Below are 112,565 nucleotides of genomic sequence, written 5' to 3'. Positions count from 1 at the left end.
CATAGGCCATCAGGTTCTCGGATTCGGCGGCGAAACCCACGCAATAGGGCCAGCCCGACAGCGTGGTGGTGGCGGCGACGGTGGCCAGGATGTCGGCGTTCTGCACGAACTCCAGCTGCGGCGCGCCGCCACCCTCGGCCTTCTTGATCTTCTGGTCGCTGGCATTGGCCACGCGCCAGTCGGCGACTGCCGCCACGCCGATGAAGACGTGCTGGCCCTCGATGCCGGCCATGACCACGTCGTGCATCTGCTGGGCCGTCAGGACGTCGATGCGGCGCACGCCGTGCGGGGTCGGCAGGGCGGTGGGGCCGGAAACCAGCGTCACTTCGGCGCCCGCCTCGCGCGCGGCGCGCGCCACCGCATAGCCCATCTTGCCCGACGAAAGATTGGTGATGCCGCGCACCGGGTCGATCGGCTCGAAAGTAGGGCCGGCCGTGATCAGGACGCGGCGTCCGGCCAGCACCTTGTGCTGGAAGGAGGCCACCAGTTCCTCGACCAGCTCGTCCGCTTCCAGCATGCGGCCCAGGCCCGTCTCGCCGCAGGCCTGCGAGCCCGCCGCGGGGCCGAACAGGCAAATGCCGTCTTCCAGCAGCTGCTTCACGTTGCGCTGGGTGGCCGGGTTTTCCCACATCTCGACGTTCATCGCCGGCGCCACATGCAGCGGCACGCGGCGCGGGCGCGCCGTGCACAGGGTCGAGAGCAGGTCGTCGGCCGCACCGTGGGCGAGCTTGCGCATGAAGTCGGCCGAGCAGGGCGCGATCAGGATGGCGTCGGCGTCGCGCGTGAGGTCGATGTGGGCCATACTGTTGGCCATGCGCGCGTCCCACTGGTCCGTATAGACCGGCTGGCCGGACAGGGCCTGCATGGTGACCGTGCCGATGAAGTGGGTGGCCGCTTCGCTCATCACGACCTGGACCTTCGCGCCCCGCTTGACCAGGGCGCGGCATAGTTCCGCCGCCTTGTAGCAGGCCACGCCCCCGGTCAGGCCGAGGACGATCTTCTTGTCCTTGAGATCCATGCTCGTCAATCCTCCAGCGTGTTCAGGACTTGTTCACGCGCCGCAGCTCGTCGACGATGAACAGGAAGGCGCCGACCGAGATGCCGATGTCGGCGATGTTAAAGGCCGGGAAGTGGCCGACGCCGGCCAAGTAAAAATCGAGGAAGTCGATCACGTGGCCGTAGGCCAGGCGGTCGATCACGTTGCCGATGGCGCCGCCCATGATCAGGGCGAGGGCGAAGCAGAACAGGCGCTGGCTGGCGTGCTTCTTCATCAGGTAGAGGATGAAGCCGACGGCCGCGATCGCGATGCCGGTGAAGAAGTAGCGCTGCCAGCCGCCGGCGTCGCCCAGGAAGCTGAAGGCCGCGCCCGGGTTGTAGACCTTGATCAGGTTGAAGAAGCCGGTCAGCGGCACCGTCTCGCCGTAGGCGAAGGTGCGCTCGACGGTGAGCTTGGTGACCTGGTCGAGCAGGATCACCACCAGGGCGATGCCGAACCACGGCAGCAGGCTGGCGGAAGAATTTTTGTAGACGGGCTTGGCGCCCGGCGAAGCTTTTTTGGTTTTGGTGGCCATGATCAGGTTGGTAGTGACCGCCCTGCCGCGCTTCTACGTCAGGCGCGGCAGGGCGGTGGCGCCCCGCAAGAGGCTCAGTTCGGTATCAGGCGAAGCGGCGTGCTTCGCCGTTGCCGAACAGGTTGCTGGTGCAGCGGCCGCACAGGCCGGGATGCGCATGGTCGTGGCCGACGTCGCGGCGGTAGTGCCAGCAGCGCTCGCACTTTTCCGCTTCCGACGGGGTCACGGCCACCGCTTCGTTCGCCGCGTCGCCGACCTGCTCGACGCTGGCCGTTGACGTGATGAAGACGAACTTCAGGTCGTCGTCCAGGCTGGCCAGCAGCGCGTACTTGTCGCCGGCCGCCTTGATCGCCAGCTCCGCCTGCAGCGAGGAGCCGATGGCGCCCGAGGCGCGCACTTCTTCCAGCTGCTTGGTGACGTCGGCGCGCACTTCGCGCAGGGCCGCATACTTGGCCAGCAGGGCGTCGGCGTCCGCGATCGCCGGGAAGGTCCACAGCGTCTGGGTGAAGATGGTCTCGTCCGACTCCTGGAAAGCCTGCTGGCCCGCGAACACGGCCCAGGCTTCCTCGGCGGTGAAGGAGAGGATCGGCGCCATCACGCGCAGCAGGCTGTGCGCGATGTGCCACAGCGCGGTCTGGGCCGAGCGGCGGGCCGGCGAATCGACGCCGGTGGTGTACAGGCGGTCCTTCAGGATGTCGAGGTAGAAGCCGCCCAGGTCTTCCGAGCAGAAGTTCTGCAGGCGGGCGACCACCGGGTGGAACTCGTAGCGCTCGAAGTGCGCGGCGATATCCTGCTGCAGCTTCGCGGTCTCGGCCAGGGCGTAGCGGTCGATCTCGAACAGCTCTTCCACCTTCACGGCGTGCTTGGCCGGATCGAAGTCCGAGGTGTTCGCCAGCAGGAAGCGCAGGGTGTTGCGGATGCGGCGATACGATTCGGTGACGCGCTTGAGGATCTCTTCGCCGATCGACAGCTCGCCCGTGTAGTCGGTCGAGGCCACCCACAGGCGCAGGATGTCGGCGCCCAGCGTATCCGAGATCTTCTGCGGCGCCAGCGTGTTACCCAGCGACTTCGACATCTTCTTGCCGTTCTCGTCGACGGTGAAGCCGTGGGTCAGCAGCGCCTTGTAGGGCGGGCGGCCGTTGAGCATCGAGGAGGTCAGCAGCGAGGAGTGGAACCAGCCGCGGTGCTGGTCCGAACCTTCCAGGTAGAGGTCGGCCGGGAAGGCGGACTGCTCGGCGTGCGAGCCGCGCAGCACGGTCTGGTGGGTCGAGCCGGAGTCGAACCAGACGTCCAGCGTGTCCTTGTTCTTCTCGTAGTTCGCCGCATCGGCGCCGAGCAGGTCGGCAACGTCCAGCTGCTGCCAGGCCTCGATGCCTTTTTCCTCGATCAGCCTGGCGACCTGCTCCAGCAGTTCCGGGGTGCGCGGGTGCAGCTCGCCGGTTTCCTTGTGGATGAAGAAGGCCATCGGCACGCCCCACTGGCGCTGGCGCGACAGGGTCCAGTCCGGACGGTTGGCGATCATGCCCTGCAGGCGCGCCTGGCCCCAGTCGGGGAAGAACTGGGTTTCGGCGATGCCGGCAAGCGCCGTTTCACGCAGGGTGGCGCCGCCGTCTTTCGGGGTGACGTCCATGCCGGCGAACCACTGGCTGGTGGCGCGGTAGACGATCGGGGTCTTGTGGCGCCAGCAGTGCATGTAGCTGTGGTCGAACATCTTCAGTTCGAACAGGGCGCCGGCGGCGCGCAGGGCTTCGCAGATCGGCTTGCTGGCTTCCCAGATGGTGAGGCCGCCGAACAGCGGCAGGGTCGAGGCGAAGCGGCCGTCGCCCATCACGGGTTTCAGGATGTCGTCGTCCTTCATGCCGTGGGCCTTGCAGGACTGGAAGTCTTCCAGGCCGTAGGCGGGCGCGGAGTGGACCACGCCGGTGCCGCTGTCGACCGTGACGTAGTCGGCCAGGTAGACCGGCGACGTGCGGTCGTAGAACGCGTCTTGCGCATGCAGCGGGTGCTTGAAGCGGAGGCCCGCCAAGCTGGCGCCCGGGGCGGTGGCGATCACGCTGCCCTCAAGCTTGTAGCGCTGCAGGGTGGCTTCGACCAGGTCTTGCGCCAGGATCAGCAGGAGCGGCTGGCCGTCGCGCTCGGCCTGGACCAGTGCGTAGGTGACTTCCGGGTTGGCGTTCAGCGCCTGGTTCGACGGGATGGTCCACGGGGTGGTGGTCCAGATCACGATGAAGCCATTGGTGGTCGGCAGTGAAGGCAGGCCGAAGGCAGCGGCGACCTTTTCCGGTTCGGCAAACGGGAAGCCGACGTCGATCGCCGGGTCGCGCTTGTCCTGGTATTCGACTTCCGCCTCGGCCAGGGCCGAGCCGCAGTCGAAGCACCAGTTCACGGGCTTCAGGCCGCGATAGACGTAGCCTTTTTCCAGCAGCTTGCCGAGGGCGCGCAGCTCGTCGGCCTCGTTACCGTAGGCCATGGTCATGTAGGGGTTTTCCCATTCGCCCAGCACGCCCAGGCGGATGAAGCCGGCGCGCTGGCGGTCGATCTGCTCGAGCGCGTAGGCGCGGGCCTTTTGCAGCACCTCGGCCGTCGGCAGGTTCTTGCCGTACAGTTTTTCGATCTGGATCTCGATCGGCATGCCGTGGCAGTCCCAGCCCGGCACATAGGGCGCGTCGAAGCCGGCCATGGTGCGCGATTTCACGACCATGTCCTTGAGGATCTTGTTGACGGCGTGGCCCAGGTGGATGTCGCCGTTTGCGTACGGAGGGCCGTCGTGCAGGATGAACTTCGGACGGCCGGCGGCGGCCTTGCGGATGCGCTGGTAGATCTTTTTCTCTTGCCACTGCTTGACCCAGCCCGGCTCGCGCTTGGCGAGGTCGCCGCGCATCGGGAAGGCGGTATCGGTCATATTGACCGGGTACTTGCTCTCTGGTTTCTTCGCGGCTTTCTGGCCGGCGTTGTTGTTCTGGACTGGTTTGGTATCGGACATAAGGTTTTTCTCTGAATGATTCGGTTCGAGCGCGGCGGGCCGCGCGGTGCGCCGGAGCCGGCGCGTCTACTCAGCCTGGGCTGGCGTCAAATTCGGTCCGTCGCCGTCAGCGCGCCGTTGCGGTGCGCAAAGAAGGCGCGTGCCTGCCGGGCGTCGCCTTCGATCGCGGCGGTGAGGGTGGGCAGGTCGACGTACTTTTCCTCGTCGCGCAGCTTGGCGAGGAATTCGACCCGCACCAGCTTGCCGTAGGCGGGCGCGTTGTAGTCGAAGACGTGGACTTCGAGCAGCATGCGGCCCGCGTCTTCGACGGTCGGGCGCACGCCCAGGCTGGCGACCGCAGGCAGGGGCTGGTCGGCCAGGCCATGCACCTGTACCACGAAAATGCCGATCAGGGCGGGGCGGTGGGCGACGCGCAGGTTCAGGGTCGGGAAGCCCAGGGTGCGGCCCAGCTTCTGGCCGTGGATCACGTGGCCCGACATGACATAGGGATGGCCCAGCAGCTGCTGGGTGGCGGCGAAATCGGCTTCCTTCAGCGCTTCGCGCACTGCGGAAGACGAGATGCGGCGCTCGCCATGCATGACGGCGGACAGGGTCTCGGCCTGGAAGCCGTAGCGGCGTCCCGCTTCCTGCAGCATGGCGATATCGCCCGCGCGTTTGGCGCCGAAGCGGAAGTCGTCGCCCACCATCAGCCATTTGACGTGCAGGCCCTCGACCAGCACGCGCTCGATGAAGTCCTGCGGCGACTGGGAGGCGAAATGCTCGTTGAAGTGCTCGACGATGACACGGTCGATGCCGGCGCGTTCCAGGTCGCCCAGCTTGTCGCGCAGGTTGGCGATGCGGGCCGGGGCTTTCGACAGGTCGCCCGTGCGCCGCGCGAAGTATTCGCGCGGATGCGGTTCGAAGGTCATGACGGCGGCTTCGATACCCAGCTCGGCGGCAGCGCCGCGCACGTGCGCCAACAATGCCTGGTGGCCGCGGTGGACACCGTCAAAGTTGCCGATCGTGAGTGCGCAGGGGGCGCGCGCCCTGTCGTTGGGAAGTCCGCGAAATACCTTCATCAATGGTTCCTTGGCGCTGCCGGACGCTCCGGCGCGAAATAAGGATTATACGGTATGTCGAATGTTGCACAGCAACGTGGGCTTGGCCGTCGATGTCGACCTCCAACGCTTCACACCGCGGTGTCAGGTCTGGTCTGACATTCGGACACAAGCTGAACCGTAGCCCGCGGACGGCAGGAGACCAATGCTGTGTTCGTGTCCAAATGTCAGACCTGACACCGTGGGGGAAGGACTGGGGCGGAGCCGGCGAAAAAAAACGCCGCCTCGAAAGGCGGCGTCGGCATGCTCAAGCGAGGGAATCAGGCAACCGGACGGTTGATTGCCATGATCCAGTAGCGTGCCAGGTCGGCCGAGCCGTCCTTGCCGCCCACGGTCTTGAGGGTGCTGATCGCCTGCTGCTTGCGGCCGGCCGCGGCGTAGGCTTCACCCAGGCGCAGCTTGGCTTCGTCGGCGCGACGCAGGCCGCCGGCCTTGATCGCGGCTTCCATCATCTTCAGGCCCTTGTCGGCCTGGCCCGATTGCACCAGCGCGTAGCCGAGGCCCACCAGGGCGTCGTTGTCCTTGGCGGCCGTGTATTCGGCTTCCAGGGCAGCGACGTTCTTGTTCTGGTCGGCCAGGTTCTTCTCGGCCAGGTCTTTCAGGCGCTTGTGGCGTTCGGCGTCGGCGCCGGTACCCAGCGCGCCGGCCTTGTAGCCCTTGTCGATCACCTTCAGAGCTTCTGCCGGAGCCTTGTCCTGCAGCACGAGCTGGGCCATTTCCATGTACTCGCTCGGCTTCTTCATCAGGTTGTTCGCCAGCTTCAGGCGGTAGACGTCGACCGACAGGCGGCCGGAGAAGCCTGGTTTGCCCTGCACGCGATTCAGCAGGTCGTTCCAGTACTGGGCCTTCGGATAGCCGGCGGCCAGTTTCTCGATCGTGTTGACGTAGCCGGCCTTGTCGTTCTTCTTGAGCTGGATGTTTGCCAGCATGCCGAGCTCGTCTTCGCTCAGGCGGCCGCTCTTCTCGGCATTGCGCAGTTCCTGCTCCAGCGCGGCGACGTTGCCCTGCTTGTAGTAGTTCTGCAGCAGGTAGGCGCGCAGCTTCGGATCGTTACCTTTTTGCAGCAGCTTCTGGATGGTGGCGTTCGCCTTGTTCAGGTCGCCGGCGCGCATATAGATGCCGACCAGGCCTTCCGAGAACTGCGAACGTTCGCCGGCGCTCAGCTTGCCCGAATCGAGCAGTTTTTCGAACGAGCTGGCGGCGGTGCTCCAGTCGCCGGCCGAGGACGCTGCCGAAGCGCGCACGCGCTCGATCAGGAAGCGTTCGTCGTCGGTTTTCGCTGCCTTATCCGCGTCGCGCAGGGCGGCCAGGGCGCCCTTGGCATTGCCCTGTTTCATCAGCGTTTGCGCTTGTTGCAGGGGTTTGCCGACTTCCGGACGCAGGGTGACCGCGGCGTGCACAGGGGCCAGGCCGGCGACCGGCAGGGCGGCGGTGAAACCGAGAGCGGCCATCGCGAGGCCAAGGTGTGCGAGACGGAATTTAATCATCTGAAAACATCCTTCTTCAAAATGGACACGGCAGGGAAACCCTGCCGTGTTGGTCAAACATGCATCGATTACTGGAACTGCTCGTTACCGACCATGCCGATCTTGGTGACGCCGAGGCGCTGGGCGGTTGCCATGACACCGGCGACCACCTTGTATTCGACCAGCTTGTTCGGACGCAGGTGCACTTCCGGCTGGTTCGCCATCGCAGCGACGCTGTTCATCTTGGCTTCCAGTTCCGCGCGATTCGCGACAACCTGGCCATCCCAGAGGATGGTGCCGTCGAAGTCCACATCGATCGTCACGACCACCGGTTTCTCATTCGTCAGCGGTGGCGGGTTGCCAACCGGCATGTTCAGATTGACCGAGTGGTCTTGCTTCGGAATCGTGATAATCATCATGATGATGAGAACGAGCAGGACGTCGATCAGCGGCGTCATGTTCATTTCCATCATCGGTTCCGGATCAGCTCCTTTAGCGGAGCCCGAACCTACGTTCATGCCCATGGTGTTTCCTTTTCAAATGTTGGGGTCTCGGACGCGATATCAAGGTCTCCGAAGAAACCCTGATATCGCGGACAGGGACTTAGCCCTTGTCAGGCGGTTCGATAACGAAACCGACCTTCTGAATCCCAGCACGCTGAGCCGTGTAAATCACCCGGCCGATCGCTTCGTAGCGCGACTGCTGGTCGCCACGAACTTTCACAGCAGGCTGCGGCTGCTTCACCGACTGCTCCGCGAGGAACTTGAACAGCTCGTCCGTGTTCGCGAGGCGCGTCTGGTTGTAGTACATCTCGCCATCTTTGTTGATGGTGATGTTAACGTCTTCCGGCTTGGACTTGGTGACCTGGTTCGATTCTGCAGGCAGGGTAACCTTCTGCAGATTCAGAACCACCGGGCTGGTGATCAGGAAGATGATCAGAAGAACCAACATGATGTCGACTAGCGGCGTCGTGTTGATCTCTGACATCACGGCATCTTCATCTCCGGAATCGGAGCCGACACTCATCGACATGATTAACCAGCCTTCTTGGCACCAGCGGCAGCGTTCGAGGTCGACATGGCACCCGAGATCAGGACCGAGTGAACGTCAGCCGAGAACGAACGGATGTCTTCCATGACCGACTTGTTACGACGAACCAGCCAGTTGTAACCCAGAACCGCAGGAACCGCGACGAACAGACCGAATGCGGTCATGATCAGCGCTTCACCCACCGGGCCTGCCACTTTGTCGATCGATGCGTTACCCGACATACCGATGGCGGTCAGCGCGTTGTAGATGCCCCAGACGGTACCGAACAGACCGATGAACGGCGAGGTCGAACCGACGGTTGCCAGGAACGACAGGCCATCTTGCAGACGCGACTGGACGCGGTCCACGGCGCGCTGGATCTGCATGGTCACCCAGGTCGACAGGTCGATCTGCTCGAGCAGGGCGCCGTCGTGGTGCTGGGTTGCCTTGGTGCCGGTTTCAGCGATGAAGCGGAACGGCGAGCCTTCTTTCAGCTGAGCCGAGCCGGCGGCGATCGACGGAGCTTTCCAGAACTTGGCCGAAGCGTCCTTCGACTGGCGCATGATCTTCTGCTGGTCGATCAGCTTGGTGATGATGATGTACCACGAACCCATCGACATCAGCGACAGGATGATGATGGTGCCCTTGTTGACGAAGTCGCCTTCTTCCCACATTGCCTGGAAGCCGTACGGGTTGTGGACTTCTTCGGTGGCTTCGCCGCCAGCGGCAGCCGGAGCGGCTGCGTCGCCAGCCGGAGCGGCAGCTGCGTCGGCAGCCGGTGCAGCAGCTGCGTCGGCAGCCGGTGCAGCCGCGTCAGCCGCCGGAGCGGTGGCGCCTGCGGCAGGAGCGTCAGCGAAGGCCGGTGCGGAGACCAGGGCCGATGCCGCCGTTACCGAGAACAGGACAGCCGCCAGCATAGCGGACAAACGGGTATTCTTAAACATGCTTCCTCCAAAAATATAAAATAGACAGTTCGCTGAACTAGTGACAACGAAAATCATAGAGTTGAGACGATGTTCTGTCTCGGTTTTATTCCAGCGTCCAGACGTACTGCACCGCTGTCCACGCCTGTTGCGGCTGGCCATCGACCGTGGCCGGCTTGAATCGGCATTTGCTCAGGGCCGATTGCGCGGCCCGGTCCAGATCGCGGAAGCCAGACGACTTCTGCAGTTTGGATTCCATTACTCGACCATCGACACCAATCAGGAACTGCAGGGTCGTGGTACCCGTTTCTTCGTTACGCTGCGACGAACGCGGATATTCCGGACGTGCGCAAGTGTTGAAGTCTGCCACTGCCTCGGTCCGGCTCGGACCGCGCGGTGCTGCTGCCGGAGGAGCTGGCGGCGCCGGCGGTGCCGGAGGGGCCAGGCTGGTCGTCGGCGGCGGCGTGTTGGTTGCGACCGAGATCGCGTTCTGCGGCGGCGGCGGTTGCTGCACCTGCACTTCGACCGGCGGAATGAACGGCGGTGGCGGTGCCTTCATTTCCGGCGGTGGTGGCGGCGGCGGCGTTTCCGGCGGCGGCGGCGGCTTCACCTCTTCGATCAATTTCGTTTCCACAGCCTCGGCCACCTTGCTCACGATCCGGGTACCCAGGCCATTGATGACGGCCCAAGCAACCAGAACGTGCAACAGGATAACAATGGCGAGACCGGTGAAATTCCTACCCGGTTGCTTATCATGCGTAAAATTCATGCCATCTTTCTCCAATACCAACTTTTTTTGTTGCCACTAAACCCACTAAACACGACAAAAAGCCAAGGGCCGCATCCGGGACATCAAAGAATTATACCTACGAATTCTTTTTTGAGGAGACATTTTTACACCGTCGAAAGAGGGCTTAACTGCCTGTAATTGCAGGCAATCAGGCTCATCTATACAACTGCGGCGGCGGGCTGTCCGTGGTCCAGAAAGCAATGGAAAATTGTAATTTTGTGTAGTCTTTCTCCTCCATGTGTGGATCGTCAGGCATGGATGCCGGTTTTGCCAAATTTTTCATGCCAAAATGGACCAGTAGCAAATTTCATATGACGAGTTGCTGATCTTTTTGCAAACTATAGCCAGTTTCGTACAAGCGGTGCGTACCGTTGAGCAGGTCGACATCCCCGTTTTTCCCCGTACGAAGACATAGCTGAAAGTAATGGGAAAACCGCGTCTTGATATGCTTAAGTTGTTCTTTTGGCAATCCTTTCGCACATATCTGCCCCTCATGCATAGCAAAACTACATGGAAACCGGCGTTTTGAACAGTGTGTTTGCGCACCGAAGCGCAAAAAAATTTCTGTGCACTGGTCATTTCCCGGGAAAAGGGTGGCAAAACGCACGGTCGGACGTGGAAGGCAAGGCTGGGTCGGGCGGGTAGGTCGCCGTGGCAGGCGCGGCGCGCCCCGTCTTCCGGGCGCTGGAGGATGCAAGCGGCCCCGCGACAGCGTCCGGCGCGGGGTATGGCCCCAGGTTCGGAGTCTGCCGGCCTGCGGGAAGAGAAAAGGGCCGCCAGAAAGGCGGCCTTCGACCATGGATGATGCGGCTCAGCGGCCGCGTTTCTCGCGGCGGCACTCCAGGAAGCTGACCACGTGCCCGCTCGGATCGACCGTCTCGAGACGCACGTCGAAGCCCCAGAGGCGCGCCACGTGCTTGAGCACTTCCTGGGCCTGCTGGTTCAGCGGACGCCGGTTGAACTGCGTATGGCGCAGGGTGAGGGCGCGGTCGTCGCGGGTGTTGACCTGCCAGACCTGGATGTTCGGCTCGCGGCTGCCGATGTTGTACTGTTCGGCCAGCTTGTGGCGCACGTAGCGGTAGCCCTGCTCGTCGTGGATCGCCGAGATGGTCAGCTTGTCGCTGCGGTCGTCGTCGAGCACCGCGAAGAAGTGGAAGTCGCGGATCAGCTTGGGCGAGAGATACTGGGCGATGAAGCTCTCGTCCTTGAAGTTGCGCATCGCGAAGTCCAGGGTCTTGAGCCAGTCGCTGCCGGCAATGTCCGGGAACCAGGCGCGGTCTTCGTCGGTCGGGTCTTCGCAAATGCGTCGAATGTCGGTCATCATCGCGAAACCGAGTGCATACGGATTGATGCCGCTGTAATACGGACTGGTCGCGGGCGGCTGGTAGACGACGTTGGTGTGGCTCTGCAGGAATTCCAGCATGAAACCGTCGCCAACGATGCCCTCTTTATAAAGGTCTTGCAGGATGGTGTAGTGCCAGAAGGTGGCCCAGCCCTCGTTCATTACCTGGGTCTGGCGCTGCGGATAGAAATACTGGGAGATCTTGCGGGTGATGCGCACCAGTTCGCGCTGCCAGGGTTCCAGCAGGGGCGCATATTTCTCGATGAAGTAGAGCAGGTTCTCTTCGGGCTCGGGCGGGAAGCGGCTCGGCGCCGCGGTCGCCACCTGCTCCTCGCGCAGGGGCAGGGTGCGCCAGATCTCATTGATCTGCGACTGGGCGTATTCCTCGCGCTCTTTTTGGCGCGCCGTTTCCTGGGCCACCGAGAGCTTGGCCGGCCGCTTGTAGCGGTCCACCCCATAGTTCTGCAGCGCGTGGCAGGAATCGAGCAGCTCTTCGACCGCGTCGATGCCGTAGCGCTGTTCGCACTCTGCAATATAGTTCTTCGCAAACACCATATAGTCGACGATCGCGTCGGCATCGGTCCACGTGCGGAAAAGATAATTGCCTTTAAAGAATGAATTGTGCCCGTAGGCAGCATGTGCGATGACCAGGGCCTGCATGGTCAGGCTGTTTTCCTCCATCAGGTAGGCGATGCAGGGATTCGAGTTGATGACGATCTCGTAGGCCAGGCCCATCTGGCCGCGCCGGTAGCTTTTTTCCGTCGACAGGAAATGCTTGCCGAAGGACCAGTGGTTGTACGACACCGGCATGCCCACCGAGGTGTAGGCATCCATCATCTGCTCGGCGGTGATGATCTCGAGCTGGTTCGGGTAGGTGTCCAGGCCGTAGCGCTTGGCCACCCGCTTGATTTCCTCGTGCGCCTGTTCGATCAGGTCGAAGGTCCACTCCGACTGTTCGGGCAGGGCGCGCGGGTTGTTGGGGTCTCTTGGCATGAGGTGCCTCCCTTTTCTCGTTCGCTATTTCGGCTGTTTCTTGAACAGCTCGCGGAAGACGGGATAGATGTCGGCCGGCGTCACGATCTTCTGCATGGCGAAATTCTTGTGGTGCTCGGCCACCTCGCAATACTGTTCCCACAGGTTCTGCGGCGGGCCGTCGGTGATCTCGACATAGGTGTAGTACTGGACCCGCGGCATGATGGCGCTGGTGAGGATCTGCCTGCACAGCACCGAGTCGTTGTCCCAGTTGTCGCCGTCCGAGGCCTGGGCCACGTAGGCGTTCCAGTCCGAGCTGCCGTAGCGTTCGGCGATGACTTTCTGCAGCAGGTTCAGGGCCGAGGACACCACGGTGCCGCCCGATTCGCGCGAATGGAAGAACTCGTTTTCGTCGACCTCGGCCGCGGCCGTGTGGTGGCGGATGAAGACCACTTCGATCTTCTCGTAGACGCGCTTCAGGAAGAGGTAGAGCAGGATGAAGAAGCGCTTGGCCGTGTCCTTGCGGGTCTCGTCCATCGAGCCCGACACGTCCATGATGCAGAACATCACGGCCTGGGTGCTGGGCTTCGGCACCTTGATGCGGTTCGAGTAGCGCAGGTCGAAAGGATCGATGAAGGGAATCGCGTTCAGGCGGATGTGCAGGTGATGGATCTTGTCCTTCAGCTCGATCACCTGTTCGTCGTCCGAAGGTGCGCCTTCGTCGAACAGCGCCTGCAGGGCTTCTTCCGCTTCCTTCAACTGGCGCTTGGCCGGGCCGCCGACGGCGATGCGGCGGCCGAGCGCGCCGCGCAGCGAGCGCAGCACGTGGATGTTCGAGGGCGTGCCGGACACGTTGTAGCCGGCGCGCTGGTTCTTGAACTCGACCGTCTGGCTGAGCTGCGTCTTGACCATGTTCGGCAGCTCGAGGTCTTCGAAGAAATAGTTCATGAATTCTTCGCGCGAGAGCTCGAAGATGAAATCGTCTTCGCTGGTCTGGTCGCTGTTGCCGGCGCGTCCGCGCCCGGCGCCGCCCCCGCCGCTGCGCGGACGGTTGAACTGGTCGCCTTTCTGGTATTCGGTGTTGCCGGGATTGACGGTTTCCCAGACGCCGCCGTGGGCGTGGCCGAAATGGGGTTCGTTCACGTCCTTGACGGGGATCGTGACTTTTTCGCCGTTCTCGATGTCGGTGATCGAGCGGCCCTTGATCGCGCGGCCCACCGCGTCCTTGATCTGCGCTTTGTAGCGGCGCAGGAAGCGTTCGCGGTTGACCGCAGACTTGTTCTTGCCCTGCAAGCGACGGTCGATGAGATAAGTCAAACTAGCCTCCTGTGGTGGCGGCTCGAAGAACCTGCTGCGCGTTGCAATTGCGGTGGGGGCGCCGAGCCCTGCGATGCTCACCGTACGCTTGTACGGTTGCGCTTCTCGACCGCAACTGCTGCCGCTCGCGACGGTTCTTCGAGCCGCCGATGCGTTGCGGGCGGGCGAAATCTTGATAGGTCTATCTTAATACGCTCCGCAATCGCGCGTACGAAGCACGCCTCCATTTCGCCGCGCGCCGGTGCCCCTGTCAGGAGGACTTCCTTACGCGCAGATACCATTCGCACAGCAGCCGCACCTGCTTCGGCGTATAGCCCTTCTCGACCATGCGGGCAACGAAGTCGGCATGCTTGTTGGCATCCTCGGCGCTCGCCTTCGCATTGAAGGAGATGACAGGCAGGAGTTCTTCGGTGTTCGAGAACATCTTCTTCTCGATCACGCTACGGAATTTCTCGTAGCTGGTCCAGGCCGGGTTCTTGCCGGCATTGGTGGCCCGCGCACGCAGGCTGAAGTTGACGATTTCGTTTCGGAAATCCTTCGGATTCGAGATGCCGGCCGGCTTCTCGATCTTCTCGAGCTCGGCGTTCAGCGATTCGCGGTCGAAGCTCTCGCCGGTGTCAGGATCGCGGAATTCCTGGTCCTGGATCCAGAAGTCCGCGAAGGTCACGTAACGGTCGAAGATATTCTGGCCATACTCGGAATAGCTTTCCAGGTAGGCGGTCTGGATTTCCTTGCCGATGAAGTCGACGTAGCGCTGCGCCAGGTGTTCCTTGATATAGGACATGTAGCGCTGCTCGGTCTCCGGCGGGAACTGCTCGCGTTCGATCTGCTGTTCGAGCACGTAGAGCAGGTGAACCGGATTGGCCGCCACTTCGGTGTTATCGAAGTTGAAGACCTTGGACAGGATCTTGAAGGCGAAGCGGGTCGACAGGCCGTTCATGCCTTCGTCCACGCCGGCATAGTCGACGTATTCGTGCATCGACTTGGCCTTGGGGTCGGTGTCCTTCAGGTTCTCGCCGTCGTAGACCAGCATCTTCGAGTAGACGCTGGAGTTCTCCGGGTCCTTCAGGCGCGACAGGATCGCGAACTGCGCCATCATGCGCAGGGTGCCCGGCGCGCAGGGCGCCTTGTCGAGCGAGGAGTTGTGCAGCAGCTTGTCGTAGATCTTGATCTCGTCCGACACGCGCAGGCAGTAGGGCACCTTGACGATGTAGATACGGTCGAGGAAGGCCTCGTTGTTGCGGTTGTTGCGGAAGGTCTTCCACTCGGACTCGTTGGAGTGCGCCAGCACGATGCCCTCGAAGGGAATCGCGCCGAAGCCCTCGGTGCCCTTGTAGTTGCCTTCCTGCGTGGCCGTCAGCAGCGGGTGCAGCACCTTGATCGGCGCCTTGAACATCTCGACGAATTCCATCAGGCCCTGGTTTGCCAGGCACAGGCCGCCCGAGTAGCTGTAGGCGTCCGGATCGTCCTGGGCATAATCTTCGAGCTTGCGGATGTCGACCTTGCCCACCAGCGAGGAAATGTCCTGGTTGTTTTCGTCGCCCGGCTCGGTCTTGGCGACCGCGACCTGTTTCAGGATCGAGGGGTAGCGCTTGACCACGCGGAACTTGTTGATGTCGCCGCCGAACTCGTGCAGGCGCTTCACGGCCCAGGGGCTCGGGATGGTGCGCAGGTAGCGGCGCGGGATGCCGTAGTCTTCTTCGAGGATGGTGCCGTCTTCGACTTCGTTGAAGAGGCCGAGGGGCGACTCGTTCACGGGCGAACCCTTGATCGCGTAGAAGGGCACCTGTTCCATCAGGCTCTTGAGCTTCTCGGCGATCGAGGACTTGCCGCCACCCACCGGGCCCAGCAGGTAGAGGATCTGCTTGCGTTCTTCCAGGCCCTGGGCCGCGTGGCGGAAGTAGGAGACGACCTGTTCGATCACTTCCTCCATGCCGTAGAACTCGCGAAAGGCCGGATAGACCTTGATCACCTTGTTCGCGAAGATGCGGGACAGGCGCGGGTCGAGGCGGGTGTCGACCAGGGTGGGGTCGCCGATGGCGGCCAGCATGCGCTCCGGCGCGCTGGCATAGGTCAGGGGGTCTTTCTTGCAGAGCTGGAGGAACTCCGACATGGAGTATTCCTCTTCCCGGGTACGCTCATAGCGGGCTGCGTAGTTGTCAAAGATGCTCATTTCGAATGTCCTTTGGTAGGCGAAATCCGTCACGGGTCCTTGGAAGAAGCGCGGGCGAATTTCGTGTGCGAACAATCACTGTCTCGGCAGTCCGTGTGATGGGCCTGCCTCAAGCCCCCCGGTCTTTGTCTGGCGTACTCCTTATCGGTCGCCCGCATGCGGCGCCGGGATGGCCGGCGGCGCAGACAGTGCGATTTTTTTCTTCTAGTCCCGGATGTGCTGGTGGGCCCGGTCCGGTCTCCCGCAGCTTGGAGAGCGTCTTTTTTTGCGTTTGTGAAATTTATTATGTGCCTATTGGTTCTCGAAGTCAAAGCAGTGTCGTGCGCACCTTTAATGTATATGCAAGTGCTTGAATCAGATTAGAAAAGCGTCGTTCAAAGCCCGCCCGCGAGACCCGTCAACACGTCCTGGAAGGGATGCCTGGGAGGGTCTCGCACGGTCGATTTTCATGCCTCCCGAGGCTGCTTAAATATCAACTTTGTGATCCGATAGTGCATGATATGCTCAAGCAGTGGCGCACGCGTACGGTCAATACGGCGCGCCCCTTTTCGGGCGCTTTTCCCTGTGAGCCCGGGCCTGTCCGCCCATGCGTTACACTTGTCGGCCACAACATCCAAATCGTTTCACGGCCGGAGAAACATCATGCTGAACGAGCAGCTGCGCAGCGTCCTGCAAAACATGCCGAAGGCAGAATTACATATCCACATTGAAGGTTCGCTCGAGCCCGAGCTGATTTTTGCGCTGGCACAAAGAAACAGCGTATCGCTGCCCTATGCCTCGGTCGAGGCGTTGCGCGATGCCTACGCTTTCACGGACCTGCAATCCTTCCTCGACATCTATTACGCCGGCGCCAGTGTGCTGCTCACCGAGCAGGATTTCTACGACATGACCGCGGCTTACCTGCAGCGCGCCGCCGCAGACAATGTGCGCCACGCCGAGATCTTCTTCGACCCGCAGACGCATACTGCGCGCGGCGTCCCCTTCGAGACCGTCATCGGCGGCATCTGGCGCGCCTGCCAGGAAGGCCCGATCAGCGCGAGCCTGATCATGTGCTTCCTGCGCCACCTGTCCGAGGAAGAGGCGCTGGCCACGCTCGAAGAATCGCTCCCATTCCGTGACAAGATTCTGGGCGTAGGGCTGGATTCCTCCGAAGTCGGCCACCCGCCGGAAAAATTCGCGCGTGTGTTCGAGCGCGCCCGCCAGCTCGGGCTGCGCCTCGTGGCGCACGCGGGAGAAGAGGGCCCGCCCGCCTACATCGAGAGCGCCCTCGACGTGCTCGAGGTCGAGCGCATCGACCACGGCGTACGCAGCCTGGAAAGCCCGGCCCTGGTGGAGCGCCTGGTGCGCGAACAGATGGCGCTGACCGTGTGCCCGCTGTCGAACATCAAGCTGCGCGTGTTCGACGTGATGGGCAAGCACAACCTGCGCGAGCTGCTCGACAAGGGCCTGGTGGCCACCGTGAATTCGGACGACCCGGCCTATTTCGGCGGCTACATGAACGCCAACTTCATCGCCGCCTTCGAGGCGCTGCCGCTGGACGTGAACCACGCGCGCCAGCTGGCGCGCAACAGCTTCGCCGCCTCCTTCCTCGACCCGGAGCGCAAGCGCGCGTTCATCGCCGAAGTCGACGATTTCTTTGCCCACTCTGCGCAAATTCGCGCCTGAGGACGTCCCATGTTCCTCCAGTCCCTCCGCATGACCGCACGCGACTGGCGCGCGGGCGAGCTGCGCTTCCTGCTGGTGGCGCTGGTCGTCGCCGTGTCGGCCCTGTCCTCGGTCGGCTTCTTCATCGACCGCATGCGCACGGGCCTCGAGCGCGACGCGCACCAGCTGCTGGGCGCCGACCTGCTGGTCAATGCCGACGACCCGGTGCCCGAGCGCTGGCGCGAGGAAGCGCGCCGCCGCGGCCTGCTGGTGGCCGACTTCACCCAGTTCCAGAGCATGGCCCAGGCCGGGGAAGGCGAGGACACGCAGGCCAAGCTGGCCGCCGTCAAGGCGGTCTCGAACGGCTACCCGCTGCGCGGCCAGCTCACCATCACCACCGACACCGATGCCGCCAGCCGTGCGCTCGGCACGAAGACCACGGGTATCCCGGAACCGGGCACGGTCTGGGTCGACGCCAACCTGCTGCCGGCCCTGCGGACGGGAGTGGGCGGCAGCATCCAGCTCGGCGAGAAAACCTTCCGCATCGCCCAGCTGATCGCCGCCGAACCGGACAAGGGGGCGGGCTTCGCCAACTTCGCGCCGCGCGTGATGCTCTCGCTGCAGGACCTGCCGGCCACGAAGCTGGTCGACGCCTTCTCGCGCGTGGCTTACCGCCTGCAGGTGGCGTCCCCCTCGAAGAACGAGCTGGCCGCGGTGCAGGCGTACGAAGCCTGGCTGCGCAGCGACATCAAGACCGGCAATGTGCGCGGCGTGCGCATCGAGACCCTGGAGAACGGCCGCCCCGAGATGCGCGCCACGCTCGACCGCGCCGACAGCTTCCTGTCCCTGGTCGGCCTGCTCTCGGCCATGCTGGCCGCGGTGGCGGTCGCGATGGCGGCGCGCCGCTTCATGCAGCGCCACCTGGACGCCTGCGCCATGCTGCGCTGCCTCGGCATGACCCAGAACCAGGTCGGCGCCATGTACCTGATCGAGTTCACCCTCGTCGGCCTGGCGGGCAGCCTGCTGGGCGTGCTGGTGGGTTTCGGCGCCCACTTCATCCTGATCGAGCTGATCGGCAATCTGCTGCCGCCCGACCTGCCGCCGGTGTCGCCGCTGCCGGCCCTGCAGGGCGTGGCGACCGGCATGCTGCTGCTGGTCGGCTTCGCGCTGCCGCCGGTGCTCCAGCTGCGCAACGTGCCGCACAACCGCGTGATCCGGCGCGAAGCCGCCGCGCCCCAGCCGCTGGCCCTGGCCACCTATGGCCTCGGGATCGGCGTGTTCCTGGCGCTGCTGCTGTGGCAGGCGGGCGACACCAAGATCGCCCTGATGACGGCCGGCGGCTTCCTCGGCGGCCTGGCCGTGTTCGCGTTCGTGGCCTGGCTCGGTCTGCGCGGCCTGCGCCACCTGCGCGGCCTGTTCAGGCACCAGGCCTGGCGTTTCGCCATCACCTCGCTGCAGCGCCGTCCCGGCGCCACCGTGGTGCAGGTGGTCTCGCTCTCGCTCGGCCTGATGGCGCTCCTGATCCTCACCGTCGTGCGCGGCGACCTGATGTCGGCCTGGCGCACCGCCACGCCGCCGGATGCGCCGAACCGCTTCATCATCAATATCCAGCCGGAGCAGGCGGCCGGGGTCGAGCAGCAGCTGCGCGGCGCGGACGTGAAGAACGTCGTGCTCTACCCGATGATCCGCGGCCGCTTCACGGCCCTGAACGGCAAGCCGGTCACCCGCGACACCTACCAGGATGGCGAGGCGCGCCGCATGGCCGAGCGCGAGTTCAACCTGTCCACCATGAAGGACATGCCCGAGACGAACGAGATCGTCGCCGGCAGCTGGTACAAGGATGCGCCCGGCGTCGCCGAGGCATCGGTCGAGCAGAGCCTGGCCACGCGCCTGAAGCTGAAGCTGGGCGACGTGATGCGCTTCGACATGGGCGGCATTCCGGTCGAAGCGAAGATCACGAGCCTGCGCAAGCTGGAATGGGGCTCGATGCGCGCCAACTTCTTCGTCATCATCAACCCGCAAGCCATGGTCAATGCGCCGAAGAGCTATATGACGGCCTTCCACCTGCCGAATGGGGCCGCCATGGGTAACAACGACCTGACCAACACCCTGAGCCGCAACTACCCGAACCTGAGCGTGATCGACGTCTCCGGCATCATCCGCCAGCTGCAGGACGTGCTGGACCAGGTGGTGGTGGCGGTCGAATTCCTGTTCACCTTCACCCTGGCGTCCGGCGTGCTGGTGCTGTACGCGGCCCTGATGGGGTCGCAGGCCGAGCGCACCCGCGAAGCCGGGCTGCTGCGGGCGCTGGGGGCGACCAAGGGCCAGCTGGCCCAGGCGCAGCGCATCGAGTTCGTGCTGGTCGGCGGCCTGTCCGGCGTGCTGGCCGCGACCGGGGCGGCGGCGATGGGCTGGGCGCTGGCCGAGTACGCGTTCAAGTTCGCCTGGCGCTTCGAGCCGCAGGTGTGGCTGGCGGGCGTCGCGGTCGGCGCCGCGTGCGCCCTGATCGGCGGCTGGCTGGGCCTGCGCAGCGTGCTGCGCCAGCCGCCGCTGCAGACCCTGCGTGAAGCTTGACCGGTAATTGCAACAAGCGCCAGCCGGGGCTGTCATCGAACACCCCGGCTGCGCTATCATGTCCGCATGTCTGAATCGAATACCCCCGAAGCACAAACGCTGTACGAGATCATGGGCGGCGAGTCCCGCCTGCGCGAGCTGGTCGACCGTTTTTACGACCTGATGCAGCTCGAGCCCGAATTCGCCGAGATTCACGCGATGCACCCGGTGCCCAACGACAGCTCGCGCGAAAAGCTGTTCATGTTCCTGTCGGGCTGGATGGGCGGGCCCGACCTGTTCATCGAACGCTACGGCCACCCGCGCCTGCGCGCCCGCCACCTGCCTTTCGCCATCGGCACCAGGGAACGCGACCAGTGGCTGCGCGCGATGGCCTGGGCGATGGAAGACCTGGGCTACGACGACGCCCTGCGCGTGCGGATGATGCAGTCCTTCTTCCACACCGCCGACTGGATGCGCAATAAAGCCGACTGAGAAGGCCGACTGAAACATGAGCATCATCGAGATCGTCCTGCTGCTGGTCCTGGTCGTCGTGGTCGTCCTGCAGCTCCTGTTGCTGGCGCGCGCCCGATCCAATGGCGACGCCCGCCACATCGAGCGCCTGGAGCGCGAACTGCGCCTCGAGATGCAATCCACCGCACAGGCCACGCGCCAGGAAGTGGCGGGCCACATGGGCCAGTACCACGCCGCCAGCGTGCAGCAGTTCGACAGCATGCGCCAGCAGATGCAGCTGCAGTCGAGCAGCGGCCGCGAAGAGCAGGCGCGCTCCCTGAAGCGTTTCGCCGACACCCTGCAGCTGACCCTGTCGAACCTGACCGAATCGAACGCCCAGCGCATGCTGGAAGTGCGCGGCACGCTGGAAAGCAAGATCCGCGACCTGCAGGCGGACAATGCGAAGCGCCTGGAAGAGATGCGCCAGACCGTGGACGAGAAGCTGCACGCGACGCTGGAGACGCGCCTGACGGAATCCTTCCGCCAGGTCAGCGAGCGCCTGGAAAAAGTGCACCAGGGCCTGGGCGAGATGCAGGCCCTGGCCATCGGCGTGGGCGACCTCAAGCGCGTGCTCACCAACGTCAAGACCCGCGGCACCTGGGGCGAAGTGCAGCTCGAGATGCTGCTCGAGCAGGTGCTGACGGTCGACCAGTACGCCAAGAACGTCGAGACCGTGGCCGGCTCCAACGCGCGCGTGGAATTCGCGATCAAGCTGCCGGGCGTGGTCGATGGCGGCCCGCCGCTGTGGCTGCCGATCGACGCCAAGTTCCCGAAGGAGCAGTACGAACGCCTGCTGGAAGCGGCCGAGACGGCCGATGCCGACGGCGTCGCGCGCGCCGGCGCGGAGCTGGAACGGGCGGTGCGCGGCGAAGCCAAGACCATCTGCGAAAAATACGTGTCGCCGCCGCAGACGACCGACTTCGCCATCCTCTTCCTGCCGACCGAGGGCCTGTACGCGGAAGTCATGCGCCGCCCGGGCCTGGCCGATGACCTGCAGCGCTCGCTGCGCGTGACCATCGCCGGCCCCTCGACCCTGAGCGCGCTGCTCAACAGCCTGCAGATGGGCTTCCGCACGCTGGCGCTGGAAAAGCGCTCGTCCGAGGTGTGGCAGGTGCTGGGCGCGGTGAAGACCGAATTCACCAAGTTCGGCGACGTGCTCGCCACCACCAAGGCGACGCTTGAGAAGGCGGCCAAGAACATCGAAAGCGCCGAGGTGCGCAGCCGCCAGATGGCGAGGAAGCTGAAGTCGGTGGAGGCTTTGCCGAGCGAGGCCGCGCAGCTAATGCTCGGGCCGGATCGCCTGGATTCCGACGATTGAGGCAGGTCGCTAGGCGACTAGTGGTTCGGACGCGATCACTCCGACGCTTTCGAAATCGATGTTCAATGGACTTGTATGATGACCGACTATGAAGGCTATCTTCACGATCTGGGCTTATTGCTTAAAGAATTGGCCATAGAAGCCAAGCAGAAGGCAAGCGATGGCGGCTCGGATTTCTCTGTCGGTTATTTAGCGGGGTTTCATCGCGTCATATCGTTAATGCAGCAACAGGGCGAAGCCTTCCATATTCCGATGAGTGCAATTGGCTTGGAAGGCATCGATCCAGACGACGATCTGGTTTAGACGATCCGAGCCGCTTACATCAATCCCTCGAATACCAGCACATCGACCAAATCCCCCGCTGTGACGTTGCCTTGCTCGTCGTGCAGCACCACCATGCAATTCGCCTCCGACATCGAGCGCAGGATGCCCGAGCCTTGCGAGCCCGTGATGCGCACCTCCGCTTCGCCATCCGCACCGCGCGTCAAAATGCCGCGCTGGTACTCGGTGCGGCCGGGCTTCTTGCGGATCGCGCCGCTCGAGCGCGCGCGCAGCAGGGGCAGGGGAGCATCCGCCCCCATCATGCGCAGCAGGGCTTCGCGGGCGAAGAAGTAGAAGGACACCATCACCGCCACCGGATTGCCCGGCAGGCCGAAGAGGAAGGCGCTGCGGCCATTCGAGTCGACACGGCCGAAGGCGAGCGGGCGTCCGGGCCGCATGCCGATCTTCCAGAAGGTGACGTCGCCCAGCTTGGCCATGATCTGCTTGGTGTAGTCGGCCGCGCCGACCGACACGCCGCCGGAGGTGATGATGGCGTCGGCGTTCTCGCAGGCGCTCCGCAAGGCTTCTTCCAGCGCGGCCGGGTCGTCGCGCACCACGCCCATGTCGACGATGTCACAGCCCAGGCGCCGCAGCATGCCGTAGATCGTGTAGCGGTTGCTGTCGTAGACGCAGCCTTCATCGAGCGCTTCGCCGACCGAGCGCAGTTCGTCGCCGGTCGAGAAGAAGGCCACGCGCAGGCGGCGCTGCACTGCCACTTCGGGAACGCCGAGCGAGGCGAGCATGCCGAGGTCGGGCGGACGCACCACGCGCCCCTTCGACAATGCCGGGCTGCCGGCTTTCAAGTCTTCGCCGGCAAAGCGGCGGTTGTCGCCGGGGCGGATCACGCCCGCGGGCAGGGTAATCGTGTCGCCATCCTGGCTGACGAATTCCTGCGGCACCACGCTGTCGCAGCCTTCCGGCATGACACCGCCCGTCATGATGCGCACGCATTCCCCGGCTGCCGGGACCATGCCGGAGGCATTGCCGGCGAAGGTGGTGCCGATCACGCGCAGGGTGACGGGGGCATCGGCGCGCAGGTCGCTGCCGCGCAGCGCGAAGCCGTCCATGGCGGAATTGTCGTGGGCCGGGACGTTGATCGGCGAGATCACGTCCGCCGCCAGCACGCGGCCGAGTGCGGCGCGCAGCGCAACTTTCTCGACCGCGCGAACCGGCCGCACGAACTCGCGGATGATGCGCTGGGCGTCGCGCACCGGCAGGGCATCCGGATCGTAGGAAGACAGGCAGCTGACCACGCTCGCCAGCGAGGGCGGCAGGGTGTTGTCCAGACCCTTCAATTCGTCGAGCGTATTGATGTTGCGGAAGGCATCCGCATCCTCGAACAGCACCTCGACCGCCTTCAGATCCTTGTACCAGCCGTCCACGCGGCGTCCGCCTTCACGCAGGTATTGGGACAGCTGCGGCAGCCGGCTCGTCTTCACCAGGCAGAACACCGGATGCGGCTGTGGGCGCATGCCCGGCTCCCGGGTGACGGCAAAGGCCAGGTCGGCATCCTCGGCTTCGACAGCCGCAGCGAGGCGCTCGGCCAGGTCACCCGGCAGGAAGGGCGAGTCGCAGGGCGCCGCCAGCAGCCAGGGCGTGGCGCAGTGGCGCAGGCCCGCTTCCAGCCCGGCCAGCGGCCCGGCGAAGTCGGGCGTCTCGTCCGGCCACACCGGCACGTTGAAGACGCGCCAGCTTTCCAGATTGCGGTTGGCGTTGATGATGACACTGCCGACCTGCGGCGCCAGGCGCTCCAGCACGTGCTGGGCCATGGTCGTGCCGCGAAAGGGCTGCAGGCCCTTGTCGACATTGCCCATGCGCGAGCCACGGCCGCCCGCCAGGATCAGTCCCGTGATGAGTTGCTTGTCCATAGTTGTCAGCCGCCGATGTACGACATTTCGACTTTCCGTGCACCGCCTGCCAGGCCGGACGTATCCACCGTGCGGGTTTCCGAATACCGGTCGGTGCGGCCGCGCCAGAGCTGGGCCACGGCGCCCGAGAGTTCCTCGTCCGTGCGGCCGGTGCGTAGCAGGGCGCGCAGGTCGTGGCCGCGGGTGGCGAAGAGGCAGGTGTAGAGCTTGCCCTCGGTGGACAGGCGCAGGCGCGAGCAGTCGTGGCAGAAGGCCTGGGTGACGCTGGAAATGAAGCCGACTTCGCCGCCGCCGTCGAGATAGCGCCAGCGCGCGGCGGTCTCGCCGCTGTAGTTGGCGTCGACCGGCACGAGCGGCAGTTCGGCGGAGATGCGGCGCACCAGTTCGGCCGAGGGGATGACTTCTTCCATGTTCCAGCCGTTCGACGCGCCCACGTCCATGTATTCGATGAAACGCAGGATGAAGGGCGAGCCCTTGAAGTGGCGCGCCATCGGCAGGACCTGGTCCTCGTTGGTGCCGCGCTTGACCACCATGTTCACCTTGATCGGACCCAGCCCGGCCGCATGCGCCGCGTCCAGGCCGTGCAGCACGTCGGCGACCGCGAAGTCGACGTCGTTCATGCGCCGGAACACGTCGTCGTCCAGCGCGTCGAGCGAGACCGTGACGCGGTCCAGGCCCGCATCTTTCAGAAGCTGCGCCTTGCGCGCCAGCAGCGAGCCGTTGGTGGTGAGCGTGATGTCGAGCGGCCGGCCGCTCGGCGTATCCAGGGCGCGCAGCATGCCGACCAGGCCTTCCAGGTTCTTGCGCAGCAGCGGTTCGCCCCCGGTCAGGCGCAGCTTTTCGACGCCGTGGGCGATGAAGATGCGCGCCACCCGGGTGATCTCCTCGAAAGAGAGCAGCTCGCCGTGGGGCAGGTAGGCGTAGTCCTTGTCGAAGACTTCCTTCGGCATGCAGTAGACGCAGCGGAAGTTGCAGCGGTCCGTGACCGAGATGCGCAGGTCGTGCAGCGGCCGGCCGAGGGCATCGGCCAACCGTCCGCTGGGCGCGTCGAGCGCGGCCGGCACCGCCATCGCGGGCGAGCGCAGGTCATTGATTGGAATGATTTTCTCAGGCATGCCAATACGATAGCACGAGCCCCGCAAGCGCACAGGCGGCGATCAGCCGGACGGGCCCGACCTTGTAACGCAGCAGGGCGACGCTGGCCGCCGCGCCGATCGCGATCGCCCCCGGCTGGAGCTGTCCGCCGGCGAAGAACACGTGCTGGCCGAAGAACACCGCCAGGCTGGCGACCACGCCGACGACGGCCGCCGAGATCGCGGTCAGGGGCGCCGTCAGGCGCACGTTCCCGCGCCCGGACTCGACCAGCGGCCCGCCGGCCAGGATGAACACGAACGAGGGCAGGAAGGTGAACAGCGCGGCCACGAGTGCGCCGGCGACCCCGGCCAGGGGCAGGGCGGCCGGGCCGAACAGGGCGTGGGTCCAGCCGCCCACGAAGCCGACGAAGGCGACGATCATGATGAGCGGGCCCGGCGTGGTCTCGCCCAGCGCCAGCCCGTCGATCATCTGGGTGGCGCTCAGCCAGCCGTATTTCTCGACCGCGCCCTGCACCACATAGGGCAGCACCGCGTAGGCGCCGCCGAAGGTCATCAGGGCGGCCTTGGTGAAGAACCAGCCCATGCGCGCCAGGGTGCCGTCCACGCCATAGACGGCGGCAAGCAGCAGCCAGGCGCCGAGCAGCAGGCCGATGCCGATGGCGCAGGCCTTGCCGAGGCCGCGCAGCGAGAAGCGGGCGTGACCGGGCGTGGGCGTGTCGTCGTCGATCAGGGCCGGGCCATAATGCTTGCGGCCGGCCGGATGTCCGCCGCCGGGCTGGAAGCGCTGCGGCGCCAGCCGGCCGCCCACGGCGCCTGCCAGGGCCGCGCCGAGCACGATCAGCGGAAACGGCACGTCCAGCATGATGGCCAGGAAGGCGGCAGCGGCGATCGCCGCCAGCAGGCCGTTTTTCAAGGTGCGCGTGCCGATGCGCCAGGCCGCCGCGATCACGATCGCCACCACCGCCGGCTTGATCCCGGCCATGACGCCGGCGACCACGGGCAGGTGGCCCCAGGCCAGGTAGATCCAGGACAGGCCGGTCAAGAGCAGCAGCGAAGGCAGGATGAAGAGCAGGCCCGCCAGGATCCCGCCCCAGACGCGGTGCAGCAGCCAGCCGATATAGATCGCCAGCTGGGTGGCTTCGGGGCCGGGCAGCAGCATGCAGTAGTTCAGGGCATGCAGGAAGCGCTGCTCGGAGATCCAGCGGCGGCGCTCGACCAGTTCGCCGTGCATCAGGGCGATCTGGCCGGCGGGGCCGCCGAAGCTGATGAAGCCGAGCTTGAGCCAGTAGAGGAGGGCTTCGCGAAAAGAGATGGGTGTGGGCATCCGCTTATCCTAACCCGGCAATATGTCGGCTTCGTTCAGAAAGTAAAAAGGGGAGCCGCAGCTCCCCTCTCACCGTTCAGTACGGAACAGGCTTACTGGCGCGTATCCACCTGCACCAGCGGCTCGTCCACCGGAACCTGTACCGGCTTGCGGGCGCGGCCCATGCGCGGTGCGGTAGCTGCCTGGGCGGCGGCTTCCTGCGCGGCGCGCAGTTTTTCCGGGTCGGTCGAGGCCAGCTGCAGGCCGGCGTCGGCCAGCACGGCGCTCATGTCCACCGGCGCTGCCGCAGGGGCGGGAGCGGGTGCGGCGGCAACCGGTGCAGGAGCAGCCGGGGCCGGGGTAGGAGCGCTTGGTGCCGGTGCAGGTGCAGGTGCAGGTGCAGCCTCGACGACCGGCGCCGGGGCCGGAGCAGCCTTGGGAGCCATCGATGCCGCGGTCGGGAAGGGCCACGGACCCGGCTCAGCCACGGCAGCTGGAGCAGGCGCCGGCGCCTCGGCGGCAGCCTTCGCATCCGCTTCGGCCTTCGCCTTGGCAGCTACCGATGCGGCGGTCGGGAACGGCCATGGGCCAAGTTCGGCCTGCGCGACCTTCGCAGCCTGGCGCTTGGCCTTCGGCGCCCTGGCTTCGGCAGCGACCTTGGCGGCTTCCTCGTCGGCGACCGGGGTGAAGGCCGGTGCGCCGTCGACGCCGTCGACGGACTCGATGCCCTCGGCCTGGTCACGGTCGCGGCGGTTGCGGTTGCGGCCACCGCGGCGGCGGCGGCGGCGCGGCTCGTCGCCGCCTTCGGTTTCCAGTTCCTCGCCGTCAGGGCCAGTGGTCACGACTTTCACCGCGTGCTCCAGCACGTCGCCGTGCGGCGTGGTGGTGGACAGTTCGTTTTCCGGAACGGTGGCTTTCACTTCGTCCAGCTTGGCTTCGATCGCCTGCTGGGTGCGCTCGGTACGCTCGCCACGCTCACGCGGCTGGCGCGGTGCGCGTTCCTTGCGTTCGCCTTCAGCGCGCGGCGCAGCTGCGCCCTCGCTTTGTTCGCGTGCTTCGCGCGGCTGGCGCGGTTCACGCGGCGGACGCGGTTCGCGCGGCGGACGGGCCGGCTTGCCTTCCACGCCCTCGACGGCCTTGACGGTGTCGTCCGACTTGGCAGTCGCGTCGCGCTCGTCGCGGTCACGGCCGCCCTTGGCGCCGCGGCCATTGCGGGTGCGCTGGCCGCCACGGCCGTTGCGATCACCGCGTTCGCCGGTAGGCGCCGCCGGTTTTTCGGTGACGACCGGGGCCGGAGCTACCGGAGCAGGAGCCACGACCGGGGTGCCCATGAAGAAGTTGCGGATGCGGGCGAAGAAGCCGACTTCGGCCGGCGCTGCGACCGGGGCAGGCGCGGCAGCCACCGGCGCGGCGGCCTTGGCCGGCTTGGCGGCTTCGCTGCGGTCCACCATCGGGGCCGGCTGGGCCGGGGTGATGGTCTTGACCACGGCTTCCTGGCGCGGCTTGGCTTCTTCTTTCTGGCGCTTGGAGAAGCTCATGTCGGTCTCGGCCGACTCCGCCATGGTGTAGCTGGCGGCCACGTCTTCGAGGCGCGGGTCGTCGTGCTTGATGCGCTCGAGCTTGTAGTGCGGGGTGTCCAGATGCTTGTTCGGGATCAGGATCACGGTGATGCGGTGGCGGTTCTCGATCTTGAGCACTTCGCCGCGCTTTTCGTTCAGCAGGAAGGCGGCGACGTCGACCGGCACCTGCACGTGGATCGCGGCCGAGTTTTCCTTCATGGCCTCTTCCTGGATGATGCGCAGGACTTGCAGGGCCGAGGATTCGGTGTCGCGGATGTGGCCGGTGCCCGAGCAGCGCGGGCAGGTCACGTGGGAGCCTTCCGACAGCGACGGACGCAGGCGCTGGCGCGACAGTTCCATCAGGCCGAAGCGCGAGATCTTGCCCATCTGGACGCGGGCGCGGTCATGGTGCAGGGCGTCCTTCAGGCGGGTTTCCACCTCGCGCTGGTTCTTGGCCACTTCCATGTCGATGAAGTCGATCACGATCAGGCCGCCCAGGTCGCGCAGGCGCAGCTGGCGGGCCACTTCGTCGGCCGCTTCGCAGTTGGTGTTGAAGGCAGTGGTCTCGATGTCCGAACCGCGGGTGGCGCGGGCCGAGTTGACGTCGATCGAGACCAGGGCTTCGGTGTGGTCGATGACGATCGCGCCGCCCGACGGCAGCGGCACGGTGCGCGCGTAGGCGGTCTCGATCTGGTGTTCGATCTGGAAGCGCGAGAACAGCGGCACGTCGTCGCTGTAGCGCTTCACGCGGTGCGCCATGTCCGGCATCACGTGCGACATGAACTGCTGCGCCTGTTCGAAGATCTCGTCGGTGTCGATCAGGACTTCGCCGATGTCCGGCTGGAAGTAGTCGCGGATCGCGCGGATCACCAGCGACGATTCCTGGTAGATCAGGAAGGGGCCAGGGGCCGACTTGCCGGCGCCTTCGATCGCGCGCCACAGCTGCATCAGGTAGTTCAGGTCCCACTGCAGTTCTTCGACGGTGCGGCCGATGCCGGCGGTGCGGGCGATGACCGACATGCCCTGGGGCAGGTCGAGCTTGTCCATGGTTTCGCGCAGTTCCTGGCGCTCTTCGCCTTCGACACGGCGCGACACGCCGCCGCCGCGCGGGTTGTTCGGCATCAGGACCAGGTAGCGGCCGGCCAGCGAGATGAAGGAGGTCAGCGCCGCGCCCTTGTTGCCGCGCTCTTCCTTCTCGACCTGGACCATGATTTCCTGGCCTTCCTTGAGGGCTTCCTTGATCGTGCAGTTACGCACGTCGACGCCATCGCGGAAATAGGAACGGGCAACTTCTTTGAAGGGGAGGAAACCGTGGCGGTCTTCGCCGTAGGAGACGAAGCAGGCTTCGAGGGAGGGTTCGATGCGGGTAATGACACCCTTGTAGATATTCGACTTGCGTTGCTCGCGACCGGCGGTCTCGATGTCGATGTCGATCAGTTTTTGACCGTCGACGATCGCTACGCGCAGCTCCTCTTGCTGCGTAGCGTTGAACAGCATACGTTTCATTTTTATAAACTCCGCGGCCCGAAAGCCGTGTCATGCCGCGTTTGTAAGACGCGGCGAAGTACAGGGAATGTACACGGAGACGGGATGTTGGAGGGGGGAATGCCCGGGCGTGGGCACGACGACGCAAAGCATCGCTGCCGCACAGGGCGCAGATGGAGTCGAACGTCATTGTCTACGCACGCCGCGACCAGCGACCGGGACCCGCCTGCCACCACGTTGGGGTGGGCACGACGGGACTCGGCGGGGCGATGTGCAACAACGTACCAGACCGACACCAGCGAACAACCAGGACTTCGGAGGCGATCGATCGTATCGATCAGCTTGCTCTCAAGCCATCAGGTGAGTTGCATGGAGTCTAAGAAAATTTCCATAGGAAACTTTCACAACCTCGTCGGTCGGGCGAAACGACAAGCGTTATCGACACCATCAACCTGCGAGCCGTTTGAAGTGGCTTGCAGGTACTTGTCCTTGTAAATCCAAACAATCCAATCCTGCATTCACACGCGCAACCCGATTAACAACTGCAGGTGCAACCCTGATTCGCGCCTGAATGTGCGTACACGTTTTTTCCATCGAATTTGCCACTGGCGGGGCCGATGGAGCGCGCCCCTGTGTAAAATATCGTTTTAATTCTTACACCAGCAGAGGTTTGACCGCCGCCTGTCGATTATATATTCAAAATGAAGGACTTAGAGAGAATTTCTGGGAAGACAATGCGAACCACGATGCAAAACGATGTTGTTCCCCCTTCATCACAGCAAGCACTACAGGCGCAGTTCCTCACCATCGGCGAAGAAGAAGCCGGCCAGCGCATCGATAATTTCCTGTTGCGCATCTGCAAAGGCGTCCCCAAGAGCCACGTCTACCGCATCCTGCGTTCGGGCGAGGTGCGGGTCAACAAGGGCCGCATCGACCAGATGTACCGCCTCAACGAAGGCGACGTGGTGCGCGTGCCGCCGATCCGGATTGCCGAAAAAAGCAGCAGCCAACAGGCGCCGGGCGCGGAATTTGCCGTCGTGTTCGAAGATACCCACCTGCTCGTCATCGACAAGCCGGCCGGCGTGGCCGTGCACGGCGGTTCGGGCGTGTCCTATGGCGTGATCGAACAATTGCGCGCGGCGCGGCCGCAAGCCAAGTTCCTGGAACTGGTGCACCGGCTCGACCGCGAGACCTCGGGGCTGCTGCTGATCGCGAAGAAACGCTCGGCCCTGACGAACCTGCACGACCAGATGCGCGACGGCGTGACCGACAAGCGTTACCTGGCGGCCGTGGCCGGCGACTGGGTCAACAAGCGCCAGCACGTCAAGCTGCCCTTGCATAAGTTCACGACGCCGGACGGCGAGCGCCGCGTGGTGGTGCAGGCCGGCGGCCAGGAAGCGCACACGGTGTTCAACCTGAAGCGCAAGTGGCAGGACTTCGCCCTGCTGGAAGCCGAGCTCAAGACGGGCCGCACCCACCAGATCCGCGTGCACCTGGCCTCAAGCGGCTTCCCCATCCTCGGCGACGAGAAATACGGCGATTTTGCGCTTAACAAGCAGCTTCAGAAGGCAAACGACACGCGCGGAGCGCTCAAGCGCATGTTCCTGCACGCCTACCAGATCACCTTCACCCACCCCGATACGGGCCAGTCGCTGACCCTGCGCGCGCCCCTGCCGGCCGAGTGCGACCGATTCTTGGTAAGCTTGGGGCAACCATTAACATGAATTCGTAGGGTGGTCGGCTTCGCCGACCGCGCGTTCAACTCACGGATGAGCTGCAACAGCGTATGCCGGAGCTGGACGCGCGGTCGGCAGAGCCGACCACCCTACACGACAAAAAACAACATGCCAAGAAAGCAATTTGACCTGATCGTCTTCGACTGGGACGGCACGCTGATGGACAGCACGGCGACAATCGTCAAGTGCATCCAGTCGGCGGCGCGCGACCTGGGCCTGCCGGTGCCGAGCGACGCCTCGGCCGCCCACGTCATCGGCCTCGGCCTGTCCGAGGCCATGCAGGCCGTGATGCCCGACATCGACCCGGCGCTCTACCCGCGCATGGTCGAGCGCTACCGCTACCACTTCCTCACCAAGGACCATGAACTCGTGCTGTTCAAGGGCGTTCGCGACATGTTGAGCGATCTTGCGAACGAAGGCTACTTCCTGGCCGTGGCCACGGGCAAGAGCCGCGTGGGCTTGAACCGGGCCCTGAACGCGGCCGGTCTGCTGTCGACGTTTGACGCCACCCGCTGCGCCGACGAGACCTTCTCGAAGCCGCACCCGGCCATGCTGCAGGAACTGACCCGCGAACTGGGCCAGGACCTGAAGCGCACCGTGATGATCGGCGACACCACCCATGACCTGATGATGGCCAGCAATGCGGGCGCCAGCGGCATCGCGGTCGAGTTCGGCGCCCATCCGGTCCACCAACTGCAGGCCTGCCACCCGATCTTCTCGGCCAGGTCGATTCCCGAGCTGCACGCCTGGTTGCTGGGGAACGCGTAAGGATGACGGTGGAAGACGGCTATTTGGTGTGCGAAGCCGGCGCCCTGCTCGATGGCGGCAAGGGCGTGCGCTTCCCGGTGATTGCGTTCGGGCAACCAGCTACCGGCTTTGTGGTACGGTATGAAGGTAAACCATTTGCCTATCTGAACCGTTGTGCACACGTACCGATCGAACTGGACTGGAAACAGGGCGACTTTTTCGAATCCAGCGGGCTGTACCTGATGTGCGCGACCCATGGCGCGGTCTATGAACCGGATACCGGCAAGTGCGCCGGCGGCCCCTGCCGCGGCGGCAAGTTGCGTCCGATCCCGGTCGTCGAACGCGATGGCGGCATCTGGTGGCAGCCGGACGACACGGTCCGGGCTCCGAGGGAAAACACGGCAATCCAATAACGACACTGCACAGTATGAGCGACCAGACTCCCCACGATAAACACCCAGGCGAACAGCGTACGGAGGACCGCGGCGAACAGCGCTTCGCCGCCGATCCGACAGTGGGCAACTGGGAGCGCGCGACGCTCGAGAAGCTGGTGTTCGCCACCGTGCAGGAACGCCGCGCGGCGCGCCGCTGGGGCATCTTCTTCAAGCTGAGCTTCCTGCTGGTGGCCATCCTGGCCCTGCTGACCTATTACGACTCGACCTTCGGCCTGGGCGGCGACGAAAACCTGGGCCGTCACACGGCGCTGATCGAAATTAACGGCGAGATCGAAGCGGAAGGCAGCGGCGCGGCCGATACCGTCATCCCGTCGCTGAACAAGGCCTTCTCGGACGCCGGCTCGGCCGCGGTGGTGCTGCGCATCGACAGCCCCGGCGGCAGCCCGGTGCAGGCCGGCATCATCGTCGACGAGATCCAGCGCCTCAAGCGCGGCTACCCGGACAAGCCCCTGTACGTGGTGGTGGACGAAATGTGCGCCTCGGGCGGCTATTACATCGCCTCGGCGGCCGACCGCATCTACGTGAACAAGGCCTCGATCGTGGGCTCGGTCGGCGTGCTGATGGACAGCTTCGGTTTCGTGGGCACCATGGACAAGCTGGGCGTCGAGCGGCGCCTGCTGACGGCGGGCGAGAACAAGGGCTTCCTCGACCCCTTCAGCCCGCAGTCGGACAAGCACAAGGCGCACGCCCAGGCCATGCTCAACGAGATCCACCAGCAATTCATCGCGGTGGTGCGCGCCGGACGCGGCAAGCGCCTGAAGGAAACCCCGGAAACCTTCTCGGGCCTGTACTGGACCGGCGCCAAGGCCGTCGAGATGGGCCTGGCGGACGGCTTCGGCACCGTCGACACGGTGGCGCGCGACATCGTCAAGGCCGAGGACATCGTCGACTACACCGCCCACGAAGGCCTGCCGGAGCGCGTGCTGAAGAAATTCGGCGCGGCGGTCGGCGAGAGCGCGATCAAGGCGGTGGCCAAGGGTTCGGCGCCGCAGGTACGATGATGTTTTCCTTGCATCCCGCGCGGCATGTTCTATATTGTGTGTAGCGACTTGCGGGGAAGGTCCGACACGGCGCCACACCGTGTCCGGGCCCGACATGCGAGGCGCCCCCCACTGCACCGCGGGTGCAGCTTCGAGAGAATTCAATTCCTCACAGTGGTGTTCCTTCTCAGGAAGTGGAAACGACGACTTAGGTCGTCGTTTTCATTTCCTGGGTAGCAGTCTCAGCAGGAGCCGACCTGGTGGGTGTCGCCGTCGGGAACGGGGGAGTCGAGGGGGCAGGGGGGGCGGCACCGTGGCGTCCTCGTGCTGGGTGAAGCCGCCGCGGTCGAGCCAGGCCTGGAAATCGCGCCGCGCGGCAGCGAACCAGGCGGCGCGCAAGGCGGGCTCGCCGCCATGCAAATGGGGCAGGTGGCCACCGTGCTGCCAGCGCGCAATCGCGAGCCGGGTCGGGAACAGGGCGGCGTGGGTTCTAGCCAGTTGGCGGCGCTCGGCGGGGGTAGGCGCGGGCGGGAACAGTCCATCGGTCGGTTGCGCGTCGGTGTGCACGGTCGTGTCCTATCGGTCAGGGCGAGTAGGATTCTGCTTAAAGAACTCCTCGCGGCGTTAGGTGGATTCCTAACGCGTTGAAGTCTATCAATAGGAAATTTCCGAAGCTTGACGCTCGTCAAATGAAGGAGCGCATCCTGGAATGTCATGGAAACGTTACCCCAGCAGTGGGGGAGCGCCCCTTGCCTGCCTCTTCCGCGCCGCTTCTGTTACAGTGGCGCCCCATGAGCAAACTTTCCCTGGACCGCATCCTGCAATCGCAGGGATTCGGCACCCGCAAATACTGTCGCGCCCTGATCGAGGACGGCGACGTCGCCGTCAACGGCCAGGTGGTCGACAACTTCAAGGCCACCTTCGATACCAGCGACCTGGTCCTGACCGTCTTCGACGAGGAGTGGCGCTACCGCGAACACGTCTACATCGCCCTGCACAAGCCGGCCGACTACGAATGCTCGCGCAAGCCCAGCCACCATCCCGGCGTATTGACCCTGCTGCCCGAACAGTTCGAATGGCGCGACGTGCAGCCGGTCGGACGCCTGGACCACGATACCACGGGCCTGCTCCTGATGTCGGACGACGGCCCTTTCATCCACGCCCAGTCCTCGCCCAAGCGCCACGTGCCCAAGGTCTACCAGGCCACCACCGCCGAGCCGGTGACGCCCGCGCTGGTCGAGCAGATGCTGTCCGGCGTGCAGCTGCACGACGAACCGGCGCCCCTGAAGGCGCTCTCCTGCGTGCAGCGCGGCGAGCACCTGCTCGAGATCGTGCTGGAGCAGGGCAAGTACCACCAGGTCAAGCGCATGCTGGCGGCCGCCGGCAACCATTGCAGCGCGCTGCACCGGTCGCAGATCGGCGGCCTGACCCTGGAATCGCTTGGCCTCGAAGAGGGGGAGTGGTGTTTCCTGGAGCCCGAGCAGCTGGCGCTGCTGGTTCCCTGAACCGTTTCATGCAGGGTGGTCAGCACAGCCGACCACCCTACGACCTCAACAATGCCCTAAGGCATCGCGTGCGACACCGTTTACGCTTTTCCGCGACACTTGTGTTGACAATCCGCCATGTTCTGGCGTCCCCTCAGCCGTTTCGCAGAAAAGCACATGCATTTGAAAAAGATCCCCGCAGCCCTGCTGCCGCTCCTGTTCGCCCTTCCCGCCGCCGCCCAGCAGGCTCCGCAACTGTCCCAGCAACTCGGCGAATGCGCCCAGCTCACCGACACCACCCTGCGCCTGACCTGTTTCGACCGCCTGGCATCGGCCAATGGCGTGACGCCCGCCGCACCCGCCGTCGCCCCGCCGGCCGCGCCGGCCGTGGCGACCATCACTCCCGGCCAGCAGCCGAGCGCCTTCCCCGGCAAGCCGCAGCCTGACCCGGCCGCCTCCGTCGACCCGCTGGTCGAGGCCGCGAGCGAATACACGATGGCCAGCCACTGGGAACTCGACGACAAGCACCGCCGCGGGATCTTCGTGTTCCGCCCGCACAATCCGAACTACCTGATCGGCGCCCGGACCTACCGTCCCAACGAAGCGCCCTACGAACCCTTCCGCGCCTCGGACTTCACGGGCAAGCTCTCGCATGCGGAACTGCAGTTCCAGCTCGGCTTCAAGATGAAGGCGGTCGAGACGGCCTTCGAGCTGCCGGTCGACGTGTGGTTCGGTTATACCCAGAACAGCTTCTGGCAGGCCGGCAACCGCGAGGCGTCCAGCCCTTTCCGCGAAACCAATTACCAGCCCGAAGTCATGCTGGTGACGCCGCTGAACTTCAGCGTGCTCGGCGCCAACCTGAAATTCCTGAACGTCGGCTTCAACCACCAGTCGAACGGCCAGTCCTCGACCCTGTCGCGCAGCTGGAACCGCATCTACGCCCAGGTCGGCCTGGAACGCGGCCGCTTCGCCATGACGGCCAAGGTCTGGAAGCGCATCAACGAGTCGCTGGAAGACGATAACAACCCGGACATCGTCGATTACCTGGGCCGCGGCGAGCTGGCCGGCACCTACCGCATCGACGGGCACGAGTTCTCGGCCCTGCTGCGCCATAACTTCCACACCAATAAAAGCGCCACCCAGCTGGGCTGGGCCTTCCCGCTGGCCGGTCCGCTCAAGGGCTATGTGCACTGGTTCTCGGGCTACGGACAGAGCCTGATCGACTACAACTACTTCCAGCGCACCATCGGCGCCGGCGTGGTGGTCCAGTACTAGGAAGCTGACCCAGGCGTTCTACAATAGCGGTTTGCCAATCGAACCGCTCACCGATGAAACTTGCCACGCTCAATGACGGCACCCGCGACGGCCAGCTGCTGGTCGTCGCGCGCGACCTGAAAACCGCCCACGTCGCCGACGGCATCGCGCCGACCCTGCAGGCCGCGCTCGACGACTGGGCCTTCATCGCGCCCCAGCTGGCGGACCTGTCCCTGCTGCTGAACGAAGGCCACGCGCGCCGTCCCTTCGATTTCGACCCGAGCAAATGCATGGCGCCCCTGCCGCGCGCCTACCAGTGGGCCGACGGCTCCGCCTACGTCAACCACGTGAAGCTGGTGCGCAAGGCACGCAAGGCCGAGATGCCGGCCTCGTTCTGGGAAGATCCCCTGATGTACCAGGGCGGCAGCGACGATTTTCTCGGGCCGCACGACGATATCGTGCTGGCGCACGAGGAGTGGGGCATCGATTTCGAGGCCGAAGTCGCGGTGGTGACGGGAGACGTGCCGATGGGCGCGACGCCCGACGAAGCCCACGGCCAGATCCGCCTGCTGATGCTGGCCAACGACGTCTCGCTGCGCAACCTCATTCCCGACGAACTGGCCAAGGGCTTCGGCTTCCTGCAGTCGAAGCCGGCCACCAGTTTCGCCCCGGTGGCGGTGACGCCGGACGAGCTGGGCGAGGCCTGGCGCGATGGCAAGGTGCACCTGCCGCTGCGCTCGGTATGGAATGGCCACCTGGTCGGCCAGCCGCATGCGGGCACTGACATGGTATTCAACTTCCCGCAGCTGGTGGCCCACCTGGCCAAGAGCCGCAATGTGCGCGCTGGCAGCATCGTCGGTTCGGGGACGGTGTCGAACAAGGATTCCTCGAAGGGATACGCCTGCATCGCCGAGCAGCGTTGCCTGGAAATGATCGCGGATGGCCAGGCCAGCACGCCCTTCATGCGCTTCGGCGACACGATCCGCATCGAGATGCTGGACGAGAAGGGCAAGTCGATCTTCGGCGCCATCGACCAGGCGGTCAAACGCCTGGAACGCTGAACGGGCTAGTTACCGGACCAGAAATCGTCCGATGCGGCGGCGCCGCGCAGGTCGACCTCGACCGGCCGGCTGATGCGGCGCAGCACCTCGGCCCCCAGCAGGCGCCCGTCCGGCTCGTGCAGCCGGTACCACAGGAAGGCCACGCCCGAGAGGCGCAGCTGCTGGCCGCTGAACAGGTTTTCCTTCACGATCGACAAGCCCTCCAGGCGCAGCTCGACGTCCAGCACCAGGGCCCCAGCGGTGCGCTCGCTGTAGCCGAGGTAGCGCGCGGCATTGAACAAGGGACTCTTTTCGCTGGCTTCGCCGGCCTTGAGCGAGTCCACGAAGGCGTCGACCACTTTCAATTGGGCCAGCGCCGCCTGGCTGACTGCCGCCATTTCCTTCTTCTGCTCGCCCCTGGCGCCATCCAGCAGGCCCTGCAGCTCGGCGATGCGCTGGGCGTAGGCGGCGCGGTGGCCGGCCAGGGACGCGACCCGGCCGAGCAGTTTCTCGTAGCGCGCCCAGTCGAGTTCGCCGAGATAGCCGGTCCCGAGTCCCAGGATGCGCCCGGGACAGGCCTGGGCCAGGGAGGTGGCGAACAGAAGCCGCGTGCCCTCGCCGAAGTTGCTGCTCGAGAGCGTCACGTCGCTGCGCAGCAGGGCGGCGACGTCGGCGCCGGCGCGCACCGTGCTCGGTATGGCGGCCAGCACGCCGAGGGGCAGGGCGGCGATGCCGGAGCCGGGCGGGCGCTGCAGGTCGAGGTAGCGCTGCAGCTCCCTGTTCTTGTCGGCCATGTCATTGGACAGGCGGGCAAGGGCGCTGTCCACGGTGCGCGCCGCCACCATGCCCTGGCTGGCCGCCGGCTCGTAGAGCGCCGCGCTGCGCCCGCCCGGGATGCGTGTGCACACTTCCCGCGCCAGCTCGCGCGCCAGGTCGACCGCGCGCACCAGGCCGGCGGCGCCGAACTGGCGGGTGTCGATGGCGCCCGCCAGCGCCTTCGACTGGGCGGGCGGCAGCCGCGCCATCAGCTCGGCCCGTTCCGCCTCCGCGATCGCCTGGCGCGCCTCGGCTTCGGCATCCCGTGCGCGCAGCTCCGCCAACTCAGCCGTAGACTGCGCATATGCATGTGTCGGCAGGCAGGCCAGGACGAGCAGGGCCAGTAAAGAACGAAGTCGACGGGGCAGGGCCATGCGGACACCTCCGGAAACGGCAGGGCAAGGGTGAAAACTTGCCGTAAGAAAAGTGTAATAAATTGTCGAGAATATTAGGAGAAGTTTCAGGGAGGTTGCTTGCGATTTCTTAACGTTCCAGAATCGCCCAATTGTGCTTTGACAATCAAAGACTTGCGGCGCGTCGCGTGTTACGCCCTGTAACACGTTTGGACGTTGGTTAAAAAGAAATGCGCTAGAATTGACGAGTTAACAAAGTGGTTCTATGAGTATTATTAATTTGCCATTTGCCGGCCTCGAGCTTGGTTTTGCCGTATCGCTCGCCTGTTCGCTGCTGCTCGTCATGACGACGCGCTGGCATGGGCGTTACTCGCTCGACGCAACGCAAGGCGTCCAAAAATTCCACATCACGCCGACGCCCCGCATCGGCGGCGCGGCCATCATGCTGGGCCTGTGGCTCGCCCTCGGCGTCATGCCGGGCGACCAGCAGGAGCTGCTGCTGCCGGTGCTGACAGCAAGCATGCCTGCCTTCGTCTTCGGCCTGGCAGAAGATCTCACCCGTAATGTTTCAGTGCGGGCGCGCCTGCTCGCGACCATGGCCAGCGGCGTCTGCTGCTGGGCCCTGACCGGCGTCAGCCTGCTGCACAGCGGCATCGCCTCGCTCGACATGCTGCTCGCCTGGCTGCCCTTCTCGGTGCTGTTCACCGCCTTCGCGGTGGGCGGCGTGGCGAATGCGGTCAACATCATCGACGGTTTCAACGGCCTGGCCAGCGGCACCGTGCTGATCGGCATGGCCGCGCTCGGCCTGATCGCCCAGGATGCCGGCGACGCCACCCTGGCCGAGCTGTGCTTCGTGGTCTGCGCCGTCACCGCAGGCTTCTTCGTCATCAATTTCCCGTTCGGTAAGCTGTTCCTCGGCGACGGCGGCGCCTACCTGCTCGGTTTCCTGCTGTCCTGGCTGTCCGTGATGCTGGTCTACCGCAACCCGGACGTCTCGCCCTGGGCGCCGCTGCTGGCCTGCGGCTATCCGATCTTCGAGACCGTGTTCACCATCGTGCGTCGCCTGTGGTGCCGCCGCCATCCGGGCCACCCGGACAGCTGGCACCTGCACAGCCTGGTCAAGACGGCGATCGCGGCGCGCTACTTCCGCGCCCTGCCTGCCCCGCTGCGCAATGCCTGCGTCTCGCCTTTTTCCTGGGCGGTCGCCACCGTCCCGGCGCTGCTGGCGGTGCGCTTCGCCGACGCTCCGGACGCCCTGATGCAGGGCGTGCTGGCCAGCTTCCTGCTCTACCTCTCCGTGTATTCCTTCGTGGTCTCGGCCTGGTGGGCGCGCCGCCGCCGCACCCAGCGCAGCAGCCCACTGACGGACATCGCGCTCGAACCGACCAACTCCTCCTTCATCCAGCGCGGTCTCTGAGCGATAATCGGGTTGCGCGCAACCTGATATCAACCAAGCGGAGACCGTATGACCATCCTTGTAACCGGCGGCGCCGGCTTCATCGGCGCAAACTTCGTGCGCGACTGGCTGTCGCGGAGCGAGGAGCCGGTGGTCAACCTCGACAAGCTGAGCTATGCCGGCAACCTGGACAACCTGGCCGGGCTGGAGGATGACGCGCGCCATACCTTTGTCCACGGCAACATCGGCGACACGGACTTGCTGGCGCAGCTGCTGCGCGCGCACCGGGTGCGGGCGGTTCTGAACTTCGCGGCCGAGACCCACGTCGACCGCTCGATCGACAGCCCTGCCGCCTTTGTCGACAACAACGTCATGGCGACCTTCAGGCTGCTGGAAGCGGTGCGCGCCTACTGGAATACGCTTGAAGGCGCGGCGCGCGCGGACTTCCGCTTCCTGCACGTGTCCACCGACGAGGTCTACGGATCGCTGGCGCCCGAGGCCCCGGCTTTTGCCGAGACCCACCGCTACCAGCCGAACAGCCCTTACGCGGCCAGCAAGGCGGCGGCCGACCACCTGGTGCGGGCCTGGCACCATACCTACGGCCTGCCGGTGTTGACCACCAACTGTTCCAACAACTACGGCCCCTACCAGTTCCCCGAAAAGCTGATCCCGCTGGTGATCCACAAGGCCCTGCAGGGAGAGCCGCTGCCGGTCTACGGCGACGGCCGCCAGGTGCGCGACTGGCTGTTCGTCGGGGACCACTGCGCCGCGCTGCGCCGCGTGCTCGAGGCGGGCGCGCCGGGCGAGACCTACAACGTGGGCGGCAACCAGGAGATGGCGAACATCGACGTGGTGCGCCTGCTGTGCAGCATCCTCGACGAACTGCGCCCGCGCGCGGACGGCGTCTCCTACGCCACCCAGATCGCGTTCGTCACCGACCGCCCTGGGCACGACCGCCGCTATGCGATCGACGCCACCAGACTCGAACGTGAGCTCGGCTGGCGTCCGCAGGAAACCTTCGCCACCGGCATCCGCCAGACCGTGGCCTGGTACCTCGACCATGGCGACTGGGTCGGCCGCGTAGCGAGCGGCGCCTACCGCGACTGGATCGCGCGCCAGTACGGCCAGCCATGAAGATCCTCCTGCTCGGCAAGGATGGCCAGGTCGGCTGGGAACTGCAGCGCGCCCTGGCGCCGCTCGGCGAACTGCATGCGCTCGGACGCGTGGACGTGGACCTGTGTGACACGGATGGACTGCGCGCCCGCGTGCGCGCCATCGGACCCGACGTGATCGTCAACGCGGCCGCCTGGACGGCGGTCGACCGCGCCGAAAGCGAGGAAGCGGCGGCGCAGGCGGTCAATGCGCGCGCCCCCACCGTGCTGGCCGAGGAAGCCGCGCGCATGAACGCCTGGCTGGTGCACTACTCGACCGACTACGTCTTCGATGGCCGCAAGGACGGCGCGTATGACGAGCAGGATGCGGTGAATCCCCTGTCCGCCTATGGCCGCAGCAAGGCGGCGGGCGAAGAGGGCATCCGTGCCGGCGGCGCGCGCCACCTGATCCTGCGTACCGGCTGGGTCTTCGGACGCGGCCAGAACTTTGCGCGCACCATCCTGTCGCTGGCGCGCGAACGCGAGCAGATCAAGGTGGTGGCCGACCAGTTCGGGGCGCCGACCGCGGCCGGGCTGCTGGCCGACGCCACCGCACTGGCGCTGTACCGCATTGCGGCTCTGGGCGCACGGGCCGACGCCTTGTCCGGCACCTACCATGTGGCAGCCGGCGGACGCACCAGCTGGCACGCCTGCGCGCGTCACCTCGTGGCCGAGGCGATGGCGGCGGGCGCCCCCTTGCGCGCCACACCGGAGGGCATCCTGCCCATCGCCACCGCAGACTGGCCGGCACCCGCCGCGCGGCCGGCCAACGGCGCGCTCGACTGCGGCAAGTTCTGCGCCGCCTTCGGCCTGGTGCTGCCGGACTGGCGCCATCACCTCAACCGTTTCGTCGCCACCCTGGCGGCCGACAGCAAGGTATCCCCTTAATGAACAACACGAAACGCAAGGGCATCATCCTGGCAGGGGGCAGCGGCACCCGGCTCTATCCGGCCACGCTGGCCGTCTCGAAACAGCTGATGCCGGTGTTCGACAAGCCGATGATCTACTACGCGCTCAGCACCCTGATGCTGGCCGGGATCCGCGACATCCTCGTCATCTCGACGCCCCAGGACACGCCGCGCTTCGCGCAGCTGCTGGGAGACGGCACGCGCTTCGGCCTCGACATCTCCTACGCCGTGCAGCCTTCGCCGGACGGCATCGCCCAGGCTTACCTCATCGGGGCCGACTTCCTGGACGGCAGCCCCTCGGCGCTGGTCCTGGGCGACAATATTTTTTATGGCCACGACCTGTTCCAGCTGCTCGGCCGCGCCAGCGCCAGCGAAGACGCCACCATCTTCGCCTACCACGTGCAGGACCCGGAACGCTACGGCGTGGTCGAGTTCGACCATGCCGGGCGCATCGTCGGGCTGGAGGAAAAGCCGCGCAATTCGCGCTCCAACTATGCGGTGACCGGCCTGTATTTCTACGATGGCGACGCGGTCGAGATCGCGCGTTCCCTGACGCCCTCGGCGCGCGGCGAACTCGAGATCACCGACATGAACCGGCACTACATGCAGCAGGGCCGCCTGCAGGTCGAGATCCTGCGCCGCGGCTACGCCTGGCTCGATACCGGCACCCACGAATCGCTGCTGGACGCCAGCCAGTTCATCGCCACGCTGGAGCGGCGCCAGGGCCTGAAGGTGGCCTGTCCGGAGGAGATCGCCTTCCGCATGGGCTGGATCAGCGCCGCCGAACTGGCCGCGCTGGCGGAACCGATGCGCAACAACGGCTATGGCCAATACCTGCTGCGCCTGCTGAGCGAGAAAGTAGCCAGCTGATGCAGGCGATCCCGCAATCGATTCCCGATGTCCTGCTGATCGAACCCGAAGTCTTCGGCGACGAGCGCGGCTTCTTTTACGAGAGCTTCAATGCACGCCGTTTCGCGCAGACGCTCGGCTGGCCGGTCGACTTCGTGCAGGACAGCCATTCGCGTTCAGGCGCGGGCGTGCTGCGCGGCCTGCACTACCAGATCCAGCACCCGCAGGGCAAGCTGGTGCGCGTGATCGCCGGCAGCGTCTACGACGTCGCGGTGGACCTGCGCCGCGGCTCGCCGACCTTCGGCCAGTGGGTCGGCCACGTGCTCAGTAGCGAGAACCGCCAGCAGATGTGGATTCCGCCGGGCTTCGCGCACGGCTTCCTGGCCCTGTCGGACACCGCGGAATTCGTCTACAAATCGACCGATTACTACCACCCCGAGCACGAGCGCTGCATCGCCTGGGACGACCCGCAGCTGGCGATCGCCTGGCCCTTGACCGGTGCGCCGATCCTGTCGGCGCGCGACCGGCAGGGCACGCCGTTCGCGAAGGCCGAGGTATATGCCTGAGGGCAGTACAAGGACAAGGACAAGGACAGGGACAATATGGACGAGCTGACCAGAGCCGGCATCATCGAGAGTGGCTGGCGCATTCACGCGGCAGTCGAAGAGGCGGCCTTTCGCCACCCGGCGGTCAAAGGGTCCCCGGAGTGGCTGGAAAAACAGCGCCTGCTGCTGGCCGACAAGGCGATCCACCTGCTGCAGACGGCCCTCAAGCCTGGCGAGATCGAGCTCGATAAATTCAGGAACAACCTGCATGCGATCTTCACGATCTCGGATGGCTTCCTGCCGCACGCGGGGGCTCAAAGTGGCGACCGCGAAACTGTATGAAAGCGTGGAAATGCCGGCTCCGCAATAATCGGTGAGATTCCTGCAACTCGCGCCCAATATAATGTGATCACAAGCGCATGACCTGGCCTGGTTCACGATGTCGTCAACCCGGAGGAAGAACATGAATAATATTCCCCGTCTCACCTTGCTGCTGCTGTGCACGGCGGGTACCGCGCAAGCCGCGGAGTCGATGAAAGAGCTGGGTATGCCGCTGGGCAAGAAGATGCAAGCGCCGATCGCGCTCTGCCCGAGCGAAGGCCCGGCCAAGGAGGCGAGTGCGCCATGCTGGGTCAAGGCGCCGGCGACCCTCAAGGGCGGCGTCCAGTCCGGCTTCCTGGCGGTGCCGGCCGGCGCCCAGGGTGGCGAGTGGACGGCCCCCGGAACCTATGGCGCCACGGTCGACAGGCACGGCGTCCTGCTCTCGGTGACCGTGCATTCCGCGCGCGCCGACGAGTTCGCCAAGATCAGGGGTTCGCTCACCGCGCGCCTCGGGAGGGAGCTGCGCGCATTCCAGACCGACGAACAGCGCCGCACGGCCCAGTGGGAGTGGAAGGATGCCGTGATCAACCTCGATTGCAGCGCCGAGGCCGGCTGCGCCACGCGTTTCGCCTTCGAAGATCGCGAAGAGAAGCGCTTGCAGTTCGCAACGGCTCTGTGGAAGCGCTAAGCTAGCCGTTCCCGCCATCCGTTTCGCCACGAAGCGGATGGCGTGCATCACTTGTCTGCTGCACGTCGCCCGCCATGCATCTACGTCCGGCCAGACTCGGTCTCCTGATCCTCGCCTTCATTGCAGCAGTGACGCTGGCGCTGCTGTCGTCCAATATCGAGCGCATCGGCCCCGAGCTGGTCCAGGACGGCAACTTGTGCGGTCCAGGTGGGAACGCTCCCTGCTACAAGCCCGCACTGAAGGGCGGCTTTCCTTTCGCCTACCTGTTCGATCATCCGGGAATATCGGTAGAGGGACGGCTCTTCTTCTTTGAAGACACGCTCCTCGTAGGGCCGCTGATCCTCGACATCGCCGTGTATTTCGTCATCGTCTTGCTTGCCGTTCGGCTGGAATTGGTTGAGTAAATCGAGTGATGGCCGAGCTGACGCGGTAATCCCCCCCCCCACAAAAAGAGCGCGATCAGAAGTAGAATTTTCTACTTAAGACATTGAAAGCTCTGCATGAAGACCTCCCGCTTTACCGACAGCCAGATCATCGCCATCCTCAAGCAAGCCGAAGCCGGCAATCCGGTACCGGAGCTGTGCCGCGAGCACGGCATTAGCAACGCCACGTTCTACAAGTGGCGCTCCAAGTTCGGCGGCATGGACGCCTCGCTGATGGCACGCATGAAGGAACTGGAGGAGGAAAACCGGCGCCTCAAGAAGATGTACGTTGAGGAGCGCCTGAAGGCCGAGATCGTTGCGGAGGCGCTCACAAAAAAATGGTAGCGCCAACTCAACGGCGGGAGATGGCGCAGTGGGCGGTAACAGAGCGGGCAGCTACGGTGAAGCTGGCGTGCAAGGCGTTTGGGATTAGCCAGACGTGCTACCGCTACAAGGCCAAGCTGGACGCGGAAAATGCTGTCATTGCCGACTGGCTGGTGCGGCTGACGAACAACCAGCGAAACTGGGGCTTCGGGCTGTGCTTCCTGTACCTGCGCAATGTGAAGAGCTTTAAATGGAACCACAAGCGCGTCTACAGGATTTATCGCGAGCTCGAGCTGAACTTGCGGATCAAGCCGCGCCATCGCCTGGTGCGCGAGAAGCCGCTGCCGCTGACGGTGCCGACCGCAATCAACCAGAGCTGGTCGATGGACTTTATGCACGACCAGCTTGCCGATGGGCGCAGCATCCGTTTGTTCAATGTGATCGATGACTTCAACCGCGAAGGCTTGGGCATTGAGGTCGACTTCTCGCTGCCGGCCGAACGCGTGATCCGCTCGCTCGACCGCATCATCGAATGGCGCGGCAAGCCGAACGCGATCCGCTGCGACAACGGTCCTGAATACATCAGCGCGGTAACCCTGGCATGGGCAGCAAAGCGCGGCATTCGCATCGATTTTATCCAGCCTGGCCAGCCCCAACAGAACGCCTATGTCGAGCGCTACAACAGGACCGTTCGCTATGATTGGCTTGCCCATCATCTGTTCGAGACGCTCGACGAAATCCAGGAATTTGCCACTAACTGGCTGTGGACCTACAATCACGACCGGCCCAACATGGCGCTCGGCGGTATCACGCCAAAACAGAAATTGGCGCTCGCCGCTTAACCTCTGCTTTTAGCGTGCTCTAAAAATGGGGGGATTACCACGCTATTTGTAGTTCGTTTTATAACGCTGGGACCGTGACAGGAGTTCCCAGCCGAGTGAAGCGATTCAGCACAGCCGCTCGCACCTGCAATTCGGTGACCTGACGATCGAAGTCACGTGCCATGATGCGTTCGCCCAGCACCTTGAAAGAGCGCATTTTGGTTTCGACAAGGCTGCGCCGATAGCGACCTGCAGCGTTTTCTGGCGCCGGCTAACCGTGCCGTAGTCCGGTACCGGTTAGTCGAGTCCAGCCAGCGCAGCACGCTTTGTGTCATGCCCATAGTCTGGCGCAGTGGTAAATTGAACAGGCACTGAAGCTCCGGCAGAACTGGATCGTCTCGTCGCTGAAGGTCTGGCTGCGCCAGCGTTTGCCGTTCGACTGCCCATGCCAGCGCATGCTCGGATCAAACCAGATGAGCAGCGAGCCGAGTGACTTCAGCGCTTCGTTATGCCTTCCAGTTGGTGGTGCGATACTTCTGTGGAGCTGGTTCCGTCCGTTCAGGCTACCGGAGCGACGCGTTCTACGCTGGCCGGACCTGATTTACGCAACAAAGCCTGTCGGAACATGGAAGAGGTAAGAATGACCTCAAGCCAAATATTCGATTCCCTTGCAAGTCAGCCTTGCGATCTTGATGAGAAGGCAATAATGTAATATTATTTATAAGCCTTAGCTCAGTTCTATAAATGTCCAGGGCAAATATTCTAAGCCCACTTTCCTAGAAATTTAGTGCCATATTTTTCGAGACCCCGATGCTTATCCGTTGGACTGTCGCATTACTTGTCGTGTCTACAATGACCGCTTGTGCAATTTCGCAAGCCAGTTTGACTCCCGTCAGCGATGGTAGCGCAGTAAGCCTCCCTGAAAATGTCAAATATATAAGGAACCACGTCGAGTTCTCGCTCAGCCAAGGTGAGTATCGGGCTGCGTTTGCCGATCAAAAAGGAACTTATTATCAAGGCCCACCATTGTGCTTCCGCACTAAGTTACTTGAGGCCGGATGGGGGGGCAAGCACCTTCAGGATAAGATATTTGCAGTCTTCGACTGTGTGTTGTATGTGCCTCGGGATTCTCGCTCGGACACTGTGGTGTACACGGTGAACGGTACTGGCGCGTCGACGAACTTCGGTCATTCACTCGAAGATGTGGATGCCGCGATCGCGAGTGCGGCATCTCGTCAGCCGTCGAGTCCGGCATCGCGGACAAGCGACGGCGTAAATTCACTTGTCGCAGCATCCGTCGTCAATACCTCCCTGACGCCCGCGCAGGCCGGCGCGGCAGGCGGGCTTGCCGGCGCACTGGTTGCCGGGATTGTGGCGGTAGAAAAAGGGAAGTTCGAAACTGCTGCCCAGCAACCGACTGCGGAAGAATTAAAGAATCTGGTTCACATACCTGCGCGGGAGAAATAATTAAGGAACGTATCGCATGCGACTAAAAAGCAAGCTCGCGTTCACGCCCCCAAAACCGAACCCGTTCGAGATCGCATAGTCCGTCGCAATCGCGCGCGCCGCGCCGCGGACGATGTCGACCCCTTCCGCCGCCGGATCGCGCTGCTCCACGTTCAGGGTCGCCGGCGCGACCTGGTCGCGCAGCGCCAGCACCGTGAAGATCGCCTCCACGCCGCCGGCCGCGCCCAGCAGGTGGCCCGGCGAGGATTTGGTGGCCGACACGGCCGGGCCACGCCCCGCACCAAAAATGGTTCGGATGGCGGCCAGTTCGCTGATGTCGCCCACCGGCGTGGACGTCGCATGCGCGTTCAGGTGCCCGATCTGTTCCGGCGCCAGCTTTGCCTGGCGGATCGCCAATTCCATCGCACGCCGCCCGCCGGCGCCGTCGTCGGGCGGGGAGGTCATGTGGAAGGCGTCGGCGTTGGTGCCGTAGCCGAGCAGTTCCATGATCGGCGTGGCGCCGCGCCGCAGGGCGTGTTCCAGTTCCTCGATCACCAGCATGCCGGCGCCTTCGCTCATGACGAAGCCATCGCGCGCGACATCAAAAGGACGCGAGGCGCGGGACGGCTCTTGGTTGAAGCTGGTGGACATGGTGCGCGCGGCCGCGAAGGCGCCGAAGCTGACGCGGTCGATGCAGGCTTCGGCGCCGCCGCACACGGCGACGTCGGCTTCGCCGGCACGGATCAGGCGCATCGCGTCGCCGATGGCTTGCGCGCTGGCCGCGCAGGCGGTCACCGGCGCGCCCAGCGGGCCGCGAAAGCCGTGGCGGATCGAGATGTGGCCGGCCGCCATATTCGCGAGGAAGCTCGGCACCGTGAATGGCGAGAGGCGTTTCGGTCCGCGCCCGTCCGTCGTCCTGACAGCATCGACGATGGCGCCGAAGCCGCCCACGCCGGAACCGACGATGGTGGCCGTGCGTTCACGCGCTTCGTCGGTCTCGGGCTCCCAGCCGGCCTGCCGCAGGGCTTCCTGTGCCGCGGCCAGGGCGAACATGGTGAAACGGTCCATCTTCTTCTGGTCCTTGGGCTCGACCGCGAGGTCGGGATCGAAGCCCCACGGACGATCCGCACTCAAGGCCGGCACCACGCCGCCGACCTTGGCCGCAATCCCTTCCGTGACTTCAGCCGGCAGGGCGACCAGGCCGGACTGGCCATCCAGCAGGCGCCGCCAGGCAGCCTCGACGCCGACGCCCAGGGGCGACACCATTCCCATGCCGGTCACGACAATACGCTTTGCACTCACACGGTGCTCCTGTCAGATTTGCAAAATACGCCAGCCGCCGGCCCTTGCAAGGATCGGGAGCGGTAGAATTCATGCGCCAGTATAGGAAGGCGTCATCGGAATAGTTCGCTGATCGCGCCAATCAATGTGCAAAGTGCGCCATAATGCGGACCCATGAACCAGTCCTGGCAACGCTCCCTCACGGTCTCGGCGCATTTCCTGCACGGGATGCTCGACGCCCTGCGCACCCGTCACGGCGAGGAGGCGGCGCTGCTCGCACTCGGCAGCGCGGCGATTCCCCAATCCCTGCTGGTGCAGCCTGACGCGCGTCTCACGCGCCAGCAGTAAGCGGCGCTGTACCGGACGGTGGCGGCGACGCTCGACGACGAGATGCTGGGGCTGTGGTCCAGGCCGATCCGCAGCGGCACCCTGAAGTACCTGATGCTCAGCCTGCTGGACGCGCCGACCGTGCTGGTGGCCCTGAATCGCTTCGTGCGCTTCTGGAACCTGCTGCTGGACGACTTCCGCCTGCAGATCTCGACGAAGAACCGGCTGGTGAGCATCAGGGTGGTGGAGCGCGCGCCCGGCGCCCGGATCGCGCCGCTGGCGCACGAGCTCATGATGAAGCTGGTCCACGGCATCGCCTCCTGGCTGCTGGGCCGGGAGATCAGCCTCCACCTGATCTCCTTCAGCTTTGCCCGGCCCCGGCATGCGGAGGACTATGCTTTCCTGTTTCCCGGCGAGTTGCGCTTCGACGCTGCGGCAACGGGTGTCGATTTCCACTACCGGGATTGCGCCGAGCAGTTCAGGCGCGAGAAGCACGAGCTGTGGGCCTTCCTGAAGCGGGCGCCCGAGGACTGGACCTTCAGCGCCTTCCACCGCGCCTCGCTCACCGCAAGGACGCGCGACTACCTCGAGCAGCACATCGCGCAGCCGGTCACGATCCAGGATCTCGCGCAGGCCCTGCACACCTCCGTGCGCACGCTCAACCGGCGCTTCGCGCAAGAGGGCACGCATTTCCAGTCGGTGAAGGACGGGCTGCGCCGGGATATCGCGGTCCACCGGCTGACCAACTCGAACACCGGCGTGGAGGCGCTGGCCTTCGACCTGGGCTTCTCGAACGCCACCGGCTTTTGCCGCGCATTCAAGCACTGGACCGGCAGCAGCCCGAGCGACTATCGCAAGGGGACACGCCAGGGCGAATGACGGTCGCCGACGTTTTAGTAAAAGGCCTAAAACGCGGCGGCTTCTCGTTCATTTGCGCAACACATTGCCCCGAATGTGCTTAACTCTACGGGTGCATTTCATTTCAGGACCATTCACATGAACACACGTTCTCTCTCACGTTTTCTTGCCTGCGCCGCGCTGATCCTCATGGCCTGGATGCCCGCCGCGTCGGCCGCCGAACCTTTCAACGTCGCCACCTACAACCTGCGCTACAACAATCCCGGCGACGGTTCCAATGCCTGGCCGGCCCGCAAGGATGCGGTCAAGGCCCTGATCCGCTACCACGAGTTCGACGTCTTCGGCACCCAGGAAGGACTGGCGGGCCAGATCGCCGACCTGGCGCAGATGGCGGAGTTCGACCACGTCGGCGTCGGCCGCGACGACGGCAGGCAGGCCGGCGAGCATTCCGCCATCTTCTTCCGCAAGAGCCGCTTCGCGCTGCTGGGCAAGGGCGACTTCTGGCTCAGCGAAACGCCCGACCGTCCTTCCTTCGGCTGGGACGCCACCTGCTGCCATCGGCTCGCCTCGTGGGCGCGCCTGCGCGATCGCACGAACAATCGCGTGTTCTACGTGTTCTCGGTCCATTTCGACCACGAGGGAGAGCAGGCCCGCCGCGCCTCGGCCGACCTGGTGCTGCGCAAGATCGCCGAGATCGCCCGCGGCGAGCCCGCCATCTGCGTGGGCGACTTCAACTCGACCCCGGAAACCGTGCAGATCCAGGCAATGGCGAAGACGATGCGCGATGCACGCCAGATCAGTCAGTCGCCGCCCTACGGCCCGGTCGGCACCTTCAACGCGTTCCGCCTCGATGCGGCCATGCAGGACCGGATCGACTACATCTTCGTCGACCGCCACGCCGAGGTGCTCAAGTATGCGGTGCTGAGCGACTCCGTCGATCGACGCTATCCGTCCGACCACCATCCGGTCGTCGCGCGGGTGGTATTCAAGTAAAGGGCCGGGCACTATGTCCGTTTTCGCACGGAACACTCCTGTGCCCAGCCGTATTCTGGAGGTGAATTAACACCCAGCCGGGTTACCGCAGTCACCGCCATGAGCACGCCACCATCCGCAACCGCCGACGCTTCGAAGAACGAGACCACGACGGCGGCTGCGACACCGCCCCGGACACCGCCACTGTCGCTCGCGGCCTGGAAGCAGTTCCTCGGCGTGGCGAAACCCTACTGGCTGGGAGACCAGAAGGGCAAGGCCTGGTCCCTGCTGCTGCTGCTGGTCGTGCTGATGCTGGTCGAGACCAAGCTGGCCGTCATGCTCAACGAGCAGGCCGGCGAGATGACCTCGGCGCTGGCGGGCAGGAACGCCGAGCGCTTCTGGACCTCGGTGCGCGCCTGCCTGTTCATCCTGGCCTTCGCGGTGCCGGCCTACGCCTTCTACTACTACATGCGCGACCTGTTCGCCAACCAGTGGCGGCGCTGGCTCACCGGCCGCTTCCTCGACGGCTACCTGGGCGGACGAAAGTACTATGCGCTGGACGGCGACAAGGAGATCGACAATCCCGACCAGCGCATCAGCGAAGACATCAACAGCTTCACCGGCAGGTCGATCCATTTCCTCCTGATCTTCCTCGGCTCGCTGATGCAGCTGGTGGCCTTCAGCGCCGTGCTGTGGTCGATCTCGCACCTGCTGGTCGGCGTACTGGTGACCTATGCGCTGGTGGGCACCGTGGTCGCGCTCTACGTCTTCGGCAAGCCGCTGATCCACCTGAACTTCTGGCAGCTGCGGCGCGAGGCGGACTTCCGTTTCAGCCTGATGCGCCTGCGCGAGAATGCCGAATCGATCGCCTTCTACCGCGGCGAAGCGCAGGAGCGCGCACACATCGACGGCGCTTTCGACAAGGTGTTCCGCAACTTCGCAGGCCTGATCAGGCGCCAGCGTTCGCTGAACCTGTTCCAGCGTACCTTCAGCCAGCTGACCCTGGTGCTGCCCTTCGTGATCCTGGCGCAGGGCGTGCTGTCGGGCGAACTCGAGGTGGGCAGGGCGGTGCAGGCCGCCGGCGCGTTCACCGCCGTGCTGTCCGCCGTCGGGGTCATCGTCGACAATTTCGAGAGCCTGAGCCGCTTTGTCGCGGGCATCGGCCGCCTGCATGCCTTGTCGCGGCTGGTGCTGCCGGATGCGAAAGGCCAGGAGCCCGCGAACGAGCCGCGCATCGCGATGCGCCCCGCGCAGCAGCTCGCGCTGGAAAACCTGACGCTGCATCCGCCGCAGTCGAACCGGGTGCTGGTCAAGGCGCTGAGCCTCGCCTTGAAACCGGGCGACGCCCTCCTGATCACCGGCGAAAGCGGCTGCGGCAAGAGTTCATTGTTGCGGGCGATTGCGGGACTGTGGTGCAGGGGCAGCGGCACCATCCACCATCCGCCTGCGCAAGACTGCTTCTTCCTGCCGCAGCAGCCCTATCTGCAGCCGGGCACCCTGCGCAGCCAGCTGGTCTACCCGGGCAGCAGCTCGCCGCTGGACGACGAGGCGCTGCTGCGCATCCTGCAGCAGGTTCACCTGCCGCGGCTGGCGGAACGCGCGGGCGGCCTGGATGCCGTGCAGGACTGGGACAAGCTGCTTTCGGTCGGCGAGCAGCAGCGCCTGGCCTTCGGCCGCGTGCTGGTGCACGCACCGCGCATCGTCTTCCTCGACGAGGCGACCAGTGCGCTCGACAGCGGCAACGAGGCGGCGCTGTACGCGCTGCTGCGCGCGAAGGGCACGACCCTGGTCAGCATCGCCCACCGGCCGGCGGTGCTGCGCCACCACACCCACGTGCTGCGCCTCAAGGGGGAGGGCGAATGGGAGCTGCTAGAGGCGGGCGCCTTCCAGTTCGACGGGACGGTGGTGAGCTTCCCCGGCGGCAAAGCCGCGTAGGCGTAGGGCGGTCGGCGAAGCCGACCACCCTACAGCTGCCGGGGTTTCACACCTTCCTTGGTCAGCACCACCGGCTTGATGGTTCCATCCGCATTGAAGAACATCGGCTCGATCGCCATCTCGCGATGGCTGCCGTCGGTCTTGTCGAGCGGACGGCGGTGGTAGGCGATGTACCAGTCGTCGGTGCCGGGGATGTTCACTACCGAGTGGTGCCCCGCGCCGCGCGCGATCCGCGCATCCTGCTGCAGGATGGTGCCGATGCGCTTGAAGGGACCGAAGGGCGATGCACTCATGGCATAGGCGACCTTGTAGTCCGGCCCGGTCCATCCGCCCTCGGACCACATCAGGTAATACACGCCCTTGCGCTTGGCCATGAAGGAGCCTTCCACATAGGCCGGGTCGGGCGTGATCTCCTTGTAGGTGCTGCCGTCCGGGAGGGGCACGACGCTGAGCAGGTCGGGCGCGAGCTTGACGACGTTGGCGTGCTTCCAGCCGCCGTAGTACATGTAGACCTGGCCGTCGTCGTCCTTGAACACCATCTGGTCGATCGGCTGGGCGCCGTTGACGATCTGGTCGATCAGCGGGCGTCCCAGCGCATCCTTGAACGGCCCCTCGGGGCGATCGCTGACCGCGACGCCGATGCCGCCCAGCTGCCCGTTGCTCTTGATGTCGTTGGCGCCGAAGAAGAGGTAGTACTTGCCCTTGTGTTCGATGGCCGACGGCGCCCACAGGGCATAGGCCGCCCACTTCACGTTCTCGACGTCGAGCGCGCGTGGATGCTTTGTCCAGTGCACCAGGTCGGTCGACGAGAAGACGTCCATATAGGTCTGGTGCAGGTAGGGCTCCCAGATCAGGTCCTTGCGCTCGCGCATGCGCTGCTGTTCCGGTGTGAAGGTGGATGCGCGGCCGGGCGCGCCGTAGGGGGCGGAGAAGGTCGGGTAGATCCAGTAGGTCTTGCCGAAGATGCGGATCTCGGGGTCGGCATACCAGCCGGGGACGATCGGGTTGCCCGCCTGCGCGGACGTGGCAAGGGTGCCCGACAGGGCAAGGGCGAGCAGGGCGGCTATTTTTTTCACTATGTCATCCTCCATCAAGGTTGCAGCCTGCACAACAATAATGAAGTTCGGGATGTTTGCCTACGCAAGGCAACCATCTCCCCCGGAGTTTAGTGGTCGCGCCGTCTGCTTTAGCACCGCTGTGACAATCTTCGGCATTTGCAGGGAAAGCGATATGATATGTTGCTGCATTTCAACTTTTCTGGTGAACGAATACGACATGACCTTTACCGAATCGATTACGACTTGCCTGAGCAAATACGCGACGTTCCGCGGTGTCGCCTCGCGTTCCGAGTACTGGTGGTTTTTCCTGTTCCTGGTCGTAACGTCCTGGGCTCTGGGACTAGTCAGTGACGCGCTGGTATATATCTTCAATCTCGCCATGCTGCTCCCATCACTGGCTGCTGGCGTGCGCCGCCTGCACGACACCAATCGCAGCGGCTGGTGGCTGCTGATGTGGCTGATTCCATTCATCGGCTGGATTTGCGTTGTCGTACTACTTGTCGAGAAAAGTTCACCCAGCCGGTACGATTTTTAGGAACTTTCTAGTCTGTCATTGGCAAGCTGCCAGCAATCCGCAGCTTGACACTTACTGCTGAGTTGCTTTCCCGCGAACAAACGCAAATAGAGGGTATTTCCGACCCTGTTTCGCTTCTAGCCGTGCGGCAACACCTGAGATAATCCTGTTTTCGGCAGGCATGATCAACAGGAGCGCGGTGGATGGCGGAAGACAGCGACGCAGAAAAGACAGAACCAGCGTCACAACAAAGGCTCGATAAAGCCCGCGAAGAAGGCGACGTTCCCAGGTCGCGCGAACTTGCCACGTTTACTGTCCTGATGGTTGCCGGCGCCGGTCTGTGGATGACCGGCGGTTCGCTCGTCGGCAAGCTCGAGCTTGCCCTGCAGTCCGGCCTCTCGCTGAACCGCGAGCAGGTCTACAACCCCTCGATCCTGATCGAACGCATCACCACCGACCTGGTGGCGGTGCTGCTTGCCTGCCTGCCGCTGGCCGGCGCCATCATGCTGATCGCACTCGCCTCGCCCTTGCTCATCGGCGGCTGGAACTTCTCCAGCAAGGCATTCATGCCGAATTTCATGAAACTGAACCCGATCACGGGTGTCGGCAACATGTTCTCCACCAATTCCCTGGTCGAACTCCTGAAGGCCGTCGCCAAGACCCTGGTGATCGGCGCCGTGGCCTGGGTGGTCATCATGGGAGAGAAGGAAGAAATGCTCGGCCTGGCCCTCGAGCCGCTCAATGTCGGCAGCGCCCACGTGGGCGAGCTGATGGGCAAGGCCTTCCTCTTCATCGTCGGCGCCTATGGCGCGATCGCCCTGATCGACGCCCCGTACCAGCTCTGGCACTACCACGACAAGATGAAGATGACGCGCCAGGAAATGATCCAGGAATCGAAGGAATCGGACGGCAATCCTCAGATTAAGGGCAAGATTCGCCAGATGCAGCGCGAAATGGCGCGCGGCCGCATGATGCAGAATGTCCCTACTGCGGATGTGATCGTCACCAACCCGACCCACTATGCGGTGGCGCTGAAGTACACCGACGGCCAGAAGGGTGCACCGCGCGTGGTGGCCAAGGGTGTGGACGACGTGGCGGCCAAGATCCGCGAACTGGGCGCCGAGCACAAGGTGACCCTGCTGGAAGCCCCGGCCCTGGCCCGTGCGCTGTACAAGCATACCGACATCGACGAAGAGATCCCGGAAAAACTGTTCTCGGCGGTGGCGGAAGTCCTGGCCTACGTCTACCAGCTGCGCGCCTACAAGAAAGGCGATGGCGTCTACCCGGATCGTCCGACGAAACTGGCGGTGCCGGCCGAGATGGACCCGAACGACCCGGCCTACAAGGGGCCAGGCAGTGCGAATAATGGAGCGTTGCATTAATGAATAGCATCAAACTGCCGGCATGGGCAAGCGGCCTCGGAGCGCGGGGCGCGAGCGCGCTCGCCGCCCCGCTCTTCATCGTCGTCCTGCTGGCGATGATGATCCTGCCGCTGCCGGCCTTCGTGCTGGACGTGTTCTTCAGCTTTAACATCGCGCTGTCCGTCATCGTGCTGCTGACCGCCCTGTACACGGTCAAGCCGCTCGATTTCATGGCCTTCCCGGCCATCCTGCTGGTCTCGACCATGCTGCGCCTGGCGCTGAACGTGGCGTCGACCCGTATCGTGCTGACCGAAGGCCACACCGGCGGCGCCGCTGCCGGTAAGGTGGTCGAGGCCTTCGGCCACTTCCTGATCGGCGGTAACTTCACCGTCGGTATCGTCGTCTTCATCATCCTGACGATCATTAACTTCTCGGTCGTCACCAAGGGTGCGGGCCGTATCGCGGAAGTCGGCGCGCGCTTCGCCCTGGACGCGATGCCGGGCAAGCAGATGGCGATCGACGCCGACCTGAACGCCGGCCTGATCGGCGAAGCCGAAGCGCGCAAGCGCCGCAACGAGGTGTCGCAGGAAGCCGAGTTCTACGGCGCGATGGACGGTGCCTCGAAATACGTCAAGGGCGACGCCGTCGCCGGCATCATGATTACCCTGATCAACGTGATCGGCGGCCTGATCGTCGGCGTCGTGCAGCACGACCTGGCTGTCGGCCAGGCGGCGGAAACCTATACCCTGCTGGCCATCGGTGACGGCCTGGTGGCGCAGATCCCCTCGCTGATCATCTCGATCGCGGCTGGTATGGTGGTCTCGCGCGTTGCCAACGAAGACGACATCAGCAGCCAGGTGACCAACCAGCTGTTCGCCCGTCCGGAAGCCCTGTACATCACCGGCGGCATCATCTTCGCCCTGGGCCTGATCCCGGGCATGCCGAACCTGGTCTTCCTGCTGCTGGGCAGCGCCCTGTGCGGCGGCGGTTACATGATTGCCAAGCGCAAGAAGGACCAGCCGGCGAGGGAAGCCGCCGAGGCTGAAGCGGCGGCGGCTGCCGGTGGCGCCGCGGGCGGCGCGGCGGCCCCGGCCGAGTCGGAAGAGGCGACCTGGCAGGACGTCATGCCGGTCGACACCCTGGGCCTGGAAGTCGGCTACCGCCTGATTCCCCTGGTCGACAAGAACCAGGGCGGCGAGCTGCTCAAGCGCATCAAGGGCATCCGCAAGAAATTCGCCCAGGAAGTCGGCTTCCTGGCACCGCCGGTGCACATCCGCGACAACCTGGAACTGAAACCCTCGGCCTACCGCATCACCCTGAAGGGCGTGGAAGTGGGCACCGGCGAAGCGATGAACGGCCAGTTCCTGGCGATCAACCCGGGCATGGCCAGCGGCACGCTGCCGGGCCTGGTGACCACCGACCCCGCCTTCGGCCTGCCCGCGACCTGGATCGACGCCAGCCTGCGCGACGAGGCGCAAAGCATGGGCTACACCGTGGTCGACGCCGGCACCGTGGTGGCGACCCACCTGAACCACCTGATCACCATGCACGCCTCGGAACTGCTGGGCCGCCTGGAAGTCCAAGACCTGCTCGATCACATGGGCAAGGCGAGTCCGAAGCTGGTGGACGAGCTGGTGCCGAAGGTCGTCTCCCTGTCGACCCTGCAGAAAGTGCTGCAGAACCTGCTGCAGGAAGGCGTGCACATCCGCGACATGCGCACCATCATCGAAGCGCTGTCGGAATACGCGGGCCAGACCCAGGACCCGAACGAGCTGACCGCCATGGTGCGCGTAGCCCTGGGCCGCGCCATCGTCCAGCAGCTGTTCCCGGGCACCAACGAGCTGTCGGTCATGACCCTGGACAACCGCCTCGAGCGCCTCCTGATGCAGGCCATGGGAGCGGGCGGCGACGGCACCGGCATCGAGCCGGGCCTGGCCGACACGATTGCGCAACAGGCGGCCAACGCCGCCCAGCAGCAGGAGCAGTTGGGCCACACCCCCGTGCTGCTGGTGCCGGCACCGCTGCGCGTGTTGCTGTCGCGCTTCCTGCGCCGCGCGGTGCCGCAGCTGAAGGTGCTGTCGCACAACGAGGTTCCCGAGTCCAAGACGATCCGGGTGACCAGCCTGGTGGGCGTGCCGATGTAAGAGAGATCCGGGCGTATCAGTGCGCTGGTCTGCGACGCCGGAGGAGCAGCAGGACCGATAAGGTAAGGAGAACCACCAGCAGGAAGGCGCAGGCGAGCGCCAGCAGGGTTTCGAGATCGCACAGTTCCTCGCCATTGGTCGAGCCGTAGCGCTCGACCAGCCAGAGAGAGAAGGCAGGCGGAAATTGCGGGCCAAGATCGGGGCGGGCGAGCCACAGCTGGGCCAAGGCAGCTGTGGCGGCAAATACCCAGACGGCAAAGGTGGCACGAGCCGCGATGCTCTTCACGTGGCGGTCTTCCATCCATACGTTCTTATGGGACTGTCCAGCATATGTATGTTTCTCCGAACAGGCGTCTGAAACACCTTGTCGAGCATAGGCTGGGCGCCTACGTAGTCGGCTGAGATGCCGCAAATTTGCTCGTTTGTCACGCTGGTCCGGGCGGCCCTCTTCATCCGCCTTTTGAAATAGGCCTCTTTCCCCTTCCTTTTCCCCCGATGGTTTCCTCACGGCATCGCCAATAATGCTGGCTATGGACGGGCGTTTTCGCCCGCGGCGAACATGATTGAAGTGCGGAGAACAAGATGAACGTGAAGAAATTTACTGCAGCGACTTCCAGGGATGCATTGCGCAAGGTGCGCGAAGCGCTGGGTCCTGACGCGGTCATCCTCTCGAACCGTCCGGTCGACGGCGTGGTCGAGATCCTGGCGCTGGACAACGACGACGTCGCCTCGCTGTCCGCCCCGGCCATCGAAGAGCCGCAGCCGGCCGCCTTCAGCGCTTTCGACAACGATTTCGACCCGGAACCGACCTTCTCGCGTAGCGCCTTCGCCGCCGCTGCCCGCGATCCGCAGCCACAAGTGCGCCAGCAGCCGGCTCCGCGCGCCGCCGCACCTGCTGCGCAGATGATGGATCCGTTCGCCGGCCAGCCTGACGTGGCCCGGCCCTATGTGGAGCGCCGCGCCGCTCCCGCCATCGAGCCGGAAATCCCGCCGACCTACGTCAACCGCCGCGCACCAAGCCCGGAGCCGGGCATCGACATGGCCGCCATGACCCAGATGATGAGCGCCGCCATCGCCCAGGCCAAGGAATCCGCCGCCCAGGAAATGAGCGGCATGATGAACGAAATCCGCGCCATGCGCGGCCTGATGGAAACCCAGCTGGCCGAGCTGTCCTGGAACGCCACCGCCCAGCGCGAGCCCCAGAAAGCCGCCGTGCTGCGCGAGATGCTGGCCGCCGGCTTCTCGGCGACCCTGGCGCGCTACCTCATCGAAAAAATGCCGGCGACGAAAGACGCCGCCGACGCGCTGCGCTGGATCAAGACCGTCCTGGCGCGCAACCTGACGACGATTGCCAACGAAGACGACCTCCTGAACCGTGGCGGCGTGTTCGCCCTGGTCGGTCCGACCGGCGTCGGCAAGACCACCACCACCGCCAAGCTGGCGGCCCGCTGCGTGATGCGTCACGGCCCGGACAAGCTGGCCCTGATCACCACCGATGCCTACCGTATCGGCGGCCACGAACAGTTGCGCATCTACGGCAAGATCCTGGGCGTGATGGTGCACTCGGTGAAGGACGAGGCCGACCTGCGCATTGCCCTCAAAGAGCTGAAGAACAAGCACACCGTGCTGATCGACACCATCGGCATGTCGCAGCGCGACCAGATGGTGACCGAGCAGGTTGCCATGCTGAGCGAATCCGGCGCCGACGTGAAGCGCCTGCTGTGCCTGAACGCGACCTCGACCAACGAGACCCTGAACGAAGTGGTGCGCGCCTACCAGGGCACCGGCCTGGCCGGCTGCATCATGACCAAGCTGGACGAAGCCGCTTCCATCGGTAATGTGCTGGACGTCGTGATCCGCCAGAAGCTGAACCTGCACTACATCTCGAACGGCCAGCGCGTGCCGGAAGACCTGCACCTGGCCGACCGCGCCATGCTGATCGACCGCGCCTTCCGCAATACCCGCAACGCGGCAGCCCAGTTCGGCGACGCCGACCTGCCGATGATGATGGCCGCAGCTGGTAAACTCAGCCAGGACCGCGGCATGCGCGAGGTGCACCTTGGCTAGTTTCGACTTCGACCAGGCCGAAGGCCTGCGCCGGATGCTGCAGGGCCCGCGCCCGCGCATCGTGACCTTCCTCTCCGCCACCCCTGAAGACGACAAGGGCGCCATGCTGGTCAACCTGGGCGCCTCGCTGGCCCAGACTGGCAACGAAGTCCTGATCGTCGACGCCTGCGAGCGCGACTACGGCGTGGCCCGCCGCCTCGGCCTGAACCGCGCGGCGACGCTGGCCAACGTGGCGCGCCAGGAAGCGGCCCTGAACCAGGTGATGCACGCCGTGCCGCAAGGCTTTTCGGTGGCCACCCTCGGCACGCCGATCGGCAATACCGATACCCGCCGCCTGGCCAAGACCTTCGACGTGCTGGTCAAGCAGGCCGGCATCGTGATGGTCGACGGCGAACTGGGCCCGGATGACGAATTTCCGCTGCCCTTGATGGCCTCGTCCGAGATCGTGGTGCAGGTGGGAACCTCCGCCGCCTCGATCACGAATGCCTACGCCCTGATCAAGCGCCTGTCCCAGCAACTGGGCCGCCGCCCCTTCGGTATCCTCGTTACCGGCGCGACAGAGGCCGAGGCCAAGGTTGTATACGATAATATGTCTACCGCAGCAAGCCGTTACCTGGCGGTCAGCCTGAGCTCGATGGGCTCGGTGCCGGCCGACGAGTACCTGCACCGGGCCGCGCGCCTGGGCCGCGCCGTGGTCGATGCCTTCCCGCTGGCGGGCGCGTCGGTCGCGTTTCGCAGGCTGGCTGGCAAGTTTGCCTTGCACGCGATGCGGGCATGAAACCAGGTAGTTGTAGGGTGGGCGGTCCCCCGCCCACGCGTTCGACAAGCCGAACCAAGAGAAAAAGAACACTTAACGCATGTACACGGTCAAAGGGAAAGCGGACAAGAACCATTTGCTGACGGAGCACATGCCGTTGGTGAAGCGCCTTGCCCACCACATGAAGGCCAAGCTGCCGCCTTCGGTGGAAGTCGATGACCTGGTCCAGGCAGGCATGATGGGCCTGCTGGACGCGATCAACCGCTACGAAGACAACCACGGCGCCCAGTTCGAGACCTATGCGGTGCTGCGCATCCGCGGCGCCATGCTCGACGAGCTGCGCAACAGCGACTGGATGCCGCGCTCGACGCGCCAGAACATGCGCAAGGTCGAGGCCGCGATGGAGGCGCTGAACCAGCGCCTGGGACGTCCGGCCAGCGAATCCGAGATCGCCAAGTCGCTCAAGATGTCGCTCGCCGACTACCAGGAAATGCTGGGCGACTCGGGCGGCCACCAGCTGGTCTACTACGAAGACTTCCACGACAGCGAGGACGGCAGCGACGGCTTCCTCGACCGCTATGCCGTGGACGACAGCGATCCGCTGCGCAGCCTGCTCGATACGGGCTTCCGCCAGGCCGTCATCGACGCCATCGACAATCTCCCGCCGCGCGAGAAGATGCTGATGGGCCTCTACTATGAGGAAGAACTGAATCTGAAGGAAATCGGCGCCGTCATGGGCGTCAGCGAATCGCGGGTGTCGCAGCTGCACACCCAGGCGGTCTCGCGGCTGCGCGCCGCCCTCAAGGAGCAGTTGTGGACTGGGCAAGCGTAGCCGGGCTGGTGCTCGCGATCGCGGGCATCCTGGTCGGCCACACGCTCGACGGCGGCAAGTTCGCCTCGCTGGTCCAGCCGGCGGCCTTCGCCATCGTGGTGGTCGGCACCTTCGGCGCCGTGCTGCTGCAGAGCGAAAAGCGCAGCTTCGCGCTGGGCATGCGCATGCTGCGCTGGGTCTTTTTCCCGCCCAAATCCGGACGCCAGAAACTGTCGCAGGAAATCGCGCTGTGGAGCCTCTCGGCACGGCGCGACGGCCTTCTCTCTCTCGAGCAGTACATGGGAACGAACGACAAATTCGTCCAGAAGGGCCTGCGCCTGGTGGTGGACGGCATCGCACCCGAAAAGATCCGCAGCCTGTTAGAGGGCGAGATCAGCGCCTATGAATTCTCGCAGCGCCAGGCGGCCCGCATCTGGGAGTCGGCGGCCGGCTATGCGCCGACCATCGGCATCCTGGGCGCCGTGCTGGGGCTGATCCACGTGATGGAAAACCTGTCCGATCCGTCGCGGCTCGGCTCGGGCATCGCCGTCGCCTTCGTCTCCACCGTCTACGGCGTGGGGCTGGCCAACCTGTTCTTCTACCCGGTCGGGAACAAGCTGAAGGCCATCGTCAGCGACAAGGTGGCTCAATACGAAATCCTTGCCGAAGTCTTCCATGACCTGGCTTCGGGCGACCATACCCGCGTGGTCGACGAGCGCGTGGCCAGCCTTCTCGCGCGTCATTGACCTGCCATGGCGCGCAAACGCTACGACGATGAAGTGGGCGCCGGCGAACACCACGAGCGCTGGCTGATTTCCTACGCCGACTTCATCACCCTGCTGTTCGCCTTCTTCGTCGTCATGTACGCGATCTCCATCGTCAACGAAGGCAAGTACGCGGTGCTGTCCGAAGCGCTGGGCGACGCCTTCGGCGGACGCGGCGCGGCGCCGCAGGTGAACACCAATGTCGAGCCGGTGCTGCCGCTCTCCCACATCGTCAACCGCAAGCGCCTGGAAGCGGCGCGGCGCGAGCGCGAACGCATGGAAGTGCTGGCCAGGGACCTGACGGCGACCCTGATGCCCCTCGTGAAATCGGGCCAGGTGAGGGTGACGCAAAATGCGCGCGGCATCAGCGTGGAGCTCAATGCCAGCGTGCTCTTCGACCAGGGCCAGGCCGTGCTGCAGCCGGATGCGCGCGAGGTGCTGGGCGAGGTGGCCGGTTTGCTCAAGAACGATCCGCATGCGATCGAGGTCGAAGGGCACACCGACAATCTGCCGATCACGAATGCGCAGTTCGCCTCGAACTGGGAACTGTCGGCGGTGCGCGCGGCGAGCGTGGTGCGCCTCTTCATCGAGCAGGGTGTCCGGGATACGCGCCTGTCGGCCATCGGCCATGGCGCCACGCGCCCGGTGGCGCCGAACGACACGCCGCTGAACCAGGCCAGGAACCGCCGCGTGGCGGTGATGATCCTCGCGACGACACCGGAGCCGCTGCTGGTACAGTGAGTGACATTTTCTTTCATGGAGCACGCATGCATGTCAAACGATTTGTGCCTGTGCTGGCCTTCGCGCTGGGTGGCCTGGTGAGCGCCGTCGGCGCGGTGGAGAAGGATGCCCCGGTGCGCCACCAGCTCGAAGTCGAGACGGGCTCGAGCAAGGTAAAGGTGCGCCTGACGATCGAGAACCGCGGCGACACCCCGATCTGGGTGCCGCGCGAAGTGGCCGCCGGCGACGAGCTGACCGGCCGCCGCTTCGAGGTGCTGGATGCGAAGGGAAGGCCGGTCGACTATACCGGCATGATGGTCAAGCGCGGCGCGCTCACCGCCGGCGACTACCAGGAGGTGAAGCCGCACTCCATGCACATGAACACCATCGACATCACGCCGACCTATGCCTTCCACAAGGGGAAGCACAGCTACGAGATCCGCTATGACGGGCCATACCTGAAGGACGTGAAGCAGCTCGATGCCATATCGCACAGTCCCGCGGCGCCGGTCAGGTTCACCTTCGCCAAATGAAATCGTCCCGGGCACGCCGGCCGTTGTAGGGTGGACGGCTTCGCCGTCCGCGCGTCCAAATTCCGTATGAGCAGACGTATCGTCCATTCATCAGCCGGTTGAACGCGTGGGCGGCACAGCCGCCCACCCTACGAAAAACGATTCGCCGTTTAGTTCAGCGCCGGGGTGTTCTCGGCGAAGTACTCGTGCGAGTCGGCGTTGTCGACCGCCTGGGCCGGGTTGCTGATCGCCAGGCTGGCGGCGCCCGACTGGCCGTAGACGTGGTCGTCGGTGCCGGCCACCACGTTGAAGTGGCTCATCTCATGCACCAGGGTGCCGCCCTTCGAGTCGGTGCCGGTCATCGGCGCGGTCCAGAAGGCCTTGCAGACGTAGATCTTGTAGGGCTGGGTCGGGTAGACGTAGGCGTAGTAGTTCTGGTTGCAGCCGCAGTCCACGGTCACCGGCTTGTTGGCGAAGGCGTCCTTGATGGCGGCGAAGTGCGACTTCACGGTGGCCACGCGGGTGGCGTTGTTGGCGCCGAACCACTTGGTGTAGCGGGTGCCGATCACGCCGTTCTGCATGTAGGCATCGCTGTTGTTGGCCATATTGCTGCCGGCCGACATCGCCTGGGTGATGGTGGTCTGCTGCGAGGTGGTGCACTTGCTGAAGCTCAGGCTGGCCGCGGCCGGCTGCGCTGCTTCGCGTTTCATCGCCTCGATGTCGAGCATGAGCTGCGACTTCTGGCCGCGTGCCACGCGGCCGTCGATCCAGACCGACACCGGGCTCGATGCGAGCGAGGCGTTGTCGGCGTTGTCGGCGTCGAAGGCGGCGGCCACGCCGGTGCGGGCGTTGTCCTGCGGCTGGGCCAGGAAGAGCTGCGGCGAGGAGGTCTTGTAGGCGATCTGGTAGTCGCCGCTCACGCTCATGTCGTACAGCGCGGACAGCTCGACCTTCATGCTGTGCGAGGCGCCCGGTTTCAGCACGAAGTAGTCGGACCTGGTCGGCGCCGCGCGCTTGATGTGGGCGCCCAGGTAGGGCACGGGCTGGCCGTCGCGCTTGATGTCGAACAGTGCTTCCTCGATGCCATTGAAGGGCGTGCGGAACTTCAGGATGTACTGCGGCACGGACGAGGTGTTGGTGAAGGTGACGCGCACCACCACATCGTCCGTCTGGCCCAGCGTCGTCTTTTCGGGAGCGAGGGTGACCGCCACGCCCTTGGGCGCCGCGCTTGCATTGCATGCTGCCGCGAGCGCAGCGATGCCGACTGCCGACTTCATGAAGCGATTGAAGCTCATGTTCATTCTCCGTATGAAAATAGTTTTATGTGGCCCTTTATCGGGCCTTATCAGGTTGCTCCGGTGATATGGATTGAACCCAAATGCATATTTACGGAATGCTGAGCTTGTGTAAAGTCGATTCGAACTCGGCGTGACAAAATTTGTGAAAAATCAACAGAAGCTGAAAATGTCGAATCGTGCGCTGGCAAATTGTTTGTACAAGTGTTAGGCGGCGCTCCGGTCACTGCTGCGGCGGCGTGTTCTCCCCGAAGTATTCGTGCGAGTCGGCATTGTTGATGGCGCGTTCGGGGCTGGTGCGCGCCAGCTCGGCCGCCCCCTGCTGGCCATAGACGTGGTCGTCGGTGCCGGCCACCACGTCGAAGTGGCTGAGCTCATGCAGCAGGGTGCCGCCGCGCGAGTCGGTGCCCGTGAGCGGGGCGGTCCAGAAGGCCTTGCACACATAGATCGCGTAGGGCTGGGCCGGGTAGACATAGGCGAAGTAGGGCTCGTTGCAGCCGCAGTCGACCTTGAGGGGCTTGTTCTCGAAGGCGTCGCGGATGGCCGCGAAATTGCCCGTCACCTTGGCCCCGCGCGTCGCATCCGGCGCCCCGAACCAGCCGGTGTAGCGCGCCCCGTAGTTCGGCCCGGCGCCCAGGTAGGTGTGGGCGTCGACCGTCATCGCGCGGCCCGCGTCGACCGCCAGCGCCAGCTGCTCCTGCTGGGCATTCGAGCACTTGCTGAATTCCAGTCCCGCCCCGCTTGCCGCCACCTTGGCGGGCGGACGGGCGCCGCGCGGCAGGCGGCCCTCGATCCAGATCGAGACCGGGCTGGAGGCCAGGGTGCCGGGCAGCGGACGCAGGGAAGGCGTCGCGAACAGGCCTGACGCGCTGGTGCGGTAGCGCAGCGTGTAGGAGCCCGTCACGTTCATCTCGTAGAGCGCCGACAGCTCGACGGTGCTGCCGAGCGTGGCGCCCGGCGCCAGCAGCAGGTAGTCGTTTGGCCCGGGCGCGGGGCGCTTGGCGTGGATGCCGAGGTAGCGCACCTGCTGGCCGTCGCGCTGCACCTCGAACAGCGGCGCCGTCATCCCTTCGACCGGCGTGTGCCACTTGAGCACGTATTGCGGCGCCGGGCTGGTATTGGTCAACGTAACGCGCACCTGCACCTCGTCGTTGCGGCCATATTGCTGTCGCACGGGCGCGACGGTGACGGCGAGATCCTGGGCGGGAGCCTTGCCGATGGCGAGCAGCAGGAGCAGGGGAGAAAGGGAAAGGGGCAGGCGCATGACGGTCTCCTCGGGTTGGGAATCGTCCTAATGTGCTGCCGGCTTCCAGCCGAGGTGTTGCGCCATCCCAAGGGTTTATTTACGGTAGGCAATAAAACCACACCAACAGTATGGCTAATAAACAACAGGGTGTGAGTATTCGTGAATATTTACTCGATCCCCTGTTAGAGGATTGCTATCATGCAATGACATTATCCAAAACGAAATATTCAGCTGCAGGCCCCGCATGACAACCCCGCATCGAAGCAGCACGGAACAGTCTCCCGCCTCTCCCTCCCACGAGTTGCGCGCCCTCAGGGACGTCATCGACGACATCGCGCAGGAGATCGGGCTCGATTCCGACGAGGTCGAGGCGCGCAAGGCCTTCCTCGAACTGGGCGAGGCCGACGTGGCGGCGCTGCGCGACATCCACGAGCTGCTGGACACGCAGCGCGACGCCTTTTCCGACCGCTTCTATGCCCATTTGCTGGCCTTCCCGCAGCTGGGCACCCTGCTCGGTCCGGGCGCCGAGACGCGCCTGCGCCACGTGCAGGCCAGCTACTTCAGCAGCCTGACGAACGGCGACTACGGTCAGGACTACATCCGCGAGCGCCTGAGCGTAGGTGTGACCCACCAGCGCATCGGCCTGGACCCGAAGTGGTATATCGGCGCCTACCGCAAATACCTGTCCGAGCTGCACGACATCCTGTGGCGCCGCCTGCACGGCCAGCCCGAGCGCTTCCTGGCGGCCTGCGACGCCGTGCTCAAGATCGTCTGCTTCGACATGGGCCTGGCGCTCGACACCTATGCCCATGCCGACCAGCGCGCCAGCCTGCAGAACCAGAACTATCTCGAGCAGGTGATCGACGGCATGCCGGCCGGCCTGGTGGTGGTCGATGCCGAGCTGCGCGCCTGTTCGATGAACCGCATGATGGCCGACCTGCTGGGCGCCCCGGACGAGGCGCTGGCCGAGGCAAGGCTGCCGCTGATCGAACTGATTCCTTGTCCAGAGCTGGCCGAGTGCGCCGCCGAAACCCTGCGCACCGGCGCCCCCCATGACAATGTGCTGGTCACGCTCGACGGCCGCGCCGACGGCCTGCGCTACGTCGACTTCAACATCCGGCGCGCCCGCAAGGACGGCGTCCACATCCTGCTGCTGATCGGCCAGGACATCACCTTCCGCCGCAAGGCGCGCCTGCGCCTGCAGGAAAGCGAGGAATTCTTCCGCCTGACCTTCAACCAGGCCGCGGTCGGCATCGTGCTGCTGGCCGCCGACGGCCGCGTGCTGCGCACCAACAGCAAGATGTCGCAGATCCTCGGCTACAGCGAGATCGAGCTGCTGTCCCGCTTCTACCAGCAGTTCATGAGCGAGGAGGACCTGGCCGACGAACAGGCGCTGATCGGCGGCCTGAAGGCGGGCGAGATCACCGAGTACCAGCGCGAGAAGCGCCTGCTGCGCCGCGACGGCGCCCGCGTCTGGGTCAGCGTCACCGTGTCGAGCATGCGCGACGCCAACGGCAATCAGCGCTTCATCTGCGTGGTCAAGGACATCCAGCGCCAGAAGCAGGCCGAGGAAGCCCTGCTGCGCATGGCCAACCACGACGCCCTGACCGGCCTGCCGAACCGGGTCCTGATGCAGGACCGCCTGGGCCAGGCCATCATGCACGCCCACCGTACGCGGCGCCAGGTGGCGGTGATGTTCATCGACCTCGACCGCTTCAAGCACGTCAACGACAGCCTGGGCCACGATGCCGGCGACCAGCTGATCGTCGAGATCGCCCGCCGCCTGTCAAACAGCCTACGCGAGAGCGACACCGTGGCGCGCCAGGGCGGTGACGAATTCGTCGTGGTGCTGCCCGACCTGGCCGGCGAGGACGATGCCGCCAAGGTGGCGCGCAAGCTGCTCGACAACCTGTTCCAGCCAATGATGTTGCGCGGCCAGGAAGTCTTCCCCTCCGGCTCGATCGGCATCGCGATGTACCCGCGCGACGGCCAGGACAGCACCACCCTGCTCAAATGCGCCGACAGCGCGATGTACGGCTCCAAGGGGCAGGGCGGCAACCACTATTCCTTCTACACGGCCGAGATGGGCGCCCAGGCCTACGAGCACCTGCGCATGGAAGGCGCCCTGCAGCGCGCCCTGCAGCGCGAGGAGTTCCTGCTGCACTACCAGCCCGTGGTCGACATCGGCAGCGGCACCGTGACCGGGGTCGAGGCCCTGCTGCGCTGGCAGCCGCTGGACCGCGGGATGGTCGCACCAAGCGAGTTCATCCCGCTGGCCGAAGAGACCGGCCTGATCGTCCCGATCGGCGACTGGGTGCTGGCGACGGCCATGCGCCAGCAGGTGGCCTGGGCTGACGCCGGCCTGCCGCCGGTGCGCATCAGCGTGAACCTGTCGGCGCGCCAGTTCCTCGGCCAGGACGTGGCCCAGCGCGTGGGCGCCCTGCTGAAGGAAACCGGCTGCGACCCGGCCTACCTGACCCTGGAGATCACCGAGAGCGTGCTGATGGAAAACCCGCTGGCCGCGACCGAGACCATGGGCCGCCTGGCCGCCATGGGCGTGCAGCTGGCGATCGACGACTTCGGCACCGGCTACTCGAGCCTGGCCAGCCTGAAGCGCTTCCCGATCCACAGCCTCAAGATCGACCGCTCCTTCGTGATGGACCTGACCCAGGACGCGGACGATGCGGCCATCGTCAACGCCGTGATCGCGCTGGCGCACTCGATGAAGCTGAACGTGATCGCGGAAGGCGTCGAGACCCAGGAGCAGCTGGCCTTCCTGCAGGAGCACGGCTGCGACCAGATGCAGGGCTACTGCTTCAGCAGGCCGGTGGCGCCACAGGGGATAGAGGCGATCCTGCGCCGGGCGTAGCGACTGGCAAAATCAACATTGCGACAGGGTCGGGCGATCATCGATATCATTTGATTAAGTTAATTCTCAATCAAGGACAAGCCGATGTCGTCGACCGTCACAGCCAACCCGGCCTATCTGAGCCCGCCGGGACCACTTCACACGATTTTGCTGGCAGGAACCGTTCCCCTGTTCCTCGGCGCTCTGCTGAGCGATATCGCCTACTACCAGACCCACCAGATCCAGTGGAGCAACTTCGCGTCCTGGCTCATCGCCGGCGCCGAGCTCTTTTGCGGACTGGCGCTGCTGTGCGCCCTGGTGAACCTGATCCGCGCGCCGCGCAAGGCCGGCCGCCCCGTGCTCTACGTGGTCCTGCTCCTGCTGACCTTCGTGCTGGGTCTCATCAACGCCTTCCAGCATGCGAAGGATGCCTGGGCCGTCATGCCTGCCGGCCTGGTCCTGTCGGTGATCGTCACCGTGCTGGCGCTGATCGCGACCTGGATCGGCTTGACGACGTGGTCGGGAGGTGCAAAATGAGGACGTTGAATACGCAACTGAAACCGCTCGCCCTGCTGGGCATGGCGCTGCTGCTGAGCGCCTGCAGCAACGAAGGCAGCAAGACCCTGGCGCGCGGCCCGAACCCGACATTGCCGGCGCCGGAGCGCGGCCTGCTGCCCGACATGAAGATCGCCGAGCCGACCCCGTGGGGCGACCAGAAGCCCACCGTGCCGCAAGGCTTCACCGTCACCGCGATCGCGACCGACCTGAAGATCCCGCGCCAGACCCTGGTGCTGCCGAACGGCGACATCCTGGTGGCGGAAGGCCGCGGCGGCAGCGCCGCGAAGCTGAAACCCAAGGACGTCATCGCCGGCTATATCAAGGCAAAGGGCAATACCAAGGTCAAGGGCGGCAACCGCCTGACCCTGCTGCGCGACGCCGACGGCGACGGCAAGTACGAACTCAACACCGTATTCGCGGAAAACCTGAACGCGCCCTACGGCCTGGCCTTTGCCAACAACAAGATCTACGTCGCCAACCAGGACGAGCTGGTCAGCTTCGACTACCAGGAAGGCCAGACCAAGGCCGCCGGCGCGCCCGCCAGCGTCGCCAAGCTGCCTTCGGAGATCAACCACCACTGGACCAAGGCGCTGACCATCAGCGCCGATGGGCGCTTCGCCTACGTGGGCATCGGCTCGAACAGCAATATCACCGAGCGCGGCATGGAGGCGGAACGCGACCGCGCCATGGTGTGGCAGATCGACGTGAATACGGGCGCCTACAAACCGTATGCGACCGGCATCCGCAATCCGACCGCGCTGGCGATCCAGCCCGGCACCGGGCAGCTGTGGGCGGTCGTCAACGAGCGCGACGAGATCGGGCCGGACCTGGTGCCCGACTACCTGACCTCGGTGCGCGAAGGCGGTTTCTACGGTTGGCCCTACAGTTACTGGGGACAGAACGTCGATACGCGCGTGCAGCCGCCTGACCCGAAGAAGGTGGCCTCCGCCATCAAGCCGGACTACAGCCTGGGCCCGCACGTGGCCGCCCTCGGCCTGGCGTTTTCCCAGCCGGTGATGGGGGACGCGTTCGCGGACGGCGTGTTCGTGGGCGAGCATGGCAGCTGGAACCGCAATCCGCCGTCGGGCTACAAGGTCATCTTCGTGCCCTTCAGGAACGGTAAGCCCGCCGGCGAGCCGGTCGATTTCGTCAGCGGCTTCCGCGACGGCGAGGGCAAGACCCGTGGGCGGCCGGTGGGCGTGACGGTCGATCCACGCGGTGCGCTGATCGTCGCGGACGACCTGGCGAACACCGTGTGGCGGGTGGCGAAAGCCCGCTGAGGCCCCGCCTTACGCCGGCCGGTTCTGGGTGCCCGCGCCGCGCGTGACGTGCAGCATGCGGCTCGGCTCGCGCACCTTGGCGGTATGCCAGACGCCGCGCGGCACCACCACGGCGCCGCTGCCGCGCAAGGCGATGGCCTGTATCCCATCGCCTTGCTCCAGGTGCAGTTCGACGGCGCCCGACAGCAGGTAGACGAATTCGTCGCCTTCGGGGTGCATTTCCCAGGTCGGCCAGTCCTCGGTGAACGCGAATTCGCTGATCAGCCAGCCGTCGCCGGCCTGTTCCATATTGGCGGGCTGCCAGAAGGTGTCCGCCGAAAAGCACTGCGAACTGCCGTCTTCGGCGAGGTAGACGTAGGACTGCTGCGGGTTCAGGGACATGTGCCCTCCAGTCGCTTGTTGGCGCCGGCCTTATTCGTCGCTCAATAACTGCGACAGCCGGCGCGGATAGTTGTTGAGGAAGTCCCGGGTCGTCGCGTAGTGTTCGGTGTCTTCATAAGCCACCTTGGCGATGCCGGAATCGTCGAAGCAGTAGATCGTCGCTTTCGGATACGATAGCAATATCGGCGAATGGGTCGCGATGATGAACTGGGCATCCTGCTGGACCAGCTGGTCGATCATGCTCAGCGCCGCCAGCTGGCGGTTCGGCGACAGCGCCGCCTCGGGCTCGTCGAGCAGGTAGAGGCCGCCTTTCTGGAAGTTGAGCAATAGCTCGATGAATGCCTCGCCGTGCGAACGGCGATGAAGTCCCGCACCGTTCCTGGCGCTTCCGTCCACCTCATCCATATAGCTGAACACATTGAACATGCTTTCGGCGCGCAGAAAGTAAGCGTGTTTTGACTGGCGAAAACCTTTTATCAGCCGGAGGTGCTCCTGCAAGGAAGAGACTTCCTGCTGAGCGCGGTGAACGCTGCGCGGTCCGCCCTCCGCCGGTAGTCCAAGGGCGACGGCAATGGCTTCGAGCACGGTCGACTTCCCGGCGCCATTTTCTCCAACAAGGAAGGTCACGTCGGGATGCATGTCCAGCACGCCCATCTCCCTGATCGCGGGGATCGTAAACGGGTAGGTTTCCAGGTCCAGGTCCGCGTTCGGATCGATGGAGATGGAGCGCAGATAGGGTTTGGCGGTCAGCGTCATCGTGGTTTATCGCTTGGCAGGGACGACAGGCCGGTCGAGGGGCCGCGTCGGCCGCTCTGATTTTATCCATCAAACGTTGTGCCGTGGGAAAATCATCGCCGTTCTTTCTTTGCGGGGAGCCCGCGTACCTTTGCCTGACAGGCCATCGTGCACTCAGCATAGCAGGCTTGAGAAGACGAAAATTCACCGACTGTCACGGCGCGTGGCTCCGCCCAAGCGACAACCCTGGAGGGCAGGTCTGGCATCCAGACACCCGCTCAGCCTTGGACGCATGCCAGGATCGCTGGCGTCGAGGCCGTATCCGGATGCCAGACCGCGACGTTGTCGCGTTCAGGGCTCGACGTCGCAGAGGCGGTCGCGGCCTGCGGATTTCGCCTGGTAGAGGCGGTGGTCGACGCGCGCCAGGAAGACACCCGGATCGTCGTCCGAGCCAGGCACGATGGTGCCGGCGCCCATGCTGACCGTGACTTCGCGGCCGACCCCGGACCTGGCATGCGGAAGCGCCTCGTTGCCCAGCAGCTTGCGGCAGCGTTCGGCCACGCCGCGCGCCGCCTCCGCATCGGTGGCCGGAAGCAGCAGGACGAATTCCTCGCCGCCGAAGCGCGCGCACAGGTCGCGCGAGCGCGAGGCGCCGGCATCGAGTACCTGCGCGACGCGCCGCAGGCATTCATCCCCCTGGACATGTCCGTAGTGGTCGTTGTACTGCTTGAAGTAGTCGATGTCGACCACGACCAGCGACAGGGGCTCGCCGGTGGCCCGCGCCTTGGCCCACTCGACCGGATACAGGGTATCGAACATGCGGCGGTTGGCCACGCCGGTCAGGCTGTCCCGGTAGGACAGCACTTCCAGTTCGCGCTGCAGCTGCAGGATCTTGTCTTCCGCCTGCTTGCGCGCGGTGATGTCGAACATGAAGCCGATCAGCGACTCGACGCTGCCGTCCGCCCGGCGCACCACGTGCACGACGTCGCGGATCCAGACGTAGTCGCCATCGCGTGTCAGGGCGCGGTAGTCCGCCTCGTGGTCCACACCCTGCTGCGACTGCGAGACGCAGAAATCGACCGTCTTCTGGCGGTCTTCCGGATGCATGCGCTCGGCCCAGTCGTTCACGGTCATCCAGCTGGACGGGCTCCAGCCCAGCAGCGCTTCGATCTGCGGGCCGATGTAGGTGAAGCGCATGGTCGCCCAGTCGATACGCCAGGGAATCGCCTTGGTCGACTCCAGCAGCGTGCGATAGACGTCGGGGGAGGTGTCGAGCGGGGTCTGGTGGGGGAAAGCGGTAGTCATGATCATGCATATGCCGTGTGAATAAGGCATTGTGCACTGGAAATGTGACCGTTTGTCGACTTTATGCGCTGCTCGACAGCTGCGAGGCCGGTGCGCCGACAAGGTTTGGCAGTCAGCATCTTCCTGGCCCGACGTCGCATCGGGTCATCTGATCATTGAGCGCACCTTGCTGGCCAGGGCGCCGATGTCGAATGGCTTGGTCATGACTTCCATGCCCTGGGCCAGGCGGCCGTTGCCGACGGCGGCGGTATCGGCATAGCCCGTGATGAACAGCACCTTCAGTTCCGGACGCTGTACCCGCGCGGCATCGGCGACCTGGCGGCCATTGAGCCCGCCCGGCAGGCCGACATCGGTGACGAGGAGATCCACGCGCGTGTCCGAGTTCAGGATCAGCAGGCCGGAAGGGCCGTCCTGGGCGGTGAACACGCGATAGCCGGCATCGGTCAGGACCTCGCTGACGATATCGCGCAGTGCGTGTTCGTCTTCGATCAGCAGCACCGTCTCGCCTCCGCCGGACTCGACAATCAGCGCCTCGGCCGGCGTCTCGTCCTGCACGACGCCCGTATAACGGGGCAGATACAGGCACATGCTGGTGCCGGCGCCCACTTCCGAACGTACGCTGACATGGCCATCCGACTGGCGCACGAAGCCGTATACCATCGACAGGCCCAGGCCCGTGCCTTCACCCAGGGGTTTCGTCGTGAAGAAGGGATCGAAGATACGCGCGATCACTTCGGGTGGCATGCCCGTGCCGGTATCGACGACACACAAGGAGATGTATTCCCCAGGCCGCATGCCGCTTCCAGCCGCTGCCGCGGCATCGATCGACGCATTGCCGGTGATGAGCTTCAGTTTCCCCCCCGCGGGCAGCATCGCGTCGCGCGCGTTGATGCACAGGTTCAGCACGGCATTCTCGAGCTGCGATGGATCGACCTTGGTCGGAACAAGGTCATCCGCCTTGACCACTTCGAGGTCGATCATGGGCCCGATGGATTGGCGGACGAGCGCTTCCATGCCGTCGATGAGACGGTTGAGATCGGTCGGTTTCGGGTCGAGTGTCTGCCGGCGAGAGAACGCCAATAGCCGCTGCGTCAGGGATGCGGCGCGCCGGACCGACGATTCGCCCAGGTCGAGGTAGCGCTCGAGCTCGCCATATTCCCCACGGCGCAACTTCATCTTCAAGACCTGCAGGGCGCCGCTGATGGATCCCAGCAGGTTGTTGAAATCGTGCGCCAGGCCGCCGGTCAGCTGGCCGACCGCTTCCATTTTTTGCGACTGGCGCAGGGCGTCCTGTGCCTGCTTGAGCTCGAGCTCCCTTGCCTTGTTCAGGCTCAGGTCGCGGCCGGCGGCGACGAAGTTCACGCCGTCGGGTTCCGGCGTGACCGTCCACTCGATATGCTTCCAGCCTCCCTCCCGCGTCGCGATCCGGTTTTCGAAGCGGGCCGGCTGATGCGTCTGCGCCATATGAAGGATCGCCTCGAGCGTGCCCGGCATGTCGTCGGGATGCATGAAGCTCGCATAGGGCCGGGTGAGCAGCTCGTGCTCGCTCCAGCCGAGCACCTGGGTCCATGCCGGGCTGACTTCCGACATGGTGCCTTCGTAGTTTGCCAGGGCGAGCATGTCCTGCGAGAGGTTCCAGTGCCGTTCCCGGTCGGTCACCCGTGCGCTCTGCTCGGTCTGGCGTTCCTTTTCGGCGGTGATGTCGCGGCCGGTGGCGTAGGTCATGTCGCCCGCGGGCGCCGCGACCCAGGAGATCCAGCGTACCGAACCGTCCTTGTGCAGGTAGCGGTTCTCGAGCGTCGGCCGGCCACCCGATGCGGCTTTCTCATAGGCCGCGATCGAGGCGGCGTGGTCTTCCGGTACGACGAAGCTGTTGACGTGCTGGCCGACGAGTTCCTCGGGAGCGTAGCCGAGCACCGTCGTCCATGCCGGATTGACGCGCCTGAAATAGCCCTCGAAGTCGAGCACGAGCATGAGGGCGGGCGAGGTGTCCCACATGCGGTCGCGTTCCGCGGTGCGCTCGGCGACCTGCTTTTCCAGGGTTGCATTGAGGGTCTGCAGTGCGCGTTCCGCCCGTTTGCGGGCACTGACGTCCTGGAACAGGATCGCCAGCTGGCGCTTGCTCGCAGGTTCGACGCGGGTGCAGGCGACTTCGAGAAACCTGTCGGTCGCTTCCAGCCAGCGCTCGAAACGTATCGCCTCGCCAGTTTCCAGTACCTGACGGAAGAGCTCCACCCAGGTATCCGCTTCGCCTTGGGTCAGTTTCTCCCGTCCTGTCTTGCCGACGATATCGGGAATGCCGGAATGGCGAATGTAAGCCTGGTTCGCCTCCAGGTGAACGTAATCCGAGAGCGGACCATGCGGCCCGTCCACGAACTCGACGATGCAAAAGCCGTCGTCGATCGAGTCGAACAAGGTGCGATAGCGGGACTCGCTTTCCACCAGTTTTTCTTCGGTCCGCTTCTTGTCCGTGATGTCCAGCGACACGCCCGTCATCTGGCACGGCTTGCCGTCGTCCCCATACAGCGGCTGCCCACGAATGGCAACCCAGCGCATCTCGCCGGCGGGCGTCACGATCCGGTATTCGATATCGTAGTCCGCGCCGGAGGCAATGCTCAGCTCGACCGCCTCGGCCATTCGGACTCTGTCGTCAGGAAAGATTGCGGCGCGCAGATCGGCGTAGCTGAATGGCAAACCCGGATCGCGGCCGAAATTAAGCCGGCACATTTCCGACGTGCTCAGTTCACCGCTTGCGAGGTCGAGACTCCAGATGCCGAGCCGGCCGGCCTTGACGGCAAAGAGCAGCTCGGCGGCAGTGGCGCCGGATGCCGGGGCGTCAGGGGCGCTCAGCATGGCGCGCGTGTTCGAAACGATCGGGTCGCGCAGATGCTTGGCGCAGTGGAGGAGAACAGGTCGGCAAGCATGGCATGGTCAGTAGTTAGAGCTTAACCATAGCACAACTGACGTATTTGACGACTGCTGGATTGTCGATCTTGCCCGAAAATGCGCGCCACCGGCCTGCGAAGCAACACAGCCGGTGGCGTCCCGCTCACATCACGGCTGCGGATTCCAGCCCGCGCCGTTGCCGTAGGCCGCGAACACCTTCTCGCGCGAAGCGAAGCGGCTTGCCACGTCGCTCTCGCTCAGGATGAAGCCGCCGACCCGCGCGCCGAGATTGAGCGGATTGCCCGCCATGTCCAGGCTGCCGTACTCGCGCCACCCAGCGTCCGCACGGGCGACCGTCGGGTTCGGCGCCGGCTGGCCGTTTACGCCCAGGCCGGCCCAGCCGACCGGCGCGATGTGCGTGTCCATCTTGCAGTGGATGAAGGCGATGTTGTCCCAGGTGGCGGTGCCGCCGGGGCTGCGCGCCAGGTAGGTGGCGCCAGTCGGCACGTCGCCGCGCAGCGGGCCCGGGCCGGGGCCGTGGGTGAGCATGCTGTTGAGGAAGACGTAGCCGATGTCGCCGGCGGTGGGCACCCGTGCCTGCAGCACGTAGCCGCCGCTGCTCGCGTTGGCGCTGTCGCCCACCGAGCGGATTTCGCTTTCCTCGAACAGGGCGGCGCGGCTGCTGCCCCAGATGAAGTCGACGTTGCCTTCCACGAGCGTGCGGTAGAACCAGGACCAGCCCTTCAGGTTGAGGGTGTCCTGCTCGCTGTGGAAGCTGGCGTTCTTCGCGATCAGGCGGCCTTCGCTGTTGAAGTAGAGGGTCTCGGCCTGGCCCGAGATGCTGCTCGAGCGGATGGTGCTGTTCTTCAGGCTGAGGGTGTCGAGCACCAGCATGTCGGAGGCCTCCACCAGCATCACCGAACGGCCGCCGGAAGGCGTGCCGGATGCCGTGCTCGACTGGCTGCTGCCCGTGCCCGGGTTCATGGTCTCGTGATTCAGGGCCGAGATCATCACGCCCGCACGGCTTTCGCCCTTGATCGTCACATTGTCCTTGCCGTTCAGGTACAGCAGCTCTTCGTAGCTGCCGTTCCTGACCGTGATCGTAACGGGATCCAGCTTCGAGAAGCGCCCCATCGCATAGTTCAGGGCGCCCTGCACGGTGCGGAAGTCGGCGTCGCCGTCGTCGTCCACGGTCACGCTGTTGCCAAGCGGGAGACTGTCGCGCGTAGCGAACGTCCAGCCGGCGGCGCGGCCCAGGCCCACGAAAGGCGTGCCGCCCAGGCTGGTGTTGGTGAAGACGCCGTCGGCGATCGCCACATAGTACTCGGTGCCGTAGGCCAGCTTGTTACTGTGCGGCTTGATCGTCACCGTGTTGCCGACGATCCTGATCGGCGTCGTGTTGACCTTGCGGACGAGCAGCTGTCCCTCATAGCCCAGCGTATCGGTTTCGCCGCTCAGGCGGATCACGTCGACGAGGGCATCGTCCGCCTTGCGGAAGATGCGGATGCTGCCGCTGGTCCCGAGGGTCGGCGGCTTGTCGAAGACCAGTGTCAAGGTGGTGTCGACGTGCACGCTGGCCTCCAGCGGCGCCGGGAAGCTGGCGCCCTCCATCGCATACACCTGGGTCGGCTGCACGAACTGCGGCGCGATGGTGGCGGCGATCGCGCGGGTGAGCGAGGGTTCGGAACCGCTGCGGAACACGACGTTGGCGTGGCCCGCGCCGACCGCGCGCAGCAGCACGGTATTGCCGCTGGTGCTCACGGCGACGACGGCCGGGTTGCTCGACTCGACGCTGAAGCTGTCCGGCTGGTTGTCGCTGGCGATCGCCGTCACCGATACCTGGTAGGGTGCGTCGCCGACTTCAGCGGACCAGGTGAGGTTGGCCGGGTCGACGTTCAGCTGCACCGGCTTCTGGCGCGGGTCGCCCACGCGCACGTCGTCGATCATGAAGGATTTGTTGGCCGTGTACAGGCCGATCAGCCCGCGCGCGGCGAATGCCGCATCCGTCACCGAGCCCATATTCCTGCCGTCGAGGTAGACCGTCAGCGTGCTGCCGATCATCTCGAAGCGCACCGTATAGAACTGCGCATCCATCGCAATCGGCGTGCGCACCTGGCGCGGTCGGCTCAGCGAGTTGTTCAGCATTTTCGCGATTTCCACCTGGGTGCTGGTGGTGCTGTTCTGGACGTTCAGGCCGGCGCCGTACCAGTTGGCGGGATCGACGTAGCGGGTGACGAGGTAGAGCAGCTTGTTGCCGGTGGTGCCGTTGGTCATCGGGCGGATGCGCGCCTCGACGTAGTAGTCGGCCGAGGGCACGCCGCCGAAGGCCTCCGGCTTGACCAGGGCCAGCACGCCGCCCGTGCTCGCGGCCGCGTACTGGAGCACCTTGTTGGTGCCGCCCGCGCTTTCCGCAATCACGCTGAAGCGGCCGTTCGGTCCGCCGACGGGCAGCAGGTTCCACTTGCCGCTCGTGCCGTCCTGGAAGTCGTCGCAGAAGTACAGGCCGGTGGCGGGGCAGGCGAGGGTGGGATTCTCATCAAACGTGACCTTGCCGGTGCCGCTGATCGTCGTGGCGATCTTGCCGACGCCGGACTGGGCCAGGGCATTGGCTTTCACCAGCGCCGCCGGGCGCGGCGTGAAGGCGTAGGGCACGGTCCAGCCTACCGCATTCGACACGGAGCAGGCGCCAAGGGCCGCGCCGTTCAGCAGGGAGCCGCTGTCCTTGAAGTAGCCCGGGTTCGCGCTGCTCATATTGCTGACGACCCTGTCGCAGCCCTGGGCGCCGGCGATCTCGAACACATTGTTGTTCGAGAGGATCCTGGCGTTCTTGCCCGCGCCGACGCTGTAGCTGTGCGCGTACGGGGAGGCCGACTTGCTGCCGACGTAGTAGTTGTTAAACAGGTGCACCTGGCCGAAGCGTACGCGCGGGGCGCGCTGGACCACGTCGCGGTAGACGTTGTTGCTGAAGGTGACGCGCAGCTTGCCTTCGTCGGCCGTGGCCGAGTCGCTTCCGCCGACCAGCGAGGTCTTGTCGTGCTGGCCGAAGACGTTGTACGACACCGTCACGTAGTCCGATGCATTGGTGATGTCGAGCGAACCGTCGTGGCACTGCTTCTTGTGGCCGTTCTCGACCGGCAGGAAGTTGTCGGTCATCGGCACGTCGGTGAAGGTCACGTGGTCGACCCAGACGTGGTGGGAGCTGGAGACGCCGATGGCGTCATAGGCCGAGTTCCAGTTGCCGGTGGAGCCGTCCGTCGGGTCCCATACCGGTTCGACGTCGCAGGGATTGACGATCTTGAGGTTGCGGATGATGACCTGGGACACGTTCGTCACCAGCACGGTGCCGTTGACGATGCCGGCGTTCGCGTCGGCGCCGATCAGCGTCGTATTGCTCTTCAGGCGGATGGCGCCGCGCGCGGCCTGGTCGGCCGTGGAGGCGTAGGGCTGGCCTTCGCTCATGTCGATGGTGCCGACCAGCTTGATGATCTTCGGGTTGTCGCCGCCATTGGCCAGCGCGGCGAGCAGTTCCGAACGCTTGGTGACGGTGTAGATGTGGTTGCCGGCGGCGGTCGAGCCGCCGACCGTGCCGCCGGCCTGGCCGGCCCAGCCGTCGAGCGGGGCGCTTTGCCGCGCCGGGTCGGTCGCCGCCAGCGCGGAACCGCCGCACAGGCCCGCGAGCAGGAAGGCGGCGCATAGCGATGCCTTGAAACGTGCATGTTTCATGGGAGTCTCCTGGAACAGGATGGAAGGGGTGTCAGGCTTGTGCGCGCGCCTTGCGGCGGCGCGCGAGGGCCAGCCCGGTCGTGCCGGCAAGGAGCAGGGCGATGCCGCCCGGCTCGGGCACCTGCGCCGTGCCGATCTGCGCGGAGAAGGTGCCGTACGCGCCGTTCCAGGTGACGTTGGAGAGGTCGAGGGCGATGGCGTGGTCGTTCAACACCGACAGGGCAGGCAGGGCGCCGATGCCGCTCGTGTCCAGCAGGGTGAAGCTGCCGATCTTCTGGCCGAGGGTCGGTCCGAAATCGAAGACCAGGCGGTAGTCGCCGGACGCCACGGCCAGCTCGTTGAGCATCACGGTCAGCTGGCCGGTGGTGCTGAAATCGAAGCCGAACAGATAGTCGCCGGTGAGGAATTCGACGCCGCCCAGGTCGCTGGGATCGATGGCCGTGGTGTTGCTGCCCGGCTCTGCGGCGAAGCCGTGGTCCAGGCCCAGCATGCCCGCGGGCGAACCGTTGTAGGTGCCGGTGATGGTGCTGCCTTGCAGGGAAATCGGCGCGGCGCCTGCCTGGCTTGCCGTGAGTGCCGCCGCCAATACCAGTGTCTCCAATATGATTGTAGTTTTCATTTCTTGGTCCTGTTCAAGCGAGTGATGGAACAGGCGAGTGCCGGCGCGCCGGGCTGGGGCCATCGCTGGCCCGGCATCCGGCGTGTGGACTTGCTTGTCGTGGGGAGAAGCAGCTTTCAGCCCAGCTGCCGGACTCGGCAGTGGTGCTGAAAGCTTAGCACGAATGCATGTGATTTGGTCGGACCATTAAGAAATTTTGGTCTGGCCGATTGTGAATGTGGCGCGATAGCTCAGGCGGCGGGGCAGTGTGGCAGCCAGGATGGCCGCGTATCGGTATGCAGTTCGATCCGGACCGGATCGGTGAAGGGGGTGTCCAGGGTGCCGAGGGTCACGGCGATGCGGTCCGGCGTTTCCTCGCTGCGCCAGAACAGGGTCGAGCCGCAGCGCCGGCAGAAGGCGCGCCGCCCCTGTTCCGAGGACGCGAACTCGGTGATGTTGTCCTCGCCGCGCTCGATGTGCAAGTCCGCGCGGGCGACGTTGGCGTAGGTGCCGGCGCCGGCCCCATGCTGTTTCTGGCACATGGTGCAGAAGCAGTGGCTGGCGCTCTCGACCGGACCGGCAACGGTGTAGGCGACCTCAGCGCAGAGGCAACTTCCTTTAAGCATGGCTGGCTCCTCGGGACCGGTATGCACATATTGTAGGGCAGGACGATTACACCACGCATGGGGCTCTCCTGAAGAGGAATGGCGCCTTACACTCGGCCCCTGTCGAGAACACAAGGATCCACCATGAAGTCCATGCACAGGCTGTTCGCCGCCGCCTTCGTCGCGCTGCTCCTCTGCGCATCCTACAGCCGCGCGGAACAGGAAGAAGGCAAGCAGGCCGCACCCCTCTGCGAACCGGGCGACGCCGAGGCAAGCTGCCCATAAATCCGGTATACAGGAATTTGTTTTCCTATATACTGGATTGCATGGACATCAACCAGCTCATCGCCAGCCGCCTCCGCGAATTGCGCGAGGCCCAGGGCCTGACCCTGGCGGCCCTGGCCGAACGCAGCGGCGTCAGCCGCTCCAACATTTCCTCGATCGAACGCGGCGAAAGCAGCGCCACTGCCACCGTGCTGGACCGGCTCAGCGCCGCCCTCGGCGTCACGCTGGCCTCGCTGTTCGACAAGCCGACGGACGCGCCATCGCCCGTCTCGCGGTGCGACTCCCAGCCGGTGTGGACCGACCCGGTGTCCGGCTATGTGCGCCGCAATCTGTCGCCCTTGACCTGGTCGCCGATCCAGATGGTCGAGGTGAGCTTTCCCGCCGGCCAGCGCATCGCCTATGAAACGGCGGCCCGCAACACCGACGTGTACCAGCAGATCTGGATCATCGAGGGCCAGCTCGCGCTGACGCTGGGCGACACGCCCTGGCAGCTCGGCGCCGGCGACTGCCTCGCCATGAAGCTGCACCAGCCGGTCAGCTTCCACAATCCTGGCGACAGGCCGGTGCGCTATCTCGTCGCCCTCGTCACCCAGCCCCACAAGGCATCGCGCAAGGAGGACGCATGAACACCGACATCACCGTGCGCCGGCTCGACGCCGGGAAAGCGGCCGCGCTGAAGGAGCAACTGGCCGACGTGCTGCTCGACTGCGTCGAAGGCGGCGCCTCGGTCAGCTTCATGCTGCCGATGGCGCGCAGTACCGCCCTGGATTTCTGGGACAAGGTGGCGGACGGCGTCGCGCAGGGCGGGCGCACCCTGCTGGTGGCCGAGGACGAGGAGGGCGTGATCGGCACCGTGCAATTGATCACCGGCCTACCCGACAACCAGCCGCACCGCGCCGACGTCGCCAAGCTGCTGGTGCACCGCCGCGCGCGCAATCGCGGCGTGGGGCAGCAGCTGATGCTGGCGCTGGAACAGGCCGCGCGCGAACAGGAACGATGGGTGCTGGTGCTCGACACGGCGAGCGCGGCGGCCGAGCGGCTCTACGAGCGCCTGGGCTGGCAGCGCGTCGGCGTGGTCCCGGGCTATGCGCTGCTGCCGAACGGGGAATTGTGTGGCACGACTTTTTATTACAAACAACTCGACGGGCACAGCACATGACTAACGCGTTCATCGCCTCCGTGCCACTCCTTCGCACGGAACGGCTCAACCTTCGCGAATACCGGCGGGAGGACTTCGACGCATTCGCGGCGCACTGCGCCGACCCCGTCAGCTCGGCCCACATCGGTCCGGCCGACCGCCAGGCCGCATGGCGCATCTTCTGTTCGCACGCAGGTCTGTGGCTCATCCATGGCGCCGGCTGGTGGGCCGTCGGGGAAAAGGAGAGCGGGCGGCTGGTCGGCAGCGTCGGCGCCCATGCGCGCCCGGCCGCCGAAGCCGGTTCAGGTGGAAAGCGTCTGGGTGGCCAGGCCGATGACCAGGCGTGAAGCCGTTTCCTAGCCGATGACGTAGCGTTTCGAGGGACCGCTGCCGAGCGTCTGCCCGCTGGATCCATACACGCCGCCGGCCTCAAGGCCGGCCGGCATGCGCAGGGCGTTGAGCACGCCCTGGTTGTGCGCCAGCTGCTTGTTGATCAGCATGCCGTTGACGCGGTTGAGTTCCTTGGCCTGGCGGGCCAGTTCGAGCAGAACTTCCCATTGGGAACGGGCCTCGGTATTGCCGCCGACCGCCAGCCACGGTTCCATGCCCGCTTCCGATCCTTCGCAGCCGGCCGCCAGCAGGGCGGCGTGGCGCTGGTTCGACAGCGCGGCCAGTTCCTGCAGCAGGGAATTCTTGCGTGGAGTGAGTTCCGCCAGCCCGTCGGCGTCCGCTGCGACCAGCAGCGTCTGTTCCTGTTTCATCAGCTCGATGAGCGCGCTGACGTGTTGCTGTTCCTGAGGGACGGTCGAGATTGGGCTGGTAGGCATGAAAGGTTATCGCTTGCGGGAATGGAGCAAGTCGCGCACGGTGTCGAGCAGGCCGTCGGCGACTTTCTCGGAGTTGACCTGGAACTGGCCATCGGCGATGGCCATTTTGATGCGCTCGACTTTCTTGGTGTCGAACACCTGGTTGTTGCTGCCCACGGCATTCGCCATCGCCTGGCCCTGCGAGGACAGGCGCACGCTATCGGTCTGCGCCTGGGTGGTCGCAGTCGTGGTGGCGGCCTTGTCCGCGGCGCGCGTGTTGTTGGCTGGGGTGTTGGCGGGCTGGAGGCCCGGGTTGCCCTTGACGGTATCGTTGATTTTCACAGCATCATCCTTCTCTGTTCGGAGCCGGAAACTCCGGTATCTGCATCGTGTATCGGCGCGGATTTCACAAACTTTAGAGCAGAAAAGGCGTTTCTAAAAATATATTTACTGAGCTTAGATGGCGATCTCGATGATGCCCCCGGAACGCGCCGTGCCGCTCACGACAACGCCGGACTGGGTGCGCGCCTGCGCCACCTGGCCTTCGCCCGCATTGTTGATCGCCTTCGCTTCCGCCGACACCGAGAAGTTCGAGCCTTTCGAAACCAGGCGCACCGCCTGGCCCTGCTGCACCACCGGCTTGGATTTCAGGGTATCGAGTCGCAGCGGCGTACCGGCCGGGAGCGACGCCGTCGGCGTACGGCCGATGGCCTGGGCCATGTCGGTGATGATGCCGTTCGGCATGGCGGCGATATCGCCCTTCATCACGACGAGCTGGCTGGCGTCGACCGGCTGGCCCTGGGCCAGCGGCACCGCGGCGGCCACGTAGTCGGCGACCACGTTCACGGTGGCCTGAATATACACCGTCCACGGGCTGGGCGCGGTGCAGCGGACGCCGACCGTTGTTTTTCCCCACGCCCGCGCGCCCGGCTGCTGGAAAGCTTCCGGCGCCGGGCAGGCCGCCAGGCTGGTGCGCGGGTCGACGTTGCCGACCTTGACCGTCACCTGGCCGGGCAGGCCGGCGGTCTGGGTCTGCAGGTATTGCTCGACCACGGTGCGCAGGGCCGGCAGGTTCTGGCGCGCGGCAGTCTGTTGCGCGGAAGCGAAAGGCGCCGCGGCGAGGGCGGTGAATACAAACAGGGCAAAGCGTTTCATGATTCCCCGATGGGAAAGGGTAGATGCTGCCATTTTAGGCAGTGCGATTCCACCACGAAACTTCGAATAGCCGGGTTTTGCCCGTCCTTCTCGTCCGATTGCAGTTTGTTGCCCCTGCGTATCATCGGTCCTGTCCCAACAAGCATCCATCCAGGAGGCGGCATGATCGGCAAGATCGACCAGTACCTAGGTTTCCACGAAACGGCCCTGTCCCTGCGCGCCCAGCGCCAGGAATTGCTGGCGTCGAACATCGCCAATGCCGACACGCCGAACTACAAGGCGCGCGACATCGATTTCAACAGCGCGCTGCAGAACGCCCTGGCAAGCAAGGGCAGTGCGGGCCCGCTGTCCACCACGAACAATGGCCACATGGGCCGCGGCGCGCCGACCGGCGACATGCTGGCCAATGGCACCCCGGTGCTCTATCGCGGCGTGGTGCAGGGCAGCGTCGACGGCAACACGGTCGACATGGATGTGGAACGCAACCAGTTCGCCGACAACGGCCTGCGCTACGAAGCCGGCATCACGATGATCAACCACCAGATCAAGGGCCTGCTCGCGGCCATCCAGGGTCAATAAGAGATAAGCAGCCATGTCCCTCTTTAATATCTTCAACGTTTCCGGTTCGGCCATGAGCGCCCAGGCCCAGCGCCTGAACACCACCGCCAGCAACCTCGCCAACGCCGACAGCGCCACCAGCCCGACCGGCGAAGCCTACCGCGCCAAGGCCGTCGTGTTCGAAGCCGTGCCCCAGCAGTCCGGCGCCACCGCGGTGCGGGTACGCGAAGTGGTCGAGGACCCGTCGCCCCTGAAGCAGGTCTACGACCCCAAGCACCCGCTGGCCGACGAGAAGGGCTATGTGTCGATGCCGAACGTGAACGTGGTCGACGAGATGGTCAACATGATGTCGGCCTCGCGTTCCTACCAGACCAACGTCGAAACCATGAACGCGGCCAAGACCATGCTGCTCAAGACCCTGACCCTGGGCTCCTGATTCCTGAGAACACCCTGATATGACTACCGTAAACACCAACTCCAGCGCCAACAACATCAGTGACGTGATGTCGGCCATGAACGGCAAGAAAGCCGAAGTCGACAGCGTCCAGGCCGACACCGACAAGTTCATGACCCTGCTCGTCACCCAGCTGAAGAACCAGGATCCGCTGAACCCGCTCGACAACGCCCAGGTCACCAGCCAGCTGGCCCAGCTCTCGACCGTCACCGGCGTCAACAAGCTGAACGCCACCCTGGAAACCCTGAAAAGCAGCTACCAGTCGACCGAAGCGCTGCAGGCCACCAACCTGATCGGCCACGGCGTGCTGGTCGAGGGCAACAAGCTCGGCCTCTACGAAGGCAAGGCCATCCTCGGTGCGGAACTGGACAAGGCAGTCGACAAGCTGCAGGTGGTCATCACCAGCACCACCACCGGCAAGGAAGTCGCCACCATCGACCTGGGCGCCCAGGAAGCCGGCGTGGTGCCGATCGCCTGGGACGGCATTCCCGACCCGACCAAGCTGGATGCGAACGGCAAGCCGGTCCAGCTGCCTGATGGCAACTACACCTATAAAGTCGTCGCCATGCGCGGCGGTGAAGAAGTCAAGGATGCCCGCGCCCTGTCCTTCGACAGCGTGGCCAGCGTCACCACGAACGGCAAGGACGGCGTCAAGCTGAACCTGCCGGTCAAGGGCGCCGTCACCCTTGCCGATATCAAACAAGTCCTGTAAGCCGAGCCGCTTACTTCTTTCTCTACATTAGGAGTACACCATGTCTTTCCAACAAGGTCTTAGCGGCTTGAACGGCGCAGCCAAATCCCTCGACGTCATCGGCAACAACATCGCCAACGCCAGCACGGTCGGCTTCAAGGGTTCGACCACCCAGTTCGCCGACGTCTACGCCAGCTCGCTCAACGGCGCCGGCGGCATCTCGGCCGGTATCGGCGTGAAGGTGGCCGGCATCGCCCAGCAGTTCACGCAAGGTAACGTCGAAGCCTCGAACAACCCGCTCGACATCGCCATCAACGGCGCCGGCTTCTTCCGTACCGAAGCCTCGGGCATGGTGCAGTACAGCCGCAACGGCCAGTTCCAGCTCGACAAGAACGGCTTCCTGATCAATGCCCAGGGCGCCAAGCTCACCGGCTATGGCCTGAACGCCAACGGCGTGCTGGTCGCAGGCGCGCCGACTCCGCTGCAGATCGACACCTCCGACCTGGCCCCGGTGACGACCACCAAGGTCAAGATGGAACTGAACCTGGATTCGCGCAGCACCGAGCCGGTCAACACGCCCTTCGATGCGGACGATCCCACCACCTACAACAAGCAGACCCCGATGAGCGTGTACGACACGCTGGGCAATCCGCACGTGCTGTCGACCTATTACGTGAAGACCGGCCCGGGCAGCTGGGACGTCTACGCCGCCAACGACGGCACCGAAGTGACCAACCTGGCGGTGGCCGCCGCCGCCACCGGCAACGCCGGCGTGCAGACCGCGCGCGCCGCCTGGGAAGCCGCGACCAAGGCCGTGCCGCCGGTGCCCGCCACCATCACCGCCGCGCTGAATGCCTACGCCACCGCCGCATCGGCGGCCGTTTCGGCCGCGGCCGGCACTGCCGGCGCCACCGCAGCCAACCAGACCGAGATCACCACCGCGGCCACCAACGCCGCCCTGGTGCCAGGCGCCACCGCATCGGAAATCGACGCCGCGATGGCCAAGGTGATCAGCGTGCCGTCCAAGCCGGTCGGCAAGCTGGTGTTCGACACCAACGGCGGCATGAACAAGGTGACCACGACCGACGCCGGCAAGCTGGCCATCACCCTGCCGGTGTTCCCGTCGACCGGTTCCGAGCCGACCATGCCGATCACCATCGACTACGACGGCACCACCCAGTACGGCACCGCCACCAGCGAGAAGAAGCTGACCCAGGACGGCTACGCGGCCGGCAACCTGCAGCGCTTCACCACCGGCACCGACGGCACCATCCTCGGCCAGTACAGCAATGGCCAGACCAAGCCGCTCGGCCAAGTGATCCTCGCCAACTTCACCAACCCGAACGGTCTCGAGCCGCTGGGTAACAATGCCTGGGCAGAATCGGCGAGCTCGGGCGTGCCGCTGATCGGCACCCCGAACTCGGGCAGCTTCGGCGTGCTGCAGCAGTCGGCGGTGGAAAGCTCGAACGTCGACCTGACGGCCGAGCTGGTCAACATGATCACGGCGCAGCGCGTCTACCAGGCGAATGCGCAGACCATCAAGACCCAGGATTCGGTGCTGCAGACCCTGGTGAACCTGCGTTGATGCACGCGTGATCTGAACGCGTGGGCGGTGGACCGCCCACCCTACGAAAAGCCACGGTCCGTCGGGTGGGCGGGTCTCCCGCCCACGCGTTCAACCAGCCCAAGAGCAGCCGCACAAAGGAATTATCGACATGGACCGCCTGATCTACACCGCCGCTTCCGGCGCCAAGCACATCCTCGAAAAGCAGGCCACGACCTCGAACAACCTGGCCAATGTGAACACCACGGGCTTCCGCGCCCAGCTGGATGTGTTCCGTTCCGCGCCGGTGCAGAGCGAAGGCCTGCCGACGCGCGCCTTCGTGGTCGATTCGACCGCGGGCTCAAATTTCCAGGCGGGTGCGCTGCAGGTCACCGGGCGCGACCTGGACGTGGCGGTCAAGGGCGACGGCTGGCTGGCCGTGCAGATGCCGGACGGGACCGAAGCGTATACCCGCAACGGCTCCCTGCAGACCAGCCCCAACGGCCTGCTCACCACCGCGGGCGGCATGACGGTGGCGGGCGAGGGCGGTCCGATCACGATTCCGCCGGATGTGACCGTGACGGTGGGCGGCGACGGCACCATTTCCACGATTTCCACCACCGACCAGCCGGCTGCCGCCAACATCCTCGGCCGCCTGAAACTGGTCAATCCGCCCACGGAAAACATGGTGCGCGGCGACGACGGCCTGTTCCGCCTGAAGGATGGCGGCACGGCCCAGGCCGACCCCACGGTGAGCGTCGCCGGCGGCGCCCTCGAGGGCAGCAATGTCAGCGCGATCGACTCCATGGTCGAGATGATCAGTTTGGCACGTTCCTTCGAGACACAAATGAGCCTCTTGAAGAACGCGGAGAATAACGCCGCGAAAGCCACCCAGATCCTCGCTTTGAATTGATAGTTGCCGCTGCATAATTCTCCTGTACGTGGCAGACCTCGTCTGTCACCTTTAGGAGAATTCCATGATCCGTTCGCTGTTTATCGCCAAGACCGGCCTCGAAGCGCAGCAAACCAACCTCGACGTCATCTCGAACAACCTCGCCAACGTCAGCACCAATGGGTTCAAACGATCCCGCGCCGTGTTCGAGGACCTGCTCTACCAGAACGTGCGCCAGCCCGGCGCCCAGTCCTCCCAGCAGAGCAACCTGCCTTCGGGCCTGCAGATCGGTACCGGTGTGCGTACCGTCGCCACCGAGCGCATCCACACCCAGGGCAATCCCCAGCTGACCGGCAACTCGAAAGACGTGATGGTCAACGGCTCGGGCTTCTTCCCGGTGCTGCTGCCTGACGGCACCCAGGCCTATACCCGCGACGGCTCCTTCCAGACCGACCAGAACGGCCAGCTGGTCACTTCCAGCGGCTTCGTGATCCAGCCCGCCATCACCATTCCCGCGAATGCGGAATCGATCACCGTCGGCCGCGACGGCGTGGTCTCGGTGAAGCTGCCGAACACGGTCGCCCCGACCCAGGTCGGCTCGCTGCAGCTGGCCACCTTCATCAACCCGGCCGGCCTCGAGTCGCGCGGCGAGAACCTGTACGTCGAGACCGGCGCCTCGGGCAACCCGAACCTCAACGTGCCCGGCACCAACGGCGCCGGTGTGCTGATGCAGGGCTATGTCGAATCGTCGAACGTGAACGTGGTCGAGGAAATGGTCAACATGATCCAGACCCAGCGCGCCTACGAGATCAACTCGAAGGCGATCACGACCTCCGACCAGATGCTGCAAAAACTGTCCCAGCTCTAATTTTCATCGCCATGAAATCCACTTTCGCTCTCGTTGTCGCCGCCCTGGCAATTGCCGGTTGCTCGACCACCCCAAGCTCCATCGTCCAAGGGCCGACCTCCGCCCGTCCGATGCTGGTGCAGGCCGCCCCAAGCAACGACGGCGCCATCTACAACGCCAGCAGCTACCGCCCGATGTTCGAAGACCGCCGCGCGCGCCATATCGGCGACCTGCTGACGGTGAACATCACCGAGCGCACCTCGGCCGGCAAGTCCGGCGCCAGTACCGGCAGCAAGTCGGGCAGCGCCAGCTTCACCGTTCCGGGTCCGCTGCAGGCGAAAATCGGCGCGGGCGTGGGCCTGGAAGGCGCGAACAAGTTCGCCGACGCCGACACCCAGAGCGCTTCGAACAACTTCAGCGGTACCATTGGCGTGACGGTCACCGAGGTGCTCCCGAACGGCAACCTGATCGTGGCCGGGGAGAAGCAGGTCGCCATGAACAAGGGCGTCGAGTACATCCGCTTCTCGGGCATGGTCGCGCCTGACACGATCCAGCCGGGCAATATGGTTGCCTCGACCGTGGTCGCCGACGCGCGCGTCGAATACCGCACCAACAGCCGTGTCGACAAAGCCGAGCTGAGCAATATGTTCTCGCGCTTCTTCCAGTCGATGCTGCCGTTCTGAGGCAAGGGTCAAACATGAAATTCGCTTCCATCGCCCTGTTCTGCGCAGCCCTGCTCGGCGCCGCTCCGCTGGCCCGGGCCGAGCGCCTGAAGGACCTCGCCAGCATCGCCGGCGTGCGCGAGAACCAGCTGTCGGGCTACGGCATCGTCGTGGGCCTGGACGGCACCGGCGACCAGACCAGCCAGACGCCTTTCACCGTGCAGTCGATCCAGGCCATGCTGCAGCAGAAGGGCGTGAACCTGCCGCCGGGCACCCAGCTGCAGCTGAAGAACGTGGCGGCCGTGATGGTCACCACCTCGCTGCCGGCGTTCGCCCAGCCGGGCCAGACCATCGACATCACCGTGTCCTCGATCGGTAATGCGAAGAGCCTGCGCGGCGGCACCCTGCTCATGACCCCGCTGCACGGCGCCGATGGCCAGGTGTATGCCATGGGCCAGGGCAACGTGCTGGTCGGCGGCGTCGGCGCCCAGGCCGGCGGCGCCCAGGTGCAGGTGAACCACCTGTCGGTGGGCAAGATCTCGAACGGCGCCACCGTCGAGCGCGCCGTCGCCTCGAACCTCGGCGCCGACAACCAGATCCGCCTGGAACTCAAGCAAACCGATTTCTCGACCGCCGCCAGGGTGGTGGAAGCCATCAACGACCAGTTCGGCGCCGGCATCGCGACCGCCCTGGACGGCCGCGTGATCCGCGTGCGGACCCCGTCCTCGAGCGACCAGCGCGTGGCCTTCATCGGCCAGCTGGAAAGCATCGACGTCTCGCGCAGCAAGGACGCCGCCAAGGTGATCATGAATGCGCGCACCGGCTCGGTCGTGATGAACCAGGCCGTGATGCTGGAAAACTGCGCGATCTCGCACGGCAACCTGACCGTGGCCGTGGGCGCCGATACCGAAGTCAGCCAGCCGAACCCGGGCTCGCGCGGCCAGACCGCCGTGGTGCAGAAGAATTCGGTCGACATCAAGAAAGACCCGGGCCGCGTGCTCATGGTCAAGGGTGGCGCCTCGCTGGCCGAAGTGGTGAAAGCCATGAATTCGATCGGCACCACGCCGCAAGACCTGCTGGCCATCCTGCAGGCGCTGAAGGCCGCCGGTTCGCTGCGCGCCGAGCTCGAGATCATCTAAAGAGTATCAACGACTATCATGATCGGTTCCCCGTCCACTGACCTCACCAGCAAGTTCGCCCTCGACACCAAGGGCCTGGGCGAACTCAAGCAAGGCGCGAAGAACGGCTCGCCCGCCGCGCTGAAGGAGGCCGCTACCCAGTTCGAGGCCATGTTCATCAATATGATGATGAAGAGCATGCGCGACGCGACCCCGGCGGACGGGCTGATGGACAATAACCAGACCAAGATGTTCACCGGCATGCTGGACCAGCAGATGAGCCAGAACCTGGCCAAGCGCGGCATGGGCCTGGCCGACGTGCTGACCCGCCAGCTGACCGCCAACCAGACCGGCGCCGCGGCGCTGGCCATCGGCGCCGACGGCGTCGCCGCCGGCAAGGCCGCCGCCGCCGCATCCGCCGTGGCGCCGCTGGACGGCAGCATGCGTCCGGGCATGGACGCGGCCACCATGATCAAGACCGGCGCCAGGCAGCCGGGCGCGCCGGCGCTGCCGCTCACTACCGAATCCGGCCGGGTCCAGGCGCCGCACGTGCGCGCCTTCCAGGAAAAGCTGCACGCCCACGCGGCCGAAGCGGAGCGCGCCACCGGCGTGCCGGCCAAGTTCATGCTCGGCCAGGCGGCGCTGGAAAGCGGTTGGGGCAAGCGCATGATCAGGAATGCCGACGGCAGCAACAGCAACAACCTGTTCGGCATCAAGGCCGGTCCGGGCTGGAAAGGGAAGGTCGCCACTGCCGTGACCACCGAGTACGTGAATGGCGTGGCGCAGCGCAAGGTCGAGAAGTTCCGCGCCTACGACACCCCGGCCGACTCGTTCAAGGACTACGCCAACATGCTGACGAAGAACCCGCGCTACGAGAAAGTGCTCAACAGCGGCGGCGACGCCGCGGCCTTCGCCCACGGCCTGCAGCGCGCGGGCTATGCGACCGATCCGCTGTATGCCGCCAAGCTGAACCGTATTATCAAGCACTCGTTAGCATGAAGTTAAGTAGGGTGGGCCTGGGCGGCCCCGCGTGTCCTCCGCCCACGCGTTCAGCCAGCACATGCGTAGCCACATCGCATCCGAAAGTTGAACGCGCGCACGGCAGAGCCGTGCACCCTACGGTACCGCGGGAATCAAGTTTTTTAAAAAGCTGCCGTAGATAGAACCGTTAAGAAGGAAAAATAAATGTCCGGTAACCTCCTCAGCATTGGCAAAAGCGGCCTGTTCGCAGCGCAGGCGGGCCTGGCCACGACCGGCCACAACATCACCAACGCCAACGTGGCCGGCTACAACCGCCAGGTGGTGGTGCAGGCCACCGGCCCCATGCTCGACACCGGCGTCGGCTTCCAGGGCACCGGCACCCAGGTTTCCCAGATCAAGCGCTACAGCGACGAATTCCTGAACTCGCAGGTGCGCAACGCCCAGGCCAGCAAGAGCGGCCTGGATTCCTACTACGCCCAGATCAGCCAGATCGACAATATGCTGGCCGACCAGACCGCCGGCCTGTCGCCTTCGCTGCAGAGCTTCTTCAAGGGCGTGCAGGACATGGCCGCCAACCGCGCCTCGGTGCCCTCGCGCCAGGCCATGCTCTCCGCCGCCGACACCCTGGCCACCCGCTTCCAGGCGCTCGACGCCCGCTTCGGCGAGATCCGCGAGGGCGTCAACAGCACCATCGAGACCAGCGTCACGATGATCAACTCCTACGCCAACCAGATCGCCCAGCTGAACGATCAGATCGGCAATTTCGCCTCGGCGAGCCAGAACGTGCCGAACGACCTGCTCGACAAGCGCGACCAGCTGGTGATGGAGCTGAACACCCACGTCAAGGCGAATGTCATGCCGGGCGATAACAACAGCCTGACGGTGTCGATCGGCAGCGGCCAGCCGCTGGTGGTGGGCCAGCGCGCCTTCCAGCTGGCGGCCGTCAAGTCGCCGACCGACCTGACCCGCCTCGAAGTGGGCTACGTGACCGGCAACAAGGTATCTACCCTGGCCGACAATGCTTTGAGCGGCGGCACGCTCGGCGGCGCCCTCGAGTTCCGCACCAAGACCCTCGACCCTGCCCAGAGCGCGCTGGGCAAGGTGGCGATCGGCCTGGCGTTCGAATTCAACGCCCAGCACAAGCTGGGCCTGGACCAGGGCGGCAATCCGGGCAAGGACTTCTTCAGCGTGGCGCCGGCCTACGTCGGCAAGAACATCAACAACGCCCTGTCCAGCACCACGACGGTGGAAGCCACCGTGAGCGACCCGTCCAGGCTGGTCGACAGCGACTACAAGGTCGAGTTCGACGGCACCAACTACAACGTCGTCCGCCTGTCGGACAACCAGAAGACCGCGGTCACGCCCTATAACCCGGCCGGCACCACCATGACGATCGACGGCGTCGACTTCAGGATCGGCGGCGCGGCCGCGGCCGGCGACGAGTTCCTGGTGCGCCCGACCATCGGCGGCGCCGCCAACTTCAACGTGCTGGTCAAGGAAACCTCGGGCATCGCCGCGGCCGCGCCGATCGTCACCAGCGAGCCCTTGAGCAACACCGGCACCGCCAAGATCAAGGAGAGCCGTGTCACGGAAGACTTCCTGACCGCCCCGGCGACGCTGCCGGTGACGCTGTCCTTCGACTCGACCAGCGGCAACCTGAGCGGCTTCCCGGCCGGCATGGCGGTGCGCGTGGTCAAGAGCGACGGCACGGTCACCGATTTCCCCGCGCCGCCCACCAACGTCAAGTTCGAGGCCGGTTCGACCTATACCTTCGGCGGCGTCAGCGTCACCATGAGCGGCACGCCGGGCAACGGCGACACCTTCACCATCGCCGGCAATGCCGGCGGGGTGGGCGACACCCGCAACATCGGCCTGCTCGGCGACCTGCAGACCAAGAACATCTTCAACAACGGCAGCGCGACCCTGCAGTCGTCCTACGCCCAGCTGGTCAGCACGGTCGGCAACAAGACCCGCGAAGTGCAGGTCAACGGCCAGGCCGCCGAAGCCCTGCTGGCACAGACCAAGACCGCGGCCCAGGACGTCTCGGGCGTGAACCTGGACGAGGAAGCGACCAACCTGATCAAGTACCAGCAGGCCTACCAGGCCGCGGGCAAGGTCATGCAGATCGCCGGCACCATCTTCGACACGCTGCTGTCGATTGGCCGTTAATTACAGTAATACGGAGTAAGTATGCGCATCAGTACCCTGTCGATCTACAGCAACGCCACCAGCCAGCTCAATACGCTGCAGAGCGCGCTGGCGCGCACCCAGATGCAGCTGTCGACCGACCGCCGCATCCTGACCCCGGCCGACGATCCGGTGGCCTCGGCGCGCGCGCTCGAGGTGAGCCAGTCGCGCGAGATGAACAGCCAGTTCGCCACCAACCGCGCCAGCGCGCGTTCCTCGCTGTCGACCGTGGAAGGGGCGCTGCAGAACGCCGGCGACCTGCTGCAGGACATCCAGCAGCTGGCCGTGAACGCCGGTAACGGCACCATGGTGCAGAGCGACCGCATGAAACTGGCGACCGAGCTGGAAGGGCGCCTGGAAGACCTGCTGGGCGTGGCCAACAGCACCGACGGCGCTGGCGGCTACCTGTTCTCTGGCTATATGGCGACGACACAACCTTTCAACCGCAACGCCACCGGCGCTTCCTACCTGGGCGACCAGGGCCAGCGCATGCTGCAGGTCGGCGCCGCGCGCAAGATGCCGCTGTCGGCCTCGGGCAGCGCCGTGTTCGAGAACAACCTCACCGGCAACGGCACCTTCCAGACCCAGGCCAATCCGGCCAACACCGGGGCCGCCATCATCTCCTCGGGCTCGGTGGTCGACCGCGCCCAGGCCGAGCAGGGCCGCGACTACAAGCTGACCTTCGCGGTCACCGGCAGCCCCGCCGTGACCACCTACAGCGTGGTCGACACCAGCACCGGCACCGATGTCCCGGTAGCGGGCCAGACCGCCATCCCCTATGAAGCAGGCAAGTCGATCACCTTCGGCGGCATCAGCTTCGACATCAAGGGCGAGCCGGCCAATGGCGACACCTTCACCATGGAGCCGAGCGAAAAGCAGTCGGTGTTCACCACCGTGACCGACCTGATCGCCGCCCTGAAGGCGCCGGCCGACGGTTCCAGCGGCAAGGCGGCGCTGTCGAACAAGCTCAATACGGCGCTCGACAACCTGAAGCAGGCGCACGACAACGTGCTGACCGTGCAGGCCTCGGTCGGCGCCCACATGAAAGAGCTCGATTACCTCGACAGTGCGGGGGACGATCTCGACATCCAGTACGCCGCCACTCTGGGCGACCTGCAGGATCTGGACGTGGTCAAGGCCATTTCGGACTTCTCGCAACAGCAAACGACCCTGCAGGCGGCCCAGATGTCGTTCAAGACGATGTCGGGATTGTCACTCTTTAACTACCTGTGAACTTTTCGATCACAAAATAAGCCGGCGCAAGCCGGCTTTTTTTATGCGCCAACGCGAAAAGGAATATTCGATGTATTCCTAAAACAGCCGAATAATATTTGCATCGACTTAGGGGGCGTCATTACAAAAACGGATGATTTTATGACAAAAGCGCATGGTTGTATTGACGACGATGTAGCAACCATGTTGTTCGCACGTAACAAAACGTATCATCCGCGCGACGAATGTATCGTTTATCAAAATTTCCTAACAAAAACTCACTTTGTTGCTTTGCGGAAGAGCAATGTTATGTAAGAGTATTTCTGCGTACCGTTACATCAAGTTGAAACAATCTTCGAGTAGCAGTTCGATAGAGTTAGAGAAAATTCACTATCCAGGAGTCGTTGTGAAGCATATGAGTACTTTTAACAAGAGCGCGATCGCAGTCGCTCTGAGCATGGCCTTCCCGGCCTTCGTCGGCGCACAAGAAGTGACGACCGCCGAGCCGCAAAAGATGCAGCGCGTCGAAGTCACCGGTTCGAGCATCAAGCGCACCGAGACCGAAGCTGCTGCCGCAGTCCAGGTCCTGAACCGCGACGATATCGAGAAGACCGGCCAAACGACGGCCCTGGGCATCCTGAACACCACCGCCTCGATCTACGCCGGCAGCGACTCGGCAAGCGCCAGCTCGGGCAGCTTCGCGACCGGTTCGTCCTCCGCTTCGTCCCGCGGCCTGTCGAAGGTTGCAACCCTGGTGCTGGTCAACGGCCGCCGCATGCCGCAATACGGCCTGTCGGACAACGCACAGGAAGCCTTCACCAACCTCGACGCCATCCCGAGCGATGCGATCGAGCGCGTCGAGATCTTCAAGGACGGCGCATCGGCAATCTACGGCTCCGACGCGATCGCAGGCGTCGTCAACTTCGTCCTGCGCAAGGAATTCACCGGCTTCCGCGTCCGCAGCAGCTACAAGGAATCGCAGCACTTCCACGACGACCGTAACCGCAACCTGTCCGTCATCGCGGGCTGGGGCGACATCGACACCAACGGTTTCAACACCTACATTACCGCCGAAGTCTACAAGCGCGACGGCTACACCGCTGGCGACCTGCAGAAGTTCTACCCGTCGTGGCACCGCCTGACCCCGGGCCGCTCGACCTGGGACGCGAAGAGCGCCTACTCGCCGACCGGCAACCTGTTCACCAATTCGAGCAACTACGTCGCGGCGCCTGGCTGCCCGGCGGGCGACATCGACCCGAGCGACAAGCTGTGCAAGTTCGATACCCTGCCATACACCGGCCTGACGACTGACAACAAGCGTACCCAGGTCAGCAGCATTACCAACTTCCGCATCGGCCAGAACATCGACGCGAGCTTCGAGGCCATGTACGCCAACGCCACCAACGACTACATCGTGGCGCCGCGCACTACCCAGCCAACGACCAGCTCCTCGGTCTGGTACGACGTGTATGGCGGCAAGATGGTCGGCCCCTTCTTCTATCCGAAGCTGCCGGTTGGCCATCCGAACAACCCGTACAACTATCCGGTCGAATTCCGTGCCCGCTTCATGGACACCGGCAATGGCTTTGATTTCAACACCACCGACAGCGAACAGGCGCGCGTGATGTTGACCCTGAGCGGCGAATATGCGGGCTGGGACTGGAAATCGGCTGCCGGCTGGATGAAGTCGACCGCCAACAAGGCAACCCGCGCCAATAGCGCCAAGGGCTACACCGACGCGATCGTCAACGGCACCTACAAGTTCGGCCAGCAAAACGACCCGGCCCTGCTGAACGCGATGTTCCCGGTCCGTACCACCGACGGCGAAGCGGTCGTGAAGTTCTTCGACGCCACCGTCACCAAGGAAGTCATGCAGCTGCCGGCAGGTCCGCTGAGCGTGGCGATCGGTACCGACATCCGCAACAACTCGTACATGATGAAGTCCTCGGACAACGTCCTGAGCGGCCAGCTGGTCGGTATCTTCGGCCTGCAGGTCGACGACGACGTCAACCAGTACGCGGTGTTCACCGAGGCGTCCGTGCCGCTGACCAAGAAGCTCAAGCTGGAAGCGGCTGCCCGCCTGGACAAGACCGACAACCAGGATGCGCACGTGTCGCCGAAGCTGGGCCTGCTGTACAGCGTGACCGACGGCCTGCTGCTGCGCGCCACCGCATCGGGCGGCTTCCGCGCACCGAACATCGTCGAATCGGGTAACGGCCTGGGCCGCTCCTCTGTGAGCACCAGCACTGTCGATCCGAAGCGCTGCCCGATCGCCAACCAGCTGAACGACATCATCCAGAAGGCGCCGAACGCCACTTCCGCCGACAAGTCGCAGGCCAATACCTACCGCAACGCGGAATGCCTTGGCGGCCTGCCGAGCTTCGTGTCGTCGAACCCGGACCTGAAGCCGGAAACCTCGCGTTCGCTGACCGCCGGCATGGTGTTCGAGCCGGTCAAGAACTGGAGCATGGGCCTGGACTACTACTTCATCGAGCGTCGTAACGAAATCGGCAGCCGTTCGACCGTCGACATCCTGCGTGGCGAAGACAGCCTGCCGGCTGGCCAGCTGATCCGTGTCGACAGCAGCGCCAACGACGCACTGTTCCTGGCGCTGGCACGCAAGTATGCGCCTGGCACCAACCTGACGTTCCCGGTCGGCCAGCTGGGCCTGGTTTACAACCCGTACGTCAACAGCGGCCGCACCCGCGTGCAGGGCTTCGACTTCGACGGCAAGGGCCGCTTCACCGCCCTGGGCCAGACCGTGCGCCTGCAGTTCGAAGGCAGCTACGTCTGGAAACTCCAGACCTTCAGCGTCACCGACAATGCCTACGGCCCGAACGAAGCCGGCACCTGGGACTACGGTTCGCGCCTGAACCTGGTCGCCAAGGCCTACCTGAAGCAGGGTGATTTCGACCACGCTGTTACCGCGAACTTCGCAAGCAGCTACAGCTCGAACAGCATCGCGTCGCCGACCTATTGCGCAACCCAGAAGGTCGCAGCCGAGTACATGGATGTCTGCGGCCGCATCGGCAGCAACACCACCTGGAACTACGCGCTGGCCTACACGGGCATCCCGCACGTTCGCCTGAACGCCTACGTCGACAACGTGTTCGCCCGCGAGCGTCCGATCAGCTGGCGCGGTGGTTTCAACACGACCTCGCCGCAGTTCCGTCGCTTCGGCTTCGCTGCAAGCTACACCTACTAATCGTCTGAAGTCCGGATGATTGCAAAAGACCAGGCTTCGGCCTGGTCTTTTTTGTTTACTTCGCAGAACGCAGCGCCTGCAATTCCCGCGTGAGCCAGGCCCGGCTGTCGACCGGCTCGCCATTGCCGCACCTGACGCGATACGGGCGGCCCGTGAAGCTGCTTTTCGAGGCGGCGTGCTCGATGAACTGTTCGGTGCGGGTGATGGTCTCGGCGCGCTTCTCGATGTACGCGAGTTTGCGCAACAGGTGGGTGCGCGCATCCGCGCCGTTGTGCCAGCTGCGGTTGCGTTCGAACTGGCAGTTCGAGGCCGTGATCCTGCCCAGCAGGGCATCGATTTCGGCGCGCACGGGTGGGGGAGTGGGGCCGGCGAAGGCGCCGGCGCATGGGCTGGCGAGCAGGACCGCCAGCAGAATTCGTGGAAGGGTCGGCATGGCGCCAACCTTACCGTAAACGCCTTGATGCGGGCGCTGGCCTGCCGCCTTCAGGCCGCCTGCGCGGCGTCCGGCGGAGAAACCGGATCGAGCAGGGCGCCCAGCGGCGACAGCAGCGCGCGTTCGCCGATCGTGCAGGGGGCCAGCGCGATCTCACGCGAGAGTTCCCGCATCCGCCAGCGGATTTCGCGCGAGGCGATGGCATGCTCGAACAGCAGCAGGCCGTCGAAGCCGCCGTCGCCTTCGGGAAGCAAGCCCATGTTCAGGCCGGAGCTCAGGGCCGCCCGCTGGAGCAGGCCAAGGCGCGCGCCGATGCGCTCGATCAGCTCGCGCGTGGACGGGCTCAGTCCGTGACTGCCGGCCAACGTTTGGGCGACGGCCGCGGCGTCGACCAGTGTCCGGTAGAGGCCGTCGTCGGCGTCGGGCCTGGCGCCCCGCGTCCAGCTGTCATAGCTCTCCGCGCGCCGGGACTGGCGGGCGCGCGAGACCGCGCCGGCGATGCGGCGGTCGTGCTCGCCCGTCATCAGCTTCAGGGAGATGTCGGCCTGGTCCAGCGCGTTGTCGCTCCGGATCAGGGCGCTGATCGCTTCCGCCGCCGCCAGCACCTGGCCGCAGGGGCTGATCTGGGCGCCTGCCAGACGCCGCGGGTAGCCGGAGCCGTCCAGGCGTTCATGGTGCTCGGCGACCGCGCGCGCCACTTCCGGCGCGTAGGACTCGTGTTCTTCGATCAGCATCTGTCCGGTGCGCGGATGGACCACGAGATGCGCCCATTCGTGCGCCAGCAACTGGCGGCCCGGCACCAGGTAAGCCGGGTCGACGTACAGCTCGCCGATGTCGTGCAGCAGGCCGGCCAGCACGCAGGACTGCTGGAGCTCGGGCGTCAGCGCCAGGCACTTGGCCAGACAGGCCGCGACGATCGCCACCGTGATGGCATGGTCGAGCGCCTCCTCGCCGCCGCGCTCGGCGATGGTCAGCATCATCGTCGTCGCGTTGCCGAACTGCAGGCGGGACAACATGGCGACCGGCGAGGGGCCGGTCGCCGGCGCGGCCGCCAGCAGGGCCGCCAGCGCCGGATTGTCGGCCAGCAGGCGTTCAGCGGTCTTCACCACATCGCCTGCATCCACGCCGCCGCTGACGCGCAGGGACGCCTCGATCGGCCTGGTGAGCTTGTGCAGGATGAGTTTTTCCTGCAAGACCCGCGAGACCTTGGCCCCTTTGGCAAGCAGTTTGTTGCCGCGCGCATCATAGATGTCCTCGGTGGCCACCACCGGCATCTGTTCGGCAAGCTCGATGACTTTCTCGAGATAATGCTGGTTGACTGTGCTTGACATGGTCGCGCTCGATGAAAAAAACGCAGCATATCATGCTTTCTGGAAACTATAGTTTCCAATAGGAATCATATCGAGGAGAAATAGTGTGCTTGTGCTTTTTTCGCGACGGCGATGGGCCGCCGGGTGCATTCAACCCGGCGCCGGCTGGGCTGGGGTGACTGGCGCCGGCTGGCTCGGGCGCGCCGCCCCGGCGCGCGGTACCGCGCGGCCGGCCTCGATGCCCTCGTTGAACAGCTTCACGATCGGCATGCCGAGGTAGGGCATGGCCAGGCTCAGGGTCAGGAAGCCCACGCCCAGCGTCACCGGGAAGCCGATACCGAAGATGTTCAGCTGGGGCGCCGCGCGCGTCAGGATGCCCAGCGCCACGTTGGTGATGAGCAGGGCCGCGACGATCGGCAGCGACAGCTGCAGGCCGCTGGTGAAGATCTTCGCGCCCCAGCGCGCCAGCTCCAGCGGCGCGTTGCCGGAGAAGGGCGTCTCGGAGATCGGCAGGGCGACGAAGCTTTCCGCCAGCGCCGCCAGCAAGACCAGGTGGGCGTTCACGGCGAGGAAGGCCATGGTCGCGACCAGGGCCATGAACTGGCTCACCGCCGAAGAGCGGCCGCGGGAACTCGGATCGAAGAAGACGGCGAAGCCCAGGCCCATGGTCATGCTGGCCACCTCGCCCGCGTATTCGATGGCGGCGAACACGATGCGCATCGCAAAACCCATCGCCACGCCGATCAGCAGTTCCTTCACCAGGATCAGGAGGCCCGCCCAGCCGGTCGGGTCGAGCGCCGGCACGGCCGGAACGGTGGGGGCGATGACGGAAGCGAGCATGACGCCCAGCGCCAGCTTGATCGACATCGGCACGCCGGCATTGCCGAACAGCGGGGCGGAGGCGACCAGACCGAGGATGCGCGTGAGCGGCCACAGCAGCCCCGCGATCCAGGCATTCATCTCGCCCGTGGTCAGGCTCAGCATGCGGGCGGCGCCTTCAGCCGATCATGCCGGGGATCCCGGTGAACACCTGGCGCATGTAGTCGAGCATGGTCGACAGCATCCAGGGCCCGGCCACCACGAGGGCGACGAAAATGCCGACCAGCTTGGGAATGAAGGACAGGGTCGCTTCGTTGATCTGGGTGGCGGCCTGGAAGATGCTGATGACCAGGCCGATGATGAGCGCCACCAGCAGCAGCGGGGCGGAGACCATCAGGGTCACTTCCATCGCCGTGCGGCCCATCGTCATGACGGTTTCGGGAGTCATGCGCGCACCTCTAATAGAAACTCTGGGCCAGGGAGCCCAGCAGCAGTTGCCAGCCATCGACCAGCACGAAGAGCATCAGCTTGAAGGGCAGCGAGATCACCGCCGGCGACATCATCATCATGCCCATCGCCATCAGCACGGAGGCCACCACCATGTCGATGATGAGGAAGGGGATGAAGATCGCGAAGCCGATCTGGAAGGCTGTCTTCAGCTCGCTCGTCACGAACGCCGGGATCAGCACCCGCAGCGGGATGTCCTCGGGGCCCTGCAGGGCCGGCGAGCGCGAGATCTTGACGAACAGGGCGAGATCGGACTGGCGGGTCTGCTTGATCATGAATTCCTTCAGCGGCACCACCCCGCGCTCGAGCGCCTGGCCCATCTGCATCCTGTTTTCCTGCAAGGGGAGGTAGGCCTCGGTGTAGATGCGGTCGAACGTCGGCCCCATCACGAAGAAGGTCAGGAACAGCGCCAGGCCCACCATCACCTGGTTGGGCGGCGCGGTCTGGGTGCCGATGGCCTGGCGCAGCAGGGACAGCACGATGATGATGCGGGTGAACGCCGTCATCATCAGGAGCGCCGCCGGCAGGAAGGTCAGCGCCGTCAGCAGGATCAGGGTCTGGACCGGCAGCGAGTAGGCCGTGCCGCCGCCCGGGGCCGGGCTGGTAGTGAAGGCCGGAATGCCGGGTTGCGCGAGGGCCAGCAGCGGCAGCAAGCCCAGGGCAGCCAGTCCCGCGCCCAGCAGGAATCGTTTAGTTCGCATTACGTTTGTCTATCGTTTTCTTGAGCCAGTCGCCAAAGCTGGCTGCCGGCGCCGCATGCCCGGCGAGCTGGGCATGCTCCTGCGCGCCTTCCTGGCGCGGCATCGTGGCCAGGGCGTTCACCCGTCCCGGCGAGGCGCCGACGACGATCCACTGGTCGCCGACCTCCACCACCATGATACGCTCGCGCCCGCCGATATTGAGCGCGCCAACCAGCTTGACGTTGGCGCCGCCCATCATGCCGCGCGGACCGAAGCGCTTCAGGAACCACGCCAGGCCCAGCAGGATGCCGAGCACCAGCACCAGGGCCAGGATGGTCTGCAGCAGGCCGCCGGTGCTCGGCGCGCTGGACGCCGGCATCACGACCTGGGGCGGACGCTGCACGGGGGCGGGTTCGAGCGCGGGGGCGGTGGCCGGCACGTTGGCGGGGTCGGCCGGGCCGCTTACCTGGACCGGCGTCGAGACCGGGCCGGACGGGGCAGGGCGCGCCGGGGTGGCCGGACGGCCGGCGGTGGTGGCGCCGCGTGGCAGCGGCTGGGTTTCCTGGGAAGCGGGGGCCGGGACCGGGATCGGCGCCGTGGCGGTGGGTGCAGGTGCCGGCTGCACGGCCTGCTGCTGAGCGGGCGCCGTCTGCTCGGCCGTCACCGGCGCGGCGCAGGCGACGAGAGGCAGCAGCAGGACCGCCGCCGCAATCCGTAGGGTGGGCGGCTTTGCCGCCCACGCGTTCAACCAGCGTGAAAATGGACGATGCGCCGATGTGCACCGTGTATTTGAACGCGTGGGCGGAAGATCCGCCCACCCTACGTGATTGCCTAAGGTCATTTATTCAGTTTTCTGATCCGTTCCGATGGCGTAATGATATCAGTGAGTCGGATGCCGAACTTGTCGTTCACGACGACGACCTCGCCCTGCGCGATCAGGCAGCCGTTGACGAGCACGTCCATCGGCTCGCCGGCCAGGCCGTCGAGCTCGACCACGGAGCCCTGGGCCAGCTGCAGCAGGTTCTTGATCGCGATCTTGGTGCGCCCCAGCTCCACGGTCAGCTGGACCGGGATGTCGAGGATGAAGTCGATGTCGTTCGGGGTCTCGTTGCGCGCGCCCTTGTTCGAGAAATCCTTGAACACGGCCGCGGTCGGGGCCGCTGCCGCCGCCTGCTGCTGGCGCTCGAGCGCCGCCGCTTCGGCCGCGGCCTGCTCGGCAATCGCGGCGCCCCAATCGTCGTCGAGGCTGCCCTGATCGTCCTGGGTATCAGACATGATGCTCTCCTGTTACTCGCCGGCGCGAGGCGCCGGCACAAAATGATTTGCTCAGTTACTTATTGAAGCTGTCGCTGTTGGCCAGCAGTTTCTCGACCTTCAGGGCGTACTGGCCATTGAAGACGCCGTAGCTGCAGTCCATCACGGGCACCCCGTCCACTGTCGCCTGCAGGGTTTCCGGCACCGTGATCGGGATGACGTCGCCGATCTTCATGTTGAGGATCTCGTCGAAGTTGGCGCGGCCTTCGCCCAGCACCGCCACCAGCTCGACCTCGGCCACCTGGATCTGCTGGGTCATCAGGCGCACCCAGCGCTTGTCGACTTCCAGCGCCTCGCCCTGGATGCTCGAGGTCAGTGCGTCGCGGATCGGCTCGATCATCGAGTAGGGCATGCAGAAGTGGATCTGGCCCGACACCGAACCGAGTTCGATGGTGAAGGTGCAGGACACCACGACCTCGTTCGGGGTCGCGATGTTGGCGAACTGCGTGTTCATCTCGGAACGGATGTACTCGAACTCGATCGGGTACACCGGTTCCCAGGACTTCGCATAGGCCTCGAACACGATGTCGAGGATGCGCATGATGATGCGCTGCTCGGTCTGGGTGAAGTCGCGCCCTTCCACGCGGGTGTGGAAGCGGCCGTCGCCGCCGAACAGGTTGTCGACCAGCAGGAACACGAGGCCCGGGTCGAACACCATCAGCGCCGTGCCGCGCAGCGGCTTCATGTGAATCAGGTTGAGGTTGGTCGGCACCACCAGGTTGCGGATGAACTCGCTGTACTTGGACACCCGCACCGAGCCGACCGAGACCTCGGCGCTGCGGCGCAGGAAGTTGAACAGGCCCACCCGCAGATACCTGGCGAAACGCTCGTTGATGATCTCGAGCGTCGGCATGCGGCCGCGGACGATCCGCTCCTGCGTTGCCAGGTTATAAGTGCGTACCCCCGAGGTGTCTTCAGGCGCGGCAATGTCGTCCTGATCGCCGTTGACCCCCTTTAAGAGGGCATCGACTTCTTCCTGGGAGAGGAAATTATCGGCCATGGTGCTTCAGTTCACGCGATTATTGGATCATTGGATGATAAACGAGGTAAAGAGTACGTCGCTGACTTCCTGTTCGTCGCCACCTTTCTCGAAAGGATCGGTGACCACGGCCTGGATCTCGGCGGCGAGCTGCTGCTTGCCTTCGAGCGTGGCGATCTCCGATGCCTTCTTGCTCGACAGGAGCAGCAGCACGCGGTTGCGCACGATCGCCATATTGTCCTTGATGAGGGTGGCCTGCTCGGCGCCCGCGACCTGCAGGGTGAACTGCACCTGCAGGTACTGCTCGCCGTTCTCCGGCTGCAGGTTGACGGTGAAGGCCTCGACCGGCACGTATTCCGGCTTGGCTTCCGGATCCTTCTTCTTTTTCTTCTTGCTTTCCTTCGCCGGTTCCTCGTGCGCGGCCGCGGCGTCGCCGCCGTGCATGAAGAACCAGGCCGCGCCGCCGCCGCCGCCCAGCAGCAGCACGGCCGCGGCGACGATGATGATCAGCTTTTTCTTGGAGCCGGCCGGGGCTGCTGCGGCTGCGTCTGCTGCAGGGGCGGCTTTCGGTTTTGCAGTTGCCATCAAAAATACCTTTTTACTGCTTGAAAGATTGTGTCCGTCATTATGGCATTATCGTGTGGGACCGAAGACCGCCATGCCCCGAAAAGAGGGAATAACGGTCGGCAATCCCCACGATTGTTGCACCAGGGAGATGACGGCTTAAACATTGGGACGGCTGTGTGCCGCCCATCCATGCGCCTCAGGCGAAGATATCGACCGCGCCGCGCTCGCCCGTGACGACGGTGCGGGTCACCGTGCGCACGTTGTCGTTCGCGGCGACATTGCCATTCTCGACACCCGGACCGGCGCCATTGCCGCCACGGCCGCGGCGCTCGCCGTCCTGCTGCGCCTGGCGCTGGTCGGGCACGCCCGCATCCACGGTCGCATTGCCCAGGGCAATGCCGTTTTCGCCCATCATCTCACGCAGGCGGGGCAGGGCGTTTTCCAGGGCCTGGCGCACCTCCGGCTGGCCGGAGGAGAAGGCCACGCTGGCCTGGTCGTTGCTCACGTTCAGCACGATCTGCACCGGGCCGAGGTCCGGCGGATTCAGGGTCAAAGTAGCGGCCTGTTCCTTGCCGACCATGTAGACGATGCGCTGGCTGACCTGGTTGTCCCAGGCCTGGGTGCCGACGCGTGCAGGAATGCGGTCGGAAGGCGCGGCGGCCGGGTTCAGTGCATCCAGCTTGGCGGCCTGGGCCTGCAGCTGGACGGTTGCCGGGGCCGGTGCGGCCTCGCTTGGCGCGGCGGCCTGGGCAACGGCCTCGCGCGCCTGGCCCTGCAGCTTGCCCGGATCGGCCTGGACGGCGTTCTGGGCGCTTTGCTGGAGCGTACGCAGGTCGGCGGTTTCGTCGGCGGCAGGCTGGACGCCCGCGCTCAGGGCAAAGCCGGTGTCGGCCTCGCCTTCGGCAGCGCTCGCCAGGCCGGGATCGGTGGCGGCAGTGTCGGCGCCGTCGAGCTTGGCAAAGGCGGACTGGAGGGCGGCAAGCTGCAACTCGGCCCCGCCGGCGGCGGCCAGGGGCGCCTCGGTGGCGGCGGTGGCGGCGGTTGCGGCGGTGGCGGCCGGCGCGGCCTGGGCCGGCTGCGTCAGGCTGGCCATGAAGGCCAGCATGTCGGTGACCGGGTTGCTCGCGGCGGCGGCGGCGGCGCTGGCCGATTCCGCTGCTGCGGCGGCTTCCTGGGCGCCATCGGCCGATTCGGCCGGCGCTGCGCCCGCCTGCGCCGTTGCCGGGGCATCGGCGGCCTCGTTCTGTTTCGCCGGCTCGCGCGCGGCGGCCTTCGGACCCTGGGCGGCCGGCTTGTCGGCGGCCGTCGGCTTGGACTGGGCGCCCTGGGCCGGACGGCTGGCCTGGTTGCCGGGGGCGGGCGCGGCGTTCACGCCTGGCGCCGCCTGGCGCTGGGCGATCTCGCGCGAGAGCGTGGCGCCGAAGTTCGATTCGGGCGCCTGCACGCCGGCGGCCGCATTGCGCTGCGGCTGGCCGAGTGCGTTGCCGCCGGAGACCTGGAACGGAAGGGGTGTCGTCTGCATCGTCATGGTTGTTCTGCCTCGGTTCGGCCCGGATCGTTCAATTCTGCTTGTAGCGGGCGCCACGGGCCGCGTGGTCGTCCATCAGTTTCTGGTCGCGCTTGTTCTCGATCGCGAGCGCTTCCGCAGCAGCGCGTTCGTTCAGGGTGCGGTAGGACAGGCGCTTGCGCTCGCTTTCCTGCCACGCCTTCTTTTCCACCTCCGCCTTGTACTTCGCATGCTTGATCACCTCGCGCTGGCCGATGATCGCGTTGTCCAGCTTGCCGATGAAGGCAATGAAATTCTGGTAAGCAAACGGCGTGATGCCGTTCATCTGCGCCGCGTCCAGCTTGCGCACGTACTCGTCGCGGTAGCCATCCAGCATCACCAGCTTCTGCTCGGCCTCTTCCACCGCCTTCAGGGCCGCGCCCAGGCGCTTGGCGATGGCATCCGAATCGCGCTGCGCGAGGTCGATCAGGGTCTCTAAGGCGGAAGTCTTGGCCATACGTATTCACACTAAAGGAACACAGTATAGTTCCGCCTGGCATTTTTTAACCTTGGAATAGAGAGGTCAATTGCCCCAAGCTCTCCAGCATGCCCGCGTTGTCGTGGATTTCCTGGCACAGGAAATTCTCGATCTGCTCGTGCTTGGCGATGGCCTGGTCGAGCACCGGGTCGCTGCCGGCGGCGTAGGCGCCGACGTTGATCAGGTCGCGCGAGCGCTGGTAGCGCGAATACAGCTGCTTCAGCTTGCGCGCCGCCAGCTGGTGCTCGTGGGTGGTGATGCCGTGCATGGCGCGCGAGATCGACTGTTCGATGTCGATCGCCGGATAGTGGCCGGCCTCGGCCAGGTGGCGGTTCAGCACGATGTGGCCGTCCAGGATACCGCGCGCCGCATCGGCGATCGGGTCTTGTTGATCGTCGCCCTCGGACAGCACGGTATAGAAGGCGGTGATCGAACCGCCACCCTCGACGCCGTTGCCTGCGCGCTCGACCAGCACCGGAAGTTTTGCAAAAACAGAGGGTGGATAACCCTTGGTCGCGGGCGGCTCGCCGATGGCGAGGGCGATCTCGCGCTGGGCCATGGCGTAACGGGTCAGCGAATCCATGATCAGGAGAACGTTCTTGCCCTGCTCGCGGAAGTGTTCGGCGATGGCGGTGGCATAGGCCGCGCCCTGCAGGCGCATCAGGGGCGGGGCGTCGGCCGGCGCGGCCACCACGGCCGAGCGCGCGCGGCCTTCCGGCCCCAGGATTTGCTCGATGAATTCTTTTACTTCCCGGCCGCGTTCGCCGATCAGGCCGACCACGATCACGTCGGCCGTCGTATAGCGCGCGATCATCCCCAGCAGCACCGATTTACCGACGCCGGTACCCGCGAACAGGCCCAGGCGCTGACCGCGGCCCACGGTCAGCATGGCATTGATGGCGCGCACGCCCACGTCCAGGGTTTCCGAGATCGGCGCGCGGTCGAGCGGGTTGATGGGGCGGGCATTCAGCGGGCCGACCTCGTCGTTGCTCAGCGGTCCCTTGCCGTCCAGCGGGCGGCCGGCGCCGTCGACCACCCGGCCCAGCAGCTGCATGCCGACCGGCAGGTGGCGCGCGCGGTCGCTCGGACGGCGGCGCGGGTGGGGCACGGTGCCCGGCTTCGGCAGGGCCGATTCGACCGGGAACACGCGCGAGCCGGGCACCACGCCCTCGACGTCGCTCTGCGGCATCAGGAACAGGCGCTCGCCCTCGAAGCCGACCACCTCGGCCTCGATCCTCAAGCCGTTGGCGACGGGAATGGTGCAGGCGCTGCCGACGGCCAGTTTCAGGCCCACGCACTCCATCACCAGGCCGGCCACGCGCGTGACCCGGCCCGAGACCTGCATCGGCTCGGCGAAGCCGACCAGGGCGTCGCAGTCCTTGATGAAGGATTTCCAGCGGGCGGTGTGGCGGTCGGGAGTAGCGGTGGACATTGGGGTGGCGGGATCCGGAGTGGGAAGCATCGCCATTATTGCCGAAGGGCAGGATCAGGCAAGGAGGGAAAAGCGGTGGAATTACCCTGCTTCTCGTAGGGTGGACGGCTTCGCCGTCCGCGCTACGGGATCAGTTACCGAGCCACTCGATATTCTGGCCCAGCGAATGGGTCAGGCGCTGCCAGCGCGCCGCAGCCTGGGCATCGATCTGGTTCGAGGCGGTATCGACCTTGCAGCCGCCGCGCGCCATCGCGGCATCTTCGGCGATACGCCAGCCGCCCTTGATGAGTTCCTGGCCCATGGCGTCGCGCACGATCCCGGCGTCCTGCGGGTTCAGGGTCAGCACTGCCGGCTGGGCCAGCACCGGCAGGTAGCCGATCGCTTCCTGCACCACCGGCAGGATCAGTTCCGGACGCACGTCGAAGGCCGTGCGCACCATGCCGCGCGCCAGGCGCAGGGCCAGTTCCAGCACGTCGTGGGCGATGGTCTCGTCGGCCTGCACCACCGCGTCGCTGAAGGTCGCGGCGATGGCGCGCAGGTGCTCGAGTTCGGCGCTGGCTTCCTGCTGCCCTTGCGCGGCGCCTTCGGCATAGCCCTGGGCGTGGCCTTCGGCGCGCCCTTCCGCCAGGCCTTCGGCATACCCCTCGGCGCGCGCCTGCTCGCGGATCGCTTCGAGCTCTTCCGCGGTAGGCAGGGCCACGTGCGGCACGATTTCGATCGGCTCCGGCTGCGCGGCGGGGGCGGGCGCCGCCGCGGCGCGGCGCGCGAGCGTACTCGGGCGCTCGTCGCCGAACGAGGTCATTTCCCAGCGCTGGTAAGCGCTTTGCTGTTCCTTCGAGATCATCAGACGAACGAGTCCTCGCCTTTACCGCCCAGCACGATCTGGCCCTCGTCCGCCAGGCGGCGCACGATCTGCAGGATCTGCTTCTGCTGGGATTCCACTTCCGACAGGCGCACCGGACCCTTCGATTCCAGGTCTTCGCGCATCATTTCGCTGGCACGCTGCGACATATTCTTGAAGATCTTCTCGCGCAGGTCTTGCGAGGCGCCTTTCAGCGCGATGATCAGCATCTCGGACTGGACTTCGCGCAGCAGCAGCTGGATGCCGCGGTCGTCGATGTCGATGATGTTGTCGAACACGAACATCTCGTCCATGATCTTCTGCGCCATGTCGTTGTCGTAGTTCTTGATGTTGTCCATGACGGCCGATTCCTGCTCGCCGCTCATGAAGTTCAGGATCTCGGCCGCGGTGCGCACGCCGCCCAGCGACGATTTCTTGATGTTCTCGTTGCCCGACAGGAGCTTGGTCAGCACGTCGTTCAGCTCGCGCAGTGCGGCCGGCTGCACGCCGTCCAGCGTGGCGATACGCAGCACCACGTCGTTGCGCAGGCGCTCGGTGAAGTTGGCCAGGATCTCGCAGGCCTGGTCGCGCTCGAGGTGGACCAGGATGGTGGCGATGATCTGCGGGTGCTCGTTGCGGATCAGTTCCGCCACCGACGGCGAGTCCATCCACTTCAGGCTCTCGATGCCGGAGGCGTCCTTGCCGCCCAGGATGCGGTTGAGCAGCACGGCGGCCTTGTCGTCGCCCAGCGCCTTGGTCAGCACCTGGCGGATGTACTCGTCCGAATCCAGGCCCACGGTCGAATGCAGGTTGGTCTCTTCCACGAAGGCTTCCAGCACCTTGACCACTTCGCCGTGCTGCACCGCCTTCATCTGCGCCATCGCGCCGCCCAGCTTGAGCACTTCACGCGGGCCCAGGAACCGCATCACTTCGGCCGCTTCGGCCTCGCCCAGGGCCAGCATCAGGATCGCTGCCTGCTGTACGCCTTCCTTGTCCTTGTCACTCATTTGATCCCAACCATGCTTTCACAACGTTAGCAACGATACGCGGATCCTGGCGGGCCAGCTCCTGCGCCATTTCCAGGTTCTTCCGGTAGCCCTGGTTCCTGCGTTCGACTTCCTGTTCTTCCAGTTCTTCCTCGGCGAGCTCGGCCGCGATTTCTTCGTCGATCTCTTCTTCCACTTCCGGTTCCGGTTCCGGCGGCAGCGCGGTGACCTCGTCGAACTTCTTGATCGCCGGGCGCATCAGCGGCAGTAGGATGCGGTAGTAGAGGAAGGCCAGCACCGCGAACAGCAGCAGGTACTTGCCGATTTCCTTGGCCAGCGGCAGGTTGGCCGGGTCGCGCCACCAGTCCGGTTCTGCCGGGGTCTCGTCCGGCTTGTCGACGCCGTTGAACGGGGCATTGGTCACGTTCAGGGTGTCGCCGCGCTGCTGCGAATAGCCCATCGCCTGCTTGACCAGTTCATTGATCTGGGCGACTTCGGCGGCGGTGAGCGGCTTGACGGTGACCTTGCCGGTGTTCGGATCGACGCTGCGGCGGTAGTTCACCACCACGCCCACGGTCAGGCGCTTGATGCCGCCCATCTGGCGCTGTTCGTAGCGGATGGTCTTGTCGACTTCGAAGTTGGTGGTCGCGTCCTTGCGGGTCGGGCCGGCGGCCGGGGCAGGGGCCGCTGGCGCTTGGCCGTCGATCGGAGCGGTGGCCACGCCCGGCGGCTGGTTCGACAGCGCGCCCGGGATGCCCGAGGCGCCGGCGCCCGGCTGGGTCGATTCCGAGGTTTGCTGGCTGCGGATCGCCTGCGGCTCCGGCGGCGAATTCGGCTTGTACATCTCGGCGGCGGTGTCGACCTGGGCGAAGTCGATCTCGGCGGTCGCTTCGGCGCGCACGTTTTCCTTGCCGACCAGCGGGGCGATGATCGATTCGACCTGCTTGATGATGTTGGCCTGGACCTGGTCGACGTACTTCAGCTGGGTCGGGTCGAGCTGCTTGGCGCCCGGGGTCTTGTTCGAGGTGTCGGACAGCAGGTTGCCGTTCTGGTCGACGACGGTGACGTTGCCGATGGTCAGTTCCGGCACGCTGGAAGCGACCAGGTGGACGATGGCGCTGACCTGGCCCGGATCGAGGGCGCGGCCGGCCTGCAGGTTCAGGACCACGGAGGCGGTGGGCTTCTGCTGTTCGCGCACGAAGACCGAGGGCTTGGGCATGGCCAGGTGCACGCGCGCCGCGCTGACCGGGCCCAGCGACTGGATCGAGCGCGCCAGCTCGCCTTCGAGCGAGCGCTGGTAGTTGACCTGTTCGATGAACTGGGAGGTGCCCAGCTTCTGGTTTTCCAGCAGCTCGAAGCCGACGTTGCCGCCTTTCGGCAGGCCTTGCGCGGCCAGCTTCAGGCGCAGGTCGTGGATCTGCTCGGCGGGCACCAGGATGGCGGTGCCGCCTTCCGAGAACTTGTACTTGACCCCCATCTGGTCGAGCGAGGCGGTGATCGCGCCACCGTCGCGGTCGCTGTAGTTGGAGAACAGCACACGGTATTCCGGCGCCTGGCTCCACATCCAGAGCGCGACCATGATGGCGACGACGAGGGCGATGCCGCCGCCCAGCGCGACGCGCTTGCCCATGGTGGTCTGGAAAAAGCCCTGCGGGCCCGTCTGTTCGGGCGCCGGGGTGTCGATCAATTCTTCAGCAACTGCTGCCATGGTGGTCGGATGGTTCCAGGATGGAGGGAGTAATTACGGGTTAAGCAGGATTATGAAGCCGTAGGGCAACATTCAAACCCTGAAACAGGGGGGAGTTTCCCCTCTTCTTCGAGCGAGGAAGTTGTCGGGGGACTGGTATTCTGACAGCCTGAAAGAAGCGATATAGAACAAGCGAAATACGACGTGCGTTCGACAAGCAGGAGAAAACGATGAGTATTGGTGGAATCGGCGGTATCGACAGCAGCCGCATCCAGGCGATGATGGAGCAACTCAAGTCGGCGGCGACCAAGCCGGCCGCGAGCCCCGTTGCGCCTGCCGGCCTGGGTGGCATTGCGCCCCAGGGCGGTGTCGCCAAGCTCGACTTCGCGGACGCGCTGAAGACCTCGCTGCAACAGGTCAGCAATACCCAGAAAACCGCAGAAGAACTGGGCAAGCGTTTTGCGATGGGGGATGATACCGTGAGTTTGTCGGACACGATGATCGCGATGCAGAAATCCAGCATCGCTTTCCAGGGAACGGTGCAAGTACGCAACAAACTGGTAGCAGCCTATCACGACATCATGAACATGCAGGTGTAAGGCTGGAAACTTTGCCTCTCCAGACCTCCCGAAAACCGGCCACATGGCCGGTTTTTTA

Annotated in this window: 102 protein-coding genes and 1 pseudogene (1 of these 103 running past the window's edge); 55 read left to right on the top strand and 48 right to left on the bottom strand. The window is 65.0% G+C overall.

Going from position 1 to position 112,565, the window contains the following annotated elements; genetic code table 11:
* The 12 genes from coaBC to ACQ7JA_RS21370 form a co-directional block, all read right to left on the bottom strand.
* Positions 1–1,018 carry the 5' portion of a bifunctional phosphopantothenoylcysteine decarboxylase/phosphopantothenate--cysteine ligase CoaBC gene (gene coaBC / locus ACQ7JA_RS21425; protein WP_430901502.1) on the bottom strand. Its footprint begins 203 nt before the window's first position, so the window shows 1,018 of its 1,221 coding nt (coding positions 1–1,018); the start codon lies at positions 1,016–1,018; its stop codon lies off the left edge, out of view.
* A 22-nt stretch (positions 1,019–1,040) separates the two neighbouring features.
* Positions 1,041–1,571: a signal peptidase II gene (gene lspA / locus ACQ7JA_RS21420; RefSeq protein ID WP_430901500.1), complete on the bottom strand. Its 531-nt coding sequence runs from the start codon at positions 1,569–1,571 to the stop codon at positions 1,041–1,043.
* Between the two features lie 85 nt (positions 1,572–1,656).
* On the bottom strand, positions 1,657–4,554 hold the full coding sequence (ileS, locus tag ACQ7JA_RS21415) for an isoleucine--tRNA ligase (protein WP_430901498.1): 2,898 nt from the start codon (positions 4,552–4,554) through the stop codon (positions 1,657–1,659).
* An 86-nt stretch (positions 4,555–4,640) separates the two neighbouring features.
* A complete protein-coding gene (locus ACQ7JA_RS21410) occupies positions 4,641–5,612 on the bottom strand; it encodes a bifunctional riboflavin kinase/FAD synthetase (RefSeq protein WP_430901496.1) in 972 nt (323 codons plus the stop codon).
* A gap of 299 nt (positions 5,613–5,911) precedes the next feature.
* Complete coding sequence (locus ACQ7JA_RS21405; RefSeq protein ID WP_430901494.1) at positions 5,912–7,138, bottom strand: tetratricopeptide repeat protein; 1,227 nt, start codon at positions 7,136–7,138, stop codon at positions 5,912–5,914.
* 68 nt (positions 7,139–7,206) lie between these two features.
* A complete protein-coding gene (locus ACQ7JA_RS21400; RefSeq protein ID WP_430901492.1) occupies positions 7,207–7,641 on the bottom strand; it encodes an ExbD/TolR family protein in 435 nt (144 codons plus the stop codon).
* Between the two features lie 79 nt (positions 7,642–7,720).
* The gene (locus ACQ7JA_RS21395; RefSeq protein WP_430901490.1) at positions 7,721–8,149 is read right to left on the bottom strand and encodes an ExbD/TolR family protein; all 429 of its coding nucleotides are present in this window, start codon (positions 8,147–8,149) and stop codon (positions 7,721–7,723) included.
* A gap of 2 nt (positions 8,150–8,151) precedes the next feature.
* Complete coding sequence (locus ACQ7JA_RS21390) at positions 8,152–9,090, bottom strand: MotA/TolQ/ExbB proton channel family protein (protein ID WP_430901488.1); 939 nt, start codon at positions 9,088–9,090, stop codon at positions 8,152–8,154.
* 85 nt (positions 9,091–9,175) lie between these two features.
* Positions 9,176–9,838, bottom strand: a complete 663-nt coding sequence (locus tag ACQ7JA_RS21385; RefSeq protein ID WP_430901486.1) for an energy transducer TonB — start codon at positions 9,836–9,838, stop codon at positions 9,176–9,178.
* 832 nt (positions 9,839–10,670) lie between these two features.
* The gene (locus tag ACQ7JA_RS21380; protein ID WP_430901484.1) at positions 10,671–12,194 is read right to left on the bottom strand and encodes a SpoVR family protein; all 1,524 of its coding nucleotides are present in this window, start codon (positions 12,192–12,194) and stop codon (positions 10,671–10,673) included.
* Between the two features lie 24 nt (positions 12,195–12,218).
* A complete protein-coding gene (locus ACQ7JA_RS21375; RefSeq protein ID WP_430901482.1) occupies positions 12,219–13,490 on the bottom strand; it encodes a YeaH/YhbH family protein in 1,272 nt (423 codons plus the stop codon).
* Between the two features lie 250 nt (positions 13,491–13,740).
* Positions 13,741–15,663: a PrkA family serine protein kinase gene (locus ACQ7JA_RS21370; RefSeq protein WP_430901480.1), complete on the bottom strand. Its 1,923-nt coding sequence runs from the start codon at positions 15,661–15,663 to the stop codon at positions 13,741–13,743.
* A gap of 642 nt (positions 15,664–16,305) precedes the next feature.
* Here ACQ7JA_RS21370 and ACQ7JA_RS21365 point away from each other — a divergent pair.
* The 5 genes from ACQ7JA_RS21365 to ACQ7JA_RS21345 all read left to right on the top strand — a co-directional run bounded on the left by ACQ7JA_RS21365 (position 16,306) and on the right by ACQ7JA_RS21345 (position 21,991).
* Positions 16,306–17,328 carry an adenosine deaminase gene (locus ACQ7JA_RS21365; protein ID WP_430901478.1) on the top strand — a complete coding sequence of 341 codons (1,023 nt, stop codon included), beginning with the start codon at positions 16,306–16,308 and terminating at the stop codon, positions 17,326–17,328.
* Positions 17,329–17,337: 9 nt separating this feature from the next.
* A complete protein-coding gene (locus ACQ7JA_RS21360) occupies positions 17,338–19,881 on the top strand; it encodes an ABC transporter permease (protein ID WP_430901476.1) in 2,544 nt (847 codons plus the stop codon).
* Between the two features lie 66 nt (positions 19,882–19,947).
* Entirely contained in the window at positions 19,948–20,352 is a 405-nt protein-coding gene (locus tag ACQ7JA_RS21355) for a group II truncated hemoglobin (RefSeq protein WP_430901474.1), read from the top strand.
* Between the two features lie 16 nt (positions 20,353–20,368).
* Positions 20,369–21,688, top strand: coding sequence for a DNA recombination protein RmuC (locus tag ACQ7JA_RS21350; RefSeq protein ID WP_430901470.1), 1,320 nt, complete (start codon positions 20,369–20,371; stop codon positions 21,686–21,688).
* Between the two features lie 75 nt (positions 21,689–21,763).
* Entirely contained in the window at positions 21,764–21,991 is a 228-nt protein-coding gene (locus ACQ7JA_RS21345) for a hypothetical protein (protein WP_430901468.1), read from the top strand.
* Between the two features lie 14 nt (positions 21,992–22,005).
* On the opposite strand, the gene moeA is transcribed toward ACQ7JA_RS21345, so the two are convergent.
* The 4 genes from moeA to ACQ7JA_RS21325 all read right to left on the bottom strand — a co-directional run bounded on the left by moeA (position 22,006) and on the right by ACQ7JA_RS21325 (position 29,339).
* Positions 22,006–23,877, bottom strand: a complete 1,872-nt coding sequence (gene moeA / locus ACQ7JA_RS21340; protein ID WP_430901465.1) for a molybdopterin molybdotransferase MoeA — start codon at positions 23,875–23,877, stop codon at positions 22,006–22,008.
* Between the two features lie 5 nt (positions 23,878–23,882).
* Positions 23,883–24,992 carry a GTP 3',8-cyclase MoaA gene (moaA, locus tag ACQ7JA_RS21335; protein WP_430901463.1) on the bottom strand — a complete coding sequence of 370 codons (1,110 nt, stop codon included), beginning with the start codon at positions 24,990–24,992 and terminating at the stop codon, positions 23,883–23,885.
* On the bottom strand, positions 24,985–26,295 hold the full coding sequence (chrA, locus tag ACQ7JA_RS21330; RefSeq protein WP_430901461.1) for a chromate efflux transporter: 1,311 nt from the start codon (positions 26,293–26,295) through the stop codon (positions 24,985–24,987). Before chrA ends, moaA begins: the two co-directional genes overlap by 8 nt.
* A gap of 92 nt (positions 26,296–26,387) precedes the next feature.
* Positions 26,388–29,339, bottom strand: a complete 2,952-nt coding sequence (locus ACQ7JA_RS21325; RefSeq protein WP_430901459.1) for an Rne/Rng family ribonuclease — start codon at positions 29,337–29,339, stop codon at positions 26,388–26,390.
* 725 nt (positions 29,340–30,064) lie between these two features.
* Here ACQ7JA_RS21325 and ACQ7JA_RS21320 point away from each other — a divergent pair.
* The 7 genes from ACQ7JA_RS21320 (at position 30,065) to ACQ7JA_RS21290 (ending at position 37,035) form a co-directional block, all read left to right on the top strand.
* On the top strand, positions 30,065–31,042 hold the full coding sequence (locus ACQ7JA_RS21320; RefSeq protein ID WP_430901457.1) for an RluA family pseudouridine synthase: 978 nt from the start codon (positions 30,065–30,067) through the stop codon (positions 31,040–31,042).
* A gap of 120 nt (positions 31,043–31,162) precedes the next feature.
* Positions 31,163–31,822: an HAD-IA family hydrolase gene (locus ACQ7JA_RS21315; RefSeq protein ID WP_430901455.1), complete on the top strand. Its 660-nt coding sequence runs from the start codon at positions 31,163–31,165 to the stop codon at positions 31,820–31,822.
* A 2-nt stretch (positions 31,823–31,824) separates the two neighbouring features.
* Positions 31,825–32,214: a Rieske (2Fe-2S) protein gene (locus ACQ7JA_RS21310; RefSeq protein WP_430901453.1), complete on the top strand. Its 390-nt coding sequence runs from the start codon at positions 31,825–31,827 to the stop codon at positions 32,212–32,214.
* Positions 32,215–32,228: 14 nt separating this feature from the next.
* Entirely contained in the window at positions 32,229–33,257 is a 1,029-nt protein-coding gene (locus ACQ7JA_RS21305; RefSeq protein WP_430901451.1) for a S49 family peptidase, read from the top strand.
* A 770-nt stretch (positions 33,258–34,027) separates the two neighbouring features.
* Positions 34,028–34,741 (top strand): pseudouridine synthase, encoded by a 714-nt coding sequence (locus ACQ7JA_RS21300; protein ID WP_430901449.1) that lies wholly within the window; start codon positions 34,028–34,030, stop codon positions 34,739–34,741.
* 156 nt (positions 34,742–34,897) lie between these two features.
* A complete protein-coding gene (locus tag ACQ7JA_RS21295; RefSeq protein ID WP_430901447.1) occupies positions 34,898–35,995 on the top strand; it encodes a phospholipase A in 1,098 nt (365 codons plus the stop codon).
* A 53-nt stretch (positions 35,996–36,048) separates the two neighbouring features.
* On the top strand, positions 36,049–37,035 hold the full coding sequence (locus tag ACQ7JA_RS21290; protein WP_430901445.1) for a fumarylacetoacetate hydrolase family protein: 987 nt from the start codon (positions 36,049–36,051) through the stop codon (positions 37,033–37,035).
* A 5-nt stretch (positions 37,036–37,040) separates the two neighbouring features.
* On the opposite strand, the gene ACQ7JA_RS21285 is transcribed toward ACQ7JA_RS21290, so the two are convergent.
* Positions 37,041–38,204 carry a hypothetical protein gene (locus ACQ7JA_RS21285; RefSeq protein WP_430901443.1) on the bottom strand — a complete coding sequence of 388 codons (1,164 nt, stop codon included), beginning with the start codon at positions 38,202–38,204 and terminating at the stop codon, positions 37,041–37,043.
* Positions 38,205–38,448: 244 nt separating this feature from the next.
* Between ACQ7JA_RS21285 and ACQ7JA_RS21280 the strand changes: the two genes are divergently transcribed.
* The 9 genes from ACQ7JA_RS21280 to ACQ7JA_RS21240 all read left to right on the top strand — a co-directional run bounded on the left by ACQ7JA_RS21280 (position 38,449) and on the right by ACQ7JA_RS21240 (position 45,629).
* Positions 38,449–39,600, top strand: coding sequence for an MraY family glycosyltransferase (locus ACQ7JA_RS21280; protein ID WP_430901441.1), 1,152 nt, complete (start codon positions 38,449–38,451; stop codon positions 39,598–39,600).
* Positions 39,601–39,648: 48 nt separating this feature from the next.
* Positions 39,649–40,713, top strand: coding sequence for a dTDP-glucose 4,6-dehydratase (gene rfbB, locus ACQ7JA_RS21275; RefSeq protein ID WP_430901439.1), 1,065 nt, complete (start codon positions 39,649–39,651; stop codon positions 40,711–40,713).
* Entirely contained in the window at positions 40,710–41,618 is a 909-nt protein-coding gene (gene rfbD, locus ACQ7JA_RS21270) for a dTDP-4-dehydrorhamnose reductase (RefSeq protein WP_430901437.1), read from the top strand. The genes rfbB and rfbD overlap by 4 nt, the downstream gene beginning before the upstream one ends.
* Positions 41,618–42,508, top strand: coding sequence for a glucose-1-phosphate thymidylyltransferase RfbA (gene rfbA, locus ACQ7JA_RS21265; protein ID WP_430901435.1), 891 nt, complete (start codon positions 41,618–41,620; stop codon positions 42,506–42,508). Before rfbD ends, rfbA begins: the two co-directional genes overlap by 1 nt.
* Positions 42,508–43,053 (top strand): dTDP-4-dehydrorhamnose 3,5-epimerase, encoded by a 546-nt coding sequence (rfbC, locus tag ACQ7JA_RS21260; protein ID WP_430901433.1) that lies wholly within the window; start codon positions 42,508–42,510, stop codon positions 43,051–43,053. Before rfbA ends, rfbC begins: the two co-directional genes overlap by 1 nt.
* A gap of 36 nt (positions 43,054–43,089) precedes the next feature.
* On the top strand, positions 43,090–43,374 hold the full coding sequence (locus ACQ7JA_RS21255) for a hypothetical protein (RefSeq protein WP_430901431.1): 285 nt from the start codon (positions 43,090–43,092) through the stop codon (positions 43,372–43,374).
* Between the two features lie 121 nt (positions 43,375–43,495).
* On the top strand, positions 43,496–44,041 hold the full coding sequence (locus tag ACQ7JA_RS21250) for a hypothetical protein (protein WP_430901429.1): 546 nt from the start codon (positions 43,496–43,498) through the stop codon (positions 44,039–44,041).
* Between the two features lie 74 nt (positions 44,042–44,115).
* On the top strand, positions 44,116–44,445 hold the full coding sequence (locus ACQ7JA_RS21245; protein ID WP_430901427.1) for a hypothetical protein: 330 nt from the start codon (positions 44,116–44,118) through the stop codon (positions 44,443–44,445).
* A gap of 96 nt (positions 44,446–44,541) precedes the next feature.
* Positions 44,542–45,629 (top strand): IS3 family transposase gene (locus ACQ7JA_RS21240; protein ID WP_430901425.1). Its coding sequence is split into 2 segments (ribosomal slippage): positions 44,542–44,794 and positions 44,794–45,629, totalling 1,089 coding nucleotides; the frame shifts between segments, so codons are not numbered across the junction.
* Between the two features lie 58 nt (positions 45,630–45,687).
* Here ACQ7JA_RS21240 and ACQ7JA_RS21235 read toward each other — a convergent pair.
* A pseudogene (locus ACQ7JA_RS21235) lies at positions 45,688–46,159 on the bottom strand (transposase); the annotation flags it as partial.
* 259 nt (positions 46,160–46,418) lie between these two features.
* Here ACQ7JA_RS21235 and ACQ7JA_RS21230 point away from each other — a divergent pair.
* Positions 46,419–47,075, top strand: a complete 657-nt coding sequence (locus ACQ7JA_RS21230) for a hypothetical protein (protein ID WP_430901423.1) — start codon at positions 46,419–46,421, stop codon at positions 47,073–47,075.
* Here ACQ7JA_RS21230 and fabF read toward each other — a convergent pair whose 3' ends face one another.
* Positions 47,076–48,356, bottom strand: coding sequence for a beta-ketoacyl-ACP synthase II (gene fabF / locus ACQ7JA_RS21225; RefSeq protein WP_430901421.1), 1,281 nt, complete (start codon positions 48,354–48,356; stop codon positions 47,076–47,078).
* A 153-nt stretch (positions 48,357–48,509) separates the two neighbouring features.
* Here fabF and ACQ7JA_RS21220 point away from each other — a divergent pair, with 153 nt between their 5' ends.
* The 4 genes from ACQ7JA_RS21220 (at position 48,510) to ACQ7JA_RS21205 (ending at position 52,427) form a co-directional block, all read left to right on the top strand.
* Positions 48,510–48,683 carry a hypothetical protein gene (locus tag ACQ7JA_RS21220; protein ID WP_430901419.1) on the top strand — a complete coding sequence of 58 codons (174 nt, stop codon included), beginning with the start codon at positions 48,510–48,512 and terminating at the stop codon, positions 48,681–48,683.
* 6 nt (positions 48,684–48,689) lie between these two features.
* Positions 48,690–49,541, top strand: coding sequence for an AraC family transcriptional regulator ligand-binding domain-containing protein (locus ACQ7JA_RS21215; protein ID WP_430901605.1), 852 nt, complete (start codon positions 48,690–48,692; stop codon positions 49,539–49,541).
* 117 nt (positions 49,542–49,658) lie between these two features.
* Positions 49,659–50,513: an endonuclease/exonuclease/phosphatase family protein gene (locus tag ACQ7JA_RS21210; RefSeq protein ID WP_430901417.1), complete on the top strand. Its 855-nt coding sequence runs from the start codon at positions 49,659–49,661 to the stop codon at positions 50,511–50,513.
* A gap of 99 nt (positions 50,514–50,612) precedes the next feature.
* Positions 50,613–52,427 carry an ABC transporter ATP-binding protein/permease gene (locus ACQ7JA_RS21205; protein WP_430901415.1) on the top strand — a complete coding sequence of 605 codons (1,815 nt, stop codon included), beginning with the start codon at positions 50,613–50,615 and terminating at the stop codon, positions 52,425–52,427.
* Positions 52,428–52,456: 29 nt separating this feature from the next.
* On the opposite strand, the gene ACQ7JA_RS21200 is transcribed toward ACQ7JA_RS21205, so the two are convergent.
* The gene (locus ACQ7JA_RS21200; RefSeq protein WP_430901413.1) at positions 52,457–53,503 is read right to left on the bottom strand and encodes a glycoside hydrolase family 43 protein; all 1,047 of its coding nucleotides are present in this window, start codon (positions 53,501–53,503) and stop codon (positions 52,457–52,459) included.
* 199 nt (positions 53,504–53,702) lie between these two features.
* On the opposite strand from ACQ7JA_RS21200, the gene ACQ7JA_RS21195 reads away from it, so the two are divergent.
* The 3 genes from ACQ7JA_RS21195 (at position 53,703) to flhA (ending at position 57,504) form a co-directional block, all read left to right on the top strand.
* Positions 53,703–54,020 (top strand): DUF805 domain-containing protein, encoded by a 318-nt coding sequence (locus ACQ7JA_RS21195; protein WP_430901411.1) that lies wholly within the window; start codon positions 53,703–53,705, stop codon positions 54,018–54,020.
* A 182-nt stretch (positions 54,021–54,202) separates the two neighbouring features.
* Entirely contained in the window at positions 54,203–55,381 is a 1,179-nt protein-coding gene (gene flhB, locus ACQ7JA_RS21190; protein ID WP_430901409.1) for a flagellar biosynthesis protein FlhB, read from the top strand.
* Positions 55,381–57,504, top strand: coding sequence for a flagellar biosynthesis protein FlhA (gene flhA / locus ACQ7JA_RS21185; RefSeq protein WP_430901407.1), 2,124 nt, complete (start codon positions 55,381–55,383; stop codon positions 57,502–57,504). Before flhB ends, flhA begins: the two co-directional genes overlap by 1 nt.
* Positions 57,505–57,520: 16 nt before the next feature.
* Here the strand turns inward: flhA and ACQ7JA_RS21180 are convergent, their stop codons facing one another.
* The gene (locus tag ACQ7JA_RS21180; protein ID WP_430901405.1) at positions 57,521–57,805 is read right to left on the bottom strand and encodes a hypothetical protein; all 285 of its coding nucleotides are present in this window, start codon (positions 57,803–57,805) and stop codon (positions 57,521–57,523) included.
* Positions 57,806–58,086: 281 nt separating this feature from the next.
* Between ACQ7JA_RS21180 and flhF the strand changes: the two genes are divergently transcribed.
* From flhF to ACQ7JA_RS21150, 6 genes are all read left to right on the top strand, one after another.
* Positions 58,087–59,571, top strand: coding sequence for a flagellar biosynthesis protein FlhF (flhF, locus tag ACQ7JA_RS21175; protein WP_430901403.1), 1,485 nt, complete (start codon positions 58,087–58,089; stop codon positions 59,569–59,571).
* Entirely contained in the window at positions 59,564–60,349 is a 786-nt protein-coding gene (locus tag ACQ7JA_RS21170) for a MinD/ParA family ATP-binding protein (protein ID WP_430901401.1), read from the top strand. Before flhF ends, ACQ7JA_RS21170 begins: the two co-directional genes overlap by 8 nt.
* 79 nt (positions 60,350–60,428) lie before the next feature.
* Complete coding sequence (locus ACQ7JA_RS21165) at positions 60,429–61,160, top strand: RNA polymerase sigma factor FliA (protein WP_430901399.1); 732 nt, start codon at positions 60,429–60,431, stop codon at positions 61,158–61,160.
* The gene (locus ACQ7JA_RS21160) at positions 61,142–61,885 is read left to right on the top strand and encodes a flagellar motor protein (RefSeq protein ID WP_430901397.1); all 744 of its coding nucleotides are present in this window, start codon (positions 61,142–61,144) and stop codon (positions 61,883–61,885) included. The genes ACQ7JA_RS21165 and ACQ7JA_RS21160 overlap by 19 nt, the downstream gene beginning before the upstream one ends.
* Positions 61,886–61,891: 6 nt before the next feature.
* Positions 61,892–62,644: a flagellar motor protein MotD gene (gene motD, locus ACQ7JA_RS21155; protein WP_430901395.1), complete on the top strand. Its 753-nt coding sequence runs from the start codon at positions 61,892–61,894 to the stop codon at positions 62,642–62,644.
* Positions 62,645–62,670: 26 nt separating this feature from the next.
* A complete protein-coding gene (locus ACQ7JA_RS21150; RefSeq protein WP_430901393.1) occupies positions 62,671–63,156 on the top strand; it encodes a hypothetical protein in 486 nt (161 codons plus the stop codon).
* A 149-nt stretch (positions 63,157–63,305) separates the two neighbouring features.
* On the opposite strand, the gene ACQ7JA_RS21145 is transcribed toward ACQ7JA_RS21150, so the two are convergent.
* Both ACQ7JA_RS21145 and ACQ7JA_RS21140 read right to left on the bottom strand, forming a co-directional pair.
* Positions 63,306–64,430 (bottom strand): M35 family metallo-endopeptidase, encoded by a 1,125-nt coding sequence (locus ACQ7JA_RS21145; protein ID WP_430901391.1) that lies wholly within the window; start codon positions 64,428–64,430, stop codon positions 63,306–63,308.
* 223 nt (positions 64,431–64,653) lie between these two features.
* Positions 64,654–65,694: a M35 family metallo-endopeptidase gene (locus ACQ7JA_RS21140; RefSeq protein WP_430901389.1), complete on the bottom strand. Its 1,041-nt coding sequence runs from the start codon at positions 65,692–65,694 to the stop codon at positions 64,654–64,656.
* A 226-nt stretch (positions 65,695–65,920) separates the two neighbouring features.
* Between ACQ7JA_RS21140 and ACQ7JA_RS21135 the strand changes: the two genes are divergently transcribed.
* The 3 genes from ACQ7JA_RS21135 to ACQ7JA_RS21125 all read left to right on the top strand — a co-directional run bounded on the left by ACQ7JA_RS21135 (position 65,921) and on the right by ACQ7JA_RS21125 (position 70,362).
* Entirely contained in the window at positions 65,921–68,545 is a 2,625-nt protein-coding gene (locus tag ACQ7JA_RS21135; RefSeq protein WP_430901387.1) for an EAL domain-containing protein, read from the top strand.
* An 84-nt stretch (positions 68,546–68,629) separates the two neighbouring features.
* Complete coding sequence (locus tag ACQ7JA_RS21130; protein WP_430901385.1) at positions 68,630–69,061, top strand: DUF2231 domain-containing protein; 432 nt, start codon at positions 68,630–68,632, stop codon at positions 69,059–69,061.
* 41 nt (positions 69,062–69,102) lie between these two features.
* Positions 69,103–70,362: a PQQ-dependent sugar dehydrogenase gene (locus ACQ7JA_RS21125; protein ID WP_430901603.1), complete on the top strand. Its 1,260-nt coding sequence runs from the start codon at positions 69,103–69,105 to the stop codon at positions 70,360–70,362.
* A 9-nt stretch (positions 70,363–70,371) separates the two neighbouring features.
* Here ACQ7JA_RS21125 and ACQ7JA_RS21120 read toward each other — a convergent pair whose 3' ends face one another.
* From ACQ7JA_RS21120 to ACQ7JA_RS21090, 7 genes are all read right to left on the bottom strand, one after another.
* Positions 70,372–70,743, bottom strand: coding sequence for a cupin domain-containing protein (locus ACQ7JA_RS21120; protein ID WP_430901383.1), 372 nt, complete (start codon positions 70,741–70,743; stop codon positions 70,372–70,374).
* 30 nt (positions 70,744–70,773) lie between these two features.
* Positions 70,774–71,499, bottom strand: coding sequence for an AAA family ATPase (locus ACQ7JA_RS21115; RefSeq protein WP_430901381.1), 726 nt, complete (start codon positions 71,497–71,499; stop codon positions 70,774–70,776).
* Positions 71,500–71,829: 330 nt separating this feature from the next.
* Positions 71,830–72,783, bottom strand: a complete 954-nt coding sequence (locus ACQ7JA_RS21110; RefSeq protein ID WP_430901379.1) for a sensor domain-containing diguanylate cyclase — start codon at positions 72,781–72,783, stop codon at positions 71,830–71,832.
* A gap of 144 nt (positions 72,784–72,927) precedes the next feature.
* Positions 72,928–75,636: a PAS domain S-box protein gene (locus tag ACQ7JA_RS21105; protein ID WP_430901377.1), complete on the bottom strand. Its 2,709-nt coding sequence runs from the start codon at positions 75,634–75,636 to the stop codon at positions 72,928–72,930.
* Positions 75,637–75,837: 201 nt separating this feature from the next.
* Positions 75,838–79,392 carry a pectinesterase family protein gene (locus tag ACQ7JA_RS21100; RefSeq protein ID WP_430901375.1) on the bottom strand — a complete coding sequence of 1,185 codons (3,555 nt, stop codon included), beginning with the start codon at positions 79,390–79,392 and terminating at the stop codon, positions 75,838–75,840.
* A 31-nt stretch (positions 79,393–79,423) separates the two neighbouring features.
* The gene (locus tag ACQ7JA_RS21095; protein WP_430901373.1) at positions 79,424–80,011 is read right to left on the bottom strand and encodes a PEP-CTERM sorting domain-containing protein; all 588 of its coding nucleotides are present in this window, start codon (positions 80,009–80,011) and stop codon (positions 79,424–79,426) included.
* Between the two features lie 230 nt (positions 80,012–80,241).
* Positions 80,242–80,616, bottom strand: a complete 375-nt coding sequence (locus ACQ7JA_RS21090) for a GFA family protein (protein ID WP_430901371.1) — start codon at positions 80,614–80,616, stop codon at positions 80,242–80,244.
* Positions 80,617–80,739: 123 nt separating this feature from the next.
* Between ACQ7JA_RS21090 and ACQ7JA_RS21085 the strand changes: the two genes are divergently transcribed.
* Genes ACQ7JA_RS21085 through ACQ7JA_RS21070 form a run of 4 tightly spaced genes read left to right on the top strand, consistent with a single transcriptional unit; the run spans position 80,740 to position 82,365 of the window.
* A complete protein-coding gene (locus ACQ7JA_RS21085; protein ID WP_430901369.1) occupies positions 80,740–80,880 on the top strand; it encodes a hypothetical protein in 141 nt (46 codons plus the stop codon).
* 41 nt (positions 80,881–80,921) lie between these two features.
* Complete coding sequence (locus ACQ7JA_RS21080; protein ID WP_430901367.1) at positions 80,922–81,506, top strand: helix-turn-helix domain-containing protein; 585 nt, start codon at positions 80,922–80,924, stop codon at positions 81,504–81,506.
* The gene (locus ACQ7JA_RS21075; RefSeq protein WP_430901365.1) at positions 81,503–82,039 is read left to right on the top strand and encodes a GNAT family N-acetyltransferase; all 537 of its coding nucleotides are present in this window, start codon (positions 81,503–81,505) and stop codon (positions 82,037–82,039) included. Before ACQ7JA_RS21080 ends, ACQ7JA_RS21075 begins: the two co-directional genes overlap by 4 nt.
* Complete coding sequence (locus ACQ7JA_RS21070; RefSeq protein WP_430901363.1) at positions 82,036–82,365, top strand: GNAT family N-acetyltransferase; 330 nt, start codon at positions 82,036–82,038, stop codon at positions 82,363–82,365. The genes ACQ7JA_RS21075 and ACQ7JA_RS21070 overlap by 4 nt, the downstream gene beginning before the upstream one ends.
* Positions 82,366–82,374: 9 nt before the next feature.
* Here ACQ7JA_RS21070 and ACQ7JA_RS21065 read toward each other — a convergent pair whose 3' ends face one another.
* The 3 genes from ACQ7JA_RS21065 to flgA all read right to left on the bottom strand — a co-directional run bounded on the left by ACQ7JA_RS21065 (position 82,375) and on the right by flgA (position 83,979).
* Complete coding sequence (locus ACQ7JA_RS21065; RefSeq protein WP_430901361.1) at positions 82,375–82,845, bottom strand: flagella synthesis protein FlgN; 471 nt, start codon at positions 82,843–82,845, stop codon at positions 82,375–82,377.
* 6 nt (positions 82,846–82,851) lie between these two features.
* Positions 82,852–83,166, bottom strand: a complete 315-nt coding sequence (flgM, locus tag ACQ7JA_RS21060) for a flagellar biosynthesis anti-sigma factor FlgM (RefSeq protein ID WP_430901359.1) — start codon at positions 83,164–83,166, stop codon at positions 82,852–82,854.
* Positions 83,167–83,280: 114 nt separating this feature from the next.
* Entirely contained in the window at positions 83,281–83,979 is a 699-nt protein-coding gene (flgA, locus tag ACQ7JA_RS21055) for a flagellar basal body P-ring formation chaperone FlgA (protein ID WP_430901357.1), read from the bottom strand.
* Between the two features lie 162 nt (positions 83,980–84,141).
* On the opposite strand from flgA, the gene flgB reads away from it, so the two are divergent.
* The 12 genes from flgB to ACQ7JA_RS20995 all read left to right on the top strand — a co-directional run bounded on the left by flgB (position 84,142) and on the right by ACQ7JA_RS20995 (position 98,329).
* Positions 84,142–84,558 (top strand): flagellar basal body rod protein FlgB, encoded by a 417-nt coding sequence (flgB, locus tag ACQ7JA_RS21050; protein WP_430901355.1) that lies wholly within the window; start codon positions 84,142–84,144, stop codon positions 84,556–84,558.
* Positions 84,559–84,571: 13 nt separating this feature from the next.
* Positions 84,572–84,973, top strand: coding sequence for a flagellar basal body rod protein FlgC (gene flgC / locus ACQ7JA_RS21045; RefSeq protein WP_258826168.1), 402 nt, complete (start codon positions 84,572–84,574; stop codon positions 84,971–84,973).
* Between the two features lie 19 nt (positions 84,974–84,992).
* A complete protein-coding gene (locus ACQ7JA_RS21040) occupies positions 84,993–85,703 on the top strand; it encodes a flagellar hook assembly protein FlgD (RefSeq protein ID WP_430901353.1) in 711 nt (236 codons plus the stop codon).
* Between the two features lie 40 nt (positions 85,704–85,743).
* Complete coding sequence (locus ACQ7JA_RS21035) at positions 85,744–87,267, top strand: flagellar hook protein FlgE (RefSeq protein ID WP_430901351.1); 1,524 nt, start codon at positions 85,744–85,746, stop codon at positions 87,265–87,267.
* Between the two features lie 130 nt (positions 87,268–87,397).
* Positions 87,398–88,138 carry a flagellar basal-body rod protein FlgF gene (gene flgF / locus ACQ7JA_RS21030; protein WP_430901349.1) on the top strand — a complete coding sequence of 247 codons (741 nt, stop codon included), beginning with the start codon at positions 87,398–87,400 and terminating at the stop codon, positions 88,136–88,138.
* 64 nt (positions 88,139–88,202) lie between these two features.
* Positions 88,203–88,985 carry a flagellar basal-body rod protein FlgG gene (gene flgG / locus ACQ7JA_RS21025; RefSeq protein ID WP_430901347.1) on the top strand — a complete coding sequence of 261 codons (783 nt, stop codon included), beginning with the start codon at positions 88,203–88,205 and terminating at the stop codon, positions 88,983–88,985.
* 11 nt (positions 88,986–88,996) lie between these two features.
* Complete coding sequence (locus ACQ7JA_RS21020) at positions 88,997–89,647, top strand: flagellar basal body L-ring protein FlgH (protein ID WP_430901345.1); 651 nt, start codon at positions 88,997–88,999, stop codon at positions 89,645–89,647.
* 14 nt (positions 89,648–89,661) lie between these two features.
* A complete protein-coding gene (locus ACQ7JA_RS21015; protein ID WP_430901343.1) occupies positions 89,662–90,765 on the top strand; it encodes a flagellar basal body P-ring protein FlgI in 1,104 nt (367 codons plus the stop codon).
* Between the two features lie 18 nt (positions 90,766–90,783).
* Positions 90,784–91,743: a flagellar assembly peptidoglycan hydrolase FlgJ gene (gene flgJ / locus ACQ7JA_RS21010; protein ID WP_430901341.1), complete on the top strand. Its 960-nt coding sequence runs from the start codon at positions 90,784–90,786 to the stop codon at positions 91,741–91,743.
* A 186-nt stretch (positions 91,744–91,929) separates the two neighbouring features.
* Complete coding sequence (gene flgK, locus ACQ7JA_RS21005; RefSeq protein ID WP_430901339.1) at positions 91,930–93,894, top strand: flagellar hook-associated protein FlgK; 1,965 nt, start codon at positions 91,930–91,932, stop codon at positions 93,892–93,894.
* Positions 93,895–93,915: 21 nt separating this feature from the next.
* Positions 93,916–95,145 carry a flagellar hook-associated protein FlgL gene (flgL, locus tag ACQ7JA_RS21000; protein WP_430901337.1) on the top strand — a complete coding sequence of 410 codons (1,230 nt, stop codon included), beginning with the start codon at positions 93,916–93,918 and terminating at the stop codon, positions 95,143–95,145.
* A gap of 394 nt (positions 95,146–95,539) precedes the next feature.
* Positions 95,540–98,329: a TonB-dependent receptor plug domain-containing protein gene (locus ACQ7JA_RS20995; RefSeq protein WP_430901335.1), complete on the top strand. Its 2,790-nt coding sequence runs from the start codon at positions 95,540–95,542 to the stop codon at positions 98,327–98,329.
* A 55-nt stretch (positions 98,330–98,384) separates the two neighbouring features.
* Here the strand turns inward: ACQ7JA_RS20995 and ACQ7JA_RS20990 are convergent, their stop codons facing one another.
* From ACQ7JA_RS20990 to fliF, 15 genes are all read right to left on the bottom strand, one after another.
* The gene (locus ACQ7JA_RS20990) at positions 98,385–98,762 is read right to left on the bottom strand and encodes a DUF5329 domain-containing protein (RefSeq protein WP_430901333.1); all 378 of its coding nucleotides are present in this window, start codon (positions 98,760–98,762) and stop codon (positions 98,385–98,387) included.
* Positions 98,763–98,812: 50 nt separating this feature from the next.
* On the bottom strand, positions 98,813–100,093 hold the full coding sequence (locus tag ACQ7JA_RS20985) for an HD-GYP domain-containing protein (protein WP_430901331.1): 1,281 nt from the start codon (positions 100,091–100,093) through the stop codon (positions 98,813–98,815).
* A 129-nt stretch (positions 100,094–100,222) separates the two neighbouring features.
* Positions 100,223–101,056 (bottom strand): flagellar biosynthetic protein FliR, encoded by an 834-nt coding sequence (gene fliR / locus ACQ7JA_RS20980; protein WP_430901329.1) that lies wholly within the window; start codon positions 101,054–101,056, stop codon positions 100,223–100,225.
* 13 nt (positions 101,057–101,069) lie between these two features.
* Positions 101,070–101,339 carry a flagellar biosynthesis protein FliQ gene (gene fliQ, locus ACQ7JA_RS20975; protein WP_430901327.1) on the bottom strand — a complete coding sequence of 90 codons (270 nt, stop codon included), beginning with the start codon at positions 101,337–101,339 and terminating at the stop codon, positions 101,070–101,072.
* Between the two features lie 10 nt (positions 101,340–101,349).
* Positions 101,350–102,099, bottom strand: a complete 750-nt coding sequence (gene fliP, locus ACQ7JA_RS20970; protein ID WP_430901325.1) for a flagellar type III secretion system pore protein FliP — start codon at positions 102,097–102,099, stop codon at positions 101,350–101,352.
* A complete protein-coding gene (fliO, locus tag ACQ7JA_RS20965) occupies positions 102,089–102,826 on the bottom strand; it encodes a flagellar biosynthetic protein FliO (RefSeq protein WP_430901323.1) in 738 nt (245 codons plus the stop codon). The genes fliP and fliO overlap by 11 nt, the downstream gene beginning before the upstream one ends.
* 89 nt (positions 102,827–102,915) lie before the next feature.
* Complete coding sequence (gene fliN / locus ACQ7JA_RS20960) at positions 102,916–103,353, bottom strand: flagellar motor switch protein FliN (protein ID WP_258826152.1); 438 nt, start codon at positions 103,351–103,353, stop codon at positions 102,916–102,918.
* A gap of 55 nt (positions 103,354–103,408) precedes the next feature.
* Positions 103,409–104,392: a flagellar motor switch protein FliM gene (gene fliM, locus ACQ7JA_RS20955; protein ID WP_231056966.1), complete on the bottom strand. Its 984-nt coding sequence runs from the start codon at positions 104,390–104,392 to the stop codon at positions 103,409–103,411.
* A 27-nt stretch (positions 104,393–104,419) separates the two neighbouring features.
* A complete protein-coding gene (gene fliL / locus ACQ7JA_RS20950; RefSeq protein ID WP_430901320.1) occupies positions 104,420–104,956 on the bottom strand; it encodes a flagellar basal body-associated protein FliL in 537 nt (178 codons plus the stop codon).
* A 178-nt stretch (positions 104,957–105,134) separates the two neighbouring features.
* Positions 105,135–106,466 (bottom strand): flagellar hook-length control protein FliK, encoded by a 1,332-nt coding sequence (locus ACQ7JA_RS20945; protein WP_430901318.1) that lies wholly within the window; start codon positions 106,464–106,466, stop codon positions 105,135–105,137.
* A 31-nt stretch (positions 106,467–106,497) separates the two neighbouring features.
* Positions 106,498–106,941 (bottom strand): flagellar export protein FliJ, encoded by a 444-nt coding sequence (gene fliJ, locus ACQ7JA_RS20940; protein WP_430901316.1) that lies wholly within the window; start codon positions 106,939–106,941, stop codon positions 106,498–106,500.
* Between the two features lie 46 nt (positions 106,942–106,987).
* Positions 106,988–108,394 (bottom strand): flagellar protein export ATPase FliI, encoded by a 1,407-nt coding sequence (gene fliI, locus ACQ7JA_RS20935; RefSeq protein ID WP_430901314.1) that lies wholly within the window; start codon positions 108,392–108,394, stop codon positions 106,988–106,990.
* A 130-nt stretch (positions 108,395–108,524) separates the two neighbouring features.
* On the bottom strand, positions 108,525–109,238 hold the full coding sequence (fliH, locus tag ACQ7JA_RS20930; RefSeq protein ID WP_430901312.1) for a flagellar assembly protein FliH: 714 nt from the start codon (positions 109,236–109,238) through the stop codon (positions 108,525–108,527).
* On the bottom strand, positions 109,238–110,242 hold the full coding sequence (fliG, locus tag ACQ7JA_RS20925) for a flagellar motor switch protein FliG (protein ID WP_430901310.1): 1,005 nt from the start codon (positions 110,240–110,242) through the stop codon (positions 109,238–109,240). Before fliG ends, fliH begins: the two co-directional genes overlap by 1 nt.
* Positions 110,235–111,929: a flagellar basal-body MS-ring/collar protein FliF gene (gene fliF / locus ACQ7JA_RS20920; protein ID WP_430901308.1), complete on the bottom strand. Its 1,695-nt coding sequence runs from the start codon at positions 111,927–111,929 to the stop codon at positions 110,235–110,237. The genes fliG and fliF overlap by 8 nt, the downstream gene beginning before the upstream one ends.
* A gap of 209 nt (positions 111,930–112,138) precedes the next feature.
* Between fliF and fliE the strand changes: the two genes are divergently transcribed.
* Complete coding sequence (fliE, locus tag ACQ7JA_RS20915) at positions 112,139–112,507, top strand: flagellar hook-basal body complex protein FliE (protein ID WP_430901306.1); 369 nt, start codon at positions 112,139–112,141, stop codon at positions 112,505–112,507.
* The last annotated feature ends 58 nt before the right edge of the window (positions 112,508–112,565 follow it).

It is taken from the genome of Massilia sp. BKSP1R2A-1 (assembly GCF_050586525.1).
In the GTDB taxonomy this organism is placed as follows: Bacteria; Pseudomonadota; Gammaproteobacteria; order Burkholderiales; family Burkholderiaceae_D; genus Telluria.
Note: the sequence above shows the minus strand (reverse complement) of the source record. Positions and strands in the feature narration are given on the sequence as shown.

Excerpts from the sequence above, each read along its gene's own strand:
- lspA (WP_430901500.1), bottom strand. The coding sequence starts at position 1,571 with ATGGCCACCAAAACCAAAAAAGCTTCGCCGGGCGCCAAGCCCGTCTAC.
- ileS (WP_430901498.1), bottom strand. The coding sequence starts at position 4,554 with ATGTCCGATACCAAACCAGTCCAGAACAACAACGCCGGCCAGAAAGCC.
- ACQ7JA_RS21410 (WP_430901496.1), bottom strand. The coding sequence starts at position 5,612 with ATGAAGGTATTTCGCGGACTTCCCAACGACAGGGCGCGCGCCCCCTGC.
- ACQ7JA_RS21405 (WP_430901494.1), bottom strand. The coding sequence starts at position 7,138 with ATGATTAAATTCCGTCTCGCACACCTTGGCCTCGCGATGGCCGCTCTC.
- ACQ7JA_RS21400 (WP_430901492.1), bottom strand. The coding sequence starts at position 7,641 with ATGGGCATGAACGTAGGTTCGGGCTCCGCTAAAGGAGCTGATCCGGAA.
- ACQ7JA_RS21395 (WP_430901490.1), bottom strand. The coding sequence starts at position 8,149 with ATGTCGATGAGTGTCGGCTCCGATTCCGGAGATGAAGATGCCGTGATG.
- ACQ7JA_RS21390 (WP_430901488.1), bottom strand. The coding sequence starts at position 9,090 with ATGTTTAAGAATACCCGTTTGTCCGCTATGCTGGCGGCTGTCCTGTTC.
- ACQ7JA_RS21385 (WP_430901486.1), bottom strand. The coding sequence starts at position 9,838 with ATGAATTTTACGCATGATAAGCAACCGGGTAGGAATTTCACCGGTCTC.
- ACQ7JA_RS21380 (WP_430901484.1), bottom strand. The coding sequence starts at position 12,194 with ATGCCAAGAGACCCCAACAACCCGCGCGCCCTGCCCGAACAGTCGGAG.
- ACQ7JA_RS21370 (WP_430901480.1), bottom strand. The coding sequence starts at position 15,663 with ATGAGCATCTTTGACAACTACGCAGCCCGCTATGAGCGTACCCGGGAA.
- ACQ7JA_RS21365 (WP_430901478.1), top strand. The coding sequence starts at position 16,306 with ATGCTGAACGAGCAGCTGCGCAGCGTCCTGCAAAACATGCCGAAGGCA.
- ACQ7JA_RS21360 (WP_430901476.1), top strand. The coding sequence starts at position 17,338 with ATGTTCCTCCAGTCCCTCCGCATGACCGCACGCGACTGGCGCGCGGGC.
- ACQ7JA_RS21355 (WP_430901474.1), top strand. The coding sequence starts at position 19,948 with ATGTCTGAATCGAATACCCCCGAAGCACAAACGCTGTACGAGATCATG.
- ACQ7JA_RS21350 (WP_430901470.1), top strand. The coding sequence starts at position 20,369 with ATGAGCATCATCGAGATCGTCCTGCTGCTGGTCCTGGTCGTCGTGGTC.
- ACQ7JA_RS21345 (WP_430901468.1), top strand. The coding sequence starts at position 21,764 with ATGATGACCGACTATGAAGGCTATCTTCACGATCTGGGCTTATTGCTT.
- moeA (WP_430901465.1), bottom strand. The coding sequence starts at position 23,877 with ATGGACAAGCAACTCATCACGGGACTGATCCTGGCGGGCGGCCGTGGC.
- moaA (WP_430901463.1), bottom strand. The coding sequence starts at position 24,992 with ATGCCTGAGAAAATCATTCCAATCAATGACCTGCGCTCGCCCGCGATG.
- chrA (WP_430901461.1), bottom strand. The coding sequence starts at position 26,295 with ATGCCCACACCCATCTCTTTTCGCGAAGCCCTCCTCTACTGGCTCAAG.
- ACQ7JA_RS21325 (WP_430901459.1), bottom strand. The coding sequence starts at position 29,339 with ATGAAACGTATGCTGTTCAACGCTACGCAGCAAGAGGAGCTGCGCGTA.
- ACQ7JA_RS21320 (WP_430901457.1), top strand. The coding sequence starts at position 30,065 with ATGCAAAACGATGTTGTTCCCCCTTCATCACAGCAAGCACTACAGGCG.
- ACQ7JA_RS21315 (WP_430901455.1), top strand. The coding sequence starts at position 31,163 with ATGCCAAGAAAGCAATTTGACCTGATCGTCTTCGACTGGGACGGCACG.
- ACQ7JA_RS21310 (WP_430901453.1), top strand. The coding sequence starts at position 31,825 with ATGACGGTGGAAGACGGCTATTTGGTGTGCGAAGCCGGCGCCCTGCTC.
- ACQ7JA_RS21305 (WP_430901451.1), top strand. The coding sequence starts at position 32,229 with ATGAGCGACCAGACTCCCCACGATAAACACCCAGGCGAACAGCGTACG.
- ACQ7JA_RS21300 (WP_430901449.1), top strand. The coding sequence starts at position 34,028 with ATGAGCAAACTTTCCCTGGACCGCATCCTGCAATCGCAGGGATTCGGC.
- ACQ7JA_RS21295 (WP_430901447.1), top strand. The coding sequence starts at position 34,898 with ATGCATTTGAAAAAGATCCCCGCAGCCCTGCTGCCGCTCCTGTTCGCC.
- ACQ7JA_RS21290 (WP_430901445.1), top strand. The coding sequence starts at position 36,049 with ATGAAACTTGCCACGCTCAATGACGGCACCCGCGACGGCCAGCTGCTG.
- ACQ7JA_RS21285 (WP_430901443.1), bottom strand. The coding sequence starts at position 38,204 with ATGGCCCTGCCCCGTCGACTTCGTTCTTTACTGGCCCTGCTCGTCCTG.
- ACQ7JA_RS21280 (WP_430901441.1), top strand. The coding sequence starts at position 38,449 with ATGAGTATTATTAATTTGCCATTTGCCGGCCTCGAGCTTGGTTTTGCC.
- rfbB (WP_430901439.1), top strand. The coding sequence starts at position 39,649 with ATGACCATCCTTGTAACCGGCGGCGCCGGCTTCATCGGCGCAAACTTC.
- rfbD (WP_430901437.1), top strand. The coding sequence starts at position 40,710 with ATGAAGATCCTCCTGCTCGGCAAGGATGGCCAGGTCGGCTGGGAACTG.
- rfbA (WP_430901435.1), top strand. The coding sequence starts at position 41,618 with ATGAACAACACGAAACGCAAGGGCATCATCCTGGCAGGGGGCAGCGGC.
- rfbC (WP_430901433.1), top strand. The coding sequence starts at position 42,508 with ATGCAGGCGATCCCGCAATCGATTCCCGATGTCCTGCTGATCGAACCC.
- ACQ7JA_RS21255 (WP_430901431.1), top strand. The coding sequence starts at position 43,090 with ATGGACGAGCTGACCAGAGCCGGCATCATCGAGAGTGGCTGGCGCATT.
- ACQ7JA_RS21250 (WP_430901429.1), top strand. The coding sequence starts at position 43,496 with ATGAATAATATTCCCCGTCTCACCTTGCTGCTGCTGTGCACGGCGGGT.
- ACQ7JA_RS21245 (WP_430901427.1), top strand. The coding sequence starts at position 44,116 with ATGCATCTACGTCCGGCCAGACTCGGTCTCCTGATCCTCGCCTTCATT.
- ACQ7JA_RS21230 (WP_430901423.1), top strand. The coding sequence starts at position 46,419 with ATGCTTATCCGTTGGACTGTCGCATTACTTGTCGTGTCTACAATGACC.
- ACQ7JA_RS21220 (WP_430901419.1), top strand. The coding sequence starts at position 48,510 with ATGAACCAGTCCTGGCAACGCTCCCTCACGGTCTCGGCGCATTTCCTG.
- ACQ7JA_RS21210 (WP_430901417.1), top strand. The coding sequence starts at position 49,659 with ATGAACACACGTTCTCTCTCACGTTTTCTTGCCTGCGCCGCGCTGATC.
- ACQ7JA_RS21205 (WP_430901415.1), top strand. The coding sequence starts at position 50,613 with ATGAGCACGCCACCATCCGCAACCGCCGACGCTTCGAAGAACGAGACC.
- ACQ7JA_RS21195 (WP_430901411.1), top strand. The coding sequence starts at position 53,703 with ATGACCTTTACCGAATCGATTACGACTTGCCTGAGCAAATACGCGACG.
- flhB (WP_430901409.1), top strand. The coding sequence starts at position 54,203 with ATGGCGGAAGACAGCGACGCAGAAAAGACAGAACCAGCGTCACAACAA.
- flhA (WP_430901407.1), top strand. The coding sequence starts at position 55,381 with ATGAATAGCATCAAACTGCCGGCATGGGCAAGCGGCCTCGGAGCGCGG.
- ACQ7JA_RS21180 (WP_430901405.1), bottom strand. The coding sequence starts at position 57,805 with ATGGAAGACCGCCACGTGAAGAGCATCGCGGCTCGTGCCACCTTTGCC.
- flhF (WP_430901403.1), top strand. The coding sequence starts at position 58,087 with ATGAACGTGAAGAAATTTACTGCAGCGACTTCCAGGGATGCATTGCGC.
- ACQ7JA_RS21165 (WP_430901399.1), top strand. The coding sequence starts at position 60,429 with ATGTACACGGTCAAAGGGAAAGCGGACAAGAACCATTTGCTGACGGAG.
- motD (WP_430901395.1), top strand. The coding sequence starts at position 61,892 with ATGGCGCGCAAACGCTACGACGATGAAGTGGGCGCCGGCGAACACCAC.
- ACQ7JA_RS21150 (WP_430901393.1), top strand. The coding sequence starts at position 62,671 with ATGCATGTCAAACGATTTGTGCCTGTGCTGGCCTTCGCGCTGGGTGGC.
- ACQ7JA_RS21145 (WP_430901391.1), bottom strand. The coding sequence starts at position 64,430 with ATGAGCTTCAATCGCTTCATGAAGTCGGCAGTCGGCATCGCTGCGCTC.
- ACQ7JA_RS21140 (WP_430901389.1), bottom strand. The coding sequence starts at position 65,694 with ATGCGCCTGCCCCTTTCCCTTTCTCCCCTGCTCCTGCTGCTCGCCATC.
- ACQ7JA_RS21135 (WP_430901387.1), top strand. The coding sequence starts at position 65,921 with ATGACAACCCCGCATCGAAGCAGCACGGAACAGTCTCCCGCCTCTCCC.
- ACQ7JA_RS21130 (WP_430901385.1), top strand. The coding sequence starts at position 68,630 with ATGTCGTCGACCGTCACAGCCAACCCGGCCTATCTGAGCCCGCCGGGA.
- ACQ7JA_RS21125 (WP_430901603.1), top strand. The coding sequence starts at position 69,103 with ATGGCGCTGCTGCTGAGCGCCTGCAGCAACGAAGGCAGCAAGACCCTG.
- ACQ7JA_RS21120 (WP_430901383.1), bottom strand. The coding sequence starts at position 70,743 with ATGTCCCTGAACCCGCAGCAGTCCTACGTCTACCTCGCCGAAGACGGC.
- ACQ7JA_RS21115 (WP_430901381.1), bottom strand. The coding sequence starts at position 71,499 with ATGACGCTGACCGCCAAACCCTATCTGCGCTCCATCTCCATCGATCCG.
- ACQ7JA_RS21110 (WP_430901379.1), bottom strand. The coding sequence starts at position 72,783 with ATGACTACCGCTTTCCCCCACCAGACCCCGCTCGACACCTCCCCCGAC.
- ACQ7JA_RS21105 (WP_430901377.1), bottom strand. The coding sequence starts at position 75,636 with ATGCTGAGCGCCCCTGACGCCCCGGCATCCGGCGCCACTGCCGCCGAG.
- ACQ7JA_RS21100 (WP_430901375.1), bottom strand. The coding sequence starts at position 79,392 with ATGAAACATGCACGTTTCAAGGCATCGCTATGCGCCGCCTTCCTGCTC.
- ACQ7JA_RS21095 (WP_430901373.1), bottom strand. The coding sequence starts at position 80,011 with ATGAAAACTACAATCATATTGGAGACACTGGTATTGGCGGCGGCACTC.
- ACQ7JA_RS21090 (WP_430901371.1), bottom strand. The coding sequence starts at position 80,616 with ATGCTTAAAGGAAGTTGCCTCTGCGCTGAGGTCGCCTACACCGTTGCC.
- ACQ7JA_RS21085 (WP_430901369.1), top strand. The coding sequence starts at position 80,740 with ATGAAGTCCATGCACAGGCTGTTCGCCGCCGCCTTCGTCGCGCTGCTC.
- ACQ7JA_RS21080 (WP_430901367.1), top strand. The coding sequence starts at position 80,922 with ATGGACATCAACCAGCTCATCGCCAGCCGCCTCCGCGAATTGCGCGAG.
- ACQ7JA_RS21075 (WP_430901365.1), top strand. The coding sequence starts at position 81,503 with ATGAACACCGACATCACCGTGCGCCGGCTCGACGCCGGGAAAGCGGCC.
- ACQ7JA_RS21070 (WP_430901363.1), top strand. The coding sequence starts at position 82,036 with ATGACTAACGCGTTCATCGCCTCCGTGCCACTCCTTCGCACGGAACGG.
- ACQ7JA_RS21065 (WP_430901361.1), bottom strand. The coding sequence starts at position 82,845 with ATGCCTACCAGCCCAATCTCGACCGTCCCTCAGGAACAGCAACACGTC.
- flgA (WP_430901357.1), bottom strand. The coding sequence starts at position 83,979 with ATGAAACGCTTTGCCCTGTTTGTATTCACCGCCCTCGCCGCGGCGCCT.
- flgB (WP_430901355.1), top strand. The coding sequence starts at position 84,142 with ATGATCGGCAAGATCGACCAGTACCTAGGTTTCCACGAAACGGCCCTG.
- flgC (WP_258826168.1), top strand. The coding sequence starts at position 84,572 with ATGTCCCTCTTTAATATCTTCAACGTTTCCGGTTCGGCCATGAGCGCC.
- ACQ7JA_RS21040 (WP_430901353.1), top strand. The coding sequence starts at position 84,993 with ATGACTACCGTAAACACCAACTCCAGCGCCAACAACATCAGTGACGTG.
- ACQ7JA_RS21035 (WP_430901351.1), top strand. The coding sequence starts at position 85,744 with ATGTCTTTCCAACAAGGTCTTAGCGGCTTGAACGGCGCAGCCAAATCC.
- flgF (WP_430901349.1), top strand. The coding sequence starts at position 87,398 with ATGGACCGCCTGATCTACACCGCCGCTTCCGGCGCCAAGCACATCCTC.
- flgG (WP_430901347.1), top strand. The coding sequence starts at position 88,203 with ATGATCCGTTCGCTGTTTATCGCCAAGACCGGCCTCGAAGCGCAGCAA.
- ACQ7JA_RS21020 (WP_430901345.1), top strand. The coding sequence starts at position 88,997 with ATGAAATCCACTTTCGCTCTCGTTGTCGCCGCCCTGGCAATTGCCGGT.
- ACQ7JA_RS21015 (WP_430901343.1), top strand. The coding sequence starts at position 89,662 with ATGAAATTCGCTTCCATCGCCCTGTTCTGCGCAGCCCTGCTCGGCGCC.
- flgJ (WP_430901341.1), top strand. The coding sequence starts at position 90,784 with ATGATCGGTTCCCCGTCCACTGACCTCACCAGCAAGTTCGCCCTCGAC.
- flgK (WP_430901339.1), top strand. The coding sequence starts at position 91,930 with ATGTCCGGTAACCTCCTCAGCATTGGCAAAAGCGGCCTGTTCGCAGCG.
- flgL (WP_430901337.1), top strand. The coding sequence starts at position 93,916 with ATGCGCATCAGTACCCTGTCGATCTACAGCAACGCCACCAGCCAGCTC.
- ACQ7JA_RS20995 (WP_430901335.1), top strand. The coding sequence starts at position 95,540 with ATGAGTACTTTTAACAAGAGCGCGATCGCAGTCGCTCTGAGCATGGCC.
- ACQ7JA_RS20990 (WP_430901333.1), bottom strand. The coding sequence starts at position 98,762 with ATGCCGACCCTTCCACGAATTCTGCTGGCGGTCCTGCTCGCCAGCCCA.
- ACQ7JA_RS20985 (WP_430901331.1), bottom strand. The coding sequence starts at position 100,093 with ATGTCAAGCACAGTCAACCAGCATTATCTCGAGAAAGTCATCGAGCTT.
- fliR (WP_430901329.1), bottom strand. The coding sequence starts at position 101,056 with ATGCTGAGCCTGACCACGGGCGAGATGAATGCCTGGATCGCGGGGCTG.
- fliQ (WP_430901327.1), bottom strand. The coding sequence starts at position 101,339 with ATGACTCCCGAAACCGTCATGACGATGGGCCGCACGGCGATGGAAGTG.
- fliP (WP_430901325.1), bottom strand. The coding sequence starts at position 102,099 with ATGCGAACTAAACGATTCCTGCTGGGCGCGGGACTGGCTGCCCTGGGC.
- fliN (WP_258826152.1), bottom strand. The coding sequence starts at position 103,353 with ATGTCTGATACCCAGGACGATCAGGGCAGCCTCGACGACGATTGGGGC.
- fliM (WP_231056966.1), bottom strand. The coding sequence starts at position 104,392 with ATGGCCGATAATTTCCTCTCCCAGGAAGAAGTCGATGCCCTCTTAAAG.
- fliL (WP_430901320.1), bottom strand. The coding sequence starts at position 104,956 with ATGGCAACTGCAAAACCGAAAGCCGCCCCTGCAGCAGACGCAGCCGCA.
- ACQ7JA_RS20945 (WP_430901318.1), bottom strand. The coding sequence starts at position 106,466 with ATGACGATGCAGACGACACCCCTTCCGTTCCAGGTCTCCGGCGGCAAC.
- fliJ (WP_430901316.1), bottom strand. The coding sequence starts at position 106,941 with ATGGCCAAGACTTCCGCCTTAGAGACCCTGATCGACCTCGCGCAGCGC.
- fliI (WP_430901314.1), bottom strand. The coding sequence starts at position 108,394 with ATGTCCACCGCTACTCCCGACCGCCACACCGCCCGCTGGAAATCCTTC.
- fliH (WP_430901312.1), bottom strand. The coding sequence starts at position 109,238 with ATGATCTCGAAGGAACAGCAAAGCGCTTACCAGCGCTGGGAAATGACC.
- fliG (WP_430901310.1), bottom strand. The coding sequence starts at position 110,242 with ATGAGTGACAAGGACAAGGAAGGCGTACAGCAGGCAGCGATCCTGATG.
- fliF (WP_430901308.1), bottom strand. The coding sequence starts at position 111,929 with ATGGCAGCAGTTGCTGAAGAATTGATCGACACCCCGGCGCCCGAACAG.
- fliE (WP_430901306.1), top strand. The coding sequence starts at position 112,139 with ATGAGTATTGGTGGAATCGGCGGTATCGACAGCAGCCGCATCCAGGCG.